Genomic DNA, 115,343 nt, shown 5'->3' with positions numbered 1-115,343 from the left:
GCGCGAACTGAACAGCCTGCTGACACGTTACCCGGCCGAACTGAGCCGCACTCGCGAGCAGATTCAAAAACGCGCCGGGCTCAGTGATGCCACTCACCTCAAGATCGCTGATGTTCAGCAGGCGATTGCTGGTCTGGAGCCTGCTGTCCGCGCTCAACATGGACAGATTCAGAGCGAAGTACGGATGATCCAGGGGCTGATGATTGGCCTGATCCTGTTGATCGCGTTGCTTATTGATACCTTGCAACGGCGGCTCGCTCGCGTGCTGACCAATCTGGCTCCGGCCTTGTCGACCTGGGCCGAAGGCGACTTCAGCCAAAATATCCAACTAGGCGCCACCAACCGCGAGCTGCACGATATTGAAGAGTCGCTGAATCGCCTGCGGGCGTATCTGGTTGATCTGGTGGGGACCATCCGGCAAAACGCCGAACAAGTCGCTGGCAGCAGCCGCGCCCTGGCCGAGTTGAGCAGCGGCCTGCACAGCGGTGCCGAACGGCAGGCTGGGGATACCGCACAAATACGCGACGCATTGGGCGAACTGGAAGCCACCATTGTGCAGGTGGCCGATGATGCCAGCCAGGCCGCCGACGCCAGCCGTCACGCCGGGCTTGCGGTCGAGCATGGCCAGAAGGTGATCGGTTTGAGCCTCACCGGGTTGCACGCCCTGGTGGGCGAAGTGCAAGGCAATGCGCAGATGATCGAACACCTGGCCGAAGAGTCGGCGACCATCGGCGGCGTGCTCACAGTGATCCGTTCGATCGCCGACCAGACCAATCTGCTGGCGTTGAACGCCGCCATCGAAGCCGCTCGCGCAGGGGAGATGGGTCGAGGGTTTGCGGTGGTCGCCGAAGAAGTCCGCTCACTGGCGCAGCGTACCGCGGGTGCCACGGCCGAGATCCAGACGCTGATCGCTGGCCTGCAAACCGCAGCCCGACAATCGGTGGAAGGCATGCGCGCCCAGGTCGAACACGCTGAAGCCACAGCCAACCAGGCACAAGCAGCTGACGGAGCCCTGGATGAAATCGTCGGGGCGATACAGACCATTTCCGACACCGCGGTTCGCATCGCCGATGTCACCGCCCAGCAGAGCGGCGCCGTCAGTGAAATCCGCGATCACAGTGAGCGGATTCACCAATTGGGTGGGGATAACTTGCTGAGGATTGGTGAAGGGCGCAGCCAGGGCGAACATTTATTGGCGCTGGGCGGGCAGTTGCATACCGCCGTTCAGGCCTTCAGGGTTTAAAGACCACTTTTGATCGTTCCCACGCTCCCGCGTGGGAACGATCATCCCCCCTCTTCCTGCATACCCAGTCCCACTCCGCTATCATGCGCACACGTTAGATACGCGAGATCGCTATGCGCCGTCTGCTCTGCCTGATGCTGTTATTGCTCGCCCTGCCGGCGACCGCCACCGGATTGCTGGACAGTCGCCCCAGCTCGACGCTGGGCGCGATCAATAACAGCGCCGACTTCCTGCCGGTACACGAAGCCTTTCAGTTGAGCCTGATTGAAAGCACGCCGCAATCGATCAAGCTGCGCTTCGTCGCCACCGAAGGTTATTACCTCTACCGCCATCGCTTTCAGTTTCGCAGCGAGCCCGCCGACATTGGCCTGGGCGCCGCTCAACTGCCGCAGGGCGAGAAAAAACATGATGAGTATTTCGGCGACGTCGAGGTCTACCACGGCATTCTCGATGTAGAGCTACCGCGCGCGCCCGGCGATCAGCGCGCCTTGACCCTGGCGGTCACCTATCAAGGCTGCGCCGATAAAGGTCTGTGCTACCCGCCGGAAACCGAGCGACTGAGCATCGACGGCAAGTTTGCTTCAGTCGTCGGCACCGATATGCCGACGCCCCGTCATCAGACCGGCTGGACCTGGCGCGAACTGGCGCTGTTCTTCCTCGCGGGTCTTGGCCTGACCTTCACCCCTTGCGTGCTGCCGATGCTGCCGATCCTTTCCGGCGTTGTACTGCGCGGCCAGGTCGGTGGCTTGCGCGGTTTCAATCTGTCGCTGGCCTACGTGCTCCCGATGGCGGCCTGCTTTGCCTTGCTCGGCGCACTGATGGGAATGTTCGGTGCACAACTGAATCTGCAGGCACGTCTGCAGTCAGCCTGGGTGCTGGTGCCGTTCGCACTGTTTTTCGCGGTGTTTGCCCTGGCTATGTTTGGCATCTTCGAACTGAAACTCCCGCACGCCATCAGCAGTCGCCTGGACCGGGTGGCAAACCGCACCGAAGGCGGTTCCCTGTGGGGCGCAGCAGTGCTGGGCGTGGTTTCGAGCCTGCTGGTTTCGCCCTGCGTATCGGCGCCACTGGCTGGCGCCCTGCTTTACATAAGCGCCAGCGGTGATGCACTGGGCGGCGCGCTGAAGCTGTTCGTATTGGGTCTGGGCATGGGCGCACCGCTGTTGCTCGTCGCCACTGGTGGTGCGGCCTGGCTGCCAAAAAGCGGCCCATGGCTGATCTACGTCAAACATGCCATCGGCATTCTGCTGCTTGGGCTGGCAGTCGGCTTGCTCAGTCGCGTGCTTCCAGGCGAGATCACCTTGCTGTTGATCGGTTTGCTGGCTGCCGGTGTCGGCTTGTTTCTTGGCGCACTGGAGTTCATCTACAAGGCACCGAGACAGCGCCTGGCGCAGTTGCTGGGGTTATTACTGTTGTTCTATGCGCTGGCCTGCTGGTATGGCGCATTCAGCGGCCAGAGCGATCCGCTGAGCCCGATCGGCCGGTCAATGACCGTCAATTCTGCCATTGACACACACGCTCAAGACGCCAGCGAATGGCAGACCATCAACACGCCTGCGGAACTGGAGCTCGCCCTCGCCGGAGCCAAAATTGCCGGCATCCCGCTGCTGCTCGACTGGTATGCCGATTGGTGCATCAGCTGCAAAGTCATCGAGCATGAGGTGCTTAACGACAGCACCGTCGTCGAACGGCTCAAGGGTTATCGGCTGATCCGCTTCGATATGACCGCCAGCAACCGCGAACAACGCACCCTGCTCGACCGTTACAAACTGTTCGGCCCGCCTGCACTGATGTTTTTCGGCAAAGACGGCGTCGAACAGGGTGAGGTGAGAGTGATCGGCGAGATCAATGCAGCGGACTTCGCCGAACGTGTCGCGAAAGCGAATGACCAGATTTAATCAGGTGGTCATATATTTCGCGCAAACATCGGGCATTGTGCTGGCTATTGCAGAGAACTGGACAGTCACAAAGGCTTTGCGGCATAGTCGCCGGGTTCTGACAACTGTACACAGATCACAAGGAACAGCAGATGGCGACCTTACTGGTTCTGCACGGACCCAACCTGAACTTGCTCGGCACCCGCGAACCGGGGGTCTACGGTGCGGTAACCCTGGCTCAGATCAATCAGGATCTGGAACAGCGGGCCCGTAATGCCGGCCACCATTTGCTCTACCTGCAAAGCAACGCCGAGTACGAATTGATCGACCGCATCCATGCCGCGCGCGGCGAGGGTGTGGACTTCATTTTGATCAATCCAGCAGCTTTTACACATACAAGCGTCGCATTACGTGACGCGTTGCTGGCGGTGAGCATCCCATTCATCGAAGTGCATTTGTCTAACGTGCACAAACGCGAACCTTTCCGCCATCACTCCTACTTCTCCGACGTTGCGGTGGGAGTGATCTGCGGCCTTGGCGCCAGCGGTTATCGACTGGCCCTGGAGGCCGCCCTGGAACAGCTTGAACAACAAGCTAAACGCCCCTGACCGACCCTTGGGAGTTGATGATTCATGGATATCCGTAAAGTTAAGAAACTGATCGAACTGCTGGAAGAGTCCGGTATCGACGAGCTGGAGATCAAGGAAGGCGAGGAATCCGTACGGATCAGCCGTCACAGCAAAACCCCTGCACAACAGTTTTACGCGCCAGCACCTATGGCCGCCGCGCCGGCTCCGGTTGCCGCAGTCGCCGCTGCTCCGGTGGCCGCTGTTGAAGCCCCGGCAGCACCGAAACTCAACGGCACTGTGGTTATGTCCCCGATGGTCGGTACCTTCTACCGCACCCCGGCACCGACTTCGCCAGCCTTCGTTGAAGTTGGCCAGAGCGTGAAGAAAGGCGACACCATCTGCATCGTTGAAGCGATGAAAATGATGAACCACATCCAGGCTGAGTCCAGCGGCGTGATCGAATCCATCCTGGTAGAAAACGGCCAGCCGGTTGAGTACGACCAACCACTGTTCACCATCGTTTGAACCGCGGAGAGCCAACGATGTTGAAACCTGCGAAGCTGGAAAAAGTCCTGATCGCCAACCGCGGTGAAATTGCCCTGCGGATCCTGCGCGCCTGCAAGGAAATGGGCATCAAGACCGTCGCGGTTTACTCGACTGCCGACAAAGAGCTGATGCATTTGGGTCTGGCCGACGAAAGCGTTTGCATCGGTCCGGCGCCTGCCAACCTGTCTTACCTGCACATCCCGGCGATCATCGCGGCCGCTGAAGTCACTGGCGCCACGGCGATTCACCCTGGTTATGGTTTCCTCGCGGAAAACGCCGATTTCGCCGAACAGGTCGAAAAATCCGGCTTCGCCTTCATCGGCCCGAAAGCTGACACCATTCGCCTGATGGGCGACAAGGTTTCAGCCAAGGACGCCATGAAGCGCGCCGGCGTACCGACCGTACCGGGCTCCGACGGCCCACTGCCGGAAGACCCGGAAACCGCTATCGGCATTGGTCGCGAAGTCGGCTATCCGGTGATCATCAAAGCCGCTGGCGGCGGCGGTGGTCGCGGCATGCGTGAAGTACACAGCGAAGAAGACCTGGTCGAAGCGGCCAAGCAGACCCGCGCCGAAGCGGCTGCCTGGTTCAGCAACCCGATGGTCTATCTGGAAAAATTCCTGACCAACCCGCGTCACGTGGAAGTCCAGGTACTTTCCGACGGCCAGGGCCACGCCATTCATCTGGGCGACCGCGATTGCTCGCTGCAACGTCGCCACCAGAAAGTTCTCGAAGAAGCCCCGGCACCGGGCATCGACGAGAGGGCTCGCCAGGAAGTGCTCGCTCGTTGCGTGAAAGCCTGCATCGACATCGGCTACCGTGGCGCCGGCACATTCGAGTTCCTGTACGAGAATGGCCATTTCTACTTCATCGAGATGAACACTCGTGTACAGGTAGAGCACCCGGTATCGGAAATGGTCACCGGAATCGACATCGTCAAGGAGATGCTCAGCATCGCCGCTGGCAACAAACTGTCGTACACCCAGGACGATGTGAAGATCCACGGCCACGCGCTGGAATGCCGGATCAACGCCGAAGACCCTAAAACCTTTATCCCGAGCCCTGGCATGGTCAAGCACTTCCATGCTCCAGGCGGCAACGGTGTACGGGTCGACTCGCACCTCTACAGCGGCTACAAGGTGCCATCGAACTACGACTCCCTGATCGGCAAGCTGATCACTTGGGGGGCGACGCGCGATGAAGCCATGGCGCGTATGCGCAATGCACTGGATGAAATCGTTGTCGACGGGATCAAAACCAATATCCCGCTGCACCGCGACCTGGTCCGCGATGAAGGCTTCTGCGAAGGTGGAGTGAATATCCACTACCTGGAGCACAAGCTGGCCAAGCAGCACTAAGCTTGATCCAGACCAACAAAGCCGCTTGATTGCGGCTTTGTTGTTTCTGGATACGACGCCACCTGCAGGAGCGCGGCTTGCCCGCGATTCAGGCACCGCGGTCTTTCAGGCCGACCGCGTCATCGTTCTTCGCGGGCAAGCCGGATCGCCGCACCGCTCGCTCCTGCGAAGAGCCCATCGCGCGTCACCCTTGTCGTCTTCTGCGCTCGCCTCGCGTAAACTTGTGCGCTTCTCACAGCCCGCCAGGCTGCAATTACATTTTCCGAAGGTGCCCGCCATGCCTTGGCTGCAAGTCCGTCTCGCCATCAGCCCAGAACAAGCCGAAACCTACGAAGACGCTTTCCTTGAAGTCGGCGCCGTTTCGGTGACGTTCATGGACGCCGAAGATCAGCCGATCTTCGAACCGGAACTGAACACCACCCCGCTGTGGTCCCACACCCATTTGCTGGCACTGTTCGAAGGCGGCACAGAAGCCGCCAGCGTCCTCGCCCATATGGAACTGCTGACCGGCAGCCCGCTGCCTGAACATCACTGCGAAGTGATCGAAGATCAGGACTGGGAACGTAGCTGGATGGACAACTTCCAGCCAATGCGCTTCGGCCAGCGTCTGTGGATCGTCCCGAGCTGGCATGCCGCACCGGAGCCGGGCGCCGTCAACCTGCTGCTCGACCCGGGCCTGGCCTTCGGCACCGGCACCCACCCGACAACCGCGCTGTGCCTGGAATGGCTCGACGGCCAGGAACTGAAGGACTGCAACGTGCTGGACTTCGGTTGCGGCTCGGGGATCCTGGCGATTGCCGCCCTGCTGCTGGGCGCCAAAGAAGCCGTCGGCACCGACATCGACGTGCAAGCCCTGGAGGCTTCCCGCGATAACGCCGGGCGCAACAACATTGCCGAAGAATTGTTCCCGCTGTACCTGCCACAGGATTTGCCGCAGGTTCAGGCCGATGTACTGGTCGCCAATATCCTCGCTGGCCCCCTGGTTTCCCTGGCCCCGCAACTGTCCAGCCTGGTCAGGCCGGGTGGCCGCCTGGCGCTGTCGGGCATCCTCGCCGAACAGGGCGAAGACGTCGCAGCAGCTTATGCCCAGGACTTCGAGCTGGACCCGATTGCCAATCGCGAAGGCTGGGTGCGTATCACTGGCCGTCGGCGCTAGAATGGACGCCTGCATAAACCGGATTGCCGCATGACCGACAGCTTCGTCACCCAGTGCCCGCATTGCCAAACCAGCTTTCGCGTAAGCCACGCCCAGTTGAGCGTAGCCCGTGGAGTGGTTCGCTGCGGCTCATGCCTGCAGGTGTTCAACGCCGCGCGGCAGTTGCTCGAGCAACGCACTGGCAATGAAGCCGTCGCCCCCAATGCGACAACACCGACCGAGACCTCCGCCCCCAGGGCGATCAGCCAGAAGCAATGGACGGCCGCCGAACTCGACCTGGACAATCTCGACCTCGACGAAGAACTCGCCAAGCTCGAGCAACGGGAAATCCAGCCGACCAAGGAGTTCGGGCAAGAGCGCAAGCACAAGGAGGATTCGCTGAGCGCACGCAGGGATACGACCGACAGCGAGGAAGAACAATGGTCCGAAAGCCTGTTCAGCGGATCGGCTGCCGAGCGCGCAGAACCGATTGAGCCCGCTGAGCCTGCAGCCAACACAAACAGTAAACCGACAGCCCCGCCCGTCGAACCGCCCAAACCCGGCCGCACCGAGCCCTCACTGTCTTTTGAGCTGGCCGATCTTGACGACGAACCCACCGCGCCGCCTATGCGCCCGAGCCAGGAGCCGCTAGCGCACGAACACCACGAACGCTTGTCGGCAGCAGATGACGACGAAGAGCCGCTGGAGGCCGAACCAGCGAGCAAAAAACACGCACGCAGTGAGCCTGGCCTGCATGACGAGGTGCTGCAGGACCTGGCCGACGAACCGGTGCATCTTGATTGGCAAAAGCGCCGTTCACCCTGGGGCAGACGCTTCTTCTGGGGATTATTGATTCTGCTCGGCGCCGCCGCACTGGCAGGCCAGTACATCGCCTACCACTTCGACGAGCTGGCCCGTCAGGACCAATACCGGCCATGGTTCCAGCAACTGTGCCCGGAAATCGGCTGCACAGTGCCGTCCAAGGTCGACATTGCGCGCATCAAGAGCAGCAATCTGGTGGTGCGCAGCCATCCGGATTTCAGTGGCGCACTGGTGGTCGATGCAATCATCTACAACCGCGCACAATTCTCTCAGCCCTTTCCGTTGCTGGAGTTACGCTTTGCCGACCTCAATGGGCACCTGATCGCCAGTCGGCGCTTCAAACCAAGCGAATACCTCAACGGCGAACTTGAAGGCCCGGCAGAAATGCCGCCACAGACGCCGATCCATATCGCTCTGGACATCCTTGACCCCGGCCCGAAAGCCGTCAATTACAGCCTGAGCTTCCATTCACCCGAATGAAACGCCGCAGTCAATTGGCATAACTGCACATTGAAGACAGCTTTTTGACTCCCTCGCGTCGAGCCAAACCGCTGGCGATAACAGAATAACTGTTCAGATTTTATCCAATTCAGCCTTTATCCAGTCATCGAGAGCGGGTATCATGCCAACCCTTTTTCGAACTCTAATGATCCGGCCCCACAACAGGGAAGCCCTATGTCGGCGGTACGCATCGGTCCATATACATTGCCTAACGGCTTGATTCTCGCTCCCATGGCGGGCGTCACTGACCAGCCCTTTCGTCAGCTGTGCAAACGGTTGGGCGCAGGCCTTGTAGTCTCGGAAATGGTCACCAGCGACATGAGCTTGTGGAACAGTCGCAAATCGCGTCTGCGCATGATCCACGAAGGTGATCCCGAGCCACGCTCGGTACAGATCGCCGGCGGTGATGCACAGATGCTCGCGGATGCGGCCCGCGCCAACGTCGAGTTGGGTGCGCAGATTATTGATATCAACATGGGTTGTCCGGCGAAGAAGGTCTGCAACAAGGCTGCCGGCTCCGCGTTGCTGAAAGACGAAGATTTGGTGAGCGAGATCCTGCACGCCGTGGTGGCCGCAGTCGATGTACCGGTCACTTTGAAAATCCGCACCGGCTGGGACCGGGCGAACAAAAATGGCCTGACGGTGGCGAAGATCGCCGAGCAGGCAGGAATCACTGCGCTGGCAGTCCATGGCCGGACCCGCGCCGATCTGTACACCGGTGAAGCCGAGTACGACACCATTGCCGCGATCAAGCAGGCGGTGTCCATTCCGGTCTTCGCCAACGGCGATATCGACTCGGCCGAAAAAGCCCGGTACGTGCTCCACGCGACCGGTGCCGATGGTCTGTTGATTGGCCGGGCCGCCCAAGGGCGACCATGGATTTTTCGTGAGATCGAGCATTTTCTGCGTACCGGCGAAACACTTCCGGCACCGGAGCTGTTCGAGGTGGAACGTATTCTGCTAGAGCATCTGGCCGCGCTGCATACCTTTTATGGGGATGTCATGGGCGTACGCATTGCTCGCAAGCATGTGGGCTGGTATCTCGCAACCCTGCCGGGCGCCAGGGAGTTCCGCGCCCACTTCAATCGTTTGGATGATACGGAAGCACAGCGCGCCAACGTTCGTGAGTTTTTCGCCGAGCGTTACAAGAGCCTGGTGACAGGGGACGGAGAAGGGGTGGCCGCATGACGATGATGAGCGAGACTTTAGTGAGTGGAACAACACCCGTGAGCGACAATGTAAATTTGAAACAGCACCTCAATACACCGAGCGAAGAGGGTCAGACCCTTCGCGGGAGTGTCGAGAAGGCGCTGCACAATTATTTCGCCCACCTTGAGGGCGCTGCCGTCACGGACGTGTACAACCTGGTGCTCTCCGAAGTCGAGGCGCCGTTGCTCGAAAGCGTGATGAACTACGTCAAGGGCAACCAGACCAAGGCCAGCGAGTTGCTCGGTCTGAACCGCGGCACCTTGCGCAAGAAACTCAAGCAGTACGATCTGCTGTAAGCATTCAATCAAACCAGAAAGGCGCCCGCGCAAGACCGGTCGCCTTTTTTGCTGACTCCTTTGCTTTTGATGGAAATTGAGATGACCGACCAGACTACCCGCCTGCCGATCCGCCGCGCCTTGATCAGCGTTTCCGACAAGACCGGGATCCTCGAATTCGCCCGTGAGCTGGAAGCCCTGGGCGTCGAGATCCTCTCCACCGGCGGTACGTTCAAGCTGCTGCAGGACAACGGCGTGGCCGCAGTAGAAGTCGCGGACTACACCGGCTTTGCAGAAATGATGGACGGTCGGGTCAAGACCCTGCACCCGAAAATCCACGGTGGCATCCTGGGTCGTCGCGGTATCGATGACGCTATCATGAGCGAGCACGGCATCAAGCCGATCGATCTGGTTGCCGTCAACCTCTACCCGTTCGAAGCCACTATCGCAAAGCCAGGTTGTGATCTGCCGACCGCGATCGAGAACATCGATATCGGCGGCCCGACCATGGTTCGTTCCGCGGCCAAGAACCACAAAGACGTGGCCATCGTGGTCAACGCCAGCGATTACGCCAATGTTCTGGAAAGCCTCAAGGCCGGCGGTCTGACCTACGCTCAGCGCTTTGATCTGATGCTCAAGGCTTTCGAGCACACCGCCGCCTACGACGGCATGATCGCCAACTACATGGGCACTGTGAACCAGACTGCTGAAACCCTCTCGACCTCCGGTCGCAGCGAATTCCCGCGCACCTTCAACAGCCAGTTCATCAAGGCCCAGGAAATGCGCTACGGCGAGAACCCGCACCAGAGCGCGGCGTTTTACGTAGAGGCCAAGCCGGCCGAAGTCGGCATCGCCACCGCGACCCAACTGCAAGGCAAGGAGCTGTCGTACAACAACGTGGCCGACACCGACGCTGCGCTGGAGTGCGTGAAGAGCTTCGTCAAGCCAGCCTGCGTCATCGTCAAGCACGCCAACCCGTGCGGCGTGGCGGTCAGCCCGGACGCCGAAGGCGGTATCCGCCAGGCTTACGAACTGGCTTACGCGACGGACACCGAGTCGGCGTTCGGCGGCATCATCGCCTTCAACCGCGAGCTGGACGCTGAAACCGCCAAGGCCATCGTCGAGCGTCAATTCGTCGAAGTGATCATCGCTCCAAGCGTCACCGAAGAAGCCCGCGCCATCGTTGCCGCGAAAGCGAACGTGCGCCTGCTGACCTGCGGTCAGTGGTCGGCTGAGCGCGTTCCGGCCTGGGACTACAAACGCGTCAACGGCGGTTTGCTGGTCCAGAGCCGCGATATCGGCATGATCGGCAGCGAAGACCTGAAAGTGGTGACCAAGCGCGCTCCGACCGAGCAGGAGATCAATGACCTGATCTTCGCCTGGAAAGTCGCCAAGTACGTCAAGTCCAATGCCATCGTGTATGCCAAGAACCGTCAGACCATCGGTGTCGGCGCTGGCCAGATGAGCCGCGTGAACTCCGCTCGCATCGCCGCGATCAAGGCTGAACACGCCGGGCTGCAAGTCCAGGGCGCGGTCATGGCCTCGGACGCCTTCTTCCCGTTCCGCGACGGTATCGATAACGCGGCCAAGGTCGGTATCACTGCCGTGATCCAGCCTGGCGGCTCGATGCGTGACAACGAAGTGATTGCCGCGGCCGACGAAGCGGGTATTGCGATGGTCTTTACGGGCATGCGCCACTTCCGTCATTAATCTGTTTGATCGTACCCACGCTCTGCGTGGGCACGCAGCCCGGGACGCTCCGCGTCCCACGGCATCGGACGCAGAGCGTCCGTAGAGGCACTCCCACGCAGAGCGTGGGAACGATCAGCTTCCCCCGAATTAGCGTCATCCGAGGTTTTTGAAATGAATGTTTTGATCATTGGCAGCGGTGGCCGTGAACACGCCCTGGCCTGGAAAGTGGCTCAGGATCCGCGTGTCGCAAAAGTATTCGTGGCCCCGGGCAACGCCGGCACCGCCATTGAAGCCAAGTGCGAGAACATCGCTATCGACGTATTGGCGCTGGAGCAGCTGGCCGACTTCGCCGAGAAGAACGTTTCCCTGACCATCGTCGGTCCGGAAGTGCCGCTGGTCGCCGGTGTCGTGGATCTGTTCCGCGCCCGTGGCCTGGATTGCTTCGGCCCGACTGCCGGTGCCGCACAGCTGGAAGGTTCCAAAGCCTTCACCAAGGACTTCCTGGCCCGCCACAAGATTCCGACCGCCGACTACCAGAACTTCACCGAGATCGAGCCAGCCCTGGCTTATCTGCGTGAAAAAGGCGCACCGATCGTGATCAAGGCCGACGGCCTGGCCGCCGGCAAGGGCGTGATCGTCGCCATGACCCTGTCTGAAGCCGAAGACGCCGTACGTGACATGCTCGCCGGCAATGCTTTCGGCGAAGCCGGTTCCCGTGTGGTCATCGAGGAATTCCTCGACGGCGAAGAAGCCAGCTTCATCGTCATGGTCGACGGCAAGAACGTGCTGCCGATGGCCACCAGCCAGGACCACAAACGCGTCGGCGACGGCGACACCGGTCCGAACACCGGCGGTATGGGTGCCTACTCCCCTGCCCCGGTGGTCACCAGCGAAGTTCACCAACGCGTCATGGATCTGGTGATCTGGCCAACCGTGCGCGGCATGGCCGAGGAAGGCAACGTCTACACCGGCTTCCTCTATGCCGGTCTGATGATCGACAAGGCTGGCAATCCGAAAGTCATCGAGTTCAACTGCCGCTTCGGCGATCCGGAAACCCAACCGGTGATGCTGCGTCTGCAATCGAGCCTGGTGTTGCTGATCGAGGCTGCTCTGGCCCAGGCACTGGACAAGGTCGAAGCGCAATGGGATCCACGTCCAAGCGTGGGTGTCGTTCTGGCAGCCGGCGGCTATCCTGGTGATTACGCCAAAGGCGCGATCATTGAAGGTCTGGATGCAGCGGCCACACTGGAAGGCAAAGTCTTTCACGCTGGCACTGCACTGAAAGACGGTCAGGTCATCACCGCTGGCGGCCGAGTACTCTGCGCCACCGCTTTGGGCCAGAGCGTCGATACGGCTCAACAGCAAGCTTACAGACTGGCGGCCAAAATCGATTGGCAAGGCTGCTTCTACCGCAAGGACATTGGCTACCGTGCCATTGCCCGCGAGCGTGGCGAAAATCAGGAATAAGCTATCCATTTGGATAGGCAAGGGCTTCTGGCCCTTGCCGTACTATTCCAGCCCCGCGCATAGTTATATTCTGGCATCAATCTACGAAGGGATTTCGCCGTGCGCTGGCTCAGGATTGCCATAGGCTTCACCGTCAGTCTGCTGACTCTGCTCTGTTTGCTACCGGTCCAGGCCGCGCAAGGCAGCGGCTGGGCGGTATTGCTTGACGAAACGGCCGATCTGCAACTGAGCGACATCCGTTCTGCCCGCTACACCAATCAATTCAGCCCGATCGAACTGAGTCACCTGACCGCTGCCGAGCCTGACGGCGCCTTATGGCTACGCTTCAAACTCCAGCCAGACAAACACGAACAACTGCTGCGAATTTTCGCGCCTGATCTTGCTCACCTTAATTTATACGTGCTCGACGACGACAAGCTGATCGAGCAAGTGAACACCGGCAACGCTCAGCCGCAGGCCGAGAGACCGCTGCCCAGCAGCGACTACATCCTGCCGCTGCCACAAAGTCAAAAAGCCCTCGATGTGTACCTGCGACTGGTTTCCGAACACCAATTGCGCCCTTACATCACCCTGCAATCTGCAGTCATGAGCGCAGCAGATCAAGGCCAGCCCCTGATCTACGGCCTGCTGTTCGGCTGCCTGGCGATGCTGATCCTGCATAACCTGACCCGCTACGCCTACACCCGCTCCAGAAGCTGTATGTGGCTGGCCGCCTGCGAAGGTCTGTTGCTGCTGAGCCTGCTGCTTCTGCTCAATCTTGCTGGCCCATGGCTGTCGGACTGGCACGCCTTGCAAACGCCTGGCGCCTACCTGTCCTTGCTGCTGACCGCGCCTTGCGGCCTGATGTTCGCCTACCGATTCTTCGCTCCCCTTGGCCCACATCCGCTGAACAAACTGTTGCTGGGCGATATCCTTCTCATCACCTTGTGCGGCTTGCTGCTGCTCTTTGTCAACACGCTGCCGCTGAACATCATGACCTATGCGCTGGTGGCTCTCGCCGGCCTGAGCATGCTGTTCGTCGCGGCTTATCACTGGCAGAAAGGCTACCGTCCGGCACGCCTGTTCGTTGTGGCCATGGTGATATTCAACATTGGCACCCTGATCATTCTGCCAGCACTTTTGGGGTTGACCCTGGTGGCTCCGCAAGGTCTGATCATGACGTTGCTCGGTTTCATCTGCATCAGCGGCCTGCTGATGAGCATCGCATTGAGCGAGCGTCAGCGCAGCATCACCGAAGCCCGCTTCAGCATCAGCCGCGACCTGGCCGCCAGCAATGCCGAGATCAACGCCAAGGCCGAGTTCCTGGCGAAAATCAGTCACGAGATCCGCACACCGATGAATGGTGTGCTGGGCATGACCGAGCTGCTGCTGGGCACACCACTGTCCGTCAAACAACGGGACTACGTGCAGACCATCCACAGCGCCGGCAACGAACTGCTCACCTTGATCAACGAGATTCTCGACATCTCCAGGCTCGAGTCCGGGCAAATCGAGCTGGACGATGTGCAGTTCGACCTCAACGCGCTGATCGAAGACTGCCTGAGTATTTTCCGGGCCAAGGCCGAGCAGCAGAACGTCGAGCTGATCAGTTTTATTCAGCCGCAAGTACCGCGGGTGATCAGCGGTGACCCCACACGTCTGCGCCAGACGCTACTGAGTTTGCTGGAAAACGCGCTGAAGAAGACCGACGAGGGCGAAATCCTGATCGTCGTCGCCCTCGACGAACGCAGCCCCAAACCTCGGCTACGCATCGCAGTACAAGACAGCGGTGTTCCCATGGACACAAGCGAGCGCGATGCCTTGCTGCATGCCGAGCTGCACAGCAAGAATTTTCTCTCCGCGACGCGCCTGGGTGGCAACCTGGGGCTGGTCATCGCCCGCCAGTTGATCCTGCTGATGCACGGTGAGTTCGGCATCAAAAGCGGCAATAATAGCGGCAGCACGCTGTGGCTGACCTTGCCCCTGGATCCGGAACGCCTCGAACACCCGACCTCCGATCTTGATGGCCCGCTGCAAGGTGCCCGAGTGTTGGTGGTGGATGACAACGACACCTGCCGCAAAGTCCTGGTGCAGCAATGCAGCGCATGGGGCCTGAACGTCAGCGCAGTCCCTTCCGGCAAGGAAGCGCTGGCCCTGCTGCGAACCAAGGCCCACCTGCGCGACTACTTCGACGTGGTCCTGCTCGATCAGAACATGCCTGGCATGACCGGCATGCAACTGGCCGCGAAGATCAAGGAAGACCCGAGCCTGAACCACGATATTCTGCTGATCATGCTCACCGGTATCAGCAACGCACCAAGCAAGATCATTGCGCGCAACTCCGGGATCAAACGCATCCTCGCCAAACCTGTCGCTGGCTACACCCTCAAGACTACCCTGGCCGACGAGTTGACCCAACGCAACAAAGGGCTCGTTATGCCCTATCACGCTCCATCAGGCGTGCCTGTAGCGATCAAGGTGCCACACGATTTTCGTATCCTCGTCGCTGAAGACAACAGCATCTCGACCAAGGTGATTCGCGGCATGCTGGGCAAACTCAACCTGCAGCCAGACACCGCCAGCAACGGCGAAGAAGCCCTGCGCGCGATGAAGGCCCAACGTTACGATCTGGTGCTGATGGATTGTGAAATGCCAATCCTCGACGGTTTTTCCGCCACGCAACAACTGCGCGCCTGGGAAGTTGGCAATCAGCGCATGCGCACGCCGGTGGTAGCGCTGACCGCGCACATCCTGACCGAACACAAGGAGCGCGCTCGCCAGGCCGGCATGGACGGGCACATGGCCAAACCGGTCGAGCTGTCGCAACTGCGCGAGTTGGTCGAGCATTGGGTTGCGCAACGTGATTCGCACAATCAGCCAACGGCTCAAACCTCCTGAGCCGACAGACTGCACAACGCCTGATAGACTCTCCGTCGCCCTCCTTCGCCGCGAGCTCCAACCATGCTCCACGTGCTGTTCAGCGTTTACCTGAAGATGCTGGTGCTCTACAGCCCCTTCTTCGTTCTGTCCTGCTTCATCAGCCTGACCCGTGGCTATTCCAGTAAGGAACGTCGGCGTCTGGCCTGGAAAGTCGCCCTCGCGACCCTGGTCTCCAGCGTCTTGCTGTATCTGTTCGGACGGGTGATTTTCAGCGTATTCGGCATCACCGTGGATGCCTTTCGCATCGGCGCCGGGAGCGTGCTGTTCATCTCGGCGCTGGGCATGGCTCAAGGCAAGTCGGCAGTGCAGACCGATAACGTGCAGCAGGACGTGACCATCGTCCCGCTGACCATTCCCCTGACAGTCGGCCCTGGCACCATAGGCGCTCTGCTGGTCATGGGCGTCAGCCAGCCGCACTGGGACGACAAACTCACCGCCATTCTCAGCATCGCCATAGCCAGCTTCACCGTCGGCGTCGTGCTCTACCTGTCGAACCGCATCGAACGCATTCTTGGCGATCAGGGTTTGCAAATCGTCAGTCGGTTGATGGGGCTGTTCGTGTGCGCGCTGGCAGCGCAGATTATCTTTACCGGGGTCAAAGGGTATCTGGTGCCGTAATACTGATATGCATCAGGGCCTGGCCCTGATCCCCCTGGATTGAAGCTTCAACGTGTATCGGCTTTGGTCGCCATCAATTTTCCTGTGTGCCCCCAGCGATTACCGACAACAATTGCTGGTGAGGCTCAAGCAGCCTGGTCATTCGGTCTCGCTGCCTCGCAAATACTCGTTGTGAGAGTTCCAGCGAGCAATAGCTGACCGACAGGCCCGAGAAGAACCTGTCAGTGGAAAAAAGCTGATCAACTGCATTCAGCTCCACAACCTCTGAAGTCTCAAAATTCAAGAACAGCAAATTCATCATCGAGCCGTGATTGCACAGAGCAACGAGTAGCCGGACCCCGGTGGCGAGTGCCCCGCCCGTTTCAATAGCTTGCCCTGGCGCTATCGACATAATCCTGAATTTTAGTTCTGAATTTATTGTAGACACGCTGATTCAATCCGCGACGTCCCGCTGCACGATAAAGTCTTATGTCCTCACCGAAGTATTTAAAGAACAGAACTTTCGTGATACGCGACTTGGCCATCAAGTGCACACACGCTATCGCCATGCTGAGTTGACCATCGGCGGTCAGAATGCACGGGGCAACCTGGAAATTGCTCGAGCGACTTTTCTTGCTCCTAGATTCAAACAGTTTTAACGCATTATCATTTTCTTCCAGTGCTTTGAATACACCGGTTACCAGCCCCAAGAGCTGGAGTTTATCCGGCCCGGCGATGGCGGCAATGATTTGCAGGATAGCCTCATCCATCGTGAATTGTATTTCACGACTTTGAAACTCGGAAAAAGCGTGGCTTGCAGTACCCCAACCAGCCATCTCCAGCGCCTTGGCATATTCTTTAAACCACAGGGCAAGGTGTGTGTCCGGATCGAATCCCCTGCCCGCGACAAGTTGCGCAAACAGGATGCTGTCATCGAAGTCCTCGCGGTTCTGCGGCGTCAATTTACGATCGTAGGCGACAACACCCTCCCCAAAGACAGTGGCACCATCCTGAGGAACGGCCTGTACCGCCAGGTTCCCCATGACAGAGCGCAGCCTGGCAAAGTGCCTGGTTCTATTAACAATAGGCCGCATCGCCTCCAGACTATTAAAATATTCAGCTCGCACGAGAAACTCTGGCGAGTTCAATTCGTCTATTTCGCTACTCCTATCCAGCCCCTCCTTGAGATATGTTGGTCCGCATCCCGCGGACCTCTAAAATGATGAGAACAACGTTACCCTGTCGATTCGTCGTGCTTTTGGCACGTGACGGAGGTACAGCACTTGCTGCAGTCAAGTTGAATGCAGTTAGAAGGCACGGCAAGAATCAAATTGTCTTGTGCACCGGAGAGTCGGCTCAGCACTTTCTCACGCACGTTGTATTTTTCATAATCCAACTTATCCAGCTCTTGCTGTGAAAAATCGACACTGATTTTGCCAACAATGTCTTTACCCGAGAAACATTGATTAAACAGGTTGATATCGACAACCTCAGAAGTACTAAAATTGATATATACCGAACAGGTAATGGGACCCTGCTCGATAAAACCTGCCTGCAGAGCGATAGTTGAAATCGCAGCTTTCCCGGGCGAACTGATTCCAGTCCGTACTGTACTTATTACGTTCTCCCGAAATACCGTCTGAACCACCTCAGCACAGGGGAGCTGAGCAATGCGACTCGTCATATCCCCAACGCTCAGCCCTTGAGAACTGCTCAAACAACCCGGTAAGTGCTCCTGAATCAGCTCTTGAAGCGTGATTATCGATTTTCTGTCCGGCTCGAAGGTTTCCGACCGGTAATGAGTACGACGCCACTTCGTCTGCACCATGGCCTTGGTATGAGCGCTGTACCACTTTTCAGGCTTATCAAACTTATCCACCTGGGAGCTTGCAAACAGCTGAGAAAAAAGCAGAGCGTTCAGCGCATCGTCCCTCCAGGAATTCGGCAAACCGTCCGAAGTCGACAGCAGATTTCCTGCAACCACCATCACATCATAATTAACACTCATCGCGGCGCTCCCATAAGTCGTATTTTTTTCCAAAAAAGGGTTACTCGTCGAGCAACCCAGTCGGGACTATTACTTATTGGAGCTTGGCTTTTTCGAAGAAGTCTTCCGAAGACCGATCCAGCACCGCGTACATAAGGTCCTGGTTTCGGAGGTGAACTCGCATATTCAGCTCAACCATTGTGGCTACTTTTTTCATTTCAAGCCGGGACCACTTCCACTTCCAGAACCAGGCCCCACCCTGGCTTGACCTGAGTTCGCAATCCATGGCCAGGAATAAAGTAATCACACTACCGCCACGAGACTGTAAACACGGCACAATCCTGAACTCTCCCGTGCTGCCCTTCTTGCTGGTACTATCGAAAATCTGTACAAGCTTATCATCAGATTTTATCGTATCGAAAACACTGCCCAGCAAGTCGAGCATTGCGGCGGCATTGGCCCCGGCAACGACCTTGACAATATCCAGGACAATGGACTCCATCGTGACGTTCGTCTGGGAAGTTGTATGATCATCATATTTATAGGAGGTCATAGTCCAGCCGCAGTGCTTCATTGCCTCACGATAATGGGCATGCCACGCAATCGGCGTATTCTTGACATCCGCTTTTGTATCAGCATATCGCTCGGAAAAGTGAATGCTGTCCATTGCAGCCTGTCTATTATTTTCCGAGACATTATCAGCAAATCCAATTACTGCGGGAGCATACTTGCCAAGTAGTAAATCCGAGTCTTCATTACCTTGTTTCACCAAGGGTATGTTCAGCGACAGAACCTGGGGACGTAAAGATTGTGGTGCAACTTTTGCGTCACGAAAAAAAGCCCTGCTTTCTTCAAGACTGGGAACGGTCACATCCATTTCAAATGTCATCATTAAATACTCATATCAGTTTGGGTTTCAGCTTTTTAGCTGGCCTCCTAAAGCTAGCGCCCAAACCCGATAACTTCCACACCAGACACTTGACAATATATTACGAGCACATACCCCAGACTCGACACATGAGAAAAGCGGCGACTGCAATGCAAATTAAATAATTCAGCCGCAACTATAAATAACGAAACCAAGTCCAGCCAGACGTGACTTATTCGTTCGACACATTACTCACTCCACAAAGAAGCAACCCATACAGAAAGGCAACCAATACAATCAAGAGCAATCAAACTTACAAGCGAACAAGATGAGTCTCACTCCACACTCTGACTATTACTCAGAAGGGTGACAAACCAACCTGGGAACAGGTTGTCAGCGCGCACAGGTTTTATCATGTGCGCCTGACAGCCAATAGCGCCGAATTACAGCTAAGGTTTATCGCCATACCACCTTGGCGTATAGACCCACTCACCACCGTCTGCACGCGCAAATACGCAGGTGGTGGATGAGCCGATCAGCACCATGGTGCGCATGTCCACTTGATCGGGTGTCAGCTCGCCAAGGGTGGTCACTCGCAAGGTTTGACCAGGGCGACCGATATCACGCCCCAGCACCACTGGCGTTGCGCCCGTGCGGTGCTGCCCGACGATTTCCAGCGCCCGGCCAAGCTGCCACGGCCGTGAGCGGGAAATCGGATTGTAGAACGCCAGCGCCAGGTCGGCTTGCGCGGCCAGGTCCAGTCGCTTCTCGATGATGTCCCACGGCTTGAGGTTGTCCGACAGCGACAGCACGCAGAAGTCATGCCCCAGCGGTGCACCGGCTTGCGCGGCGGTGGCCAGGGAGGCGGAAACGCCCGGCAGGATCTCCAGATCGACGCTGTGCCAGCTCGGTTCATTTGACTCATGCAGGGCTTCAAGCACCGCTGCGGCCATGGCGAACACACCCGGATCTCCCGATGAGACGACAACCACCGAGCGGCCTTGGGCGGCCAGTTCGAAGGCATGTCGGGCGCGCTGCATTTCTTCGCGGTTGTCGGTGCAGTGCAGCACTTGATCGGCGCGGAACGGCCCGGCCATGCGCACGTAAGTTTCATAACCGAGCACATCGTTGGCCTTGGCCAGCTCAGCCTTGACTGCCGGCACCATCAGTTCGGCAGCACCTGGACCTAGACCAATGACCGCAAGACGGCCACGGGCGCGACCGATCTGCAAAGGGTCCAGCGGTTGATTGGCGACGGCTATCGCAATGCCATTGCCGACACTCAGTGGCGGCAGCAGTTGCGGGACCGCGTGTTGCGCCAGCTCGCTGACACTGGCGGCAGCGGTTGCAAAACGCAGTGGCACACTCAATTGGAGAGCGGCTTCACGCAACTGAGGGCTGGCCATTTCCGTGTCGGCCGCCAACAGGCACGCAACCGATTGAACGGCAATCTTCGATTCGTGCAGGGCCGCACGAATGGCTGTTACCAGATCCGCCACACTGGCGCTCACCGCCACCAGCACACTGCGCGGGTAGATCAGCAGTTCATTGGCCGCGGGCTCACGCTCGGCACAACCGACATGGATCGCCAGCCGGGCGTGTTGATCTTCCGGCAGCTGCGCCTGGGCCAGCCAGGGAGCTGCGCCTTCGATACGCACGCTTTCCCCCGCGAGCAGGTCCGAGACAAAGCGCTTGCCCGACTCCAGATCGCCCAAGGCATAGCCGCTGGGTGGATTGAGCAGGCAGGTACCGAAGCGCAATTCACCGCTGGTGGTGATGGCGGCCGCGACACCCAATCCGGCCGCAATTTCTCGCGCAAGGACGTTCACCCCTCCCAGCCCGCCGAGTAACGGCACCACGGCACTGCCGTCTTCAGCGACGGCCAGTACCGGCGGCTCGGCGCCTTTTTCCAGTAGCAGCGGCGCCAGAGTCCGGATCACGATCCCGGCTGCGCACAAGGCGATGATCGGCGTGTCCTGCTGATAGAGCTGGCGCAAGGTTGCACCGAACTCGTGATAGGTCCGGTCGGCACCTTCAACCCGCTCGGCCAGGCCGTGGATCATGGCCTGCGGGTACAGCTGCTGGATCTTGCGCGCAGTGGCGAGGCTGCCATTGCCCAGAATGACAATTGCCGGTGCAGAACGAGTCATCAGCCTTGCCACCTTTCGCCGGGAACAATGATCAGCGAGAAGTACGGCGAGGACATTGGCTCAACCTGATCCAGTGGCACGATCTTCTGGTTGGCCATGGTTGCACGCTCGACATACAGCGCCCGATCCGCCAGCCCGAGTTCTTCCAGTACCTGACGAACCTTGGGGAAGTTGCGCCCCAGCTTCATGATGACCGCAGCATCTGCATCGGCCAAACGGCGCTTGAGGTCTTCGGCCGGCAACACGCCGGACAACACCGACAGGCTCTGATTGCGATACACCAACGGCGCACCCAGCACCGAAGCGCCGCCGAGCATCGAGCACACGCCCGGTATCACTTCGGCGTCGTAGCGTTCAGCCAGGCGATCATGCAAGTACATGTAAGAGCCGTAGAAGAACGGATCGCCTTCGCAGATCACCGCCACGTCGCGACCGGCATTCAGATGCTTGGCGACTTCCTCGCTGGCAGCGTCGTAGAAATCGCTGATCACTTGCTCGTAAGAAAACGGCGCGGGCAGTGCTTCGGTGGTCACCGGATAGACCAGCGGCAGTAACGTCTGCGCGTCTTGCAGGTGGGCTTCGATGATGCCGAAGGCATTGCCCTTCTTGCCCTTGGCGACAAAGTACGCCACCACCGGCGATTCGCGCAGCAGGCGCAGGGCTTTGACGGTAATCAGCTCCGGGTCACCCGGGCCGACGCCCAGGCCAATCAAGCGTCCAGGTTGCTGCATCATTCGATCTCCGTAGCGAGGGCGTTGACAGCGGCGGCGGCCATGGCGCTGCCGCCCAGTCGGCCTTGCATGATCACAAAGGGCACGCCACGGCTGTCAGCGGCGAGCATGGCCTTGGACTCGGCGGCGCCGACGAAGCCCACCGGAAAGCCGAGAATCAATGCCGGTTTCGGCGCGCCGGCATCGAGCATTTCCAGCAAATAGAACAACGCGGTCGGCGCGTTGCCGATCACCACCACACTGCCTTCCAGATACGGACGCCAGAGTTCCAGTGCGGCCGCTGAACGGGTGTTGCCCAACTCCCGCGCCAGGTCCGGCACACTCTCGTCGCGCAGGGTACAGATCACTTGATTGTTGGCTGGCAAACGCGCGCGGGTCACGCCCTCGGAGACCATTCGCGCATCGCAGAGAATCGGCGCACCGGCCGCCAGCGCCTCACGCCCGGCGTTGCCCGCGCCAGGCGAGAATTGCAGGCCATCGATTGCATCGACCATGCCGCAGGCGTGGATCACCCGCACCGCGAGTTTTTCCAGGTCGGCCGGGATTCGGTCCAGGCGGGCCTCGGCGCGAATGATCGCGAACGAGTTGCGATAGATCTCCTGACCGTCGCGGATGTAATCAAGCATCAAGGTGGCTCCGTGGGCGGGCGTCGAGCAATGCGCCTGCCGCTTCAATGGTGAGGTTGCGCGCATGCAGGGCGCCGAAACCCGGCTGCCCTGCATCGCGAAAATAGAGGTCGTAACGGCCGGGGGCGACGGCCAACAGCGTGACGGGCGCAGTATGTGCGGCAGCGCAGGATCGCTGGCAGCCCGACAAATGCACACTCGGTGCATTGCCCTGGCGTTGCAACAGCGCAGCCAGTTGCAGCGCATCGCCCTTGGTGTCGGCCAGGCCCTTTGCGCAGCCGCTTGCGCCGGTGCAAGCGATCAACTGCGCCAGCGCCTGATCGGCCGAACATAGCAAACCAAGTTGTTGCAGGCGCTGCGTCACTTCAGGCGAATGATCTGTGTCGATACCGGGTAGCAACAGGCTTTGCCAAGGGGTAAACCGCAGGCTGCCGTCGCCAGACTCGCTGGCCAGCTGCGCGGCACCGCGCAGCATCGCCGGATCGAGGCGACCCAACGGCGTGACAGCGCCGACATAGACCCGGCCCGCTTCACGCTGTGGATAAGTGCCCAGATGCAACAGCTTCGGCGCGGGCGGCCGTTGCCATTCGGTGATCGCGATCAATGACACCCGCTTGGCCAACGCCCGCAAAAAGTTATCCACCGGAAGTTCCGTCAGCAGATGACGCATACGAGTCTGATCCGGGCGGGCCAGCTCAAGAAACAGCTCCAGCACCGCGACCACCAGTTCATGTCCGTGGGCCAGCGGCACCGCGGCCAATGGTGGGTCTATCGGACAACCCGCCAAACCAAAGGCCAGCAGCAGTTCACCGTTCAACTCACCCGCCGACAGCCACAGGTCATGGGGATGTTCAAGCATCACCAGTGCTTCACCGCCATCGAGTTGCACGGCGAATTTGGCCGACAAATCGTGGAAACGTTCGTGGTTTTGCAGGGTGGCGAGAATCTGCCCGGCGAGCGGTCGCGTGTCGATCAGCATATGCCGGTCGATCCCGGCGCTTGGGCTGAGCATCAGATTGCGTACGTCATCGCCGGCCGCCGTGGTCGGGCCGAGCCCTGCGGCGAGCAGGCTGTCGATCAATGCCGTCTGCTCGCTGCCGATCCCGCGGATCTGCAGGTTGGCGCGGTTGGTCGCCTCGATCACGCCACCCGCGTAGCGCTCGGCCGCGTCGGCTACTGCGCAGGCTTGCGCCGAGCTGATCGAACCGCCAGCCAGTTTGATCCGGCAGATACCACCGTCCGCTGCCTGGACGATACGCAGCAACCCCGGGCAAGCCGAGGGGCGCAGAGTCGTCATGAGCGGATTTGCAGGTGTTGGAGTGTTCAAGGATCAGCCCGTGGAAAAGCGCTTCGCGGTCGAAGGCGGCGTATTATGCCTGCTTTGATCAAGGGCATGAAAAGCCTGCTGGTCGGAACGCTGTTTTCTTGCGCAAACCCGATGGACCTCAAGCAAGGAGGCCATCCTGGGTAAAGTTGATGGCCTCTTGGGTCAGCGACCATCAACATAACGCACGGGCATTGTTCAATGCTATTTACCGGTCAACTGTAGCGAAACGCCAGGCTGTTTATAGCGTCAGCTCCTCGAAATAACCTGATGATCGGTCTGTAATTTTCTTTAGCATAGCCTCTCTTATTTCGAAAAAACGCCTGCGATCGAGGGTGAAATATCCATAGTGGTGCACCAGCGTGGTTTCCTGCTCCTCCCACTTTATAATTAGAAACTCCTCCGAAGTCTTGACAGAAACAAACCATGAATGACTCACCGCCATTGATAGTTGACCCTGGCCATTATCGGCACATGGCATCACCTGGAAACTTCGCCCTCCCGCTCTGGCGCTCCTTGATGAGAACAGTTTCAATGCAGCCAGATTATTTTTGAATGAATTAACAACAGCCAACGCCCGTTTTTTGGCAGACCACCCATTTTTTGAGTCGCAAATGGAAGGGGCCTCGAAATATCGGTGGCTAATTCAGGCCGTCCTTAACCATCGGCAAAACATTCGCATTATCCAGTTCATCCCGCGGTCATTCTGAGCACCTGTCGAACAGCGCAGGAAAAACCTATCGAAGCCGCGCTATCATTGCGCTTTGGTCCGAGGCCCAGCCAACCCGTGTCTCGGAGCCACTGTTTTTTTGTTTGAGGAATATGGATGGCGCCCTGGCTGACAGTAGTAGGAATCGGTGAAGACGGCTTCAGCGGTCTGGGCAAGAATGCTCGACACGCCCTGCTGGGCGCTTCACGGATTTTTGGCGGCCAGCGGCAACTGGACTTGTTACCGGTTTGCATCCGTGGCGAGCGTCAACTGTGGCCCAGCCCGTTCTCCCTGGAACCGGTGCTGGCGCAGCGCGGCGAGCCTGTCTGTGTGTTGGCCAGCGGCGATCCAATGCTGTTCGGCGTCGGCGCTAGCCTGGCGCGGCAGGTGGCCAACGATGAGATGCAGGTTTTGTCCGCGCCGTCTTCCTACTCGTTGGCGGCCGCTCGACTGGGCTGGCCGCTGCAAGAGGTGGTGACGCTCTCGGTGGTCGCCCGCCCTGTGGCAGCCTTGGGCGCACAACTATTTAGCGGTATTCGTTTGCTGGTACTGAGCAACGATGGCCAGAGCCCCGCGGCGATCGCCGCGCTGTTGCGTGAGCGGGGGTTCGGGCCGAGCCGGATCACGGTACTGGAACACTTGGCCGGACCTGCCGAACGACGCATCGAAGGTATTGCCAGCGACTGGAGCGAGCCGACCATCGCCGATCTGAATCTGGTCGCCATCGACTGCATCGCCGAACCCGGCACACCGCGCTTATCGCGACTCGCCGGGCTGCCGGATGCGGCCTTCAAACACGATGGGCAACTGACCAAGCGTGACGTTCGCGCCATCACCCTCGCCCGCCTGGCTCCGGTGCCAGGCGAGTTGCTGTGGGATGTCGGCGCCGGCAGCGGCTCGATCGGCATTGAATGGATGCGCGCTCATCCAGGCTGTCGCGCCTTGGCCATCGAGGCCGATGACGGCCGTCAGCAACTGATCGAACACAATCGTGATGCCCTCGGCGTCCCCGGCTTGCAATTGATTCGCGGCAGCGCGCCGCAAGCGCTGACAGGCCTGGAGCGACCGGATGCGATTTTCATTGGCGGCGGCGTCACCCGCGAGGGCGTGCTCGACACCTGCTGGGAGCAATTGAAACCCGGCGGCCGGCTGATCGCCAACGCCGTCACCCTGCAAAGCGAAATGACCTTGATGGCCTGGCGCGAACAGCATGGCGGTGAATTGACCCGCATTCATATCGCTCAGGCGCAGCCCCTGGGGGATTTCGATACCTGGCGCCAGGCGTTGCCGATTACCTTGCTGGAAGTAGTCAAGCCTGATGATGTGTGAAGTTCGAGTATGCCATCGCGGGCAAGTCGGATCGCCGCACCGCTCGCTCCTACAAAGGAATTGCCAGCTCCATGCGTGACGAAACCGCCGAACAACCTGCGCCCCTGCGCAGCGGCCTGACTACCGGCAGTTGCGCCACCGCCACCAGCCTCGCTGCCGCCCGCTTGCTGCTCAGCGGTATCAGCCACGACGCAGTGGATATCACCCTGCCCAAAGGCAAGCACGTACAGATGCGCCTGGAGTTTTGTCGCCTGGCCGAAGACGGCGCCGAAGCCGGAACGATCAAGGATGCCGGCGATGATCCAGACGTCACCCACGGCGCGTTGCTGTATTCCCATGTACGCTTGAACGCCGAACCGGGTATACGTTTCAGCGCAGGCCTTGGCGTCGGCACAGTCACCCGGCCGGGGCTGGTACTGGGCGTCGGTGAACCGGCGATCAACCCGGTGCCACGCAAGATGATCACTGATCACCTGCTGCAACTGGCGCAAGAGCGTAATTACGACGGCGGCTTTGAGGTCACGATCAACGTCGAGGGCGGCGAAGCCCTTGCACTGAAAACCATGAACCCACGGCTGGGTATCCTCGGCGGCCTGTCGATTCTCGGCACCAGTGGTATTGTCCGGCCGTTCTCCTGCGCGGCCTACATCGCCTCGATCCACCAGGGCATCGACGTCGCCAAAACCAATGGTTACACGCATATCGCCGCCTGTACCGGCAACGCCAGCGAAGACACCATGCGCCGCGTATACGACCTGCCTGAGATCGCCCTCATCGAAATGGGCGACTTTGTCGGTGCGGTGCTCAAGCATTTGCGCAAAGTGCCTGTGGATAAACTCAGCATTTGTGGTGGCTTTGGCAAAATCAGCAAACTCGCCGCCGGGCATATGGATTTGCACAGCCGTCATTCGAGCATTGACCTGCCGCAACTGGCGCAATGGGCGGCAGACGTCGGCGCCGATGACGCCTTGCAGCAAGCCATCGGCGAAGCCAATACCAGTCAACAAGCCTTGGCCATGGCCAGCGCTGTCGGAGTCGCCCTTGGCGATGCGGTGTGCCAACACGCACTGGAGTTCGCCCGCAGCGTGGTACCGGCGCAGGTTCAGGTCGAGGTGTTTGCCATCGATCGCCAGGGCGGCATCGTCGGCCATGCCGGAGCTTTTCAATGAAACGGTTACTGCTGCTCGGCGGCGTCACCGAAGCCTTGGCGATTGCCCGCACGCTGGGCCCGCAACATGTCTACAGCCTGGCGGGCATCGGCCGGGTGCCGACGGATTTGACCTGTCAGGTCCGGGTCGGTGGCTATGGCGGCGCGGCAGGTTTGGCGCAGTTCATCGAAGACGAAGGCATCGACTTGTTGCTCGACGCCACCCACCCCTATGCCGCACAAATCAGCCAGAACGCCGCGACCGCTGCGCAATTGAGCGGCATACCTTGCTGGGCGCTGCGGCGACCGGCCTGGCAAGCACAGGCAGGTGATGACTGGCGGGAAGTCAGCGATTGGGCCGGGTTGGTTGAAGCGCTCAAGCCCTTCAAGCGCCCGCTGTTCACCCTGGGGCGCGAGCCGTTGCAGCATCTGGATGAAATCCCGGACAGACAGTTCTGGACTTTACGAGCACTCGACCCGTATCCCGGCAATCAGCGCTGCGAAGTGATCGGCGCCCGTGGGCCGTTTTTAATCGACGATGAGCGGGAGCTGTTCGAACGACGCCGGATTGATGTGCTGATCAGTAAAAACAGCGGCAGCAGCGCCACCGAACCCAAGCTGGAAGTGGCGCGCGAGCGTGAGGTGCCGGTGTTGATATTGAAGCGGCCGGAGTTGGTGGGGGTTGAGCGGGAGTTTGAGACTGTCGCCAATACGCTCGAGGCGCTGACGCAGCAAGGTTATCTGATACCCCAGTAAACTTCTGTGCGGCAGTAATCATTGCGAGTGCTGCGCACTCGATCGCAGGCAAGCCAGCTCCCACATCTATGGTTACCCCCCGCCGCCCCCTGTGATCGCCCAGGCATTATGAATCGAAGCCGCTACACTCTTTCGAATCGACGAGCCGGAAGTCGCGCGCAGACTTTTGTACCTGCTGGCCAAGGCACTGCGACACCAAACCGCACGCGGTCTTTTTACTTATCGCCCTTGATCAGGCTAAATACCTTGCTTGATCGTCATCTCAACGGATCTGACCGATGTCCCGACAACGGCTTGCATTTGCCTGGATCGCCTGCTTTGCAGTGCTGTTCAACATGCTCGCCATGCCGATTTCCGGGACGATGCCCCAGGCTGCGAATCAGTCGCCTGCCGAGCAGTTGTTGTGGGGCAGCTTCTGCTCCTCGAACGGCACCAGACTGGTAGCGATTTCGCTGGGCACGCTTGAGCAAAAAGCACCACAAAACGACGATCACTCCAACATGCAGCATTGCTGGTGCTGTTCGGGTTCGGCACCGTTGGTGGCCTTACCGTGGCATATGCCGCAGCTGTATTTCGCTCGGTTCGAGTCCAATAGAAGCGTGCCGCCGCCCACCTTCGAAACGCCCACGCCGCGCCAGCAATGGCCGAACCTCAATCCCCGCGCCTCGCCTCTGGTCTGACTCCTTCTCGCAATTGATCTGCGTTTTGAATCGTTCTGGAGAACTGCCATGTTGAAACAATCCCTGGTGAAGCAGTCTCTGCTTCTCGCCGCTTTGCTGTTGCCTGTCTGCTTTGCCCATGCTCACGAATATGCTGCCGGCCAATTGCACATCGCTCATCCGTGGTCGCAGGAACTGCCACCCAATGCCCCGACCGTCGCAGCCTATTTCGTCATTCACAACAACGGCAAAACCGCCGACCGCCTGCTCAGCGTGGCCTCGCCGATTGCAGGACTGGCCGAGCTGCACGAGCATGTGAAGCAAGGCGACCTGATGAAAATGCAGCAAGTGCCGAGCGTGGAAATCCCCGCCGGTGGCGACATTAGCTTCGCGCCAATGGCCTACCACGTGATGCTGCTGGAGCTCAAAGACCGCAGCTTGCTGAGCGAAGGAAAGCGCTTCCCAATGACCCTGCATTTTGAAAAGTCAGGCGACGTAACCGTCGAGGTCGCGGTGCAGAAGCAAGCGCCCGCAGGCACTGAAGAGCATATGCACGCCCAGTAATCACAGCCCACAACACCTGTGAACGCCCTGCGCTCGCCAAGCGTCAGGCGATCAGTGCCGCATCATGATTCGTTGAGGGTCAAACGCGGTAGCTGGATCAGCCTGTTCGCCATGCTGATGATCTTTATCGGTCCGCTGATTTCCCAAGCGATGCCGATGGATCACGCCATGCCAATGAACATGTCGATGGACATGCGCATGGACGAGCCCGGCTACCATGGCACCTCGAACCACGATGCCAAACCCGTCAAGGCGCCTGCCGAGCATCAAATGCTCTGGGAGAAGTGCGGGTATTGCAGCCTCCTGTTCAACTGCCCGGCGCTGCCCGGTAGCCTGTCGTTCGCGGCATTCGACACACCGCCGCCGACGAATTTCATCAGCCCCTTCCCGCGTTTGGGCCATGCCCGGCAAGCAGTCTTCCCCGGCGCCCGAACCCGCGCCCCGCCCATCATCACGTAAACACCCACATTTCACCTCACCCGGCCGACTGTAGAAAAGACAGCCGCAGGCTGCTGGCCGTGTTGTTTACGATTGATTGATGGAACCTTTATGTCCAGGTTTTCTACTGACACTCGCTTGCGCTCTGCTCAGGCACATTCTCTTCTTGCCCTGAGCGAGCCAGGTCTTCGCCTCAAACAGGGCATAGCCGTCCTCCACGGCGCGCTGCTGACACCGCTGGTTTTGGCAGCCGAACAACCCGATGAACACACCCGACATACAAACGAACCGAGCCCGACGGTGATCACCGCCATTGCCCCCAGCTCACCGTTGACCATCATCACCAACCCGAAAGATCCACGCCAACCAGTGCCGGCCAGCAGCGGCGTCGACAACCTGTTCCGCAAGCCATCAACGAACCGGGGCGCACGCTCTGGACCAAGGTGGATATGAGTTTCTAAAAAGCTTCGCGGCAAGCCTCGCTCCTACAGGGATCACATATTCGCGTAGGAGCGAGGTTTGCCCGCGATCGACTGCGAAGCAGTCGCAAAAAACATTAAAAGATCCATGCCAAAGCGGAGCGCTCCTGATGAGCCAACCTAAAGTGTCTTTCTACAACCTGGCCTGGCGCTGGCATTTCTATGCCGGGCTGTTCGTCGCGCCGTTCATGGTGATGCTGGCCCTGACCGGGATCATCTACCTGTTCAAACCCCAACTCGACCCGTTGATGTACGGCAACCTGCTGAACGTCCCGGCCGGTCATCAAACGCTTGGCGCCGACGAGCAACTTCGCCGTGTGCAGGTCGCTTATCCGCAGGGGCAGGTCAAGCAATATCTGCCGCCGGTCAACCCCGAACGCAGTGCGCAGTTCGTGGTGCAAAACGACGGTCATGAACTGAACGTGTTCATCGATCCGTACCGCGGAGAAATCCTCGGTGACCAGGACGCCAGGAAAAACCTGCAAGCCATCGCCCGCGCCATTCATGGTGAGCTGATGATCGGCACCGTGGGTGATCGACTGGTCGAGCTGTCTGCCGGCTGGGGCATCATGCTGGTGATTTCCGGTCTGTACCTGTGGTGGCCGCGAGGCAAGTCATCGGCCGGTGTGTTATGGCCACGATTGAGCAATCGCGGGCGCTTGTTCTGGCGCGACTTGCATGCGGTGACCGGTTTCTGGGGCGCGGCGTTTCTGCTGGTGATGCTGCTCAGCGGCATGACCTGGACCGGCTTTTGGGGCAAGCAATACGCCGAGCTCTGGAACCGCTTCCCGGCGGCCATGTGGAACGAGGTGCCAAAGTCCGATCAAGAGGCTCGCAGCCTCAATACGGCGACGCGCCAGACCGTACCGTGGGCAATGGAAAACACGCCGATGCCGATGTCCGGCGACCATGCCGAACACATGGCTCACACCGGCAGCTCAACCGCTGCGGCCGCGCCGACAATCTCGCTGCAAGAGGTGCAGAACATTGCCGTCCAGCGTCGGGTAGAGCCGGGCTATAGCATCACCTTCCCGACCACCGCCACCGGCGTTTTCACCATCGCTGTGTTCGCCGACGAACCACGTAACGACGCGACCCTGCATGTCGATCAATACACCGCCAGCGTGCTCGCCGATGTGCGGTGGCAGCACTACAGCAACGTCGCCCGCGCCACGGAAATGGGCGTGATGCTGCACGAAGGCAAGATGTTCGGAGCGTTCAATCAGATCGTGGTGCTGCTGGTGTGCCTGATGATTTTGCTCAGCGCAGTCAGCGGCGTGGTGATCTGGTGGAAGCGCCGCCCACAAGGTCGACTCGGTGTTCCGCCATTGCGCCACGACCTGGCGAAGTGGAAAACCGCGATGGTCATCATGTTCGCATTGGCTGTGGCATTTCCGTTGGTCGGGGCATCGTTGATCGCGGTGTGGATCCTGGACCGGATACTACTGTCACGGCTGGCGGGGAAAGCTGAGCCGGCCACATCTTCAAGCTGAAGACTGCGAGATATATGAAACGGCCTTGCAGGCTCTACAATGCCGGCCCGCAATGTTCCTCACATTTTCGCGGGCAAGCCTCGCTCCTACGGTACAGCGTGATCCTGCAGGAGCAAGGGGGGGCGCCTGGCCCTTGCCCGCGATGGATTCAGCCTCAACGCAATTAATGAGTATTGAATGACCTCGCTGAACCTCACCAACCTGGCCTGGACCCCTCTGGGTCACGGCCATTGCCATCACCAGTTCCAACTGCGTGAGGCCTGCCTGCAGGTGTCGGCGGGTGAGTTCGTCGGTTTGATCGGGCCCAACGGCAGCGGCAAAACCAGCCTGCTGCGCTGTGCCTATCGCTTCAGCAAACCGGAAAGCGGCGAGGTCAAACTCGAACATCACAATGTCTGGAAACAGTCGCCTCGCTGGTGCGCGCAGCGCATCGCGGTGGTGCTGCAAGAATTCCCCGATGCCTTTGGCCTGACCGTCGATGAGGTGGTCGCCATGGGCCGCACACCGCACAAAGGTCTGTTCGACGGCGACACCTTCGAAGATCGACGCATCTGTCAGCAAGCACTGGAATCAGTCGGCCTGCGGGGTTTCGAGGATCACGCCTTCGCCACCCTGTCGGGCGGTGAGAAGCAGCGGGTAATCCTCGCCCGCGCCCTGGCTCAGCAACCGCAACTGCTGATCCTCGACGAGCCGACCAACCACCTCGATCCGCGTTATCAGCTGGAGCTGTTGCAACGGGTCAAACGCTTGCAAATCGGCACCCTCGCCAGCATCCATGACCTCAATCTCGCCGCGGCGTTTTGTGATCGGCTGTACGTCATCAACGGCGGGCGCATTGTCGCCAGCGGTACACCGCACGAAGTGCTGACCGTTCAGTTGCTGCGCGAAGTCTTCGGTGTCCAAGCCTTGATCGACCGACACCCGCTGTCCGGCTACCCACGAATTACCTGGATAACCCAACCATGATTTTGCGTTCCCTGCTGCGTGCCAGTCTGTCTGTCGCCTTGCTGTCCGGCACTGCCCAGGCATTCGCCGAAGCCACCCATTACCCGCTGACGATCCAGAGCTGCAACCGACAGGTGACCTTCAAAAAGGCGCCCGGACACGCCCTCAGTCACGACATCAATATGACTCAAATGATGCTCGCACTCGGCCTCAAACCGAGCATGGTCGGGTACAGCGGCATCAGTGGCTGGAAAGCCGTGACACCCCGGATGCAGAGCATCCTCGACGGCTTGCCGGAACTGGCGAGCAAGTACCCGTCGGTGGAAACCCTGCTCAATGCCAATGTCGATTTCTTCTTTGCCGGTTGGGATTACGGTATGCGTGTGGGCGGTGAGCTGACGCCGCAGACCCTCGGCCCGCTGGGAATTAATGTCTACGAACTGACCGAGTCCTGCGCCTTTGTGATGAAGCGTCCCCCCGCTACGCTGGAAGACACCTACAACGACCTGCGCAACCTCGGGAAAATTTTCGATGTGCAGGATCGCGCCAACCAGCTGATCGCCGACATGCAGGCGCAAGTCGCCGAGATCCAGAAGGACCTGCCAGCAGAAAAACCCAGGGTGTTCCTCTACGACAGCGGCGAGGACCGCGCCATGACGTCAGGTCGACTGGGCATGCCACAAGCACTGATCGACGCCGCCGGCGGGCGCAATATCTTGATGACGTCGAGACCAGCTGGACCCGGGTCAACTGGGAGAATGTGGTCGAGCGCAATCCACAGGTGATCGTGATCGTCGACTATGGCGAAGTCAGCGCCGGGCAGAAGCAACAGTTCCTGGAAAACAACCCGGCACTGCAGTCGGTAGACGCGATCAAGAATCAGCGTTTCATCGTCATCCCCTACGTCCAGGCCACACCGGGCATCGATAACGTCGCGGCGATTGAAACCATGGCCAAGGGTTTCCACGGCGAATGATCAGCCGTCGTTATGCCCAGCTGCTGATCGGTCTCGGCGCGCTGCTGTTGGTGTCCTGTGTGGTGTCGCTTGGCGCGGGTTCGGCGCGGGTGCCGGTGGACGTGGTCTGGCGGATTCTTCTGTACAAGGCATTCGGTCTCGGCGAAGTGAGCTGGAGCGCCGGGCAGGAACACATCGTCTGGCTGATTCGCGTGCCGCGGATGTTGCTTGGTGCGCTGGTCGGCGCCGGCCTGGCGTTGACTGGCGCGGTGCTGCAAGCGGTGACCCGCAACCCGCTGGCCGACCCGCACCTGCTGGGCGTGACCTCCGGCGCCACCTTGGGCGCGGTGATCGTAGTGCTACATGTCGGCGAAATCGTCGGCCTGCTGACCCTGCCGATCGCGGCGCTTATCGGTGCACTGCTGAGCATGCTGGTGGTGCTGGCCATCGCCAATCGCAACGGTCGCCTGGACAGTGATCGATTGCTGCTGTGTGGTGTCGCGGTGTCCTTCGTGATGATGGCAATCGCCAACCTGCTGTTGTTTCTCGGCGATCACCGGGCAAGTTCAGCCGTGATGTTCTGGATGCTCGGCGGCCTCGGTCTGGCGCGCTGGGAACTGCTGGCGATTCCGGCCGCCAGCGTAGTGTCCGGGCTGGTGTTGCTGCTGGGCATGGCGCGCCCGCTGAACGCCTTGATGGCCGGCGAACAGACCGCTGTGACATTAGGCCTGAATGCCCGCAGCGTGCGCTTGCGGGTGTTTTTGATTGCCTCGCTGATGACCGGGGTATTGGTGTCCATCAGCGGTTCCATCGGCTTTGTCGGATTGATGGTGCCGCACATCGCCCGCCGATTGGTCGGCGCTGAACATCGGCGATTGCTGCCGGTGTGCGTGTTGCTCGGCAGTGTTTTTCTGGTGTGGGTCGACGTCGCCGCACGCACGCTGATCGCGCCTGAAGACTTGCCGATTGGCGTGGCCACTGCGGCGATTGGCGGGGTGTTTTTCATTGGTCTGATGCGCCGACGATAACCGCGGTCGAACGCCGCCCCCGGCAATGCAGGCACCAATGCGGCGCACACAAACGCACTGAGCACTTTTGTCGGCCCCGGCTTGGTGCGCAGCACGCTTTGCAACCCTGCGTAATACGACATTTCCTTGCCTTTGCCCGACCGGGCACAACCCTTGCTAAAGCCCCTTCAGCGTCCGTATCTGCCAACCAAGAAAAAAACCTTAATATCATGGAGATCGCACAATGAAGCGTCGTAGCTTGATCAAGGCTTTCACTCTGTCGGCATCGATTGCCGCGATGGGTATGACCTGGAGCATCCAGGCCGCCGAGACCATCAAGGTCGGGATCCTGCACTCGTTGTCAGGGACCATGGCGATCTCTGAAACCTCGCTTAAAGACATGGCGCTGATGACCATTGACGAGATCAACGCCAAGGGCGGCGTCAACGGCAAGATGCTTGAGCCGGTGGTCGTGGACCCCGCCTCGAACTGGCCGCTGTTCGCCGAAAAGGGCCGGCAGCTGCTGACCCAGGACAAGGTCGCGGTGGTGTTCGGCTGCTGGACCTCGGTGTCGCGTAAATCGGTACTACCGGTGTTCGAAGAGCTCAACGGCCTGCTGTTCTACCCGGTGCAATACGAAGGCGAAGAGATGTCGCCGAACGTCTTCTACACCGGTGCGGCGCCCAACCAGCAAGCGATCCCGGCGGTGGAGTACCTGATGAGCGAAGAAGGTGGCAGCGCCAAGCGCTACTTCCTGCTCGGTACCGATTACGTCTACCCGCGTACCACCAACAAAATCCTGCGCTCGTTCCTGCACTCCAAAGGTGTGGCGGACAAGGACATCGAAGAGGTCTACACGCCGTTCGGCCACAGCGATTACCAGACCATCGTGGCGAACATCAAAAAATTCTCGGCCGGCGGCAAGACTGCGGTGATCTCCACGGTCAACGGCGACTCCAACGTGCCGTTCTATAAAGAGCTGGCCAACCAGGGCCTGAAAGCCACCGACGTTCCGGTCGTGGCGTTCTCGGTGGGCGAAGAAGAGCTGCGTGGCATCGACACCAAGCCGCTGGTGGGCAACCTCGCCGCGTGGAACTACTTCGAATCGGTGGAGAACCCGGTCAACAAAAAATTCGTCGCCGACTGGAAAGCCTACGCCAGGAAACACAACCTGCCGGGCGCGGATAAAGCCGTAACCAACGACCCGATGGAAGCCACGTACGTCGGCATCCACATGTGGGCGCAAGCGGCTCAGAAAGCCAAATCCACGGACGTCGACAAGGTTCGTGAAGCCCTCGCCGGCCAGACCTTCTCCGCACCATCGGGTTACACCCTGACCATGGACAAGACCAACCACCACCTGCACAAGCCGGTGATGATCGGCGAAATTCAATCTGACGGTCAGTTCTCGGTGGTCTGGCAGACCGAAGGCCCGATCCGCGCCGAGCCCTGGAGCCCGTTCATTCCGGGTAACGACAAGAAGCCGGATTACGCGGTGAAGAGCAACTAAGCAGCGGGACTGATCGCTCCCAGGACGGAACGATCAACATACAACCCCTGTAGGAGCCGAGCTTGCTCGCGATAGCGGTCTGCCAGACACACCGCCATCGCGAGCAAGCTCGGCTCCTACAAGGTCCGCCGTCGCCCTTCAGGACGTAGCCATGTCCCTTTATCGCCTGTTTTTCGTTCTCGCTTTTTTACTGCTGTCGACGGCCGCTCACGCCGGCGACGCCGAAGACTTCGTCGCTGCCAATCCCGTGCAGCAAGCCAAACTGCTGGAAGCCTGGGCCGCGCAGCCCGATCCGGCTCGTGTCGAACTGATCAACGCCTTGCAGCAAAGCCAACTGACCCTCGACGGCGAAGCCAAAACCTTGCGCCTGAATAACCGCCTGCGGGGTCTGATCGACACCGCACAAGCCAGCCAGCAACTGCTCGCCGCTGACGCCAAGGTGCGTCTGGCCGCTGCGCAGCAACTGCAAAAAAGCGCCAAACCGGCGCAATTGAAATTTCTGGAGCAACAACTCGCCAGCGAAAAAGACGAAGGCGTTCACGCGGCCCTGAGCCTGGCTCTGGCCAACCTGCAACTGGTGGACAGCGATCCAGTCGTGCGTTTGGCGGCCGTGAGGCTGCTCGGCGAAACCGGCGACCCGCTGGCCCGCACTCGCCTTGAAGGCTTGCTGGAACCGGGCGTTGAAGCCGATGGAACCGTTCACACCGCCGCCGAAACCAGTCTGGCTCAGGTCAAACGCAAACTGATGATCGGAGAGATGCTCGGTCAGGCCTTCAGCGGTATGTCTCTGGGTTCGATCCTGCTGCTCGCGGCGCTGGGACTTGCGATCACCTTCGGTCTGCTGGGTGTCATCAATATGGCCCACGGCGAGATGCTGATGCTCGGCGCCTACTCCACGTATGTAGTGCAGTTGTTATTCCAGCGTTTCCTGCCGCAAGCCATCGAGTTCTATCCATTGGTCGCGCTGCCGGTGGCGTTTTTTGTGACGGCGGGGATCGGCATGATTCTCGAACGCACGGTCATTCGACACCTCTATGGCCGTCCGTTGGAAACCCTGCTGGCGACCTGGGGCATCAGCCTGATGCTGATCCAGTTGGTGCGTTTGCTGTTCGGGGCGCAGAACGTCGAAGTCGCCAACCCGGCCTGGCTCTCCGGCGGCATTCAAGTGCTGCCGAACCTGGTGCTGCCATACAACCGCATTGTGATCATCGCGTTCGCCCTGTTCGTTGTAGTGCTGACCTGGCTGCTGCTGAACAAGACTCGCCTGGGCCTGAACGTGCGCGCCGTGACCCAGAACCGCAACATGGCCGCTTGCTGCGGCGTGCCCACCGGGCGTGTCGACATGCTCGCCTTTGGCCTGGGCTCCGGTATCGCCGGGCTCGGCGGCGTCGCCCTGAGCCAGGTCGGCAACGTCGGCCCGGACCTGGGCCAGAGCTACATTATCGATTCGTTCCTGGTGGTGGTGCTCGGCGGTGTCGGCCAGTTGGCCGGTAGCGTGCTGGCGGCCTTCGGCCTGGGCATCGCCAACAAGATTCTCGAACCACAAATCGGTGCCGTGCTCGGCAAGATCCTGATCCTCGCGCTGATCATTCTGTTTATCCAGAAACGCCCGCAAGGACTCTTCGCACTGAAAGGACGGGTGATCGACTGATGAACCAGCCTATGATGCTCACGGCAACAAAAAAAGCCGGCCCCAAAGTCACTCTGATCGTCGGCAGTGTGGTGCTCGCGCTGTTGCTGGCCTTGCCGCTGCTTTCACTGTTGTCGGCGGACAATCCGCTGCACGTTTCGGCTTATACCCTGACCCTGGTGGGCAAGATTCTTTGCTACGCGATTGTCGCGTTGGCGCTGGATCTGGTCTGGGGTTACGCCGGGTTGCTGTCACTGGGTCACGGCCTGTTCTTCGCCCTCGGCGGCTACGCCATGGGCATGTACTTGATGCGCCAGGCCTCGGGTGACGAGCTACCGGCGTTCATGACCTTTCTGTCGTGGACCGAATTGCCCTGGTACTGGACCGGCACCAACCACTTTCTCTGGGCCATGTGCCTGGTGGTGTTGGCGCCGGGTTTGCTCGCGCTGGTGTTCGGCTTCTTCGCCTTTCGCTCGCGGATCAAGGGCGTGTATTTCTCGATCATGACCCAGGCCTTGACCTTCGCCGGGATGTTGCTGTTCTTTCGCAACGAAACCGGTTTTGGCGGCAATAACGGCTTCACCAACTTCCGCAGCATTCTCGGTTTCGGCATCACCGAACCGAACACCCGGGCGGTGCTGTTTGTGGCCACGGTGCTGTTGCTGGTGGCCAGCCTGTTCATCGGCTGGCGTCTGGCGCAAAGCAAGTTCGGTCGAGTGCTGACCGCCCTGCGCGACGCAGAAAACCGCCTGATGTTTTGCGGCTATGACCCGCGCGGTTTCAAGCTGTTTGTCTGGGTGTTGAGCGCGGTGCTGTGCGGTTTGGCCGGTGCGTTGTACGTGCCGCAAGTGGGGATCATCAACCCCGGCGAAATGTCGCCGACCAACTCCATCGAAGCGGCAGTCTGGGTCGCCCTCGGCGGGCGCGGCACGTTGATCGGACCGCTGCTCGGCGCCGGTGTGGTCAACGGTATGAAGAGCTGGTTCACCGTGGCCTTCCCCGAATACTGGCTGTTCTTCCTCGGTGCGCTGTTTATCGTGGTGACCCTGTATCTGCCCAAGGGTGTGATCGGGCTGCTGAAAAAAAGAGGTGAACAATGAGAGTCACTGCGACGACTGAATTCATGCTCGAACCGGTGTTTTTCCCACCGGAGCCCAATAAGGACGCCGGCACCAGCCGCGATGCGATTGGCCTCGGCCAGCGCGCCGGCCCCGGTCTGAACACTCGCCACGGCACCATCCTGACTCTGGAAGACATTAGCGTCAGCTTCGATGGCTTCAAGGCGCTGAACGACTTGAACCTGTACATCGGCGTCGGCGAATTGCGCTGCATCATCGGCCCCAACGGTGCCGGTAAAACGACGCTGATGGATGTGATCACCGGCAAGACCCGTCCCAGCCACGGCAAGGCCTGGTTCGGTGAAACCCTGGACCTGACGCAGATGAGCGAAGTGCAGATCGCCCAATCCGGGATCGGTCGCAAGTTCCAGAAACCTACCGTGTTCGAAGCCTTGAGCGTGTTCGAGAACCTTGAGCTGGCGCAGAAAACCGACAAATCGGTATGGGCCAGCCTGCGGGCCAAACTCAATGGCGAGCAGCAAGACCGTATTGCCGAAGTCCTGGAAACCATTCGCCTGACGGCGTCGGTCAGTCGCCCGGCGGGTTTGCTGTCCCACGGGCAAAAGCAGTTTCTGGAAATCGGCATGCTGCTGATGCAAGACCCGCAACTGCTACTGCTCGACGAGCCGGTGGCGGGAATGACCGACGCCGAAACCGAATTCACCGCCGAGCTGTTCAAGAGTCTGGCCGGCAAGCATTCGCTGATGGTGGTGGAGCACGACATGGGCTTCGTCGGCTCGATTGCCGACCACGTCACCGTGTTGCACCAGGGGAGTGTGCTGGCCGAAGGGTCGCTGGAGCAGGTGCAGGACAATGAACGGGTGATTGAGGTTTATCTCGGGCGTTGAAGCACGCGCCCCAACCGTAGCAGCTGCCGAAGGTTGCGTTCGAGGGCGAAGCACTCGCAATTCGGCAACGGCGATACACCTGACAAAACGCGATTGCAGGCTCTACGACCGCTACGCGGCCGAACGCAGGCTGCGCCAGCTGCTACGAAGAGCAGAACTTCGAAAGGATGAGAACATGCTACAAGTCGACAAGCTGCACCAGTATTACGGCGGTAGCCACATCCTGCGGGGTCTGTCGTTTGACGTGAAAGTCGGTGAGGTCACCTGCCTGTTGGGGCGTAACGGCGTCGGCAAGACCACGCTACTCAAATGCCTGATGGGGCTGCTGCCGGCAAAAGAAGGCGCGGTGAACTGGGAAGGCAAAGCCATCACCGGTTACAAGCCGCACCAGCGGGTGCATGCAGGAATCGCCTACGTGCCGCAAGGCCGGGAGATTTTCGGCCGACTGACAGTGGAAGAAAACCTGCTGATGGGCCTGTCCCGTTTCCCGGGTTCCGAAGCCAGGGAAGTCCCGGCGTTTATCTATGAGCTGTTCCCGGTGCTGCTGCAGATGAAGCAACGTCGCGGCGGCGACTTGTCCGGTGGTCAGCAACAACAGCTGGCCATCGGCCGCGCCCTGGCCAGTCGTCCGCGACTGCTGATTCTCGATGAGCCCACCGAAGGCATTCAGCCGTCGGTGATCAAGGAGATCGGTGCGGTGATCAAAAAACTCGCGGCACGCGGCGACATGGCAATTTTGCTGGTGGAGCAGTTCTACGATTTCGCAGCCGAACTGGCCGATCAATACCTGGTGATGTCCCGGGGAGAGATCGTCCAGCAAGGCCGTGGAGAAAATATGGAAACCGAAGGTGTGCGCGGCCTGGTTACGATCTAACCTGTAGCGTCCTGACGATAAGCACTGATCATGAACCTTCCTGCCCACACCGCTCTGTTCACCCCCAGCTGGCACGCCGAGCTGGAGCTCGGCTATGCCCGATCCGGCGACAGCACGCGTCCCGTCCAGCGCCGGCACAAAGGCCCGCTGCGGGTGCAAAAGCATCTGTATGCCGAAGGCCCGCAAGTCTGCCAGCACATTATCGTCCACCCGCCGGGCGGGATTGCCGGCGGTGACCGGCTGGACATCAACGTCCATGTTGGCGCCGATGCCTGGTCCCAGTTGACCAGCCCCGGTGCGGCCAAGTGGTATCGCGCCGCAGGGCCGGCTTACCAGAAGCTGGACTTTCACGTCGAAGCGGGCGCAACGCTGGAATGGCTGCCACAGGAAACCATTATCTTCAGCGCCGCCCAGGCCGAACTCAGCACCTCTATCGAGCTTGAAGGTGATGCCCGGTTGTTCTATTGGGATGTGGTGGCGCTGGGTCGTCCGGCCAGTGGCGAGCGCTTCGATGCCGGGCATTTTCAATCGCAACTGGATATCCGCCGCGACGGTCAGTTGCTCTGGCATGAACGCCAGCGCATTGTCGGTGATGACGGCTTGCTCGATTCGCCGATCGGGCTCGACGGGCAACCGGTGTTTGCAACGTTGCTCGTGACTGGTGAAATCGACAGCGAGCTGCTGGCGGCCTGCCGTTCGTTGCCCAATCCGGTCAGGGGTGACCTGACGCAATTGCCCGGGCTGCTGGTAGCCCGTTGTCTGGCCAGTGAAGCCCTGCAGGCGCGAGGCTGGTTGATTGATTTGTGGCGGTTGCTCAGGCCCGCACTGCTCGGCCGTGAAGCGCTGCCACCGAGGATCTGGAGCACATAAACACTTCATCCCCTGTAGGAGCGAGCTTGCTCGCGATAAGCGTTAACAATAACGCGGTCAACTTGAATGACTGCGCTGCCTTGGCGTTTTTCGCGAGCAAGCTCGCTCCTACAGGGGTCACGCATACCTTTTAAACTGCCTGATAACGGACTTCGAACGATGGACCTGACCCCACGCGAAAAAGACAAGCTGCTGATCTTCACCGCCGGCCTTGTGGCCGAGCGACGGCTGGCCCGCGGCGTGAAGCTAAACTATCCGGAAGCCATGGCCTATATCTCCGCGGCGCTGCTCGAAGGCGCCCGTGACGGTCGGACTGTGGCCGAGTTGATGCACTACGGCACCACCCTGCTCAGCCGTGAACAGGTAATGGAGGGCATCGCGGAAATGATCCCGGAAATCCAGGTCGAAGCGACCTTCCCCGACGGCACCAAACTGGTCACCGTCCACCAACCCATCGCCTGAGGCTGTGCCATGACTTACAGCATTCGTGACGCGCAGCATGCCGATCTGCCGGCGATCCGTGACATCTATAACGACGCCGTGCTCAACACCACGGCGATCTGGAACGAACAGGCCGTCGACCTCGGTAACCGCCAGGCCTGGTTCAGTGCCCGGCAGTCTCAGGGTTATCCGATTCTGGTGATTGTCGACGGTGACAACAGCGTACTCGGCTACGCTTCGTTTGGTGACTGGCGGCCCTTCGATGGCTTCCGGCACACCGTTGAACACTCGGTTTACGTACGCAGCGACCAGCGCGGCAACGGCCTCGGCCCACGGCTGATGGCGGCATTGATCGAGCGTGCCAAAGACTGCAGCAAACACGTGATGGTCGCCGCTATCGAGAGTGGCAACGCCGCCTCGATCCGACTGCACGAACGAGTCGGTTTCATCACCACCGGGCAGATGCCACAAGTGGGCACCAAGTTCGGTCGCTGGCTCGACCTGACCTTCATGCAATTGACCCTCAACCCAGGCGCGGAGCCGCCAGTCGCCAACAAGGAGTGATACCCGATGAACGCTGCCCAACTGCGTCGAGTCCATGCCGAAAGCTTTGCGCACTACCGCCAGGGTTTGATTGAACTGTTGCTCGATTGCGTGAGTAACGGCGCATCGATCGGCTTCATGGCGGATCTGGATGCCAGCCAGGCACGGGCCTACTACGACGAGGTCCAGGCAGAGCTCGAACAAGGCAGCCGCCTGCTCTGGGTGGTGGTCCATGAAGAACAGGTGCTGGCCACTGTGCAACTGAGCCTGTGCCAAAAGGCCAATGGCCTGAACCGCGCCGAAGTACAAAAACTGCAGGTACGCAGTCACACCCGTCGCCGCGGCCTTGGTCAGCAGTTGATGCAGGCGCTGGAGCAGACAGCGGTGCAGTACAAGCGCGGCATGCTGTATCTGGACACTGAGGCCGGATCAGCGGCCGAAGCCCTATACCAATCCCTGGGTTACGTCCGCGTCGGCGAAATACCGGACTACGCCTGCCGTCCGAACGGTCAATACCACCCCACCGCCATCTATTACAAAATCCTCCGCGGAGTGAACCCATGATCCCTGGCGAATATCAGATCCAGCCCGGCGACATCGAACTCAATGCCGGGCGCCGCACCTTGAGCCTGAGCGTTGCCAACAGCGGTGACCGGCCGATCCAGGTCGGTTCGCACTATCATTTTTTCGAAACCAATGACGCCCTGACCTTCGACCGCGCCGCCAGCCGCGGCATGCGCCTGAATATCCCGGCCGGCACCGCCGTGCGCTTCGAGCCGGGGCAGAGCCGAGACATCGAACTCGTGGACCTGGCCGGGCATCGCCGGGTGTTCGGGTTTGCCGGACGGATAATGGGTGATCTGGATTGACTTTTTTAAATGATCGTTCCCACGCTCCCGCGTGGGAATGCATCCCGTGACGCTCCGCGTCACATAACGGCGGACGCAGAGCGTCCATGGCGGCATTCCCACGCAGAGCGTGGGAACGATCATTGAATTCCAAGGCAAGCACATGAAAATTTCTAAACAAGCCTACGCCGACATGTTCGGCCCCACCGTCGGTGACAAGGTCCGTCTGGCCGACACCGAGCTGTGGATCGAGGTGGAAAAAGACTTCACCACCTACGGTGACGAAGTGAAGTTCGGTGGTGGCAAGGTGATCCGCGACGGTATGGGCCAGGGTCAACTGCTGGCCCGCGACGTGGTCGACACGCTGATCACCAACGCGTTGATCATCGACCACTGGGGCATCGTCAAAGCCGACGTCGGCCTCAAGGACGGGCGCATCGCCGCCATCGGCAAGGCCGGCAACCCGGACATCCAGCCCAATGTGACCATCGCGATCGGCGCCAGCACCGAAGTGATCGCCGGTGAAGGCATGATCCTCACCGCCGGCGGTATCGACACCCACATCCACTTCATCTGCCCACAGCAGATCGAAGAAGCGCTGATGAGCGGCGTCACCACCATGATCGGTGGCGGCACCGGCCCTGCCACCGGCACCAATGCCACCACCTGCACCTCCGGCCCTTGGCACCTGGCGCGCATGCTGCAGGCCGCCGACGCCTTCCCGATGAACATCGGGTTCACCGGCAAAGGCAACGCCAGCCTGCCGGAGCCGCTGATCGAACAGGTCAAGGCCGGGGCCATCGGCCTCAAGCTGCATGAAGACTGGGGTACGACACCGGCAGCCATCGACAACTGCCTGAGTGTCGCCGACCAGTATGACGTGCAGGTGGCGATCCACACCGACACCCTGAACGAATCCGGCTTCGTCGAAACCACCCTCGCCGCGTTCAAGGGCCGGACCATCCACACCTATCACACCGAAGGTGCGGGCGGCGGCCACGCTCCGGACATCATCAAGGCCTGCGGTTTTCCAAACGTGCTGCCAAGCTCGACCAACCCGACCCGACCGTTCACCCGCAACACCATCGACGAACACCTGGACATGCTGATGGTTTGCCATCACCTGGACCCAAGTATCGCCGAGGACGTGGCCTTCGCCGAAAGCCGTATCCGCCGCGAGACGATTGCTGCTGAAGACATCCTGCACGACCTCGGTGCATTCTCGATGATCAGCTCCGACAGCCAGGCCATGGGCCGTGTCGGTGAAGTCATCACCCGCACCTGGCAGACCGCCGACAAAATGAAAAAGCAGCGCGGCCCACTGCCGGGTGACGTTGAGGGCAACGACAATTTCCGCGTCAAACGCTACATCGCCAAATACACTATCAACCCGGCGATCACCCATGGCATCAGCCACGAAGTGGGTTCAATCGAAGTGGGTAAATGGGCGGACCTGGTGCTCTGGCGCCCGGCATTCTTTGGCGTCAAACCGACCTTGATCCTCAAGGGCGGGGCGATTGCCGCCAGCCTGATGGGCGACGCCAATGCCTCGATCCCCACCCCTCAACCGGTGCATTACCGCCCGATGTTTGCCAGTTATGGTGGCTCACTTCATGCCACCAGCCTGACCTTTATCAGCCAGGCGGCACAGGAGGCTGGCATCCCGGAATCATTGGGTCTGAAGAAGAAAATCGCTGTGGTCAAAGGTTGCCGCGAGGTGCAGAAAACCGACCTGATCCATAACGATTACCTACCGAATATCGACGTCGATCCGCAGACTTATCAGGTCAAGGCTGATGGCATTTTGCTCTGGTGTGAGCCAGCAGATGTGTTGCCAATGGCGCAGCGCTACTTTCTGTTTTGATCCTCGGTTGTATGGCAGAAGAACCCGGTGGTCGGATCGATTCGGCCCCCTCGGGCCTTGCAGGCCCGAGGGTTCGAACCGATCTTTTTTACTCGAACGCAAAGGCGCTATGATGCAAGACCTTCCAGCGCTCACTGCCCGGGGCCATCGACCATGCGTCTCTCCGAATTCATCGTGCAACACATGGATCGTATCGTCGATGAATGGGAGCAATTTGCCAACGCCATCGCACCTGACGCTGACCCAATGGATCGGACGGTCCTGCGCGATCACGCAAAGTCGATCCTGCTGGCCGCGTCACGCGACATGCAGACCGCACAGACCGCCAGCGAACAAGCCGCCAAGGCCATGGGCGAAGGTCCGCAGAAAACCCCGAGCCTGAATAAAGCCGCGGCCAGCCACGGCGAGCTCAGGCACAACGTGGGGTTTGATCTGGTGCAGATGACCTCGGAGTTCCGGCATTTGCGCGCCTGCGTGATTCGTCTGTGGGTAGGCGGCCTGAACTCGCCGGAACTGGCCTACTTTCAGGACATGATCCGCTTCAACGAAGCCATCGACGAAGCACTGGCCGAATCCACCGCCGCTTACGCCGAGCAGGTCAATCGTTCACGGGATATCTTCCTGGCCATCCTCGGTCATGACCTGCGTGCCCCATTGCAGGCGGTCAGCATGTCCGCCGAAATGCTGGTGCGTAAAGCCCGACTGGATACCGATGCGCTCGGTTATGTCTCAAACATCAAAAGCGGCGCGCGGCACATGGGGGCGATGGTCAGCGATCTGCTGGAACTGGTGCGCAGCCGTCTAGGCAGTAGCCTGCCGGTCGAACCCGCAGCCATGGACCTGGCCAGCGCCGCCAGGGCCGCCATGGACGAAGCCTGTGCCGGCCAGCCGGCCTGCACGCCGGTCCTGACCATTGAGGGCGATACCCAAGGCGTATGGGACCGCGGGCGGATCGATCAAATGCTGCAAAACCTGATCGGCAATGCCCTGCAGCACGGCGCCAACAGCCACGTTGTGACCTTGACCATCAGCGGTCACGAAGACAGCGTGACACTGACCATGCACAACTATGGCGCGCCGATACCCGAGGACGCCATCGCCACCATCTTCGACCCGCTGGTGCGCAGCGCCAGCGAGGAACTGGCAGGCCCGTCGACCAGCCTTGGCCTGGGCCTGTTCATCGTCAAGGAAGTGGTCTGCGCCCATCAGGGCACGATCGAAGTCAGCTCGAGCGAAGCGGATGGCACGACGTTTACGGTGGCATTGCCCAAGAAGATGTAAAGGCAAAGATTTTTTGGTGGTGAACGACACCCCCCGTTTATTCCACCACCAGTCGCCCCAACCGCTGTTTGAGCATCTGATTCTCTGCCCGCAGTTGCTGGACCTCCTCAAGCAGGTCCAGGGCCAGGGCGACCCCTTCCCATTCGAGTTCAAGATCCCGACGCAGCTTGATCGCACGTTTGGCCACAGCCACTTCGTAGTCGGTAAAACGCCAATTCCCGGGCCCGTTACCCTGAGGTTCGAGGATGCCGTGTTCGACGATTTCGATCACGTAAGCAGCCGACAAGTCAGTCACCTCACAGAATTCTTCCATGTCCAGTTGAACGATCAGGGTACTGCGCATGATCAGTTACTCCAGTGTTCTCTCGGGTCAAAAGCGGCTTTTTGCGCCAGTTCCTGCCACAACGCCTTGATCGCGTCGTTGCTGTGTTTGGGCATGACCGCTTTCAATTGCACGAACAGATAACCACGGTGGCCAGCCTTGTTCAGCAGACCATGGCCTTTGGCTCGCATGCGTTGGCCGTTCTGGCTGCCGGCCGGAACCTTCAGATGGATCTTGCCGGTCAGGGTCGGCACCGCGACTTCAGTGCCCAGCGCCAGCTCCCAAGGGGCCAGCGGCAGGGTGATGATCAGGTTTTCACCTTCGACATCGAATTTGGGATGTGGCGCGAAACGGATGGTCAGGTACAAGTCGCCATTGGTCCCCCCGCCCACACCCGGTGCCCCCTGGCCTTTGAGGCGGATGCGCTCGCCGTCGGTCACGCCGGCCGGGATCTTCACGTTCAGGCTTTTGCTGGTGTTGCTGACGTGCTGACCGGCGGCGTTGTACTGCGGCACCTGAAAGCTGACCTTCTTCGACTCGGTCGACAGGGTCTCTTCCAGAAAAATCGGCAACTCCATTTCCACATCCTGCCCTCTACGACCGGTGCTACGACCTGATTGTCCACCACCAAAACCACTGCCACGCGAGCCGAAGATCGAACTGAAAAAGTCCGAAAAATCGCCGGTGTCCTGCCCGTAACCACCTGCACCTGCACCAGCGCCACCACGTCTCTGCCAACCCGGCGGGCCCTGGAACGGCTGGCCATGCTGGCCATATTTGCGCAGATCATCGTATTCGGCGCGCTTGTCGGCACTTTTCAGCGCCTCATACGCCTCGGACGCGTCCTTGAACTTGCTCTCGGCGTCCCTTTCCTTGCTGACGTCGGGGTGGTATTTGCGTGCCAGTTTGCGGTACGCGGCCTTGATCGCCTTGTCGTCCGCAGTCGGCTCCACACCGAGAATCTTGTAATAGTCTTTGAAGTCCATCGAGGCAATCACCATCCGTTATCGATATCACGCAGCCAGGCACAGCATGCTCTCTTTGGCAGCGTTTGGATTGACCGATCTCGATCTTGTGACCGAGCGGTGCATCAGAAGTTTATCGGCAGCCGGCGCACCTATTTTGAGCGTTCTGAGGCTACCAGACCCATGCCTGCAAGTTTGGGGGTGAAGGATAGTCTTTCAAGTCTGCTTAATCGCGTGATTTAGCGGATAGTCGGCCTACGATTCTTCACCGCGCTGACATACACTGCGCGGCCGTTTTTTAACCGGAACTCGAAAGACATGAAAAACGCATCTCCAGCCCGTGCCTGCGGCATCGACTTCGGCACGTCCAACTCCACTGTCGGCTGGCTGCGTCCCGGCATGGAAACGCTTATCGCGCTGGAGGACGACAAGATCACCCTTCCATCGGTGGTCTTCTTCAACATCGAGGAACGCCGCCCGGTCTACGGTCGGCTGGCGTTGCACGAATACCTGGAAGGCTACGAAGGCCGGTTGATGCGCTCGCTCAAGAGCCTGCTGGGCTCCAAGCTGATCAAGCACGACACCAGCGTGCTTGGCACGGCCATGCCATTCAAGGATCTGCTCGGGCTGTTCATCGGTCAGTTGAAGAAACGCGCCGAGGCGACCGCCGGTCATGAATTCGAAGAAGTCGTGCTAGGCCGGCCGGTGTTTTTTGTCGACGATGATCCGATGGCCGACCAAGAGGCTGAAAACACGCTGGTGGACGTGGCACGTGCTATCGGCTTCAAGGACGTGTCCTTTCAGTACGAACCGATTGCCGCGGCCTTCGACTATGAGTCGACCATTGAGCGCGAAGAGCTGGTGCTGATCGTCGACATCGGCGGTGGTACTTCGGACTTCTCGCTGGTGCGTTTGTCCCCGGAGCGCCGCGCTATGGACCAGCGCCACGATGACATCCTCGCCACCGGCGGTGTGCATGTGGGCGGGACTGACTTCGACAAGCAGTTGAGCCTGCAAGGCGTAATGCCACTGTTCGGTTACGGCAGCCGGATGAAGAGCCAGGCCTACATGCCCACCAGCCACCACATGAACCTGGCGACCTGGCACACGATCAACTCGGTGTATTCGCAGAAATCCCAGCTGGCCTTGGGCAGCATGCGCTACGACATCGAAGACACCGGTGGCATCGACCGTCTGTTCAAGCTGATAGAACAGCGCGCCGGGCACTGGCTGGCGATGGAAGTGGAAGAAACCAAGATTCAGCTGACCCACGCCGAAAGCCGCCATGTGCCGCTTGATCGCATCGAGCCTGGTTTGAGCGTGGAGTTGAGCCGGGTGCTGTTCGAGTCGGCCATCGACAATCAGCTCGAACGCATCCGCAACAGCGTTACCAGCTTGCTGAGCGATGCCGATGTGCGCGTCGATCAGGTCGACACGGTGTTCTTCACCGGCGGTTCGAGTGGCATCCCGGCCCTGCGCCAGAGCGTCTCGGCGATGCTGCCGAACGCGCGGCATGTTGAAGGGAATATCTTCGGCAGCATCGGCAGCGGTCTGGCGATCGAAGCCATGAAGCGGTACGGCTGCTGAGTCCTGCCTGCAGATCGTTCCCACGCTCCGAGTGGGAATGCCGCCATGGACGCTCTGCGTCCACTTTGGATGTGACGCGGAGCGTCACCGGATGCATTCCCACGCGGAGCGTGGGAACGATCAACAACCTGCGGCCTAAACCAACCCCACCTGTTTTAACTCACTCTTCAAATACGCGTAATAAATCGGCCCTGCCACCACTCCCGGCAGGCCGAACGCGGCTTCGAACACCAGCATTGCCAGCAGTAACTCCCAGGACTTGGCACTGATCTGCCCGCCGACGATCCGCGCGTTGAGGAAGTATTCCAGCTTGTGGATAAAAATCAGATAACCCAGCGCTGCCACTGCCACCCAAATCGACAGTGACAATCCGACAATAGTGATCAACGTATTCGACATCAGGTTACCGATGACCGGTAGCAGGCCGAGCAGGAAGGTCAGCACGATCAGGGTTTTGGTCAGCGGCAATTTGATCCCGAACATCGGCAGGATCAGTGCAAGGAAGACTGCAGTGAACGTCGTGTTGAGCAGGGAAATCTTGATCTGCGCGAAGACGATATTGCGAAACGCCTGTACCAAAAGGTGCAGCCGATCGAACAACGCCGCCGCCAGCGGTTTGCGGTTGGTGAGGTCCGGCGCCCGCTGCAAGGCGATGATTGCACCGAGCACCATGCCGATCAGCAGTGTCACGAACATGTGCGCCGCGTCCTTGCCAACCAATTGCAGATCGCTCAGGTGCTTGGTCACCCAGTCGCCGATGGCCACCCGGAACTCGGCCGCGCTGGCCGGTAAATAGGCGTCGATAAACGGCGGCAGTTGCCCGCGAGCCTTGTCCACCACGCCCATGAATTTGTCCAGGGAAGCCCCGGGATTCTCCGCTTCATGCAGCAGGAAGCTAATGGCCCCGGCAAAAATCAGCGTCAGTACGCTGACCACCAGGGTGCCGAGCAACGCCACCGCCAACCAGCGCGCCCGTCGCCCTTCGATCAACCGTTGCAGTTGCGGGGTGAGCATGTTGACCAGTTCGAACACCAGCAAACCGGCGAGCAGACTCGGCAACAAGCGCAGCGGCAAGATCAACAACAAGCCGCCAAAAATGATCACCCAACTGAAGAACAATAGATGACGCTGAGAAAACGTTGGCATACAGCCTCAAAACGAACGGCGTTAAAGGATTGGCAGTCTGCCAGCGTTCAGACGCTGAAGCGAGCGCAAGGATATCTGTAGTAGCAGCGGGGACGCCTGGCCCCCCTGCTCCTACGGCGAGAGCCCGGGTTATTTTTTCTTCAGGCAATCACTCATGAAGGTTTTGCGTGCATCCCCTTTAAGCGCCTGAGTAGCGGCCGTGGCGTTGCAGGTTTTCATCTTCTCTTGTTGAGGCGTCATTGGTTTGGCTGCTTGTGCCGCTGGCGCGGCTTTCAGGCACGTGCTCATAAAGGCTTTGCGCTCGTCGCCTTTGAGGGTTTTCGCGGTGGCATCGGCGTTACAAGTGGCCATCTTGTTCTGTTGGGCAGTGGCGGCAAAGCCTTGGGAACAGATCAGCAAACCCACCATCAACAAAGGGATACGCAGCATCTTCATGGAGTTTTCTCCTTGTTACCGCACCGAGGGGCACGGCTTCTTTCGCAGTGTAGACAACCGCTGTTACGCCTTCACTGAATCTGTAGGTGAGTCCGACGATTATGCTCCAGAGGACAGCCGGCCTGGCGCTGGAACATCGCGATGAACGATAACGCGGTCAGTCTCAAGAAACGCGACTACACACCCGCCATCTTCAACCTCTGTGCATGCTCGACAAACAACCGAATCGGCTCGGCGCCTTTGCCCACCAGTCCCAGTGACTGGTTGACGATGTCGAAGTGATCCAGCGGATACTCATCGCCAATCACCGTGCCCAGGTGGGAGCTGTAGCGCCCGACCATGCCATCGCAGTGCCCGGCTTCGCGGACGAAGGTTTTGGCAAATAACCGGCAGCTGCGGTTAGTCCCATCAAACAGGTTACAGCCCCGATCAGTCTTGCCCGGCTGCAAGGTCCCGGACCAGGAGTAATAGCGCACACCGTTGACCACTTCAGCGCCGTGCCCGCCCCACGTGTCGGGCAAACCCTGGGGGTATTGGCGGTTGAACAACGCCACGCCCTCGGTGGTCAGCGATTGGTGGGAGGCCTGGATATCCACCGGCAATTTCGGCCCGCGATAGCCGGTTTCCAGCAGACTCATCAACGCCGCGATCAGCCACAGCGCAAAGCTCAGCAGGCGCCCGCGAGGACTGTCCGAGGGGTAATGGATGTGCAGGTAATCCGCCAACTCTGATCCATGATTCGGACCCGCCACCGAGGTCACCGAGGCCACCCAGTCCGGACGTTTGGCAGCGGCGTAACGCGCCGTCAACGAACCCTGGCTGTGGCCGATCAAATTGACTTTGGCGGCACCGGCCTCGCGCAAAATCGCTTCGATGCGCATCAACAGCTGCTCACCGCGCACCTCACTGGAGTTGAGCGGCGAGACTTGCACTGCGATCACCGTCGCCCCGCCACGGCGCAGGGCCGAAATAATTCCGTACCAGTATGGGTAGAGCAACAAGCGGATAAACCCCAACATCCCCGGGACCAACACCAAGGGATAACGCGTGGCGGATTCTTGCGGCATGGACGAACGTTCCTGACCTGACCTGAGCCTCCCATCCTAGACGTAATGGCTGGGGAATGAGCCAGCATCGGCAGCCTCGATGACAAGCCCATGACGCTATTTCAACCCGGCCACCCCGATAGCGGTCCAGGTCGGGTCAGCGATGCTCACGGGCAACTTGCGATGGCGTCATGGCAGATGCCATCAAAATCACTTGCTCGACTTGACCATCACCGGTGCCGTACCCGCCTTCATCTGTGCCAGCAGCGGCGCACATTGATTCGGCTCTCCACCGCTTGGCGCCACCAGGGCCAGCAGCCCCGCAGCAGGCCCGGCAATCACCCCCAGCGCCACCATCCCGGCACCGCGCAACATCAAGGGCACCGCTTTCACACCGGCATCCGGCTTGATGAAGGGACCGCGCACATACAGCGGCGAACGTAGCGAGAACAGGCGCATGCCCTTGGAATCCGGGGTGATCGCCAAGTCCAGCTGCTCGCTGGCCATGTTGGCTGTGCCGTCGATGTAGATGATCGCGTTCTCGGTATCGAACACAAACAGGCGGGTCGTGGCCAACCCGGTCTTGATGTCGAAGTCAGCCGCCGCACAGTTGATCTTCACTTCCTTGTCGCCAAACATCTTCCCGACCACGTAATTGCCGACATTGAGCCCGGCAATTTCCATCAGGCTGCGGCTAATGGCGCCATCGTTGATCAGCATTTTCAGATCACCATTGGCGGTCCCCAGCAACGCCGCCACCGAGTTGCCGCGACCCGCGATGTCAGCATCACCGTTGAGCTCGCCAAAACTGGTTTTCATCGGTTCGAAGGTCGGGAACAGTTGCTTGAGTTTGAAATTGCGTGCCGTCAGTTTCACCCGCCCTTGCAGCGGTTCCGTGCGGCCATCAAGACGAATCTGCGCATCCAGCTTGCCGCCGGCCACGCCAAAACGCAGAGGCTCAAGGCTCAGCTGACCGTCATTGAGAATCAGGTGAGTGTAAAGATCAGTGAAGGGCAATTCGGTACTGTGGACGATACTTTTGCCGGTGAATTCGACATCCGCATCCATATCGCGCCAACGCTCGGTACGAAACTCTTCGACCGGCAGCACCTTGGTCGCCGGCTGCTTGCCTTCGCCACCACGGGCTTTTTGCCTGGCGTTCGAATCGGCGCCAATCAGCGGTGCGAGGTCAGCAAACCGCAGTTGATCGGAGATCAGCACACCGCTGAGTCTGGGCCGCGGTTTACTGGCGACATAGGCCAGATTGCCGTGAATGTCGCTGCTGCCGATCTTGCCGTTGAATTCCTCATAACGAAACGAAGCGCCATCCGGCTCACGCAGGTTGGCGATCAGGTGACCAGCGGTTGCATAGGCCGACGAATCCGGCAATGTCACGCCGGTCAGGGGATAGAGGTTAGCCAGGCTGCTGCCGGCCAGCTTCAGACGCAAATCCAGCGCGCCGAGATTGAGCGGGTCAGTCAGGGTGCCGGCCAGCTCGACGCTGGTGTCTGCGATCCTGACCCGGGCTTGCAGCGGGAATGGCTTGGCAGCGTCCTGCAACGCCAGCAGACCACCGATCTTGCCGGTACCTGCAAGTTTTTGGTCGTGGTATTGGCCTTCGACCTTCAAGGCAAACGCGTAATCCTGTGGCGCAGAACCCTTCTCAAGTGCCTTTTTTGCCGCCGTATCGCCGACGATGTCACTGAACGGGATCGGCTTGCCCAGCGGATCGATCAGCAGGTCGAGCCGGGTTTTCAGGCTTTGATCGTCGAAGGTGATGTGGCCCTTGTCGAAACCGATGGCGCCAATCTCCACCACCCAGCGGGAGGGTTCGGCGTTCGGGTCTTTCGCGGCGAACCGGAAGGTCCAGTTGGCACGGCCATCGGCCAGGCGTTCCAGAGTGGCATTGGGCTCCGTGAGATCAATGCGCGGGATCACCACCCGCCGGGTCAGCAACCCCAGCGGCGAGATACGCAGTTCGACACGCTTGAGGTTGATCATCTGCGCAGTCTTCGACCAGTCCGGGTTGCCCAGGGTCAGGTCTTCAGCCACCACATGCGGCCACGGAACCAGAGCCCGCCAGCCGCCCTCGTCGAGCTCGCGCTGCCAGATCACCGATAGATTGCCGTTGATGGCGAAGGCGCGGTGCAGCTCTTCAGAGACTTTGCTGTTGAGTGGCGGCTTGATCCGGTTCCAGTCAAAGAGGCCGATGATCAGAACCAGTATGGTCAGCAGAACAATGAGACTGGCGACCGTCCAAACGAGAATTTTACGAGTGCGCGTCATTGCACAGGGCTCCTGATTACGGCTGAGCGCCCCAATTGCGACGCACGTGTGAAGCGGCAGATCTGGAATCGACCCGCAGTGGAAACTACGACTGGCAAACGGTGCGCAGGTTTAACCCTAAGGTCAATTTATCAAGCGCAAACATCGGCATATTTCTGACCATCAAGACAGTTTTTCATTACTGAACCTGCACTTTTGCAAGGCGAAAGCGGGTCGAAAATACCCACTCCAGTGCAAAAGCTTCCGCCTGAGGCGCCCGGTCTAGAGCCTTTTCTCTAAACAATCAATTCTGTTGATTATTACCATTGCCGTTATGAACTTTTATATCGATTTAGCAAGAGTAGCATTGCCTCCGTACCCACTTTATCGCCCTCCCGAGGAGCAACCCATCATGAAACGCCAATTACTGCTTAGTCTGACCCTCTCGGTCCTGGCCGCCAATGCGTTCGCCCTGCCAGCCGCCGAGCAAGCCACGCCTCAGGTGAAAGACAGTCACGGTCACTCGGTTTTCACTCAGACCGTCGCTGAAGGTGGTTCGGACCGTTTGATCGAACGTAACAAAGTCGCCGCCGATGGCTTTGAGCGTACTCCACAAGGCCAAACCGTTGCTGAAGGTGGCCGTGACCGTCTGGAGCAAAAAGGTCTGGTTGAAGATGGCTACAACCGCACTCATCAAGGTCAAACCGTAGCCGAAGGCGGCGCTGATCGCCTGGCCGAACGTCATCAAGCCGTGAGCTAAGCCTGTGCTTGCCCTGGAAAAAAGCCCGATCCCTGGATCGGGCTTTGACTGTGTATAAGTAGCACCTCCCACGCCTCGCCCCTTCTCTACTTCGACTCAAGTTCGACGCCGGCAAAGTTGATTTGCTAGAGTGCGCCGCTGTCCTTGACCGGAAATCCGCCGCCCGATGCTGCCCCGCGCCGAACAGAAACAACAGACCCGCAACGCCCTGATGGACGCTGCTCGCCACCTGATGGAGTGCGGCCGAGGATTCGGCAGCCTGAGCCTGCGCGAAGTGGCAAAAACCGCCGGGATTGTACCAACAGGTTTCTACCGACACTTTGCCGATATGGATCAGCTGGGTCTGGTGCTGGTAAGCGAAGTCGGTCAGACCTTCCGCGCCACCATCCGCCTGGTGCGACACAATGAGTTCGTCATGGGTGGCATCATCGATGCTTCGGTACGGATTTTTCTCGATGTCGTCGCGGCCAATCGCTCGCAATTCCTGTTTCTCGCCCGCGAACAATATGGTGGCTCGCTGCCAGTGCGCCAAGCGATCGCCGCCCTGCGGGAAAACATCAGCTCGGACCTGGCCGCAGACCTGAGCTTGATGCCCAAATTGCAGCACCTCGATGTCGCCGGCCTGACGGTCATGGCCGATTTGATCGTCAAAAGCGTGTTCGCCACCCTGCCGGACATCATCGACCCACCCGCCGAAGCCCTGCCCGAACACCTCACGCCACAGGCCAAGATTACCCAGCAACTGCGCTTTATCTTTATTGGCCTCAAGCATTGGCAGGGATTGGGGAGTACAGAGTAGGTTGATCCTTTTAGATCGTTCCCACGCTCCGCGTGGGAATGCCTCACTGGACGCTCAGCGTCCGCTCTGGATGTGACGCAGAGCGTCACGGGCTGCATTCCCACGCGGGAGCGTGGGAACGATCATCACATCGCTTCAAGATGGTGCAAAAACTCCCTGACCGCACCAAAGTTATCCACACCCTCCCAAATCCTGCGCACCTTTTTCTAGCGCAAACTACACTGCGACAGACATTTCCCACATCTCGCCCGATTGGCAAGCCCCTTGCTCTAACCTGAGCATTGTCCATTGCTGGAAGCCTTCCGATGCTGGTGATTCATCGCAGAATCGACCCTCAACCCCTCTGGGCCGCCGAACTGCACCTGAATTTCGAGGCCCGCAGCAAAAGCCGTCTGCGCTGTTTCAGCGCCGAAGGTGAAGACGTCGGGCTGTTTTTGGAGCGCGGTCAGCCACCGTTGCATGACGGCGAGTTCCTCCAATCCGAGGACGGTCGTATCGTTCGCGTCTGCGCTCGCCCCGAGCAACTGCTGCATGTCACCTGCGCCAATGCCTTCGAACTGACCCGCGCCGCCTATCACCTGGGTAATCGGCACGTCGCCCTGCAAGTCGGCGATGGCTGGTTGCGCCTGCTCGACGACTACGTGCTCAAAGCCATGCTCGAACAGCTTGGCGCCCATACCGAAACCCTCGAAGCGCCTTTCCAGCCGGAACACGGTGCCTATGGCGGCGGCCATCACCACTCCCGGCACGGCGACGAGGATTTCAACTACCCGCCGCGCCTGCACCAGTTCGGCGTGCGTACATGAACCCTGCCTGGGCCTTGCTGCGCCTGGCCAGTCCGCAACTGCCGATTGGCGGCTACAGCTACTCCCAAGGCCTGGAAATGGCCGTGGAGCAAGCGCGAGTGATCGACCCGCAAAGTGCCCGACGCTGGATCAGTGACCAGTTGCTGCTCAATCTGGCGCGTTTTGAAGCACCGCTACTGCTCGCCCATTGCAACGCCGCGGCGAATGAAGACTGGGCAGAACTGCTGCAACTATGCGAACAACACCGTGCCAGTCGCGAGACCCGTGAGTTGCACCAGGAAAGTCGGCAGATGGGCTATTCCCTGCAACAACTGCTTAATGGCTTGCCGGAACTGGACGGCCCTGCCCGGGATTTTCTCGCACAACGCCCCGAGCCCCACCTGGCCCTCGGCTGGGCACTGGCCGCCAGAGCCTGGCAGATCAACCCGCAGGACGCGCTGGCCGCCTGGCTCTGGAGCTGGCTGGAAAACCAATTGGCAGTGCTGATGAAGACCATGCCGCTCGGCCAGCAAGCCGCCCAACGCCTGACCAGCGAACTGCTGCCACTGCTGCAACAGGCCCAGCAAAACGCGTCGAACATCGCTCCTCATCATTACGGCAGCGCCGCTTTCGGCCTGTCCCTGGCATGCATGGCCCATGAGCGCCAGTACAGCCGTCTATTCCGTTCCTAGGAGAAACACATGAACGCACAACCGTTGCGCGTTGGTATCGGCGGCCCGGTCGGCTCCGGCAAGACCGCCCTGACTCTGGCCCTGTGTCTGGCCCTGCGCGAGCGCTACAACCTGGCAGTGGTTACCAACGATATCTACACCCGCGAAGATGCTGACTTTCTGGTGCGTAACGAGGCACTGGCCCCGGAGCGGATCATCGGCGTGGAAACCGGCGGCTGCCCGCACACGGCGATTCGTGAGGATGCCTCGATCAACCTGGAGGCGGTCGATCAACTCAACCGGCGCTTCCCGGGTCTGGACCTGATTCTGGTGGAGTCCGGTGGCGACAACCTGTCGGCAACCTTCAGCCCGGAACTGTCCGACCTGACCATCTATGTGATCGATGTCTCGGCCGGCGACAAGCTGCCACGCAAGGGCGGCCCGGGGATCTGCAAATCCGACCTGCTGGTAATCAACAAGATCGACCTGGCACCGCTGGTGGGCGCTTCGCTGGAGATGATGGACAGCGACACCAAACGCATGCGTGGCGATAAGCCGTTCGTCTTCAGCAACCAGAAAACCGGCCTCGGACTGGAGGCGATCATTGCCTTTATCGAACGCCAGGGGCTGCTGACCGCGGCCTGATGCCCTTATTAAAAAAGAACACCAACAAGGAAAGTGTAATTCATGACACTCAAACGTATTCTCGGTGCCCTTGCGCTGTTACTCACCCCGGCCCTGGCCTTCGCCCACCCTGGCCATGGCGACAACGGCTTGATCGCGGGTATCAGCCACCCGATTGGCGGCCTCGATCACCTGCTGGCGATGCTCGCCGTCGGCCTATGGGCCGCACAACAGCAAGGCGCCGCACGCTGGGCACTGCCATGCACTTTTGTCGGCACCCTGCTGATCGGCGGCATGCTCGGCTTTGAGGGGCTGCACCTGCCGGCGCTGGAAAGCGGGATCGCGGCTTCCGTGCTGGCGTTGGGTCTGGCCGTGGCACTGGCGGTACGACCACCGTTGAGCCTGGCGATTGGCGCAACGGCACTGTTTGCACTGTTTCACGGCGTGGCCCATGGCCTGGAGCTGCCGGACATGTCCAGCCCCTGGACCTATGCCGCTGGGTTTGTTGCCGCCACCGCGGCGCTGCATGCCGCCGGTTTCGCCCTGGTGCGCGTGTTGCCGCAAGCGGCTGCGCCATTGGTTCACCTGGCCGGGGCAGCGTCGGCGGCGACTGGGGTCTGGTTGCTGGCAGGCTGATTGTTCTATCGTCTGGGCGGGCCTCATCGCGAGCAATCGAGCGTCGACCGGCTGCTCCTACAGGATTTGCGTCGGACGACAAATCACCTGTGACGATCGTTCCCACGCTCTGCGTGGGAATGCAGCCCGTGACGCTCTGCGTCACTTCAAAAGCAGACGCAGAGCGTCTATTGAGGCGTTCCCACGCGCGAGCGTGGGAACGATCAGTGCCTCTCGCCCAACCGCCTGCTACCATGTCGCGCAAACACCTCTGCCGTGACGACGCCAGCCGATGCCCGATGTTTCCAGTTCCGCCTCTCAGCCTGAATTGACCGCCCTGTTCGCTGCCGTGCAGCAGCATTTCCGTGAAGTGATTGTGCCGCTCTGGCAAGGTCCCGGCTGGAATGCAGAACTGGCGCTGCCTTACGAGGCGCTGGACGCCGAACATCATCCATTGCCGCCACAACGCTACCGGGCCATGGCTTGCGCGCGTCAGTTGTATCTATTCTCAAGCCTGATCGGCGAGCCCCGCGTACCCGCCGCCCAGGACCGTGCTGCGGCATTGTTTCGCTCATTGCAGCGGCATTTCCATGATGCCGAGCACGGTGGCTGGTTCTACAGTATCGACGCCCATGGCGCGCCGCTGGACAAGCGCAAAGACCTCTACACCCACGCATTCATCATCTTCGCCTGCGCCCATTACTGGGCCAGGGTTCGCGAGCCGCTGGTGGAGTCGGTGCTCAACGCTGCTCTGGAAGTAGTTGCCGAGCGCTTCGCCACGCACGAGGGGTTGTATGAGGCCAGTCTCGATCGAGACTGGTCATCGCTCAAGTCAGGGCCGTTGCAGAACCCGTTGATGCACCTGGCTGAAGCCTTCCTCGCCACGCTGTCGGTTCGCGAGGACGCCACTGTGCAAGCGGCCCTCGGCACGCTGTGCGATGCCATGCAAAGACGCTTCATCGACCGTCAGCACGGGGTGATGATGGAGAAACCGCTGGGGGCTGTGGATAACTGGTTCGAACCGGGACATCAGTTTGAATGGTTCTTCCTGCTCGAATCTTCCCCATTGCTCAAAGGCACGCCGCTGCACGCCTCGCTGGAGCGCGCTTTCACCTACGCCGAACAGGTCGGTGTCGACCCGCAAACCGGCACCGTCAGCGGCATGCTGGAGATCGACGGGACCGTTCGCGACGGCACCCAACGCATCTGGGCACAAGCTGAATACTTGCGGGCGCTGACGTTGCGACCTGAAAGCCAGGCACTGCTGCAGCGCCAACTGGTCGTGCTGCAACAGCGTTTTCTGCATCCCAGTGGCTGGTATGAGTGCCTGGATGCAACAGGCACCGTCAGCCGCAGGGATATGCCGTCGACCACGCCTTATCATCTGGCGACCTGCTATCGCGGACTGGCTGACGCATGATCGTTGCCACGCTCCCGCGTGGGAATGCAGCCCGTGACGCTCTGCGTCACAATCTGGAGCGGACGCGGAGCATCCAGTGAGGCATTCCCACGCAGAGCGTGGGAATGATCTGACTCGTTGTTACCCCTTTGCCCCGCGCTCAATGGCGAAACCACTCCAGGTCTGGCTCACCGGCATCAGCTCAAGGCTGTTGATGTTGATATGGGCCGGGGTGTTGAGGACCCAGAAAATCGTTTCGGCGATGTCCTGCGGCTGGATCGCTTCGGCGCCGGCGTAAGTAGCGTCATAACGAGCCTGATCACCGGCAAAGCGCACCAGTGAGAACTCGCTCTCGCACAGGCCAGGCTCAATGTTGGTCACCCGTACACCGGTGCCTTGCAGGTCGCAGCGCAGGTTCAAGGAGAACTGTTTGACGAAAGCTTTGCTCGCGCCGTAGACGTGGCTGCCCGGGTACGGATAGTTACCGGCGATGGAGCCAAGGTTGATGATCCCGGCGCCGCGACCGTGGGCGATCAAGCGTGGCAGCAACAGGCGAGTGCTGTACATCAGGCCTTTGATGTTGGTATCGACCATGGTGTCCCAGTCGTCCAGATCACACTTGGGTGCCGGGTCGACGCCCAGGGCCAGGCCAGCGTTGTTGATCAGCCCGCGCAGCTTGCTGAAGGACGGCGGCAGATTGGCAATCGCCTCCTCCATGGCCTTGCGATCGCGCACATCGAGCACCACGCCATGCACTTCAGTCTGCCTGGAGAGCTCGGCGCACAAGGCATTCAGACGCTCCTCACGACGACCTGTCAGCACCAGTGACCAACCGGCCTCGGCAAACCGACGGGCACAGGCTTCACCAAAACCGGAAGTCGCGCCGGTAATAAACAGGGTGGATGTCATCGTGTTCTCCTTGCTCGGCTTCAAGCAGCCATTGGAATAGAAATTCATCTTGCAGCATGCCCGGCTGGCGTCGTAGCGGCAACCGGGTCTTATCCGATCGCATCACTGGGCTCGCGCGCACTGGATCTGCGAGAAACTGCCACCACTGAGGGTGACGACAGTGGCGCTGGTCTTTTCGATCTCGCTGGGCGGTGTCAGGTGCAGCTCCTTGATTGCGTTTTGCTGGTTCTCCCAGAGAATCTTCTTGTAACTCACGTAACCCGTGGCTTCGCCGCCGCCCGTGACCATCCGAATCGAGCTGCCGCCGGGGCGGTAATAAAGAGTAGTACTCGCCCCCGTGCAGACGTAGACATTGTCCTTTTGCGGCGTAGGTATCAGCCCCGCGGACACACCACCAATCAGGCTGTACAGCAGTCCGCTGAGCAGGAAAATCCCACCGAGCCCCGCCAGCACCGTCACTGCCCCACTATAGGCGCCGAATAATCGACCAGGCAGCCGCGGCGCCAGATCGGCTGCCTCGTTGGTGCAGACCTCCAGCGCAGGTGCGACGGGTTGCGATTGGGCGTCAGTAACGGCAACCTCGCACGCGACTTCCGGCAGCGCAACCGGCTCGCTGAGCGGGCTGTCAGACTCCACCTGCCGCACTGGCGAGGGCATGGCCCGCAGCCTGGGTGCCGGCTTGGGCAGCCGGGCGCGCTGGCGGCGGATAATGCGCGCCTGGACCAGCACGAAGATCGCACACAGCAGCGGCACCACCTGATTGAGCGCAGGCGATTGGCTATTAACCCAGCCGACGACCACCGGATCGGAGACCGCGATATCCCCCGCGACATAACCCAGCAATGCACCGCCGATCGAGACCAGCAACGGCTGGCGCTCAAGCTGCCGGGTGATCTGCAGGCTGCCGAACATCAACAGCGGTACGCTCAACAGCAATCCCAGCACCAGATAGAAGACACTGCCCTGAGCAACGGCTGCCAGCCCGACCACATTGTCCATGCTCATGACCAGATCCGCAGTCAACACGGTTACCACCGCGCCACTCAGCGTCGACAGTGAGCTATCCGCCAGATTGCCCTCCTCGTCCGGCTCCTCTCCGGTCAATAGCCGAATCGCAATCACCAGCAACAGCACCGCGCCGACCAGCTTGAGCCAGGGTACCAACAGCAACCAGCCGGCCAGCGTGGTCAGCAGCACCCGCAGGACAATAGCGCCACTGGTGCCGATCATCACTGCCCGTCTCACCTGATGCGGCGGGAGCCCGCGACAGGCCAGCGCAATCACCAATGCATTGTCGCCGGACAGTATCAGGTCCAGCAGGAACACCTGAAAAGTCATGCCCAGCGCGTGCAGCGCACCTTCAAATAACATGGAGCGGTTTCCCGACAAGAGAATGCGTCATGGGAACATCGTCCCAGCGAACCGCGCACCCGGCATACAGCCCGAGCGCCAGCAAGAACAACAACAGCAACATGAATGGAATCTGCGATCTGCCGCAAGGTCGCTCATGGCTATCGCTACCTGGCGCTGGTCGCTGCCGGCCCGCTGCGAAATTGCTTGAGAAATTCGGCGTCCGGCGTCAACACCAGCATCGGCTGGCTGTCGGCCATTGACTGACGGTAGGTCTGCAGCGAGCGGTACAACTTATAGAATTCAGGGTCCTTGCTGAAGGCCGCGGAGAGGATCTGGTTGGCATCGGCATCCGCCTCTCCATGGGTGATCGCCGACTGGCGCTGGACCTCGGACAACAGCACCGTGCGATCACGGTCGGCTTTGGCCTGGATCTGCTGCGCCCATTCAAAACCTTGCGCGCGTAGCTCCTTGGCTTCGCGTTGACGCTCGGATTTCATCCGGTCGTAGATCGCCTGGCTGGCCTCCAGTGGCAGGTCGGCACGGTGCAGGCGCACTTCAGTCACCTCGATGCCGAGCGCCCGGGCCTTGTCCGCAACGTCCTTTTCGATGGTCGCAACTTCCTGCTGACGGGCCGGCGACAACAACGAGCGCAGCGAGATCTCGCCCAGCTTACGCCGTAGCGAAGAGCTGACCATTTGCGTCAGTTGTGCATTGGCTTGATCCAGCGTCCCCACTGTCTGATAAAACCTGAGCGGATCGCTGATGCGAAAGCGGGTGTAGGTCTCGACCTCAATGCGCTTCTGATCGCCCAGAATGACCTGTTCGGCAGGGGAAGCGAGGGTTTGCAGGCGGCTGTCGTAGAACACCAGCGAATCGCTGAACGGCACTTTGAACTTCAGCCCCGGCTCCCCGGCCACCCCCATGGGGGCGCCAAAACGAATGATCAGTGCCTGTTGCGACTCGTCGACCACATACACTGACGCGGCCAAGGCCCAGAGCACGGCAGCGCCCATTGCCACGGCCAGCCATTTGAGCTTGAGGTTCATGGTCGGGCGTCCTTGTGCACAGGTTTTCCCTGATCGCTGAGCGGCATGTAGGGCACCACACCAGACATGCCCTTTCCAGAGGAGTCGATGACGACCCTGGAGGCTTTTTTCAGGACTTCATCCATGCTCTCCATGTAAAGACGCCAGGCAGTGACATCTTTGGATTGCACATAGCTGTTGTAGACCGAGAGAAAACGCTTTGCCTCCCCCTCGGCCAGGTTGCCGACCTGGGCCTTGTAGGCCTCGGCATCCTGGGTGATGCGCGCCGCATCGCCGCGAGCACGGGGAATCACGTCGTTGGCATAGGCTTCGGCTTCGTTGCGCGCGCGCTCCTGGTCGGCGCGGGCACGCTGCACGTCGTTGAAGGCATCGATCACCTGCGGCGGCGGGTCGACCCGTTGCAACTGCACCTGAGTGATAAGGATCCCGGCCTGCTCGCGGTCCAGCAACTGTTGCAGCAGCTCGCGGGTTTCATCGGCAATCTGTGCGCGCTTGTCGGACATCACCGACTGAATCGGCGTACGCCCGATGACTTCGCGCAGGGCACTTTCGGCTGCGACCTTCACCGACCGCTCCGGGTCACTGATTTTGAACAGATAGAATCGCGCGTCCTTGATCCGCCAGAACACCGTGCAATCAGCCTCGACGATGTTCTCGTCGCCAGTCAGCATCTGCTTGTCGCGCGAGCCAGTATTGGCGGAGGTCTGTGCGCTGCCACCGCTGCCTAACTGCAGCTGATTGACCTGGGTAATTTTGGGCAGCAGTACCGTTTCAACGGGATAGGGCAAGTGATAATGCAGCCCTGATTCGGTGGTCTGCTGCCAGCGACCGAACCGCAGCACGATACCTTGCTCGTCCGGCTGAACCTTGTAGATACCGGAGGTGATCCAGGCCAGCAAAATCAGCCCGCCGATCAACACCAACCCGCGCCCGCCGAGGTCCAGCAGAGCCACGTTATAGGTGATTCGCTCGCGTAGCCTGGCCATCGGGCTGGCGGGCTCGACCGGAACAGAAGCGGGACTATCGGTCATGCAGTTGCTCCAGGTCGTCAAGCGACACGCGCCCATTCGCAGGGGCGCCAAGGCGCGCAGAATACCTGAACCGATAACCGTCGTCATGAGGGTTCGGCCAGAGCCCCTGTACAAAAAACACTCACTTATTTCCAGGCCTTGTCAGCTCTGCCTCGCAGCCATATACACGCACCTTATCCACAGGCCGATCCACAGTCTTTGGGGGCAAGTCGAAAAGCCGCCAGGCCTTTATCCACAAGGCTTTGAGCGCCAATATGGAAGTTTTTTGCTTGACCTGTGCCCCCTGCCTATGTAGCACGCCAAAAACGTGGCACCGGGTGTAACCATCAAGGATGGTGCCAAGCCAGTAACTACGCCGCCTTGCCGAGTCTTTCCAGAGTTTAACCACAGACTTATCCACAGGCTGCAACACGCTTTTTCGGCCCTCTTCTGTGACAATAAAAAGGTTGACATCCCCCATTCAAAGCTACGTAAAAACCATTGATCAAAAAATAACCGCATCACTACAAGCCACGCCAATCAAGGCTTACAGCCAGCTACTCCCACGTTACCCACAGCCAGTTCCACAGCAATCGGGGACAAGTCAAAACCGTGACAAAACAACTATTTGCAGCGGCTTTATGTCGCGCTTTAGCAGGTTATAAATATTGTTTTCCACAATTTCTCGATAGAGCACCGCGATCCTTGTGGGAGCGGGCTTGCTCGCGATGACGGCGGCATGTTCAGCATTGAGGTGACTGACAGATCGCTATCGCGAGCAAGCCCGCTCCCACAAGGGATTGGTGTCGTTTTGCAGACCGAAAAAAGCCCCGGCGATTGCTCGCCGGGGCTGGGTCCTGCAACGGAGAACTCAGTGACCGCCTAGATAAGCGTTGCGCACCTCTTCGTTGACCAACAGTTCCTCGCCGGTGCCGGTCAAGCGAATTTTACCGTTGACCATCACGTACGCCCGATCCGACAACTTCAGCGCATGGTTGGCGTTCTGTTCCACCAGGAAGATAGTCATCCCGGAGGCCGCCAGTTCACGCAGGGTATGGAAGATCTGCTTTACGATGATTGGCGCCAGCCCCAGCGACGGTTCATCGAGCAGCAGCAACTTGGGTCGACTCATGAGTGCCCTAGCGATAGCCAGCATTTGCTGTTCGCCGCCGGACATGGTCATGGCGCGCTGATTGCGACGCTCCTTGAGTCGCGGAAACATCTCGAACATGCGCTGCATGTCTTCGGTTGCGAACTTGTCGCCGATGGGGATGGTGCCCATCAACAGGTTTTCCTCGACGGTCATGTCGGGGAACACCCGCCGCCCTTCCGGCGACTGCGCAATGCCGTTGGAGGCGATGTAGTGCGATGACTTGTGCGTGATGTCGACGCCGCGATAGATGATGTGCCCGCTGCTGGCCCGCGGCTGACCGAAGATCGACATCAGCAGCGTCGACTTGCCGGCACCGTTGGAGCCGATCAGGCTGACGGTTTCACCTTCGTTAATGTGCAACGATACTTTTTTCAGGGCCTGGATAGGCCCGTAAAACACTTCGATCTCTTTCAGTTCGAGGATCGGTTCGTTCATACCAACTCCTCTTCATCAGCACCCAGGTACGCAGCAATCACTTTCGGATCGTTGCGGATCTGGTCCGGACCACCTTCGGCAATCACGTTGCCGTGATCAAGTACCACGATGTAATCGGAAATACTCATGACCATGCCCATGTCGTGTTCGATCAGCACCACGGTCAGGTCGTGTTCGTCGCGCAGTAACCGAATCATCTTGCTCAGGGCTTCGGTTTCCTGCGGGTTGAGACCGGCAGCCGGTTCGTCCAGGCAAATGATCTGCGGCCGCGTGCACATGGCCCGGGCGATTTCCAGACGCCGTTGTTGGCCGTAGGACAGTTCCCCGGCCAAACGGTTGGCACAATCCACCAGGTCCACCACTTCCAGCCAATAGAATGCATGGTCCAGCGCGTCGCTTTCGGCTTTGCGGTAACCCTTGGTATTGAGAATCCCCGCCACCAGGTTGCGATTGACCCACATATGCTGGGCCACCAACAGGTTTTCCAATACCGACATTTCCCGGAACAGACGAATGTTCTGGAAGGTGCGCGCCAAACCCGCGCGATTGATCAGGTGCGTGCCACCGAACATTTTGTAGAACAGACGACTGCCAAAGGTTTTTGGCGAGACGAAATCGGTCGCCTTGAACGGTTCACCCAGCAGCTTGATCACATTGGTGCTGGTGCCCCGGCTGTTGAGCTGGATGTGCCCGCCCGTGGCCTTGTAAAACCCGGTCAGGCAGTTGAACACCGTGGTCTTGCCCGCGCCGTTGGGGCCAATCAGGGCAGAGATCGAGTTGCGTTTGATCTTCAAGCTGACATCACTCAGGGCTTTGATACCGCCAAAGTGCATCATCAGGTTGTCTACCGAGAGAATGACTTCATCGTTCATGGCGCCACTCCTTTACGTGGGGTCACACCGGTACGGCTGATACGAATCAGGCCACGCGGTTTCCAGATCATCATCAGCACCATAAGGATGCCGAACAGCAACACTCGGTACTCCGCGAAGCCGCGCAGCAGTTCCGGGGCGACAGTCAGCACGAACGCGGCGATCACCACACCGACGGTCGAACCCATGCCGCCGAGCACGACGATGGCGAGGATCAAGGCCGATTCGAAGAACGAGAACGAGGTCGGGTTGACGAAACCTTGATAGCTGGCGAAAAACACACCGGCCAGACCGGCAGTGGAAGCCCCCAGGGTAAAGGCCGACAGCTTGACCAGTACGTGGTTGAGACCCATGGCGCGGCAAGCGATTTCATCTTCGCGCAAGGCCTCCCAGGCACGCCCGACCGGCATGCGAGTCAGGCGATGCTTGATGTACAGCACCAGCATCACGACGAGAAACAGCACGCCATAGATGAGCATAAACTTTACGTTCGGATTGTATTCAGTCCCGAAGAATTCATGGAAGGGTATCCCGCCATCCTTCGCCACTCGCCCGAACTCAATACCGAAAACCGACGGTGATGGCACCGGCATACCGTTCGGCCCGCCCGTGAAGGACAGCCAGTTGGTCAGTATCAGGCGAATGATTTCACCGAAGCCCAGGGTCACGATGGCCAGGTAGTCGCCGTGCATGCGCAAGACCGGGAAGCCGAGTATGCATCCGGCCAGCGCCGCCATAAGTGCCGACAGCGGCAACATGGTCCAGAAGCCCAGGCCAAGGTAGTGATAACCCAGTGCCAGGCCATAGGCGCCGATGGCATAGAACGCCACATAACCCAGGTCGAGCAGACCTGCCAGACCGACCACGATGTTCAGGCCAAGGCCCAGCAACACGTAGATCAGTCCCAGGATCACCACCGTCAGCAGGTACTTGTCGGCGAAGATCGGAAACACGATAGCGATCACGATCAAACCCGGGATGATCAAACGCAGCCGTGACTTGTAATCAGGTGGCAGCACATGCACGCCTGAGCCGATGACTTCGAAGCTTTGCTGTACCTTCACGCCCTTGGCGGTCTGCAGGAACAGGCTCAAGACAAGACGCCCGATCATCACCGCCCCGACCATCCAGGCCACACGCGTCGGCTGCAGGTTGTAGCTATAACCTTCAAGCACTACGCCCACGATCGGGCCGAAGACAATCAGGGCAATCAACCCGGCCAGGACGGTGTCGATCAGGCTTTTTTTGATATCGATAGGTTTGTTATTAGCGTCGGACATACTTATACCTTCGCCACGAGTGGGCGACCCAACAGGCCTTGAGGACGGAAAATCAGGATCAGTACCAGCAGCGAGAAGCTGAAGACGTCCTTGTAGTCAGAGTTGATCACGCCGGAAAACAGCGACTCGGAGATGCCGAGAATGATCCCGCCAAGCATGGCGCCAGGCAGCGAACCAATCCCCCCGAGCACCGCAGCGGTGAAGGCCTTGATGCCGATCACGAAGCCTGCGTAGAAATCGAAGGTGCCGTAGTTCACCGTGATCAGGACACCGGCCAGCGCAGCCATGGCGGCACCGATGATGAACACGTAGGAGATCACTCGATCAGTGTTTATCCCGAGGATCGAGGCCATCTTGCGGTCTTGTTGAGTCGCACGACACATGCGCCCCAACTTGGTGTACTTGATGATGTAGGTCAGCAGGGCCATCCCGACAAACGCTGCAACCAGAATAAAGATCTTGGTGTAGGTGATCTGCACAAAACCAGTACCGATATCGAATCTCAGTCCACCGCTCAACAGCGTAGGAATACCCTGTTGCCGTGAGCCCTGAGCGATCTGTGCGTAGTTCTGCAGGATCAGAGAAACGCCGATAGCACTGATCAGCGGTGCCAGTCGGGTGGAGTTGCGCAGCGGTTTGTAAGCGATGCGTTCGATGACCCAGCCATACACACCGGTCACAAAGACAGTGAACAGCAAGGTGCCCAGGATCAACAACGGAAAGGATTCGACACCAAAGTAGGACAGTAGAGCCAGGCTGATCGCCGCGAGGTACGCGGAAATCATATAAACCTCGCCGTGGGCGAAGTTGATCATACCGATGATGCCGTAGACCATTGTGTAGCCGATGGCGATCAGGCCGTAGACCGACCCGAGAGTCAGACCGTTGATAACTTGTTGCAGGAAAATACCGTCCATCATGCACTCTCACTAACTTGAGAGGCCACCGCGAACCCGGTGTCGATGAGCCCTTGTGAGGCGCACCTGGCCGGGTTCATGTGGCTCAGAAGAAAAATACCGGGTCGGCACGATTGCAGAACCCATTACCAAAGCCGGGCCTGCGCCCCACGACTGATATCGAGAGACCCAGGCCTGGCAATGCGCTTATCTCACTTCTGTGTTTCCAGCTGGTGGTATTTGCCCGCAGCGTCCCACTTGTAAACCACGTAGTCGGAGACTTTCAGGTCGCCCTTGCTATCCCATTCCTTCTTGCCCATCACGGTCTCCACCGGGTGCGCTTTCAGCCATTTGCTGGCTTCTTCACCTTTGTTCGACTTGGCGCCGTTGAAGCCGGCAGCCAGGGCTTGCACCGTGGCGTAGGCATACAGGGTGTAGCCTTCAGGCTCGTAACCGGACTTGCGGAAGGTATCCACGACAGCCTTGCTGTCTGGAATCAGACGCGGGTCAGCGCCAAAGGTCATGTACACGCCATCGACGAACGGAGCACCACCGGCAGTGGTGACCATTTCGTCAGTCACGATGCCGTCATCGGACATGAACTTGACGTCTTTCAGACCTTGCTCGCGCAGTTGGTGAACCAGTGGGCCGGCTTCCGGGTGCAGGCCGCCGAAGTAAAGGACATCAGCGCCTACCGAACGGACTTTGGTGATCAGGGCGCTGAAGTCTTTCTCGCCACGGGTCAAGCCTTCTTCAAGAACCGGTTTCACGCCACGCGCGGTCAACTGCTTGGCAGTCGCGTCCGCCAGGCCTTTACCGTAGGTGTCCTTGTCGTTGATGACGGCAACTTTCTTGCCTTTCAGGACGTCGACGATGTAGTTACCCGCGACGATACCTTGCTGGTCATCACGCCCGCACAAACGCAACATGGCAGGCAGGCCGCGCTCGGTGACCGCCGGGTTGGTAGAACCCGGAGTGATTGCGATGATGCCTGCGTCGGAATAGACCTCGGAAGCAGGGATGGTCGACGACGAGCAGAAGTGCCCGACAACGCCGATAACCTTGTCCTGCACCATCTTGTTCGCGACAGCTACGGCCTGTTTCGGTTCGCAGGCGTCATCGCCCTGGACCAGCACAATTTTTTCGCCGTTGATGCCGCCCTGGGCGTTGATTGCATCCGCCGCAGCTTGCGCGCCTTTCATGTATTGCAAGCCGAAGGAAGCGTTAGCACCGGTCATCGGACCTGCCACACCAATTTTGACATCTGCCTGAACAAACGAAGAAACACCCAATGCAGTAGCGACTGCGAGTGCCAGAAAACCTTTCCTGTAAAACGTCTGCGACATGTGATGGTGCTCCTGAGGTTTTTTAGTTAGCACAGCAACTTCAGCGGAAGCTTTGATTCAGCTACAAGCGCAGAGCAAGGGCCGTGCCATAGGTTTTTTATTCTGAAAAAAGTCGCTCTTATATTGTTATTTCGACTGTTTCGAGCCCTTTTTCATTGGGCGTGCAACCGTCTAAACCGCGAGAGGTGAAACCTTTATTTTTAAAAGGCGCAACCAACAAGTGCCATCATTGCAACCAAGACACTTAATGACGTGCAACCACCCTGTAACAACCTGCGTCACCGAAGTGCACACTGTCGGTGCGAGACTGCTACAACCCGCACCACTACAGGCTAGCCGCTTCGCTGAAAAGCGCCGCATCCAGCACCGGATTTCGACAATCAGATAACGATCCGCAAGCACTGGCCCGCGTGATACAGGGAGAAGCCCGCCTCGTACAAACAGCTGCGCAGCCCAACCCCTGCCAGTGGCTGCATGGGCGCGAAGGGAATCGGCAAGGCTTGAGGATTTCCGTTACACAGGTAATCGGCGAAGGCTTTGCCAACCACGCTGCCGGTGGTTACGCCGCGACCGTTATAGCCGGTGACTGCCACTAAACCGGGCGCCGGTTCGAACAAGCGCATCAAATGATCGGGCGTAAAGGCGATGCAACCGGTCCAGGTGTATTCCCATTCCACCGGTTTGAGGTAAGGGAAGTAATGCTGCTGAACCCGATCGGCCCAGGATTTCAAGAACCAGGCCGGTTTCTGATTGCCATTCCCCAGACTGCCCAGCAACAGGCGCCCGTCGGCATCCCGACGAATGCTGCTCAGTACCTGCCGGGTATCCCAGGAGCCTTGGCCGCCGGGCAGAATCTGTTGCGCCGCGTCCTCGGTCAGCGGTTTTGAGGCCACTTGATAGTAATACCCGGGGAAGAAGTTACGCCGCAGCTCGGTCCAGTCGCCTTCGGTGTAGGCGTTGGAGGCAATGACGACTTTCTCGGCCAGCACCGAACCCTGTGCAGTCTGCACCGACCAGCGCTGGCCCTGACGCTCAAGCCGAGTGACCGGCGAATGGTCGAACAGCTGCCCACCCAGACCGACCGCAGCCTTGGCCAGACCGCTGGTATAGGCCATTGGATTGAGCGTGCCAGCACGCCGGTCAAGCAAGGCGGCGGCGATTTTCTTTGTGCCGGTGGCAGCTTCGCAGGCAGCCCCCGTCAACAACTCCACCGGGGCACCGCGACGCTTCCATTGTTCTTCACGACTGCGCAGATCCGCTTCGCCGCGGGCGTTGTGGGCCATGTGCAGCGTGCCCTCGCGGCGCAACTGGCAATCGATGTTGTATTTGTCGATCAGGCTGAACACCAGTGATGGCGCCGCGCCGAGCATACGGTTGAGCTGACTGCCGATCGCTTCACCGAAACCGGCTTCAATCTCGTCCGGGGGAATCCACATCCCGGCATTCACCAGCCCAACGTTACGTCCCGAACCGCCATGGCCGGCGCGATGAGCCTCCAGCACACAGACGCTTTTGCCCTGTTCAAGCAAATGCACCGCTGCCGACAAACCGGTGAAACCGGCGCCGATCACACAGACATCCACCGTCACCTCGCCTTTGAGCGCGGCGTTGTCAGGCCTTTGCGGCGTCAGTATTTCCCACAGACATTCTTCGCGTAACGGCATTGCCAGACTCCGAAAATGAAACCTAACCAACCCTCGTTGATCGTTCCCACGCTCTGCGTGGGAATGCCTCACTGGACGCTCCGCGTCTGCTTCGGCCGTGACGCAGAGCGTCACTGGCTGCATTCCCACGCGGGAGCGTGGGAACGATCATCATCAAACAATCGACTCAGTCGAAAGTAATGCCTTGGGCCAACGGCAATTCCAGCGAGTAGTTGACGGTATTGGTCTGGCGGCGCATGTAACCGCGCCATGCATCGGAGCCGGACTCACGGCCGCCACCGGTTTCTTTCTCACCGCCAAAGGCGCCACCGATTTCCGCGCCGCTCGGGCCGATGTTGACGTTGGCGATACCACAGTCGCTGCCCACCGCAGACATGAACTGCTCGGCCTCACGCACGTCCGTGGTGAAGATGCACGACGACAGGCCTTGCGGCACGGCGTTGTTCAAGCGCAGCGCATCGGCGAATTCCTTGTAACCCACCACGTACAGAATCGGCGCAAAGGTTTCAGTGCAGACTACATCGCTCTGCTCCGGCATTTCGACGATGGCCGGAGACACGTAGTAGGCGTTGGGGAATTTGTCTTCCAGTTGGCGCTTGCCACCGAATACCCGGCCGCCTTCACTCAACGCCTGCTCCAGCGCGTCCTGCATGTTCTCGAAACTGTGTTTGTCGATCAGCGGACCGACCAGGTTGCCTTCCAGCGGATGACCGATGCGCACTTTGGAGTAAGCGGCTTTCAGGCGGGTAACGATCTCGTCCTTGACCGACTCATGTGCGATCAAGCGACGCAGGGTGGTGCAACGCTGACCGGCAGTACCGACCGCGCTGAACAGAATCGCCCGCACGGCCATGTCGAGGTCGGCGCTTGGGCCCAGGATCATCGCGTTGTTACCGCCCAGCTCAAGAATGCTGCGGGCGAAACGGGCAGCGACTTTCGGTGCCACTTCGCGGCCCATGCGGGTGCTGCCGGTGGCACTGATCAAGGCCACACGCGGATCATCGACCAACGCTTCACCGGCATCGCGACCGCCGATGATCACTTGGCTGAGGTACTCCGGTGCATCACTGAAGTTCTTCAGCACGCGCTCGAACAAAGCCTGACAAGCCAGTGCGGTCAGCGGGGTCTTCTCCGACGGTTTCCAGATCACCGCGTTGCCGCAGACCAGCGCCAGCGTGGTGTTCCAGGCCCAGACCGCGACCGGAAAGTTGAACGCGCTGATCACCCCGATCACCCCCAGCGGATGCCAGGTTTCGCGCATGTGGTGGCCCGGGCGCTCGGAAGCGATGGTCAAACCATACAGTTGGCGAGACAGACCTACGGCGAAGTCGCAGATGTCGATCATTTCCTGCACTTCACCCAGGCCTTCCTGAGTGATCTTGCCGGCCTCCCAGGACACCAGTTCACCAAGATCGGCCTTGTACTCACGCAAAATATCGCCCAACTGGCGCACCAGCTCGCCACGACGCGGCGCCGGCACCTTGCGCCAGAGCTCGAACGCATGCTCTGCGCGACTGACCTGCTGCTCGACTTCGGCGGCGCCTTCCCAGTTCACGGAGGCAATCAGGCTGCCGTCGATCGGCGTATGAACGGGCTGTTTACCGGTTTGATACAAGGCCGGGTTTACACCTAGACGATCAAGCAATGCGGCAACCATGGGTTACTCCTTAAACATGAAAAACAGAATTTTCGTAGCCCGTAAAGGCGACTACTCAGGCCTGTATTTGTAGCTGGCCCGAGACTTGCCAACAAACGACCTTTAGGCGAGATATCATTCCGTTTATTCATGCTGCATCGGCATAGCAGCGCTGAGACAAGAACAAGGGACCATCCCATGCTGAATAAACGCTATCTGCCATCGATCACCGCATTGCAGTGCTTCGAAGCAGTCACCCGTCACCTGAGCTTCACCCGCGCCGCCGAAGAGTTGAACCTGACCCAGAGTGCGGTCAGCAAACAGGTCGCACAGCTTGAGGAGCTGCTCCAGCACCTGCTGTTTCGTCGTGTTCGTCGACGCCTGCAAATGACGCCGGCCGGTGATCTGTATCTGGTTGAAGTACGCAAAATCCTCACCCAAGTCGAGATGTCGACCCATTACCTGCGCTCCTACGGCGGTGAAACCGAAGTCCTGCGGGTCTCGACGCCATCGACCTTCGGCGCACGCTGGCTGGTGCCGCGGCTCAAGGGCTGGCGCCTGCGTCATCCGCATATCCATCTGGACCTGTGCAACGAGCAGGAAGCCGACGACCTGCTGCAAGGCCGCAGCGATCTGGCCTTCTACTTTGGCCAGGGCTCGCGACCCGGCACCGAATGCCTGAAGCTGTTCGGCGAAGAGCTTGTGCCAGTGTGCGCGCCGGGCAGCCTGCCGGACAAACCGTTTACAGACCCGACGCAACTCAGCGAACTGGTGCTACTGCAAAATGCCTCCCGGCCCCAGGCCTGGCATGACTGGTTCGATAGCCAGGGTTACCAGACCGAACACAGCTATCACGGCCCGCGTTTCGAAACCTTTTATATGTGCATCCGCGCCGCCCAGGTCGGCTGCGGCGTGGCGCTGTTGCCGCGGTTTCTGGTGGAAGAAGAGCTGGCCGACGGCAAACTGGTCATCCCGTGGCAACACGCAATGCCCAGCAAGGACGCCTATTACCTGGCCTACCCGGAGCATTCAGCGGAAGTGCCCAAGGTCCGGGATTTTGTGCGCTGGATGCTGGAGCAAATCGAAAGTCCGCAGGCGTCTTAAAAAACACTGGCAAAGCGGGCCGCTGATATGCGCCACTAGCCCTATTCATTGAAATAGCTGAAATACCGCGGCGCAAGCGGCGACCAGTCTGGAGATTCCCGTTATGAGCGAGAGTGTGTTTGCCGATCGCATCGTGCAGAACCTGCTCGACACCGACTTCTACAAGCTGACCATGATGCAGGCGGTGCTGCACAACTACCCCAATGTTGAAGTCGAATGGGAGTTTCGCTGCCGTAACAGCGAGGATCTGCGCCCCTATCTGGCGGAGATTCGATTTCAGATCGAGCGTCTCACCGAATTGAGCCTGAGCGCCGATCAATTGAGTTTTCTGGAACACATCAGTTTCCTGAAGCCGGACTTTCTGCGTTTTCTCGGCTTGTTCCGCGTCAATCTGCGCTACGTCCACACCGGCATCGAAAATGGTGAGTTATTCATCCGCCTGCGCGGTCCGTGGCTGCATGTCATCCTCCTGGAAGTGCCACTGCTGGCGATTGTCAGCGAAGTACGTAACCGTTATCGCTACCGCGAAATTGTCCTGGAACAGGCCCGCGAGCAGCTGTACCGCAAGTTCGACTGGCTGACAGCCAATGCCAGCGCCGATGAACTGGCACACCTGCAAGTCGCCGACTTCGGCACCCGTCGGCGCTTCTCGTATCGGGTCCAGGAAGAAGTGGTCAACGTGCTCAAGCACGACTTCCCCGGGCGATTCGTCGGTACCAGTAACGTGCACCTGTCTCGCGAACTGGACATGAAGCCGCTGGGCACCATGGCCCACGAATGGATCATGGCCCACCAGCAACTCGGCCCACGGCTGATCGACAGCCAGATCGCTGCGCTCGATTGCTGGGTTCGCGAATATCGAGGCCTGCTGGGGATCGCTCTGACCGATTGCATCACCACCGATGCCTTCCTGAGCGACTTCGATCTGTACTTTGCCAAGCTGTTCGACGGCCTGCGCCACGATTCCGGCGACCCGATCCTCTGGGCCGAAAAGGCCATCGCTCACTACCACAACCTGGGTATCGAGCCGATGAGCAAGACATTGGTGTTCTCCGACAGCCTGACACTGCCCAGGTGCCTGGAGATATTTCGCGCGCTGCGTGGCCGGATCAATGTCAGCTTCGGTATCGGCACCAACCTGACGTGCGATATTCCCGGTGTCGAACCGATGAGCATCGTGCTTAAAATGACCGCCTGCAATGGTGAGCCCGTCGCGAAAATCTCCGATGAAGCGGCCAAGAGCCATTGCAAAGACCCGAATTTTGTCGCCTATTTGCGCCACGTTTTCAAAGTACCTGCCGCCCCATTTGGCAAATCAAGCAAGGAGTGAATCATGCAAGCCGTACAGCGTGAGATTGCTGAACAGCTCAAGGTCCAACCGCCCTTTACCGATCACGCTGCCCTCGAGGCGGAAATCGCCCGGCGGATCACCTTTATCCAGGACTGCCTGCTCAATTCCGGGCTCAAGACCCTGGTGCTGGGCATCAGTGGCGGCGTCGACTCCCTGACCGCCGGTCTTTTGGCCCAGCGCGCGGCGCGCGAGCTGCGCGAACGTACAGGTGACAATAACTACCGTTTCATCGCGGTGCGCCTGCCCTATGGCATCCAGTTCGACGAGCACGACGCCCAGGCGTCGGTGGACTTCATCGCACCGGACGAGCGCCACACGGTCAATATCGGCCCGGCAGTCAAGGCCCTGGCCAGCGAAGTCGCGGCCTTTGAAGGCAAGCACGCGGTCTCGGTGGATTTCGTCCTGGGCAATACCAAGGCGCGGATGCGCATGGTCGCGCAGTACACCATCGCCGGCGCGGCTCAGGGTCTGGTAATCGGGACTGACCACGCGGCGGAAGCAGTGATGGGCTTCTTCACCAAGTTCGGCGACGGTGCCTGCGATCTCGCACCACTGAGCGGGCTGGTGAAAAATCAGGTTCGGGCCATCGCTCGATACTTCGGCGCGCCGGAGTCACTGGTGGAGAAAATCCCGACCGCCGACCTGGAAGACCTATCGCCCGGCAAACCGGACGAGGCCTCCCACGGCGTGACCTATGCCGAGATCGATGCCTTCCTGCATGGCCAGCCGGTGCGTGAAGAGGCGTTCAAGATCATCTGCGATACGTACAACAAAACCCATCACAAGCGTGTGATGCCGTTCGCGCCGTAAACCGCAAACCGCAAGATCGTTCCCACGCTCCTGCGTGGGAATGCCTCACTGGACGTTCTGCGTCCGCTTCTGTGACGCGGAGCGTCACGGGCTGCATTCCCACGCAGAGCGTGGGAACGATCATTGATTCCTCAATTGCCAAGCACAAAAAAAAACGTCCCTCAGGGACGCTTTTTTATGCTCGCGATGTGATCACTTCAGGACAACAGCGCCTTTCATCATCGAGTTATGACCCGGGAACGAGCAGAAGAACTGGTAGCTTTCGCCCGCGGTCAGTTTCGAGACGTCGAAAGTCGCCGAATCTTTCTCGCCAGCGCCAATGATTTTGGTGTGGGCGATGATGCGCTCGTCACCTTCCTTCAGGTAGTTCTTGTCGATACCGGCGGCCATGCCGTCGGTGGCGATGCCGGCCATGTCTGCAGTTTTGCTCAGTACCCAGTTATGACCCATGACGTTCTTCGGCAGGCTGCCGGAATGCGCCAGGTTGACGGTGAAGGTCTTGCAGCTCTTGTCGATGGTGATTTCCTTGGTGTTGTAGGACATCTGATCGGTGGAGTCGACATCGACCTTGCACTCTGCAGCCATCAATTGGCTGCTAGCCAGTGTCAGCAGGGAAACCGCAACGAGTTTGGCAAACATGGTGAATCTCCAAGGCAGGGTTAGGAAAAAAGACGCATGGAGTGAAGATTGCCTGAAATTGGCGCAAGTTCCTATGACCTGAATCAAGAAATTGTATACAACTTTCGGGCTATTACACTCATTGAAACAATCAACCGGCCAGACGCCAGGCAGCACCCTATGATCAGGTCGTCATCCCCATCCGGAGCGCCTGTCATGCACCTTAGTAGCCTTTTTCGCATTTTGCTTGCCGCTTACGCCTGCGGTGCCAGCGGCACCTATGAAAAGCCGCAACGCGAGGTTTAAAGCTTGGACAGCCACCAGCCAGCCATTACTCTGAGGTCGTCACTGACCTTGGAGTAAGGCATGTCTTTAGCGTCTGTTTGTGTATTTTGTGGTGCCAGTACCGGCAACAATCCGGCCTACCGTGAAGCAGCCGTGGCCTTGGGTCGCGAGTTGGCCAAACGCAAGCTGACCCTGGTCTATGGCGGCGGTGCCGTTGGCTTGATGGGCATCGTCGCCGATGCTGCAATGGCAGCCGGCGGTGAAGTGATAGGGATCATTCCACAAAGCCTCAAGAACTCGGAAATCGGTCACGAAGGCCTGAGCCGCCTGGAAGTGGTCGACGGCATGCATGCGCGCAAAGCCCGTATGGCTGAGTTGAGCGACGCCTTTATCGCGCTGCCCGGCGGCTTGGGCACCCTGGAAGAAATGTTTGAAGTCTGGACCTGGGGCCAACTGGGTTACCACGGCAAGCCGCTGGGCCTGCTGGAAGTGAACGGTTTTTACGAGAAACTCACCGGTTTTCTTGATCATGTCGTCGGCGAAGGCTTCGTTCGCGACCATCACCGTGCCATGCTGCAAGTGAGCGAATCGCCGCAAGAGTTGCTGGATGTACTGGATGCGTGGAAACCTTTGGTGCCGCCAAAATGGGTCGGGCAAAAACCCAGCTAACCCTTGAGCCCTGTTTAAAGGCAGAATACGCGCCGCTCAACCTCACCTTCGACCCCAGAGGATCGCCCATGGCTAAACCTAATTACTCGTTCGCCAAACGTCAGAGAGACTTGGCCAAAGAGCAGAAGAAAGAGGAAAAGCTTCAACGCAAGAAAGCTACAGCTGAAGAAGAAGCAGCCGCCCTGAACCCGGATGCAGAAGGTGAAGTGGTTGCCGATGATGTTGAAGCACCGAAAGATCAGGCTCCTGACGCCTGAGTCCCTCCAGGCCCGATGATCTGATCAGGCCCTCCGGATCTGTGTCCAGGGTCAGCAGTTACGCTGCTGACCCTCACAGTCCAATCCTGAATCCCCCAGCCAGAAACGACTAGCCTATCCCCTTGTGGGAGCGAGCCTGCTCGCGATAGCGGCTGCACATCCAACATTTGTGTGACTGTCTGACTGCAATCGCGAGCAGTCTCGCTCCCACATTGGATCTTCGTTACTCCAACGGCATCACCGTCACCCGCACTTCCGGATCATGGCTGCCGCCCCCCAGAATCACCCCGCGCAGCGGCGATACATCGGAAAAGTCCCGACCCCAGGCCAGGGTGATGTGCTCCAGCGCTGGCTGCACGTTGTTGGTCGGATCAAAGTCGACCCAGCCCAGCACCGGACAAAACACCGAAACCCAGGCGTGGGACGCATCCGCCCCGATCAGGCGCGGTTGGCCAGGTGGTGGCTGGGTCAGCAGGTAGCCGCTGATATAACGCGCCGCCAGCCCACGGGAACGCAGGCACGCGAGCATCAAGTGCGCAAAGTCCTGACACACCCCACGCCGACGCTCCAGCACTTCCACCAGCGGCGTTGCGACCTGGGTCGCCTCGGCGTCGAAGGTGAACTCGCTGAAAATCTTCTCCATCAGCGCCTGAACGCCCAGCAACAACGGCCGGCCGAGAGGGAAACAGCTCTCGGAAAACTCGACGAAGCTGCTTTTCAAATGCACGTAAGGCGATTCGAAGCGATAACGGCAGGCTTCCAGCAGCACTGGGGAAATCGGCTGGCTGCTGTAAGTCAGCGCACTACGGGTCGCATCCCAAGCCAGTGACTGGTTGAAATCCAGCGCGGGCCTGGCCAGCACCTCGACCGTGAGCCGGGCGTTGACCTGCAGCTCATCGTGGGGCCGTTCGAAGGCCAGCCGGGTCAACGGGTTACCGAACACATCCTGCTCGTCGCGACGCGAGCTCGGCTCCGGGCTGATCAGCAGTTGTTGTTCGGTACAACGTTGCCAGGCACAGGGTCGCGGCCATAGGTGAGCGAGCTGCTGGGCCAGCGACACCGGGCTGTCGTAGTGGTAGTGAGTATCGTGGAGAATCTGGTAATGGGCGCTCATCAGACGGACACCGTTTGCTGGCTGACATCATCGACGTGGGCAAAATGCCGCAACGCCAGGCGGTCGGACACTTGCCCGCTGACATCGGCGACTTCTTGCAGCAGGTCCGCCAGGCCATCAAGGGCGGCGCGCACACTGGACTCGCCGAACAGGGCGTTTTCCAGGCAGCCCAGGTCAACGCGCGCCAAACGCTCGACCAGTTCAACGAGCCCGGTTTCTCGCGGCACGCCAAAGTCGTCGTTCAAACGCTTGAGGGTTCGCATCACCAGCTTCAACTGGAACAACACTGCGTGGGGGTTCTGTTCATCAAGCAGCAACAGATCGAGCACGGGGATCAACTGCGCCACAGCCAGGTAGCGCGAGCGATAGGTGATGCTGCTGTTGCCCAGCTCCAGCAGCCATTCCAGACCGGCCTGATCAAACGCCGCCGTACCGCGCAGGAACGCCGCCAGGCTGCTGCTGAGGAACTGCAGTCGTTCAAGTCGACGGCCAATCATCAAAAAGCGCCAGCCTTCGTCGCGGGTCATGTCGTCCAGGGCAAACCCGGACAGCGCCGCCAGCGACATCACCAAGCGGTTGAGAAAATCCAGTAACTCGCCAAAATCCGGTTCGTCTGTTTCCAGCGCCATGGCTTCGCGTTGCAGTTCCACCAGCGCTTGCCAGTTTTCCCGCGAGAGTTTGCCGCGCACTTGCGAGGCCGCCCACTGCAAGCGCTGCAAGTTGGAGCGCAGGCTGAATGACCAGTCGTCACCGAGCAACGCCGCCAACAACCGCTCAGGCAACTCGCCTTCGTCCGGCAACAGCATCAGGTTCTCGCCGAGATCGACCGCGGCCTGCAACGCCTGCGGGTCATCACCGTCGACATACCGCGCCAGCATGATCCGCAGCAGACGGGCACTGTCGTCGCAACGCTCGCAATAACGGCCGAACCAAAACAGGTTTTCCACCACTCGCGAAGGCAAGTACGGATCGCGGCGCACCAGATCATGCACGCCGATGGTCCGCTGGGTCTTCCAATGCTCGCCATTGGGCGCACGCTCACCCAACACCCAGGTGTCCTTGCTCGCACCGCCGCGCTGCATTGACACCACCTCGGCGTCAGCCTCGGCCGCCACCCGGGTCAAACCACCGGGCAGCACGCGATAGCCGCCGGCACTGGCCACCGCATACACCCGCATGCCAATGGCGCGCGGCTGCAACTGGCCGTCTTCGGCCTGCCAGATCGGCGCCTGGGACAGCTGCGCCAACTCCTGCGCGACATAGGCGTACGGCCGAGCCTGCATGCGTTCGGCCAAGTCCTGGCGCTGTTCATCGCTCAGGTCGCGACCGAACACCGGAGCAAAACTTTGTGAGGGAAAGGCCGGTTTGATCAGCAGCTCCGGCAACTTCTCCAGCGCCTCAGCCAACACGGGCGCCTCACCGCACCACCAGGTGGCGATGGACGGCAGGATCAGTTCTTCACCGAACAGGAATTGATTGATCCGTGGCAGAAACCCCAGCAATCCCGGCGATTCCAGCACCCCGCTGCCCAAGGCATTGGCCACCAGCACCCGGCCTTGGCGCACGGCCTCGAGCAGGCCCGGAACACCGAGGGCCGAGTCGGTGCGCAGTTCCAGCGGGTCGCAGAAGTCATCGTCGAGCCGACGCATGATGGCGTGCACCCGACGCAGACCGCTCAGCGTCTTCAGATAGACCGTGGCGTTGCGTACGGTCAAATCACCGCCCTCGACCAATGGGTAACCGAGCTGGCGTGCCAGATACAGATGCTCGAAATAACTTTCGTTGAAACGCCCCGGCGTCAGCAGCACCACCAACGGCGCTTCATCATCACTCGGTGCCTGGCGAGCAAGGGTTTCCTGCAAGGTGCGGAAAAACCCGGCCAGATGCTGCACCTGCAAATCGCGGTACAGCTCTGGAAAGGCTCGCGAGACGATGGTGCGGTTTTCCAGCGCATAACCGGCACCCGACGGTGCTTGAGTCCGGTCAGCCGTCACCCACCAACGTCCATCGGGAGTACGCGCCAGGTCCACGGCGTACAGATGCAGAAAGGCCCCGTCAGGCGGTTGAATGCCTTGGCAAGGCCAGAGGAAATTGTTGTGACCGAAGACCAGCTCGGCCGGCAGCAGCCCTTCAGCGATCAATCGTTGTGGGCCGTACAGATCCGCCAACACTGCATTGAGCAAGCGCGCCCGCTGAGCAATGCCGGCGGCGAGCTGCTGCCACTCATCGGCAGCAATCACATTGGGCAGCAAATCCAGCTCCCACGGGCGATCAGCGCCCTTGGGGTCGGCGTAGACGTTGTAGGTGACGCCATTTTCCTGGATCTGCCGGGCCAGCAGCGCCTGACGCTGAACCAGTTGCGCAGGTGTACTGCGCTGCAATTGGTCGAACAGCCGCCGCCAGTGCGCACGCACGGCGCCACTGTCGTCGAGCATTTCGTGATAAGTGCCCGCCGTCAGCGGGTAGCGGTCAAGCAGGTCAGGCATGGAAAGCTCGGCAGACAGCAAGGAAAAGTCAGATTAGCGCAGACAGATGACGCCCGGATATGCGAAAAATCCGGGCGTCGTGTCTGCTTTAGAAACGTCGCAAATCGAGCGTCATCGGCAGCTCATCGTTGATCGTCAGGGTCGGTACCGGCAAGGTGCCAGGGCTGTGGCCAAGGCGGAAGAAACGCGCCATCCGTCGGCTCTCGGCCTCATTAGCGTTTACCGGCAAGCTGTCGTAGTTGCGCCCGCCCGGATGGGCGACGTGGTACTGACAGCCACCCAGCGAGCGTTGCATCCAGGTATCGAGCAGGTCGAACACCAGCGGCGCATGCACCGGGATGGTCGGTTGCAGGCAGTTGGCCGGCTGCCAGGCGCGGAAACGCACGCCAGCGACGAACTCGCCGACCCGCCCGGTCGGTTGCAGTGGCACCGGGATGCCGTTGCAGGTCAGCACATAGCGCTGCGGCGGCAAGCCGTTGAGCTTGACCTGCAAGCGCTCCAGCGACGAATCGACATAACGCACCGTGCCTCCGGCCGCGCCCTCTTCACCCAGTACATGCCATGGCTCGAGGGCTTGACGCAGTTCCAGCTGGATGCCGCTGACGGTGTAATCGCCGACCTTCGGAAAACGAAACTCCAGATGCGCGGCGAACCACTCGGCGCGCACGGCATAGCCGGCGGCGTTCAGATCAACGATGACGTCGGCGAAATCCTGTTCGATAAAGTGTGGCAACAGGAAGCGGTCATGCAGTTCCGTGCCCCAACGGGCCAACTTGCCAGGCGCATAAGGCTCACGCCAGAACCGCGCCACCAGCGCTCGCAGCAGCAGTTGCTGGGCCAGGCTCATGCGCGCATGGGGCGGCATTTCGAACGCCCGCAACTCCAGTAGCCCAAGGCGGCCAGTAGCACCATCGGGTGAATACAGTTTGTCGATGCAGAACTCGGCGCGGTGGGTGTTACCGGTGACGTCGATCAGCAGGTTGCGCAGTAAGCGGTCGACCAGCCATGGCGGACACTCTTCACCCGGCTCGGGCATTTGCGCAAAGGCGATCTCCAGCTCATACAACGCATCGTTACGCGCTTCGTCCACACGCGGCGCCTGGGACGTCGGGCCGATAAACAACCCGGAGAACAGGTAGGACAGCGACGGGTGGTTATGCCAGTAGCTGATCAGGCTGCGCAGCAAGTCCGGGCGACGTAGAAATGGTGAGTCGGCCGGTGTCGCGCCACCGAGTACGAAATGGTTACCGCCGCCGGTGCCAGTGTGGCGGCCGTCGATCATGAACTTCTCGGTGGACAGTCGCGTCTGCCGCGCCTCTTCATAGAGAAACTCGGTGCGCTCCACCAACTCGTCCCAACTGGCTGAGGGCTGCACGTTGACCTCGATCACACCCGGGTCCGGCGTAATGCGGAAGTTGCTCAGACGCGGATCGCTCGGCGGCTCATAGCCTTCCAGCAACACCGGGCAATGCAGCTCCTCGGCGGTCGCCTCGATGGCACTGACCAGCTCCAGATAGTCTTCGACCCGCTCCAGCGGTGGCATGAACAGATACAGGCGCCCTTCCCGCGCCTGGGCGCAAAACGCGGTGCGGGTCAGCCAGTCAGCGGACTCATCGATTTTTGGTATGCGCTCATCGCTCAGCGCCGGATCGCCATGATCCTGCAGCTGCGCGGTATCGGGCAGCCGGGGCAAGTCCTGATTCGGATCGGTGGGATGCACAAACGGATATTCCGCTGCCGTCACCCAAGGCTGCGAGGCCAGTGGCAAGCGATAGCCCAGCGGCGAATCACCCGGCACCAGTCGGCAATGGTTTTCGCGCAAGTACCAACGACCGCTCTGCCATTGATCACCCTTGGCAGTGCGCGCCAGCGGCAGGACCTGGCCGATAACCTTATCCAGGCCCTGGCTGAAGACTTTATGCAGGCGGGCACGTTCGAGCTCGTCGCCCAGGCGTGAGTCTTCGGCGCTCACATTCAGCGGCAAGGCGCCTTCACGCCAGAGGTAATAGAAATTGTCTTCGTAGGCCGGAAACACGAAGCGTGTCGGCAGTTTCAAGCGCTCGGCCACACTCGCCAGAAAACGCCCGGCCAGCTCACCATCAGCACCATAGTCTTGCTGTTCATCGGCAATCAGCGCGCTGTTGTGCCAGATCGGCACGCCATCGCGGCGCCAATAGCAATTGAGCGACCAGCGCGGCAGTTGTTCGCCGGGGTACCATTTGCCCTGCCCGAAATGCACCAGCCCCTTGGGCGCGTAGTGTTTGCGCATCCGCTGGAACAGCTCAGCGGACAACCTGCGCTTATCCGGCCCCAGCGCCGCGGTGTTCCATTCAGCGCCATCCGGATCGTCGATCGAAACGAAGGTCGGCTCGCCGCCCATGGTCAGGCGTACATCGCCCTCGAGCAGGTCAGCATCGATCTGCCGACCCAATGCCTGGATCGCCAGCCACTGGTCTTCGGTGTAGGGCTTGGTGACCCGCGGGGCCTCCCAAATCCTTTCCACTGACATTTCGTGGGTAAATTCGCACTCGCACGGCTCGACCAAGCCACTGATCGGCGCGGCAGAGGACGGATCGGGGCTACAGGCCAACGGGATATGCCCTTCACCGGCAAACAGCCCTGACGTCGCGTCCAGGCCGATCCAGCCAGCACCGGGCAAGTACACCTCGCACCAGGCATGCAGGTCGGTGAAATCCACTTCAGTGCCGGATGGCCCGTCGAGGGCTTTGACGTCGGCGGTCAGTTGAATCAGGTAACCGGAGACAAACCGCGCTGCAAGACCGAGGTTGCGCAGCAATTGCACCAGCAACCAGGCGGAGTCACGGCAGGAGCCGGAAGCGTTCTCAAGGGTTTGCTCGGGCGTCTGCACACCCGGTTCCATGCGAATCAGGTAGCCGATGTCTTCGCTCAAACGCTGATTCAGCGCAACCAGAAAGTCGACGCTGGGCAGCGGCGTGCGGTCGATGCCGCCCAGATATGCCTTGAACTTCGGCGTCAGCGGCAGCGTTTCCAGGTACGGTGCCAGCTCACGCTGTTCGTCAGCAGCGTAGGAAAAAGGAATCTTTTCCGCATAAGGCTCAAGGAAGAAATCGAACGGATTAAACACCGCCATCTCGGCCAACAGATCGACCTCGATCCGCAGCTCATTGGTTTTCTCCGGGAACACCAGTCGCGCCAGGTAATTACCCTGGGGATCTTGTTGCCAGTTGATGAAGTGCTGCTCCGGTAGAACCTTCAGCGCATACGACAGAATCCGCGTGCGGCTGTGGGCCGCCGGACGCAGGCGAACGATCTGCGGGCCGAGTTCGACCGCGCGGTCGTATCGGTAATGCGTGACATGGTGCAATGCGACATGAATCGACACGGCGTGCCTCCTGCGAGCCTGGACATAAATGAAAGCGCGCAAGACTTATGCCATCCAGACAAGTCGGGCGCTTTCATCGGTTGCTCAGGGCAGTACAGCACCAAAATCGGGCGAGGGGAGATTCTGCATTGGAGCGCTTGCACATAATTGTGGCGCTCCCATGATCGTTCCCACTCTCCTGCGTTGATCATTCCCACGCTCCTGCGTTGATCGTTCCCACGCTCTGCGTGGGAATGCAGCCCGTGACGCTCCGCGTCACTGGACGCGGAGCGTCCCAAGAGGCATTCCTTTGCGGCGCGTGGGAACGATCAGCAAAACGCCAGCCCGAAGGCTGGCGTTTTCTTTATCGCTGGCTGCGCTTAACGCGGTACGACCGGCTTGCGCTCAGGCTTCTTGCCTTTGCCTTTGGCCGCGTCCATACGCTCCTTGGCTGCCTGTTTGTTGCGGGCAAACGCCGCCGCCTTCGCCTGCTCACGCTTGTCCCACGGGTTGCCGCCGTCACTGGCACGCGGTGGCAAACCGGTGTGCTGGGTCAGGATTTTAGTGGTCGTGTCCTTGGCCACTTTATGGCTACCGGCCGGTGTCGAGTTCTTGCGACGGGCGCTCTGGTAGCTGTCGGTCGCCGGCTGATGCAGTGGAATCAGCTGATTCTTGCCCGGCCCGATCAGGTCGGCGCGGCCCATGCGGGTCAGCGCTTCACGCAGCATCGGCCAGCCTTTCGGGTCGTGATAACGCAAGAACGCCTTGTGCAGGCGACGCTGCTCTTCGCTCTTGACGATGGTCACGGCGTCGCTCTTGTAAGTGACCTTGCGCAGCGGGTTCTTGCCCGAGTGGTACATCGCGGTGGCGGTGGCCATCGGCGACGGGTAGAACGCCTGCACCTGGTCCGCACGGAAACCGTTGCCCTTGAGCCACAGGGCCAGGTTCATCATGTCTTCGTCGGTGGTGCCCGGGTGGGCGGCGATGAAGTACGGAATCAGGTACTGCTCTTTCCCGGCTTCCTTGGAGTACTTCTCGAACATCCGCTTGAACTTGTCATAGCTGCCGATGCCCGGCTTCATCATCTGATTGAGCGGACCTTCCTCGGTGTGTTCCGGGGCGATCTTCAGGTAACCGCCGACGTGGTGGGTCACCAGCTCTTTGACGTATTCCGGCGACTCGACCGCGAGGTCGTAACGCAGGCCGGAGGCGATCAGGATCTTCTTCACACCCGGCAAGGCACGGGCACTGCGATACAACTGGATCAGCGACGAGTGGTCGGTGTTCAGGTTCGGGCAAATGCCGGGGAATACGCACGACGGCTTGCGGCACGCGGATTCGATTTCCGGAGTCTTGCAGGCGATGCGGTACATGTTCGCGGTCGGGCCGCCGAGGTCGGAAATGACGCCGGTGAAGCCTGGGACCTTGTCGCGAATTTCTTCGATCTCGCGAATGATCGACTCTTCGGAACGGTTCTGGATAATCCGGCCTTCGTGCTCGGTGATCGAGCAGAAGGTACAGCCGCCAAAGCAGCCGCGCATGATGTTCACCGAGAAACGGATCATGTCGTAGGCCGGGATCTTCTCCTTGCCATACGCCGGGTGCGGAATACGTGCGTAAGGCATGCCAAACACGTAGTCCATCTCTTCGGTGGTCATCGGAATCGGCGGCGGGTTGAACCAGACGTCGACTTCGCCGTGCTTCTGAACCAGCGCGCGGGCATTGCCCGGGTTGGTTTCCAGGTGCAGCACGCGGTTGGCGTGGGCGTACAGAACAGCGTCGCCACGGACCTTTTCTACCGACGGCAGACGGATCACGGTTTTGTCGCGGGTCATCCGCGGGCTCGCCAGGATCTGCACGACCTTGGCTTCTTCCGGATCTTCAACCGGACCCTTTTCCTGCTCGATGGCGCAGGCCTGGGTGTCTTGCGTGTTGACGTACGGGTTGATGATCTTGTCGATCTTGCCCGGACGGTCGATGCGCGTGGAGTCGACTTCGTACCAGCCTTGCGGCGTGTCACGACGAATGAACGCGGTGCCGCGCACGTCGGTGATGTCTTCGATCTTGTGACCGTAGGACAGACGCTGGGCGACTTCGACGATCGCTCGCTCGGCGTTGCCGTACAGCAGAATGTCGGCGCAGGCATCGATCAGGATCGAGTTGCGCACCCGGTCCTGCCAGTAATCGTAGTGCGCGATGCGGCGCAAGGAAGCTTCGATGCCACCGAGAACAATCGGCACATTCTTGTAGGCTTCCTTGCAGCGCTGGCTGTAAACCAGGCTCGCGCGATCCGGACGTTTGCCAGCCATGCCACCGGGGGTGTAGGCGTCATCGGAACGGATTTTCTTGTCGGCGGTGTAGCGGTTGATCATCGAGTCCATGTTGCCGGCCGCGACACCGAAGAACAGGTTCGGCTCGCCGAGCTTCATGAAGTCGTCTTTGGACTGCCAGTTTGGCTGGGCGATGATCCCGACGCGAAAGCCCTGGGACTCCAGCAGCCGGCCGATGATTGCCATGCCAAACGACGGATGGTCGACGTAGGCATCACCGGTGACGATGATGATGTCGCAGGAATCCCAGCCGAGCTGATCCATCTCCTCCCTGCTCATTGGCAGGAATGGCGCCGGTCCGAAACATTCGGCCCAGTACTTGGGATAGTCAAATAACGGCTTGGCTGCTTGCATGTCGATGACCGGTGTTGAGATGAAAAATCGCGGGCGCGGAATATAGCACAAATTTTGACCAATTCCGACGGCTATGGTCGGAAATTGGTGGCAACTACTTCACGGGCATTTGTGTGTAGGAGCGAGCTTGCTCGCGATGGACGTTAACGATAACGCGTGTTTTCTAAATAAACACGCCGCCCTTGAGTCCATCGCGAGCAAGCTCGCTCCTACAGGGCATTGGGGCAACCCCCTCGCCACAGGGTTATTCGTCTTCGAAGTTGTAACTGCCTGGCGCGAGGTTTTCGAAACGGGTGTATTTGCCGATGAACGCCAGGCGAGTGGTGCCGATCGGGCCGTTACGCTGTTTGCCGATGATGATTTCAGCAATGCCTTTGTGCTCGGTTTCCGGGTGATACACCTCGTCCCGGTAGACGAACATGATGACGTCGGCATCCTGCTCGATCGCTCCGGATTCCCGCAAGTCGGAGTTGATCGGGCGCTTGTTCGGACGCTGCTCCAGGGAGCGGTTGAGCTGAGACAGCGCAACTACCGGGCAGTTGAATTCCTTGGCCAACGCTTTCAACGAGCGGGAAATCTCGGAAATCTCGTTGGTCCGGTTGTCACCGCCGGAGCCTGGAATCTGCATCAATTGCAGGTAGTCGATCATGATCAAGCCAACCTCGCCATGCTCACGCACCAGTCGCCGAGTACGCGCACGCATCTCCGAGGGGCTGATGCCGGCGGTGTCATCGATGAACAACTTGCGATCGTTGAGCAGATTGACTGCCGAGGTCAGGCGCGGCCAGTCATCGTCTTCCAGGCGACCGGCACGGACCTTGGTCTGGTCAATCCGACCCAGGGACGAAAGCATACGCATGATCAGCGATTCGCCTGGCATCTCCAGCGAGTAGACCAATACAGCCTTCTCGCTGCGCAGTACGGCGTTTTCCACCAGGTTCATGGCGAAGGTGGTCTTACCCATGGATGGACGGCCGGCGACGATGATCAGGTCGGCCGGCTGCAGGCCGCTGGTCATCCCGTCGAGATCTGTATAACCGGTGGACAGGCCAGTGATGGCGTTGTCGGTATTGAACAGCGTATCGATACGATCGATGGCCTTGGTCAACAGGTCGTTGACGCTGACCGGGCCGCCGGTTTTCGGCCGCGCTTCGGCGATCTGGAAGATCTGCCGTTCGGCCTCGTCAAGAATCTCTTCGGCGGTACGCCCTTCCGGGTTGAAGGCGCTGTCGGCGATTTCGGTGCTGATGGCGATCAGCTGACGCAAGGTGGCCCGCTGCCGGACGATCTGCGCATAGGCCTTGATGTTAGCGACCGACGGCGTGTTCTTCGCCAACTCGCCCAAGTAGCCGAGGCCGCCGACCTGGGAGCTTTGACCTTCCTTGTCCAGCTGTTCGGACAGGGTCACCACGTCGATTGGTGAGTTCTGATCCGCCAGTTTGGCAATTGCCCGGAAGATCAGGCGGTGGTCATGTCGATAGAAATCACCGTCGGAGACTTGATCGAGCACGCGTTCCCAGGCGTTGTTGTCCAGCATCAGACCACCGAGCACAGCCTGTTCGGCCTCGATGGAATGCGGCGGCACCTTCAGGGCAGCGGTTTGCAGATCGTATTGCTCAGGAGAGGAGATATCGTTCATGGCCACTTGGAATCAGGAAAGGTTTTATAACCAGAGACAATCAGGATCAGCAGAAAGACAAAGGGCACGACCTGTAAACAGGATCGTGCCCGATGTTACCGGCAAGCACCCAAGGGTACCAGCCGATCAAGTGCTGCTTAAGCTGCTACCACGACAACGCGTACGGTGGCTTCAACTTCAGCGTGCAGGTGCACGGCTACGTCGAATTCGCCTACGTTGCGGATGGTGCCGTTCGGCAGACGAACTTCGCTTTTTGCAACTTCAACGCCAGAGGCGGTCAGTGCATCAGCGATGTCGTGGGTGCCGATCGAACCGAACAGCTTGCCTTCGTCACCGGCGGTGGCAGTGATGGTCACTTCCAGCTCGGCCAGTTGGGCAGCGCGGCTTTCAGCCGAAGCTTTCTTGTCTGCAGCCAGTTTTTCCAGCTCGGCACGACGCTCTTCGAACGCAGCCAGGTTGGCAGCGGTCGCAGCGGTAGCTTTGCCGTAAGGCAGCAGGTAGTTACGGCCGTAACCAGCCTTAACGTTCACTTTGTCGCCCAGGTTGCCCAGGTTGGCGACTTTTTCCAGAAGGATCAGTTGCATGTGGAAATCCTCTTAACTTTTAACCTTCACCGTTCGCGCTATCGGCGTCTTTCGGCGCCAAACGACCGCGAAAATCAATCAGGCTGTCGACAATGGCCAACACCACGAGCAACGGATAGATCAGCTGCATAAACAGCAACAGCGTTACGTACAACCCCACCAGCCAAAACCTGGCCAGTCGCTTTTTAGTCACCAGCCCATGAATCAGGGCCAGCCCGGCGAACACCAGCGGTACGCTGCACAACGGCGTCAACATGGCCATCTGGTTACCGAAGTTCGGCCCCAGAAGCATGCACGCCAGCAGCAACATCGCCGGCCCCAGCGGGATTCGGATGGCGCGAAATTCGCGACCAAAACCACCAGGGTTGTACAACAACGCCTGCCAGTAGCGCCCGACAATCAGGCTCAGCACACTGACGATTTGCAACAAGGCTGCTATCAGGCCGGTCAGGACCGGTGCAATCAGTGATGCCAGACGCGCTCGCTCTTCTACCGAAAACTTCTGGTAGAGATCTCCAAGCGCCAGCGGCAGGATTTTTACCAACTCCTGCGCCAGGCTTTCGATCTGAGGGCGGAATGCCGCACCCAACACCACTGAAAACACCAGTCCCATCGCTATGCTGACCAGCAGCACACGGTTCCAGGACTCACTTGCGCGCAAAACCAACGCAAGGCCCGACGACCCGAGCAACACCATAAGTGCGCGTGGATCATCAGAATAAAGCCACCAGATCAACGCTGGCAGCAGTCCAAGAGCAAGGACGCCAACGGCATCCCTGACTCCGCGCCGCAGGAGCACAAGACTTCCCGCGGCAGCACCCAACCAATACAACAACGGCAATGCTGCACATCCAGCCACTACCAGAGTGGCCTGCATGCGACCGCGCATGATGAACTCAGCTAAGGCGCGCATGCATTCAATCCCTTACTACGTGTCGACTGCCCGGTCTCAGCGGCCGTGGCTGTCGGTGTAGGCCAGCAGGGCCAGGAAGCGGGCGCGCTTGATAGCGGTGGCCAGCTGACGCTGATAACGAGCTTTGGTACCGGTGATGCGGCTTGGAACGATTTTGCCGGTCTCGGATACATAAGCTTTCAGAGTGTTGAGATCTTTGTAATCGATCTCTTTCACGTCTTCAGCGGTGAAGCGGCAGAATTTACGACGACGGAAGAAACGTGCCATGTAATTGGCTCCTCAAAAGGTCCGTGGATTACTCGTCAGCGTTATCGCTGTTGTCGCTGTCATCACCATCAACGCCATCGGCGCTGTCGGAGTGCTCAGGACGGTCGCGACGCTCACGGCGCTCACTGCGGTTTTCTTCAGCCTTGAGCATCTCGGATTGGCCGGTAACGGCTTCTTCGCGACGGATGACCAGGTTACGGATCACTGCATCGTTGTAGCGGAAGTTGTCTTCCAGCTCGGCCAGGGCCTTGCCAGTGCACTCAACGTTCAGCATCACGTAGTGAGCCTTGTGAACATTGTTGATTGCGTAGGCCAGTTGACGACGGCCCCAATCTTCCAGACGGTGGATTTTGCCGCCGTCTTCTTCGATCAGCTTGGTGTAACGCTCAACCATGCCGCCGACTTGCTCGCTTTGATCCGGGTGGACCAAAAAGATGATTTCGTAATGACGCATGAATGCTCCTTACGGGTTGTAGCCTGCCGCTCAAAAGCGGTCAGACAAGGAGTGAATGACACTTGTGTGTCTTGCCAGAGGTCGACACATGTGTGCCTGCCGTCACAGCAAGGGGCGCAATTGTAGAGAAGGGGCGTAAGAGGCGCAAGGCAATTGGTGATTATTTGAACAGTTCGTTCACACCATCAATTTTTGCCCTGACACAAACCATTGTGGGAGCGAACTTGCTCGCGAATACGGCTCGACATTCAATGAATATGTTGAATGACGCTCCGCTATCGCGAGCAAGCTCGCTCCCACAGGGTGTGGTGTGGGGCATAGAAATCAGGCCAACCACAATGAAACTACAGCAGGATCAGGACTTTTTGGCGGCCGCTGCGGCTTTAACGCTGCGCTGGCGCTGAGCCTCGAACAGGCAAACGCCGGTGGCCACGGAAACGTTGAGACTGCTGACGCTGCCGGCCATTGGCAGGCGCACCAGGTAGTCGCAATGTTCACGGGTCAGGCGCCGCATGCCCTTGCCTTCCGCCCCCATGATGAGGATGGTCGGCCCCGTCAGGTCTTGCTGATACAGGTCCTGCTCGGCCTCACCCGCGGTACCGACGACCCACAGGCCGCGCTGCTGGAGTTTCTCCAGAGTACGCGCCAGGTTGGTCACCGCCACCAACGGAATCACTTCCGCGGCGCCACAGGCGACTTTTCGTACAGTCGGGGTCAGGGTGGCTGACTTGTCCTTCGGAACGATCACTGCCAACGCACCGGCCGCATCAGCAGAACGCAGGCAAGCACCGAGGTTGTGCGGATCGGTCACGCCATCGAGCACCAGCAGCAGCGGCGCACCTTCGGTACGGTCGAGCAGCTCGTCGAGCATTGCCTCGCCCCAGACCTGGCTTGGACTGACGTCCGCCACCACGCCCTGGTGCACGCCTTCAACCCAGGCGTCCAGCTCACGACGCTCGGCCTGACCGACCGCAACGCGGTTTTCATTGGCCAGCTCGATCAGCGTCTGAACGCGCGGATCGCTGCGGCCTTCGGCCAACCAGATCTGCTTGACGCGTTTAGGGTGATGACGCAGCAACGCTTCTACGGCATGCACGCCGTAGATTTTTTCCAACTGACTCATGACTTGGCCTTAGGTTTACGCGCCCCGCCGCTTTTGGCTGGAGCCGAGCCCGCTTTCGGCGGGCCTTTACGGTGTTTACTCGGTTTGGCTGGCTTGCCCGTCGAGCTGGTTGATCCCGACCTTCCGGACTTTCCCTCAGACGCCGCTTTACCGCCGCTTTTCGCTTCGTTCAGCAACGCCTGCTTCATTTCACGACTTTTGCGCAACTCAGCGTTTTTCGCCGCAGCATCGCTTGGACGGTAAGCTTCGCTGGATTTCTTGTCCGCCGCGGTACGCCGCCCGGTCTTGGCCGCTGCCGGCTCAGGAACAGGTTTCGCCGCAGGCACATCAACACCCGCCGTACGTTTCTTGCGACCGATCGGCGCGCTGATGGTTTTTTCGGCCATCTCGAAGTCGATTTTGCGCTCGTCCAGATCAACCCGCATGACCCGCACTTCGACGGTATCGCCCAAGCGGAAGCTGCGACCGGTACGCTCACCGGCCAGGCGATGGTGCACAGGATCGAAGTGGTAGTAATCGCCCGGCAAGGCGGTGACGTGAACCAGACCCTCGACATAAATATCGGTCAGCTCAACGAACAGACCAAAACCTGTCACGGCAGTAATCACACCCGGGAAAGACTCACCAACGCGATCCTTCATGAACTCGCACTTGAGCCAGTTCACAACGTCACGAGTCGCTTCGTCGGCACGGCGCTCGCTCATGGAGCATTGCTCACCGAGCTGCTCCAGCGCCGCTTCGTCGTACGGATAGATGCGCGCTTTCGGAATGGTCATCGCCCCGGCACGCTTGACGTGCGGGGTGTTCTGCTTGGAATGGATGACACTGCGAATCGCCCGGTGCGTGAGCAAGTCCGGGTAACGGCGAATTGGCGAAGTGAAGTGGGTATAGGCTTCGTAATTCAGACCGAAGTGGCCCTGGTTATCGGCGCTATAAACCGCCTGACTCAACGAACGCAGCATGACGGTCTGGATCAGATGGAAATCCGGACGATCCTTGATACCGGCGAGCAGCGCCTGGTAATCCTTCGGCGACGGACCGTCTTTGCCTTTATGCAGCGACAGGCCAAGCTCACCCAGAAACGCGCGAAGCTTTTCCAGACGCTCCGGCGGCGGACCATCGTGGACCCGGTACAGTGCAGGAATTTCGTGCTTTTTCAGGAACTCAGCGGTGGCCACGTTGGCCGCCAGCATGCACTCCTCGATCAGCTTGTGCGCATCGTTACGAGTGGTCGGAGTGATTTCAGCGATTTTACGCCCGGAGCCGAAGATGATTCGGGTCTCCTGGGTTTCAAAGTCGATCGCTCCACGGACATGCCGTGCGCCGAGCAACACTTTGTACAGTGCATACAACTGCTTGAGGTGCGGCACGACATCCGCGTATTCGCTACGCAGCTGTTTGGCTTCGCTGGTTTTCGGCTGCTCGAGGATCGTGCTGACCTTGTTGTAGGTCAGACGAGCCTGGGAGTGGATCACCGCTTCGTAGAACTGGTAATCGGTCATTTCGCCGGTTTTCGAGATGGTCATCTCGCACACCATGGCCAGACGGTCGACTTTCGGGTTCAGCGAGCACAGGCCGTTGGACAACTGCTCCGGCAGCATCGGTACAACGCGCTCGGGGAAGTACACCGAGTTGCCGCGTACCTGCGACTCGGCATCCAGCGCCGAACCGATCTTCACATAGCTGGAAACGTCGGCGATGGCCACGTACAACTTCCAGCCACCGGAGAACAGGCGCAGCTTGCCAGGCTTGGTTTCGCAATAGACCGCGTCATCGAAGTCGCGCGCATCTTCGCCGTCGATGGTGACGAACGGCAGATGGCGCAGATCGATGCGCTTCTCTTTGTCTTTCTCTTCGACTTGCGGCTTGAGCTTGGCGGCTTCTTTGAGCACCGCTTCAGGCCAGACGTGAGGAATGTCATAAGTACGCAGCGCGACGTCGATTTCCATGCCCGGCGCCATGTAGTTGCCCACTACCTCGATCACGTCGCCTTGCGGCTGGAAGCGTGGCGTTGGCCAGTGAGTGACCTTCACTTCGACGAACTGACCGACTTTGGCGCCGGCATTGCGACCCGGCGTGACCAGCACTTCTTGCTGAATCTTCGGGTTGTCGGCAACGACGAAGCCGATGCCGCCTTCTTCGAAGTACCGGCCAACGATGCTTTCGTGGGCACGGGAAACCACTTCGACGATCATGCCTTCACGGCGACCACGACGGTCCAGACCGGAAACCCGGGCCAGCGCACGGTCACCGTCGAACACCAGACGCATTTGTGCCGGGCTCATGAACAGATCGTCACTGCCGTCGTCCGGGACCAGGAAGCCAAAACCGTCTCGGTGACCGCTGATGCGACCGAGGATCAGGTCGAGCTTGTCCACCGGTGCGTAAGTGCCGCGGCGGGTATAAATCAGCTGAGCATCGCGCTCCATGGCGCGCAGGCGGCGACGCAGGGCTTCGAGCTGGTCTTCTGTGGTCAGACCAAACTCTTCGACCAACTGCTCGCGGTTAGCCGGCGAACCTCGATCAGCAAGGTGCTGAAGGATCAATTCGCGGCTAGGAATAGGGTTTTCATATTTTTCCGCTTCACGAGCGGCCTCGGGATCGAGGGACTGCCAATCGGCCATTAGAGAGTTTTCACCTTGTCTATATGCGGGTTAGTTTGGCATACACGTATTGAAACGGGAAATTTCAGGCTCCGACAGCACTTGAAAAGCTCTTTGCCAAGCATAGAAAGCTCACCTGAGTGCCGCTCGCGAAATTTTCCAAGTATTTTTAATAACAGGGGTTTACAGTTAAAAACGTGGTCCGTATAGTGCGCGCCATCGACGACGCAGACGTTGTCGATACTGCCCAGATGGTGAAATTGGTAGACACGCCAGCTTCAGGTGCTGGTGACCGCAAGGTCGTGGAAGTTCGAGTCTTCTTCTGGGCACCAATTTAGAGCTGGAGATTACATCAATCTTCAGGCTCCCACAAAAACCCGCGAAAGCGGGTTTTTGCATTTCAGGCGTTTGATTTATTAAAACCAAAACAGGGGTTTACAGATCAAAACGCTCTACGTATAGTGCGCTCCATCAACGGCGTACAACGCTGCTGATACTGCCCAGATGGTGAAATTGGTAGACACGCCAGCTTCAGGTGCTGGTGACCGCAAGGTCGTGGAAGTTCGAGTTCTTCTTCTGGGCACCAATTCAAACTTCAGAGCATTGCTTTGAAGCTTCACAAAAACCCGCGAAAGCGGGTTTTTGCGTTTCTGGTTTTCGAATCTGCGCAGCCTGCGCGCCTTCGGTAAGGTCTACGGCAACAACATGTCGGACCGCGGCCTGAAACCCTTCAACCAGCTGCAACCACCAAACGTCACCCCGGCCGACCTCGGCAACGCCGAACAAGCGCTGGATCTGGAACGTGACGCTGGCCTGAACTGATGAGCGCATCGCTAGCCGCCTCCGCAAACCACAGGGGTTCTATGCCACGGCGCAAACGACCATCAATCTGGCTGCTGTTACCAGTGCTGCTGTTAGTGGTGCTGAGCCTGCTGCCGTTGCTGTATGTCGGACTCAAAGCCTGGCAAGCCGGTTGGGCCCAGGCACTGCATTTACTGTGGCGCCCCTATGTCTTTGGCTTACTGCGCAATACGCTGTGGCTGATGATCGGCGTGATCGGCTTGTCTCTGGCCTGGTTGCTGGAGCGCAGCAACTTGCCTGGGCGCCGCTTGTGGGGGGGTGCTCTTCAGGATCACCCTACCCTTGCTTTGGCCTTCTTTACTGGCCGGATCACTGCTGATCGCCCTGCACATGCTGGTGGAGTTCGGCGCCCTGTCGATCATCGGCCTGCAAACCTTTACCACAGCGATTTACCAGCAGTTCGAGCTGGAATTCAGCAACGCCAATGCAGCGATGCTGTCTGCGGTATTGCTCGCGCTTTGTCTTGTGCTGTTGTGGCTGGAATTGCGGGTTCGCGGCAAGGATGCCAGTGCGGTGCAGCGATATGCCGGGATCGCCCCGGTCACCGAACGCAGTGGCAAGAAAAAAATCGTCCACTGGCGCTATCAATGCGCAACTTTTTTGCGCCAGACCTTTGTTGAATGGGCTGCCCACAGCATCAATCAATCGGTGTGGGCAGAGGCGTATTATCGCCAGCAAAGGGCCAAAGGCAGCTCTTACCAAGCGGCCCTCAGGGCACTGGCGTTCAAGTGGATCCGGATCGTTTATCGGTGCTGGAAAACCAGCACCGTGTACGACGAAAACGTTTATCTACAGGCCTTGCCTCGGCACGGCTCGCCTTTGATCAGCGAGCCGGACACAGCAAAGCCGTGCTGACGGAAAGGCTCAGGGCGTGATGGCGATGGAACAGGCAACATCTATGCCCTGAACTGCCCCAGACTCGCCTTCAGTTGCGCCGCCAGACCGTCCAGCACCTTGCCGCTGGCGGTTGTCTCCACCACCGCCTGAGCCGCGCGCTCTGCCTGGGCATGGATGGTTTCGACCCGCCCACGTACCGCGTGCGCACCTTTCGCCTGATGAGCCGCCGCCTGGGTAGCCAAACCAATCGCCGCATGGACCTGCTCAACCGAGGACTGCACCGACTGCTGCAAGCGCGCACTGTCACGCAACACCAGCAAGCCTTCGCTGGCCTGACGACCCGCCTGACCAATCGCCGCTACCGCTTCGCGCGCCCCCTGCTGCAAGGCCCCAATATGCGCCTGGATGTCGCCGGTTGAGCTTTGAGTCTTACTCGCCAGCGCCCGCACCTCATCGGCCACCACCGCAAAACCGCGCCCGGTTTCGCCGGCGCGCGCCGCTTCAATGGCCGCGTTCAGCGCCAGCAGGTTGGTCTGTTCGGCAATTCCGTGAATCACCGTCAGCACCACTTCAATCTGCTCGCTTTGTTGCGCCAGTCGCTCGATCACTTTGGCGCCGGTATCCACCTGCCCGGCCAATGCCTCGATCAAGCTTCCGACCTGCGCCGATGTACGGGTGTTCTCGTCGGTCGCCTGACGGATATCCACCACCTGCTTCAAAGCCGCCTGCATGGCATGACTCTCGGCCTGGGCCTCATCGGCCATTTGCGACAACGCACGCAGGCTCTCCGCGACTTCGTCCCGCTGCGCCGTTGCTGCCGCATCGGCACCGGCATTGCGCAGGGTCATGGCGCCAATCTCGACACCCGTGCGCTGCGCTACATCGCCTGCCTCGCGGACAATTGGCTGCAACTTATCCACAAAGCGGTTGACCGCCGCAGCCATGTCGCCGATCTCGTCCTTGCTGTTGAGCTGGACGCGCTTGGTCAAATCACCCTCACCGGCTGCCAAATCATTCAGCGCCGCGATCAATAGATGCAACCGGTTGACCACCCGACGTCCCAGCACCACCGCCAGCAACAGCAAGACACCAAACCCGACCAATGCCAGGCCCATGCCGATCCGCCAGCGCAACGTTGCTGCAGCCTCCTGCACGGTGCTGGTGGTGTTGTCCTTCATCTGCGAGGCGGTGGTTTGCGCCGACTGCAAGCGCCCACGCATAGCGGTTGCGCTATCAGCCGCTGCGCCCTTGAGACTATCGCCAACCAATTGATCACTGCTGGCAATCAAGGTCGAGAAGCGTTTATCCAAAGCCGCCAGATCAGTCTCTACCGAAGCCGTGGAGACCCCCATCAATACCTTGCCGATTTCCACGCCATTGGGACTGATCGAGGCTTCGAGGTAGTAGACCGAAGAATCGTGCTTCGCCGCATCCAGCACTTTATCCATCGCGCGCTCGCCCTGGCCTTTCTCCAGAAGGGCCTTGTTGATCGGGTTTTCCCGATTCATATAGCGAGTCAGGTGCTGGCCGGTGGCGTCGTCATACACCACGAACAGCACGTTGGGATTGCGCTGGGCACGTCGAGCGAATTCGGAAAGGGTCGGGACATCGTTGTCCCACATCGCGCGCGGAGCCACAGAAGCAAGAAGCTGGGCCATATCATTGGCCGAGTCCTTCAGATCCTTTTCCAGTGCAGCACGCAGTTGCGACTGCTCATCCTTCAGTCGCGAGGACAGACCCGCGGTCAGGCGCTGACGGGTACTGGTGGAGAGACTGTCGAGGCTCGACGTGACTTCACGCCCCGCCTGCTCGAGCTCGCCAGACAGTTTCTGGCTATCGACACCCAGTCGGGTACCGAGATCAGCTTCCAATGCGGTCACCGTACTCCGAGTCAGAGCAACAGCCACCAGCACCTGCACCAAAAGGGCGATACCAAGGGTAACGAACACAGGCCGCAGTAAACGGCTTTGTAACAGTGAGAGAACGGCCGACACAGGAAATCCCTCTACGTTGACGCCATTAAATTGATGGCACCCTGGAAAGGATAATCACAGCAAAGGTCGTGCCGTCCAACAGACAGAAACGACAAAGGACCCTATAAAGGGTCCTTTGCGTTTTACATCAACGACTTATTAAGCAAACGGATGACGCAGAACGATGGTCTCGTTGCGGTCCGGCCCCGTCGAAATAATGTCGATCGGCGCGCCAACCAACTCTTCGACGCGCTTAATGTAAGCACGAGCAGCCGCTGGCAGCTCTTCCAGGGTCTTGGCACCCAGGGTCGACTCGGTCCAGCCCGGCATTTGTTCGTACACTGGCTCCAGGCCGATGTAGCTGTCGGCGTCGGTCGGTGCGTCGATGACTGCACCATCCTGGTTCTTGTAGCCCACGCAGATATTGATGGTCTCAAGACCGTCGAGCACGTCGAGCTTGGTCAGGCACAGGCCGGAGATGCTGTTTACGTCGATGGCGCGACGCAGGATCACGGCATCGAACCAGCCGCAACGACGAGCACGGCCGGTGGTAGCGCCGAACTCGTGGCCACGCTTGGCCAGGAACGCACCAACGTCATCGAACAGCTCGGTCGGGAATGGACCCGAACCCACGCGAGTGGTGTAAGCCTTGGTGATGCCCAGAATGTAATCCAGGTACATCGGACCAAAACCCGAACCGGTAGCGATGCCGCCGGCCGTGGTGTTGGAACTGGTGACGTACGGGTAGGTACCATGGTCGATGTCCAGCAGCGAGCCCTGGGCACCTTCGAACATGATGTCCTTGCCGGCGCGACGCAGGTCGTGCAGCTCGGCAGTCACGTCCAGCATCATCGGCTTGAGCAGCTCGGCGTATTCCATGCACTCGTCGAGTGTCTTCTGGAAGTCGATCGCCGGCTCTTTGTAGTAATTGACCAGCACGAAGTTGTGGTAATCCAGCAACTCACCCAGCTTCGCGGCGAAACGCTCGCGATGGAACAGGTCACCGATACGCAGGCCGCGACGTGCAACCTTGTCTTCATAAGCCGGGCCGATACCGCGACCGGTAGTACCGATCTTGAGCTCGCCACGGGCTTTTTCACGGGCCTGGTCCAGCGCCACGTGGTAGGACAGGATCAGCGGGCAGGACGGGCTGATACGCAGGCGCTCGCGCACCGGTACGCCTTTCTCTTCCAGCTTGATGATTTCACGCAGCAAGGCGTCAGGTGCAACCACCACGCCGTTACCGATCAGGCACTGCACGCCTTCGCGCAGTACGCCCGAGGGGATCAGGTGCAAGACGGTTTTCTCGCCGTCGATCACCAGCGTGTGACCGGCGTTGTGGCCACCCTGATAGCGCACTACGGCGGCAGCATGTTCGGTCAGCAGATCAACGATCTTGCCTTTGCCCTCATCACCCCATTGGGTGCCCAGGACTACGACATTCTTACCCATAACACTTGTCCTCATTCGCGCAAACTTGGTGCCGGCAGCGGCCGGCAGGAAAACTCAAGAGGCCAGCGGCAATACTTGCCAAAGCCCGTTCTGCAGAATCAATTGCCGGTCGCAGTCCGCTTCACGGGCGGCGGCCAAAGGTTGCCCAGGCAACGCCTGAACAACACGCTGACCCTCACTGCGCAACTGGCAAACCTGCTGCCAGAGTGCCGCGTCCGTACTGTCAGGCATCCAGATACCGCCAGACGGTAGCTCGACTTCAGCACGCCCCAGGGTCACCAGGGTTTTCAAATCGGTAGAGAAGCCAGTCGCCGGACGGGCACGACCGAAGTCGGCGCCAATATCGTCATAACGACCGCCCTGAGCGATGGACTGGCCAACACCCGGTACGAATACTGCGAACACCACACCGGTGTGGTAGTGATAACCGCGCAACTCACCCAGGTCGAAGTAAAGCGGCAACTCCGGGAAACGCGCGGACAAACGCTCGGCAATCGCCAGCAAGTCATCCAGCGCAGCCAGAACAGGAGCCGGCGCATTGGCCAGACGCTCACGGGCAGCCGCTAATACTTCACGGCCGCCACACAAATCGACCAACGCCCGCAGCATGCCCGACAGATCGGCAGGCAGGCCTTCTGTCAAGGTAATGACCTCATCGATCGCCTTGCGCTGCAAAGCGTCGAACAACTGTTGCTCCACTTCACCGGACAAACCGGCGGCACGGGCCAGACCACGATAGATACCCACATGGCCAAGATCCATGTGCACATCCGGCACATCGGCCAGTTGCAGCATCGCCAGCATCAAGCTGATGACTTCAACGTCGCTGCTCGGACTCGCATCGCCGTACAACTCGGCGCCCAGTTGAATCGGGCTGCGCGAGGACGACAAGGCACGCGGCTGCGCATGCAGAACACTACCGGCATAGCATAGGCGGCTCGGACCTTCGCGACGCAAGGTATGCGCGTCGATACGCGCCACTTGCGGGGTGATGTCGGCGCGAAAGCCCATCTGTCGGCCCGACTGCGGGTCGATCACCTTGAAGGTCCGCAGATCGAGATCCTGGCCTGCTCCAGTCAGCAGGGATTCCAGATATTCGATGTGCGGGGTGACGACGAACTCATAGCCCCAGCTCTGGAACAGATCCAACACCTGACGACGCGCTACTTCAATACGCGCCGCTTCCGGCGGAAGTACTTCTTCGATGCCATCTGGCAGCAGCCAGCGGTCTACCGTTGCCATTACGCCATTCCCCTGTGATCCGGGCGGCACGCTTCTGGGCGAGCCTTGAGTAAAGCAGAAAGTATTGCATCCGACGCAAACCCAGTCGGACAACAGCCTGAACCCAGGCTACACAGCACTTTCCTCGAAAAATCTTGCCAAGTTCTCAAGCGAACTTCAGCCAATCAAACGTGCAGACGCAAAAAAGCCGGGAATTTCCCGGCTGCCGCATCATACACTCGTTTTCCCAAAGGATCACCCCGCCAAGCGCATTAGCCGCTCGGCGGGGCGCCCCATCAAGGCTTGGCTTTTTCCAGAAAACGGAAGAAGTCGCTGTTTGGGTCCAGAACCATGACGTCGGATTTGTTCGTGAAGCTTTCACGGTAGGCACGCAGGCTACGGTAGAACGCGTAGAACTCCTGATCCTGACCATAGGCCTTGGCGTAAATCGAAGCGGCCTGGGCATCGCCATCACCGCGAGCCTCTTCCGACTCACGATAAGCCTCGGCAAGCAACACGCGACGCTGACGATCGGCGTCGGCACGAATGCCTTCTGCCAGCTCGTTACCTTTGGCGCGATGCTCGCGAGCTTCACGCTCACGCTCGGTGCTCATACGCTCGAACACGCTGCGGTTCACTTCCTTCGGCAGATCGATGGCCTTGACCCGAACATCGATAACTTCGATGCCCAGCTCTTTTTCCGCCATTTTATTGAGCGAAGCAGTGATGTCCGCCATCAGCGCATCGCGCTCACCGGAAACCACTTCATGCAGGGTGCGTTTACCGAACTGGTCACGCAGGCCCGATTCCAGACGACGCGAGAGTCGCTCATCAGCAATCTGCTTGAGGCCGGATGTCGCGGTGTAGAAGCGCTCGGCATCTTTCACGCGCCACTTGGCGTAGGCATCGACCATGACGGCTTTCTTTTCCAGCGTCAGGAAGCGCTGCGTCGGTGCATCAAGCGTCATCAAGCGCGCGTCGAACTTGCGCACCTGGTTGACGTAAGGCACTTTCACATGCAGGCCCGGCTGAACATCAGTCTGAACCACGCGACCGAACTGCAGCAGCACCGCACGCTCTGTCTGAGCCACGATGTAGAAGCAGTTCCAGGCAGCGATAGCCACGATGACGCCGACAATAAGGGCGATCAGCGATTTATTGCTCATCAGCGACTCTCCCTGGTACGCGTTTGCTGTTGCTGCGAATCCGCTGCGCTGCGCGGGCTCACATCGCTGTTGCCAGCTGCTGCCGCGCCCACTGCCGGTGCAGTGCCGCTACGACCGCTTTCGATCATCTTGTCCAGCGGCAGATAAAGCAGGTTGCTCTGCCCGTTCTTGTTACCGGTCACAAGCACCTTGCTGGTGTTGCTGAAGACTTCCTGCATGGTGTCCAGGTACAGACGCTGACGGGTGACCTCAGGGGCCTTGCGGTACTCGGCCACCAGTTTGGTGAAGCGATCGGCCTCACCCTTGGCGCGAGAGACGGTCTCGTCGCGGTAACCATTGGCATCCTCGAGGATCCGCTGGGCCTGGCCACGAGCTTCCGGCACCACGCCGTTGGCGTAGGTCTCAGCCTGGTTGCGCGAACGCTGCTCATCTTCACGAGCGCGGATCACGTCATCGAAGGCTTCCTGGACTTCACGGGGAGCGGCAGCGCTCTGAACGTTGACCTGAGTGACGGTGATACCGGTGCGATAGGTATCGAGGAAGCGTTGCAGACGCTCCTTGATTTCGCTGGCCATCAACTCACGCCCCTCGGTCAGCACCTGGTCCATCGCGGTGGAACCCACCACATGGCGCAGGGCACTCTCGGTCGCGTGTTGCAGGCTGATTTCCGGCTGATCGACGTTCAGCACGAAGTCCTGCAGGTTGCTGATCTTGTACTGCACGGTCAGCGGCACTTCGACGATGTTTTCGTCTTCAGTCAGCATTTGACCCTGCTTGGTATAGGCACGCTCACGCGTGACGTTTTCCATGTACTTGCGATCGATCGGCGGGAAGTAAATGTTCAGACCCGGGCCGACGGTTTCATAGTACTTGCCGAAGCGCAGCACCACGGCCTGCTCCTGCTCGTCTACGACATAAACCGCGCTGTACAGCCAGATGGCCGCCAGCACGACAAGGCCGATACCAAGCAAGCCGTAACCTCCGCCCTTGCTTGAACCACCGCCATCGTCACCACGTTTCTTGCTACCACCGAACAACCCATTCAGGCTTTCCTGTAGCTTACGGAAGGCCTCGTCGAGATCTGGCGGCCCCTTGCGGTCGCCATTATTTCGGCGCTTACCACCCCAAGGATCCTGATTATTCGAGTTGCCACCCGGCTCATTCCAAGCCATAGCGCTCTCCATCTGATAAAGCAAAGACGCGCCCGCGGCGCGCCGACCAATGCTACAGAATGCCTGCTACAGCGGCACAACCGCTTTTTCAGGCTTTTATTGCAAAGTGTGTTGCTCGATGAACTCCAGCGGTTGCATTCCTTCGCGACTCACCAGTCGATTCAACTCGACCCGTGGCAAGCGAACAGCCAGTAAACTGATGCCTTCTTCATCGTGCTCTTCTTTCTGTACTGCGCCTAAAGCGAAGAACTGAGCACGCAGTCGAGCAAAACGCTGGGGCAAGCGCAAGGTGCCGACGAACAAATCGTTGCCGAGCAATTCTGCGACAGCCTGCTTGAGCAGATCCAATCCCTGACCGTCCCGGGCCGACAACCAGACCCGCTGCGGCTTGCCGTCGGCATCGCGCTGGATCTGCGGCTCCACACCCTCAAGCAAATCGAGTTTGTTATAGACCTCCAGGATCGGCAAGTCTTGAGCACCGATCTCGCCGAGCACCACCATGACCTGCTCAATCTGAGCCATACGCTCGGGCTCATGGGCGTCGATCACGTGCAACAACAGGTCGGAGTTGCTCGACTCCTCCAGCGTAGCCCGAAACGCCTCGACCAGCTTATGCGGCAAATGGCGGATAAAACCCACGGTATCGGCCAGCACGATGGGACCGAGGTCTTCGAGCTCGAGGCGGCGCAGGGTCGGGTCGAGAGTGGCGAATAGCTGGTTGGCCGCGAAGACATCGGAGTCCGTCACCGAGTTGAACAGCGTCGATTTGCCGGCGTTGGTATAACCCACCAGTGAAACCGTCGGAATGTCAGCACGCTTGCGGCCACGACGCGATTGCTCACGCTGGCTGCGGACCTTTTCCAGACGCCCCTTGATCTGCCGCAGGCGAATCCGCAGGAGACGCCGGTCTGTCTCGAGCTGGGTTTCACCCGGGCCACGCAGACCGATACCGCCTTTCTGCCGTTCAAGGTGAGTCCAGCCACGAACCAGCCGCGTACTCATGTACTCAAGCTGGGCCAGCTCTACCTGGAGCTTGCCTTCATGGGTGCGTGCGCGTTGGGCGAAGATATCGAGAATCAGACCCGTGCGGTCAATCACGCGACACTCGAAAACACGTTCGAGGTTACGTTCCTGACTGGGTGTGAGGATGTGATTGAAAATCACCAGATCTACCTGTTCGGCTTTGACCAGGTCGCGTAACTCTTCGACCTTGCCGCTGCCAATCAGGTATTTGGCGGTTGGCCGATTACGCGGCACGTTAAAAAACGCGACGGTCTCGGCGCCGGCCGATATTGCCAACTCCTGAAACTCCTGCGGATCTTCGCGCGCCTCAGGGTCCTGACCATCCAAGTGAACGAGAATTGCCCGCTCACCACCACCGTGGCGCTCAAAGAACAAAGGAGACTCCTATCAGGCGTTACCTGGCTCAGCGTCACCCTGTTCGGTTTCGGTTGCGCTAGGCAAGCGAATTGGACGAACCGGAACCACTGTCGAGATAGCGTGTTTGTAAACCATCTGGCTGACGGTATTTTTCAGCAAAATCACGAACTGGTCGAAGGACTCGATCTGACCTTGCAGTTTGATCCCGTTGACCAGATAAATGGAAACCCCAACTTTCTCTTTACGTAAAGTATTCAAGTAAGGGTCTTGTAGCGAATGCCCTTTTGACATGTGCCGCACTCCTTTAAGGATCAATAATAAAAAAATTAGAAAACAGATGGCTTTTGGCCGCCACTCCCCCAAAGGATAGACGGCAATTGCAAGGACTCAGCTCAATATGGAGACCGTTCCCAAGTATTTCAAGGCGCGCGGCAGATTGTCGCAATCCAGACTGTCCAGCCAATGCAGGTCAGCCCAGCTGCGTAGCCAGGTGAACTGGCGCTTCGCCAATTGGCGCGTGGCAATGATGCCGCGCTCCTGCATCTCGGCTGACGTCAGCTTGCCATCCAGGTGATCCCAGACTTGTCGATAGCCTACAGCACGTATAGACGGCAACCCGGCATGCAGGTCACTTCTTGAACGCAGAGCTACGACCTCGTCAATGAATCCCTGTTCCAACATTTGTGTAAATCTTTGTGCAATACGCTCGTGCAGTACCTGACGGTTCGCCGGAGCGATGGCCAAGTTTGCGACAGTATAGGGCAATTGTCCGCGTCCCGAAGCGGCTGCTTCAGTACTTTGCGCAGATTGTCGCTGCCGATGGGCCGTCATGCTCAGGCCGCTGACTCGATAAACCTCCAGCGCCCGACTCAGTCGTTGCGGATCATTGGGATGGATTCTCGCCGCAGATTCCGGGTCGATCACCGCCAGTTGGTCGTGCAGGGCTTGCCAGCCAAGGCGTGCAGCCTCCTCCTCGATTTCTGCGCGCACGTGCGGATCGGCCGCCGGCATATCCGCCAGACCTTCGAGCAAAGCCTTGTAATAGAGCATTGTCCCGCCCACCAACAGCGGAATGTTGCCGCGTGCGGTGATGTCCGCCATCGCGGCCAGGGCGTCGGTACGGAAATCAGCCGCTGAATAGCTCTGCGCCGGGTCGAGAATATCGATCAACCGATGGGGAAACTCGGCCAACAGTTCTTTCGAAGGCTTGGCGGTGCCGATGTCCATGCCGCGGTAGACCAGCGCCGAATCGACGCTGATCAACTCGCAGGGCAATACTTTGCTCAACTCGATGGCCAGATCGGTCTTGCCCGCAGCAGTCGGGCCCATCAGAAATATGGCTGGAGGGAGCTGGCTCATCAACGACCGCGCAAGAACAGTTTGTCCAGATCGTCCAGGCCCAATTGGGTCCAGGTCGGTCGGCCATGGTTACATTGACCGCTGCGTTCGGTGTTTTCCATGTCGCGCAGCAGACCGTTCATTTCCGGCAAGGCCAGGCGTCGATTGGCGCGAATCGCGCCGTGGCAGGCCATGGTCCCGAGCAATTCATTGAGATGCGCCTGAATCCGGTCACTGGTGCCGTATTCCATCAGGTCTGCCAGGACGTCATGAACCAGACGGTTGGCTTCGGCCTGCTTGAGCAGTGCCGGGATTTGCCGGATTGCCAGGGTTTCCGGGCCCAGACGCTGTAATTCGAAGCCCAGACGCTGGAACCAGTTGCCATGTTCCTCAGCGCAATCGGCTTCGCGCTGGCTGACCGCAATCGACTCAGGCACCAGCAATGGCTGGCCGCTCAGGCCTTCGCTGGCCATCGCGACTTTCAGCCGCTCGTACATGATCCGCTCATGGGCCGCGTGCATGTCCACCAGCACCAGGCCCTGGGCGTTTTCCGAGAGAATATAGATGCCTTTAAGCTGCGCCAGCGCATACCCCAAAGGCGGGATATCACCCTGGCCGTCCGGCAGCGACACTGCCGCGTTTTCCGGCAAGGGCGCAAAAAACTCGCGATAAGCGCTCTGGGCTTCGGCGGCCGGCAACGCCGATTGAGGCCGCGGCGTGTATTGGTATTGATAACCCGCCCCGGCGCCTGAGCCCGGCGCATTGAATGTCGGTTGAGGCCGGGGTTGTTCCAGCAACAGATTGGCCGCCAGACTCATTTCGCCCTGCGGTCCGAACTCGCCGGCCTCGATTCCGCTTGGCCGGACAATGCCGGCGGCAGCGGCTGGGGCGGCCAGATGATCCTCCGGACGCACGTCGCCCAAGGCGCGGTGCAAGGTGCCATACAGGAAGTCATGCACCATGCGCCCGTCACGGAAACGCACTTCGTGCTTGGTCGGGTGCACGTTGACGTCCACTACCGCCGGGTCGACTTCAAAAAACAGCACAAAGGTCGGGTGCCGACCGTTGAACAGCACATCCCGGTAAGCCTGACGCACCGCATGGGCCACAAGCTTGTCGCGCACGGCGCGGCCGTTGACGTAGAAATACTGCAAATCCGCCTGGCTTCGGGAGAACGTCGGCAACCCGACCCAACCCCACAGGCGCAGACCGTTGCGTTCAACCTCGATCGGCAGCGCCTGCTCGAGGAATCCGGCACCGCAAACCGCTGCCACACGCCGGGCGCGAGCCGCGTCGTCATGAGCTTCGTGCAGACTGAGGATGCTCTTGCCGTTATGGCGCAAATGGAACGCCACGTCGAAACGCGCCAGCGCCAGACGCTTGATCACTTCTTGCAGGTGATCGAACTCGGTTTTTTCGGCCTTGAGGAATTTACGCCGCGCCGGGGTGTTGAAAAACAGATCGCGCACTTCCACCGAAGTACCCACTGGATGGGCCGCCGGCTGGACGCGGGGCGCCATGTCACGGCCTTCGGTCTCGACTTGCCAGGCCTGGTCGGCATCGCGGGTACGGGAGGTCAGGGTCAGGCGCGCTACCGAACTGATGGACGCCAGTGCTTCACCGCGGAACCCCAGGCTCATCACGCGCTCGAGATCCTCCAGGTCGCGGATCTTGCTGGTGGCATGTCGCGCCAGGGCTAATGGCAGGTCATCCGAAGAGATACCACTGCCATCGTCACGCACGCGCAACAGTTTGACCCCGGCTTGCTCGACGTCGACATCGATACGTTTGGCACCGGAGTCCAGGCTGTTTTCCAGCAATTCCTTGATCACTGACGCCGGGCGCTCGACGACCTCGCCGGCGGCGATCTGGTTCGCCAACCGCGGGCTGAGCAGCTCAATACGCGCGCGATTGCTCAGCATCTCACTCATTCCTTGGCCGCCAGTTCAGTACCCGGAATGGTCAGGGTCTGACCGACTTTCAGTTCATCGCTCTGCAGATTGTTGACGCTGCGCAGGGTGGCGGCCGAAACCTGATAGCGCACGGCAATCATCGCTAGCGTTTCACCCGGACTCACCCGGTGATCACGTGGCCCTTGGGCAATTTTTCCAGAATCACGCAGCCAGGCGATGTAAGTGCCAGGTGGCGGATTCTGCTGGAAGAACTGGCGAACACCGCTGCTGATAGAGCGGGCCAGCGCTTGCTGATGGTTGGACGCTGCCAGTTTCGAGGCTTCGTTGGCGTTGGAAATAAATCCGGTTTCTACCAGGATCGACGGGATATCCGGAGATTTGAGCACCATGAACCCGGCCTGCTCGACGCGCTGCTTGTGCAACGGCGTGACCCGGCCAATGTTGCTCAGGACCTTCTGGCCGACGTTCAGGCTTGAGGTCAGCGAGGCGGTCATTGACAGGTCGAGCAACACACCGGCCAACATCCGGTCCTTGTCATCGAGACTGACATTACCGGCACCGCCGATCAGGTCGGAGCGGTTTTCACTGTCGGCCAGCCAACGAGCGGTCTCGGAGGTGGCGCCGCGCTCGGACAAGGCAAACACCGAAGCACCGAAGGCGGCGGCTGACGGCGCCGCATCGGCATGGATCGAAACGAACAGATCTGCGCCCTTCTTGCGGGCAATCTCGGTACGTCCGCGCAACGGAATGAAATAGTCACCGGTACGGGTCAGCTCGGCACGGAAGCCTTTCATGCCGCTGACCTGACGCTGCAACTCCCTGGCGATCGCCAGCACCACGTCTTTTTCCTTCTGGCCGCGGGAGCCGGAAGCACCCGGGTCCTCACCACCGTGACCGGCATCGATCACCACAATGATGTCGCGCTTGCCGGCCGGCGCAGGTGGAAGCTTGATGGAAGGCTCGACCGGGGTCACTGGCACCGCAGGCACGGTGGCAACATTGGTCGGCGGCGGGGTCGGTGCAGCATCAGCAGCGTTGTCGAATAGATCGACCACCAGCCGGTTACCATACTGCGCATTGGGCGCCAGGATGAAACTTTTCGGCGTGACGGCTTTTTTCAGGTCGATGACCACCCGCAGGTCGGTCGGCGTACGCTGGGCCGAGCGCATGGAGGTTATCGGGGTGTTGGCGGTGGAGACATTCAGCGGGCCGCCAAGCGTCGCGCCATTGATGTCGATCACCAGGCGATCTGGCGCCGTCAGGGTAAAAACGCTGTGCTGGACCGGACCGGACAGGTCAAACACCAGTCGGGTGTTATCCGGTGCGCGCCACAGGCGTACGCTACGGACCTGTGTGGCAGCCACAGCGTCGACGGCCAGTGCCGTAAGCAATAGTCCTACGACAGCAACCAACGCGCGAAAGCGCATACCTAACCCCATCATTTATTTGAATTCCAATGCCAAAGCGGCACACCACAACTCGCCACGCGAGCCTTGGGGCAACAAACTCAGCGAACGTCCGCTGTTATGCGGGCTAATGGTAATGGTCAGGTCGGGCTTTGGCAAAAAGCCTGCACCACGCTGGGGCCATTCGATCAGACACAGTGCATCGCCTTCGAAGTAATCACGGATGCCGAGAAATTCCAGCTCCTCCGGATCGACCAGTCGATAGAGGTCGAAATGGAAAGCCCGAACCTCGCCGATCTCATAAGGTTCAACCAGGGTAAAGGTCGGACTCTTGACCGCCCCCATATGCCCCAGGCCACGGATGATGCCCCGCGACAAGGTGGTTTTCCCCGCCCCCAGATCACCGTCCAGGAAGATCACCCCAAGTCCTTGGGTGACTTGAGCGATACACGCCCCCAACTTGATCATGGCTTCTTCATCGGCCAGATACAGCGTTACTTCAGACACGGTGATTGCTCCTCCAGCAACTGACGAATGGCTGGAATCAAATCACTGGCCGCCAGCCCCCGGCCCAATTTGCCTTGACGCTCGCCAGCGCTGGCGTGCAGCCAGACCGCCAGACAGGCTGCATCGTAAGCCTCCATGCCCTGAGCCAGCAGCGCGCCGACCAATCCGGCCAGCACATCCCCCAGACCCGCCGTCGCCATTGCCGGATGACCACGATCACACAGCGCCAGGCGACCGTCCGGGCTGGCAATAAGACTGCCGGCACCTTTGAGAATGACCACCACCGAGTATTTCTTGCTCAATTGGCGCGCAACAGTAAGACGATCTGCCTGAACGGCCGCTGTCGAAAGCCCCAACAGACGCGCCGCTTCGCCCGGATGCGGAGTTATCACACAGCCCCTTGGCAATTCCAGCCCACCCTTGGCCAGCAGGTTCAGTGCATCGGCATCCCAGACTTGCGGCAATGGCGCATTGGCCGCCGCCGACAACAGACTCCGCCCCCAGGCAGCCTGCCCCAAACCCGGACCAACCACCAATACCGATGCCCGCTCAAGCAGCCCCATCAGTTGGTTGGCAGAATGTGTACCCACCGTCATGACTTCCGGTAGCCGCGCCAGGGCTGCCGGCACGTGCTCGCTGCGGGTCGCCACTGAAACCAGGCCCGCGCCACTGCGCAGGGCACTTTCAGCACTTAATAAGATGGCACCGCCAAGACCCCGGTCGCCGCCGATCAACAATACATGGCCGAACTGACCTTTATGGGCGCTCGGCGAGCGCGCAGAAAGCTGCGGCAAGTTGCCAGGCCCGAGGTGCTGAACGTCGGGTAAATCGTGTTTTGTCTGCGGCATGCGTCTTCGGGCTCCGATGTCTGGCAGAATTATACGCACCTCAGCCCCGGTTTCTCTCGTCTCATGCCTGCTATTACTGTCGACCTTCCCGCCCTCGCCCAATCAATCAAGGATTGGGGTCGCGAGTTGGGCTTTCAACAAGTTGGCATCAGCGGCCTGGACCTGGCCGAGCATGAGCAGCACCTGCAGCGCTGGCTCGACGCCGGGTATCACGGCGAAATGGACTACATGGGCGCCCATGGCAGCAAACGCTCCCATCCCGAGGAGTTGGTGCCGGGTACGCTGCGGGTGGTTTCGTTGCGCATGGACTACCTGCCGGGTGATACCCATATGGCTCAGCGCCTGGCTCAGCCGGAAAAAGCCTATGTCTCGCGGTATGCCTTGGGTCGCGATTACCACAAGCTGATCCGCAAACGCGTGCAGCAGTTGGCAGAGCGCATCCAGAAGGTCATCGGCCCGTTCGGCTATCGCGCCTTCGTCGACAGCGCTCCGGTGCTGGAAAAAGCCATCGCCGAACAGGCGGGGCTCGGCTGGATCGGTAAAAACACCCTGGTGCTCAACCGCAAGGCCGGCAGCTATTTCTTTCTCAGCGAGCTGTTTGTCGACTTGCCGCTACCGGTAGACCCACCCCACGCCACTGAGCACTGTGGTCGCTGCACTGCTTGCCTGGACATATGCCCGACCAATGCCTTCGTCGGTCCATATGTACTGGACGCTCGACGCTGCATCTCCTACCTGACCATCGAACTGAAATCCGCTATCCCCGAGGATTTGCGGCCATTGATCGGCAATCGGGTGTTTGGCTGTGATGACTGCCAGATCGTCTGCCCGTGGAACCGCTTCGCCCGCCCTTCGGGAGAAGGCGACTTCAAGCCCCGGCACAATCTGGACAATGCCCAGTTGGCCGAGTTGTTTATGTGGGATGAAGACAAGTTCCTCAGCAGCACTGAAGGCTCACCGTTGCGGCGAGCCGGTTATGAGCGCTGGCTGCGCAATCTGGCAGTGGGGCTTGGAAATGCACCTTCAAGCATTCCGGTGCTGGAAGCGTTGAAGGCGCGGCGCGATTACCCCTCAGAACTGGTGCGCGAGCATGTGGAGTGGGCGCTCAAGCAGCACGCCAACCGTCAGTGCTCGTCGTTGTAGACGAACTTCGGCATTTCCCAGTGAAAGCGGATCGCCAACAAGCGCAACAAGAATCCGCCGAACAAGGTAATCAGAATCGCCTGCTCAGCCGGCAATTGCAGGTAGACGCAGAACAGATAGCACCATGCAGCAGCGAACGAGACGCTGGCATAGAGTTCGCGGCGGAAGATCAATGGAATGTCGTTGCAGAAGATGTCCCGCAAAATGCCGCCGAACACCCCGGTGATCACCCCACTGACCGAGGCCACCAGCATACCGTGGCCCATTTCCAGGGCGATCATGCAGCCGATCAGGGTGAAAGCCACCAAACCTGCGGCGTCGAGCACCAGGAACAGTGAGCGCAGGTGGCGCATCCACTGCGCGATAAAGATCGTCACCAGCGCCGCGATCGAGGTCAGTACCAGGTATTCAGGGTGTTTGACCCAGGTCAGAGGGTAATGACCCAGCAGTACGTCGCGCACCGAACCACCACCGAGCGCCGTCACGCATGCGATCAGCACCACACCGAACCAATCCATGCCGCGACGACCGGCAGACAAGGCTCCCGTCATGGCTTCGGTGGTAATGGCAATCAGGTAAAGCATCAGCAACATGGTGGCGATCCGAGCAGGAGGGCGCGCAGTCTAACCAGTTGGCGTGAGCACCAAAAGAGGGCGTAAGCGTATTCATTCGGATAGCCCGCGTCGCCTTCATCGCGGGCAAGCCTCGCTCCTACAAGATTGGCGTCGAACCGCAATGGCGTGCCCGACACCTGGCTTGTAGGAGCGAGGCTTGCCCGCGAAGAGGTCAGACCCGATACCGCCAAACCGATCAGAACTTGATGAAGTTCTTGCGGTAATGCTGCAACTCGGCGATCGACTCGCGGATGTCGTCCAGCGCAAGGTGGGTGCTGCCCTTCTTGAAGCTGTCGCGTACATCAGGAGCCCAGCGTGCGGCCAGTTCTTTCAAGGTCGACACATCAAGATTGCGGTAATGGAAGTAGCTTTCCAGGGCTTTCATATGGGTATAAAGGAAGCGGCGATCCTGACAGATGCTGTTGCCACAGATCGGCGACTTGCCCTTGGGTACCCACTTCTCCAGAAAGGCGATGGTCTGTGCTTCGGCTTCGGCCATGCTGATGCTGCTTTCGCGAACCCGTTGAGTCAGCCCGGAGCCGCCGTGTTGACGGGTATTCCACTCATCCATGCCGGCGAGGATTTCGTCGCTATGGTGGATGGCGATGACCGGGCCCTCAGCCAAGGTATTGAGATTACTGTCAGTGACGATGGTTGCCATTTCGATGATGACGTCGGTATCAGGGTTCAGACCAGTCATTTCCAGATCGATCCAAATCAGATTCTGCGGGTTTTGCATATGTCGGCTCCTCGGCGTAGTTGCGCAGTTTAGCCTAGCCCGTAGGCAGGGCGTGCTAAACTCGCGGCCGTTTTACCTAACCGACGCCTTATCGACACGGAACACCCATGGCCAAACGCCAGCTCAATCGTCGCCAAAACTGGCGCATCGAAAAGATTCAAGGCGAGCGCGCCGCCCGCGCCGCCAAACGCGAATCCTCTGCCGTGGAAGCACTCGAGGGCGGCGATCTTGGCCCCGAGCAAACCGGGCTGGTGATCGCGCACTTCGGTGTGCAGGTCGAGGTCGAAGCCCGCGACGGCGAACTGGCCGGCCAGGTATTCCGCTGCCACTTGCGCGCCAATCTGCCTGCGCTGGTCACCGGCGATCAGGTGGTCTGGCGTGCCGGCAACCAGGGTATCGGGGTGATCGTTGCGCAGTTGCCGCGCAACACCGAACTCTGTCGCCCGGACAGTCGCGGCCAGCTCAAGCCAGTCGCTGCCAACGTCGACATGATCGTGATCGTCTTCGCCCCGCTGCCCGAACCCCACGCCAACCTGATCGACCGTTATCTGGTGGCTGCCGAGCATGCCGGCATTCGCCCGCTGTTGCTGCTGAACAAGGCTGATCTGATCGATGAGCAAAATGCTCCGGCGCTGAATGCCTTGCTGGCGGTCTATCGACAGCTGGGTTATCCGCTGCTGGAAGTGTCTGCCCACCACGGCGACGGCATGGAGCAGTTGCAAGTTCAACTGGACGGCCGTATCAGCGTGTTCGTCGGCCAATCCGGCGTCGGCAAATCCTCGCTGGTGAACAGCCTGCTACCGGAAGTCGAAGCCCGGGTCGGCCCGTTGTCCGAACTCTCCGGCCAAGGCACCCACACCACCACCACTGCGCGGTTGTTCCACTTCCCGGGCGGCGGCGAACTGATCGACTCCCCGGGGATTCGTGAATTCGGTCTGGGCCATGTCAGCCGCGCCGACGTCGAAGCGGGCTTCATCGAGTTCAATGATCTGATCGGCACCTGCCGCTTCCGTGACTGCAAGCATGACCGCGAGCCTGGTTGCGCGCTGCTCAAGGCACTGGAAGATGGCCGCGTGCAACAACAGCGAATGAACAGCTACCGCTCGATCATCGCCAGCCTGCCGGAAACCAGCTATTAATAAGTAGCAATCGGCATGTCTAGTCCTGAAATTGATCGTTCCCACGCTCTGCGTGGGAATGCCGCCCCGGACGCTCTGCGTCCGCTGTAGAGGTGACGCAGAGCGTC

The 115,343-nt window shown here is 59.6% G+C and carries 99 protein-coding genes, 2 tRNA genes and 4 pseudogenes (1 of these 105 running past the window's edge); 55 read left to right on the top strand and 50 right to left on the bottom strand.

Annotated elements, in window-relative coordinates; genetic code table 11:
• The 13 genes from AC07VR_RS11365 to AC07VR_RS11305 all read left to right on the top strand — a co-directional run.
• On the top strand, positions 1 to 1,243 hold the 3' portion of the coding sequence (locus AC07VR_RS11365) for a methyl-accepting chemotaxis protein (protein WP_495011276.1). It extends 719 nt beyond the left edge of the window; 1,243 of the gene's 1,962 nt are visible here — the last part of the coding sequence; its start codon lies beyond the left edge, outside the window; its stop codon occupies positions 1,241 to 1,243.
• Positions 1,244 to 1,356: 113 nt separating this feature from the next.
• The gene (locus AC07VR_RS11360) at positions 1,357 to 3,141 is read left to right on the top strand and encodes a protein-disulfide reductase DsbD (RefSeq protein WP_495011275.1); all 1,785 of its coding nucleotides are present in this window, start codon (positions 1,357 to 1,359) and stop codon (positions 3,139 to 3,141) included.
• A gap of 131 nt (positions 3,142 to 3,272) precedes the next feature.
• On the top strand, positions 3,273 to 3,728 hold the full coding sequence (gene aroQ, locus AC07VR_RS11355) for a type II 3-dehydroquinate dehydratase (RefSeq protein ID WP_419119014.1): 456 nt from the start codon (positions 3,273 to 3,275) through the stop codon (positions 3,726 to 3,728).
• A gap of 24 nt (positions 3,729 to 3,752) precedes the next feature.
• The gene (accB, locus tag AC07VR_RS11350) at positions 3,753 to 4,214 is read left to right on the top strand and encodes an acetyl-CoA carboxylase biotin carboxyl carrier protein (protein ID WP_494993517.1); all 462 of its coding nucleotides are present in this window, start codon (positions 3,753 to 3,755) and stop codon (positions 4,212 to 4,214) included.
• Positions 4,215 to 4,231: 17 nt separating this feature from the next.
• Positions 4,232 to 5,593: an acetyl-CoA carboxylase biotin carboxylase subunit gene (gene accC / locus AC07VR_RS11345; protein WP_494993516.1), complete on the top strand. Its 1,362-nt coding sequence runs from the start codon at positions 4,232 to 4,234 to the stop codon at positions 5,591 to 5,593.
• A 277-nt stretch (positions 5,594 to 5,870) separates the two neighbouring features.
• On the top strand, positions 5,871 to 6,749 hold the full coding sequence (gene prmA / locus AC07VR_RS11340) for a 50S ribosomal protein L11 methyltransferase (protein WP_495011274.1): 879 nt from the start codon (positions 5,871 to 5,873) through the stop codon (positions 6,747 to 6,749).
• Positions 6,750 to 6,779: 30 nt separating this feature from the next.
• The gene (locus tag AC07VR_RS11335; RefSeq protein WP_495011273.1) at positions 6,780 to 8,030 is read left to right on the top strand and encodes a DUF3426 domain-containing protein; all 1,251 of its coding nucleotides are present in this window, start codon (positions 6,780 to 6,782) and stop codon (positions 8,028 to 8,030) included.
• A 195-nt stretch (positions 8,031 to 8,225) separates the two neighbouring features.
• Positions 8,226 to 9,239, top strand: a complete 1,014-nt coding sequence (gene dusB / locus AC07VR_RS11330; protein ID WP_494993513.1) for a tRNA dihydrouridine synthase DusB — start codon at positions 8,226 to 8,228, stop codon at positions 9,237 to 9,239.
• Positions 9,236 to 9,556, top strand: coding sequence for a DNA-binding transcriptional regulator Fis (gene fis / locus AC07VR_RS11325; protein WP_494993512.1), 321 nt, complete (start codon positions 9,236 to 9,238; stop codon positions 9,554 to 9,556). The genes dusB and fis overlap by 4 nt, the downstream gene beginning before the upstream one ends.
• Positions 9,557 to 9,637: 81 nt before the next feature.
• Positions 9,638 to 11,245, top strand: a complete 1,608-nt coding sequence (purH, locus tag AC07VR_RS11320; RefSeq protein WP_494993511.1) for a bifunctional phosphoribosylaminoimidazolecarboxamide formyltransferase/IMP cyclohydrolase — start codon at positions 9,638 to 9,640, stop codon at positions 11,243 to 11,245.
• A gap of 153 nt (positions 11,246 to 11,398) precedes the next feature.
• The gene (gene purD, locus AC07VR_RS11315; protein ID WP_495011272.1) at positions 11,399 to 12,694 is read left to right on the top strand and encodes a phosphoribosylamine--glycine ligase; all 1,296 of its coding nucleotides are present in this window, start codon (positions 11,399 to 11,401) and stop codon (positions 12,692 to 12,694) included.
• Between the two features lie 99 nt (positions 12,695 to 12,793).
• Positions 12,794 to 15,571 (top strand): hybrid sensor histidine kinase/response regulator, encoded by a 2,778-nt coding sequence (locus AC07VR_RS11310; RefSeq protein ID WP_495011271.1) that lies wholly within the window; start codon positions 12,794 to 12,796, stop codon positions 15,569 to 15,571.
• Between the two features lie 63 nt (positions 15,572 to 15,634).
• Positions 15,635 to 16,231 (top strand): MarC family protein, encoded by a 597-nt coding sequence (locus AC07VR_RS11305; protein WP_494993508.1) that lies wholly within the window; start codon positions 15,635 to 15,637, stop codon positions 16,229 to 16,231.
• Positions 16,232 to 16,593: 362 nt separating this feature from the next.
• Here AC07VR_RS11305 and AC07VR_RS11300 read toward each other — a convergent pair whose 3' ends face one another.
• The 7 genes from AC07VR_RS11300 to cobG form a co-directional block, all read right to left on the bottom strand.
• Positions 16,594 to 17,337, bottom strand: coding sequence for a hypothetical protein (locus AC07VR_RS11300; RefSeq protein ID WP_495011270.1), 744 nt, complete (start codon positions 17,335 to 17,337; stop codon positions 16,594 to 16,596).
• Positions 17,338 to 17,444: 107 nt separating this feature from the next.
• A complete protein-coding gene (locus AC07VR_RS11295; protein WP_495011269.1) occupies positions 17,445 to 18,218 on the bottom strand; it encodes a hypothetical protein in 774 nt (257 codons plus the stop codon).
• 73 nt (positions 18,219 to 18,291) lie between these two features.
• Positions 18,292 to 19,089, bottom strand: a complete 798-nt coding sequence (locus AC07VR_RS11290; protein ID WP_495011268.1) for a hypothetical protein — start codon at positions 19,087 to 19,089, stop codon at positions 18,292 to 18,294.
• 425 nt (positions 19,090 to 19,514) lie between these two features.
• On the bottom strand, positions 19,515 to 21,215 hold the full coding sequence (gene cobJ, locus AC07VR_RS11285; RefSeq protein ID WP_495011267.1) for a precorrin-3B C(17)-methyltransferase: 1,701 nt from the start codon (positions 21,213 to 21,215) through the stop codon (positions 19,515 to 19,517).
• On the bottom strand, positions 21,215 to 21,946 hold the full coding sequence (locus AC07VR_RS11280; RefSeq protein ID WP_494993628.1) for a precorrin-2 C(20)-methyltransferase: 732 nt from the start codon (positions 21,944 to 21,946) through the stop codon (positions 21,215 to 21,217). The genes cobJ and AC07VR_RS11280 overlap by 1 nt, the downstream gene beginning before the upstream one ends.
• The gene (locus tag AC07VR_RS11275) at positions 21,946 to 22,572 is read right to left on the bottom strand and encodes a precorrin-8X methylmutase (protein ID WP_495011266.1); all 627 of its coding nucleotides are present in this window, start codon (positions 22,570 to 22,572) and stop codon (positions 21,946 to 21,948) included. The genes AC07VR_RS11280 and AC07VR_RS11275 overlap by 1 nt, the downstream gene beginning before the upstream one ends.
• Positions 22,565 to 23,869, bottom strand: a complete 1,305-nt coding sequence (cobG, locus tag AC07VR_RS11270; protein WP_495011265.1) for a precorrin-3B synthase — start codon at positions 23,867 to 23,869, stop codon at positions 22,565 to 22,567. Before cobG ends, AC07VR_RS11275 begins: the two co-directional genes overlap by 8 nt.
• Before the next feature lie 853 nt (positions 23,870 to 24,722).
• Here cobG and cbiE point away from each other — a divergent pair.
• The 23 genes and pseudogenes from cbiE (at position 24,723) to AC07VR_RS11155 (ending at position 46,204) form a co-directional block, all read left to right on the top strand.
• Positions 24,723 to 25,934 carry a precorrin-6y C5,15-methyltransferase (decarboxylating) subunit CbiE gene (gene cbiE / locus AC07VR_RS11265; protein WP_495011264.1) on the top strand — a complete coding sequence of 404 codons (1,212 nt, stop codon included), beginning with the start codon at positions 24,723 to 24,725 and terminating at the stop codon, positions 25,932 to 25,934.
• Positions 25,935 to 26,005: 71 nt separating this feature from the next.
• The gene (locus AC07VR_RS11260; protein ID WP_495011263.1) at positions 26,006 to 27,103 is read left to right on the top strand and encodes a cobalt-precorrin-5B (C(1))-methyltransferase; all 1,098 of its coding nucleotides are present in this window, start codon (positions 26,006 to 26,008) and stop codon (positions 27,101 to 27,103) included.
• Positions 27,100 to 27,837, top strand: coding sequence for a cobalt-precorrin-6A reductase (locus AC07VR_RS11255; RefSeq protein WP_495011262.1), 738 nt, complete (start codon positions 27,100 to 27,102; stop codon positions 27,835 to 27,837). Before AC07VR_RS11260 ends, AC07VR_RS11255 begins: the two co-directional genes overlap by 4 nt.
• A 278-nt stretch (positions 27,838 to 28,115) precedes the next feature.
• The gene (locus AC07VR_RS11250) at positions 28,116 to 28,517 is read left to right on the top strand and encodes a DUF2946 domain-containing protein (RefSeq protein WP_495011261.1); all 402 of its coding nucleotides are present in this window, start codon (positions 28,116 to 28,118) and stop codon (positions 28,515 to 28,517) included.
• Positions 28,518 to 28,580: 63 nt separating this feature from the next.
• Positions 28,581 to 29,060, top strand: coding sequence for a copper chaperone PCu(A)C (locus AC07VR_RS11245; RefSeq protein ID WP_495011342.1), 480 nt, complete (start codon positions 28,581 to 28,583; stop codon positions 29,058 to 29,060).
• 54 nt (positions 29,061 to 29,114) lie between these two features.
• Positions 29,115 to 29,519: a DUF2946 domain-containing protein gene (locus AC07VR_RS11240; protein ID WP_495011260.1), complete on the top strand. Its 405-nt coding sequence runs from the start codon at positions 29,115 to 29,117 to the stop codon at positions 29,517 to 29,519.
• Between the two features lie 90 nt (positions 29,520 to 29,609).
• Positions 29,610 to 29,897, top strand: a pseudogene (locus AC07VR_RS11235) (TonB-dependent copper receptor); the annotation flags it as partial.
• Between the two features lie 190 nt (positions 29,898 to 30,087).
• A complete protein-coding gene (locus AC07VR_RS11230; RefSeq protein ID WP_495011259.1) occupies positions 30,088 to 31,470 on the top strand; it encodes a PepSY-associated TM helix domain-containing protein in 1,383 nt (460 codons plus the stop codon).
• Positions 31,471 to 31,647: 177 nt separating this feature from the next.
• Positions 31,648 to 32,436 carry an ABC transporter ATP-binding protein gene (locus AC07VR_RS11225; protein ID WP_495011258.1) on the top strand — a complete coding sequence of 263 codons (789 nt, stop codon included), beginning with the start codon at positions 31,648 to 31,650 and terminating at the stop codon, positions 32,434 to 32,436.
• Positions 32,433 to 33,391: pseudogene (locus tag AC07VR_RS11220) on the top strand (ABC transporter substrate-binding protein). Before AC07VR_RS11225 ends, AC07VR_RS11220 begins: the two are co-directional and overlap by 4 nt.
• On the top strand, positions 33,388 to 34,398 hold the full coding sequence (locus tag AC07VR_RS11215) for a FecCD family ABC transporter permease (RefSeq protein ID WP_495011257.1): 1,011 nt from the start codon (positions 33,388 to 33,390) through the stop codon (positions 34,396 to 34,398). The pseudogene AC07VR_RS11220 and the gene AC07VR_RS11215 overlap by 4 nt, the downstream one beginning before the upstream one ends.
• Positions 34,399 to 34,621: 223 nt before the next feature.
• Entirely contained in the window at positions 34,622 to 35,887 is a 1,266-nt protein-coding gene (urtA, locus tag AC07VR_RS11210; protein ID WP_494993491.1) for an urea ABC transporter substrate-binding protein, read from the top strand.
• Between the two features lie 151 nt (positions 35,888 to 36,038).
• A complete protein-coding gene (gene urtB / locus AC07VR_RS11205; RefSeq protein ID WP_495011256.1) occupies positions 36,039 to 37,538 on the top strand; it encodes an urea ABC transporter permease subunit UrtB in 1,500 nt (499 codons plus the stop codon).
• Positions 37,538 to 38,617, top strand: a complete 1,080-nt coding sequence (gene urtC, locus AC07VR_RS11200; RefSeq protein WP_495011255.1) for an urea ABC transporter permease subunit UrtC — start codon at positions 37,538 to 37,540, stop codon at positions 38,615 to 38,617. Before urtB ends, urtC begins: the two co-directional genes overlap by 1 nt.
• Positions 38,614 to 39,483 carry an urea ABC transporter ATP-binding protein UrtD gene (urtD, locus tag AC07VR_RS11195; protein ID WP_494993488.1) on the top strand — a complete coding sequence of 290 codons (870 nt, stop codon included), beginning with the start codon at positions 38,614 to 38,616 and terminating at the stop codon, positions 39,481 to 39,483. The genes urtC and urtD overlap by 4 nt, the downstream gene beginning before the upstream one ends.
• Positions 39,484 to 39,658: 175 nt before the next feature.
• Complete coding sequence (gene urtE, locus AC07VR_RS11190; protein WP_494993487.1) at positions 39,659 to 40,357, top strand: urea ABC transporter ATP-binding subunit UrtE; 699 nt, start codon at positions 39,659 to 39,661, stop codon at positions 40,355 to 40,357.
• Positions 40,358 to 40,387: 30 nt separating this feature from the next.
• A complete protein-coding gene (locus AC07VR_RS11185; protein ID WP_495011254.1) occupies positions 40,388 to 41,227 on the top strand; it encodes an urease accessory protein UreD in 840 nt (279 codons plus the stop codon).
• 159 nt (positions 41,228 to 41,386) lie between these two features.
• Positions 41,387 to 41,689 carry an urease subunit gamma gene (gene ureA / locus AC07VR_RS11180; protein WP_494993485.1) on the top strand — a complete coding sequence of 101 codons (303 nt, stop codon included), beginning with the start codon at positions 41,387 to 41,389 and terminating at the stop codon, positions 41,687 to 41,689.
• 9 nt (positions 41,690 to 41,698) lie between these two features.
• Entirely contained in the window at positions 41,699 to 42,232 is a 534-nt protein-coding gene (locus AC07VR_RS11175; protein WP_495011253.1) for a GNAT family N-acetyltransferase, read from the top strand.
• 6 nt (positions 42,233 to 42,238) lie between these two features.
• The gene (locus AC07VR_RS11170; protein ID WP_495011252.1) at positions 42,239 to 42,775 is read left to right on the top strand and encodes a GNAT family N-acetyltransferase; all 537 of its coding nucleotides are present in this window, start codon (positions 42,239 to 42,241) and stop codon (positions 42,773 to 42,775) included.
• On the top strand, positions 42,772 to 43,080 hold the full coding sequence (locus AC07VR_RS11165; RefSeq protein ID WP_494993482.1) for an urease subunit beta: 309 nt from the start codon (positions 42,772 to 42,774) through the stop codon (positions 43,078 to 43,080). The genes AC07VR_RS11170 and AC07VR_RS11165 overlap by 4 nt, the downstream gene beginning before the upstream one ends.
• A gap of 142 nt (positions 43,081 to 43,222) precedes the next feature.
• Positions 43,223 to 44,923, top strand: coding sequence for an urease subunit alpha (gene ureC, locus AC07VR_RS11160; RefSeq protein ID WP_494993481.1), 1,701 nt, complete (start codon positions 43,223 to 43,225; stop codon positions 44,921 to 44,923).
• A gap of 153 nt (positions 44,924 to 45,076) precedes the next feature.
• Positions 45,077 to 46,204, top strand: a complete 1,128-nt coding sequence (locus AC07VR_RS11155; RefSeq protein ID WP_495011251.1) for a sensor histidine kinase — start codon at positions 45,077 to 45,079, stop codon at positions 46,202 to 46,204.
• Between the two features lie 37 nt (positions 46,205 to 46,241).
• Here the strand turns inward: AC07VR_RS11155 and AC07VR_RS11150 are convergent, their stop codons facing one another.
• Positions 46,242 to 46,547: a chaperone modulator CbpM gene (locus AC07VR_RS11150; RefSeq protein ID WP_494993479.1), complete on the bottom strand. Its 306-nt coding sequence runs from the start codon at positions 46,545 to 46,547 to the stop codon at positions 46,242 to 46,244.
• Between the two features lie 2 nt (positions 46,548 to 46,549).
• Entirely contained in the window at positions 46,550 to 47,512 is a 963-nt protein-coding gene (locus tag AC07VR_RS11145; RefSeq protein WP_494993478.1) for a DnaJ C-terminal domain-containing protein, read from the bottom strand.
• A gap of 297 nt (positions 47,513 to 47,809) precedes the next feature.
• Here AC07VR_RS11145 and AC07VR_RS11140 point away from each other — a divergent pair, with 297 nt between their 5' ends.
• Positions 47,810 to 49,078, top strand: coding sequence for an Hsp70 family protein (locus AC07VR_RS11140; RefSeq protein ID WP_494993477.1), 1,269 nt, complete (start codon positions 47,810 to 47,812; stop codon positions 49,076 to 49,078).
• Positions 49,079 to 49,213: 135 nt separating this feature from the next.
• On the opposite strand, the gene AC07VR_RS11135 is transcribed toward AC07VR_RS11140, so the two are convergent.
• The 4 genes from AC07VR_RS11135 to AC07VR_RS11120 form a co-directional block, all read right to left on the bottom strand.
• Positions 49,214 to 50,224 carry an AI-2E family transporter gene (locus AC07VR_RS11135; protein WP_494993476.1) on the bottom strand — a complete coding sequence of 337 codons (1,011 nt, stop codon included), beginning with the start codon at positions 50,222 to 50,224 and terminating at the stop codon, positions 49,214 to 49,216.
• A 129-nt stretch (positions 50,225 to 50,353) separates the two neighbouring features.
• Complete coding sequence (locus tag AC07VR_RS11130; RefSeq protein WP_494993475.1) at positions 50,354 to 50,659, bottom strand: PsiF family protein; 306 nt, start codon at positions 50,657 to 50,659, stop codon at positions 50,354 to 50,356.
• Positions 50,660 to 50,835: 176 nt separating this feature from the next.
• The gene (locus AC07VR_RS11125) at positions 50,836 to 51,726 is read right to left on the bottom strand and encodes an esterase/lipase family protein (RefSeq protein WP_495011250.1); all 891 of its coding nucleotides are present in this window, start codon (positions 51,724 to 51,726) and stop codon (positions 50,836 to 50,838) included.
• Positions 51,727 to 51,915: 189 nt separating this feature from the next.
• A complete protein-coding gene (locus AC07VR_RS11120) occupies positions 51,916 to 53,991 on the bottom strand; it encodes an AsmA family protein (protein WP_495011249.1) in 2,076 nt (691 codons plus the stop codon).
• Positions 53,992 to 54,382: 391 nt separating this feature from the next.
• Between AC07VR_RS11120 and AC07VR_RS11115 the strand changes: the two genes are divergently transcribed.
• The 7 genes from AC07VR_RS11115 to AC07VR_RS11085 all read left to right on the top strand — a co-directional run bounded on the left by AC07VR_RS11115 (position 54,383) and on the right by AC07VR_RS11085 (position 59,644).
• Positions 54,383 to 54,730, top strand: a complete 348-nt coding sequence (locus tag AC07VR_RS11115; protein ID WP_495011248.1) for a hypothetical protein — start codon at positions 54,383 to 54,385, stop codon at positions 54,728 to 54,730.
• 166 nt (positions 54,731 to 54,896) lie between these two features.
• A complete protein-coding gene (locus tag AC07VR_RS11110; protein WP_494993471.1) occupies positions 54,897 to 55,529 on the top strand; it encodes a TetR family transcriptional regulator in 633 nt (210 codons plus the stop codon).
• A gap of 305 nt (positions 55,530 to 55,834) precedes the next feature.
• The gene (ureE, locus tag AC07VR_RS11105) at positions 55,835 to 56,335 is read left to right on the top strand and encodes an urease accessory protein UreE (RefSeq protein WP_495011247.1); all 501 of its coding nucleotides are present in this window, start codon (positions 55,835 to 55,837) and stop codon (positions 56,333 to 56,335) included.
• Positions 56,332 to 57,006 carry an urease accessory protein UreF gene (locus AC07VR_RS11100; RefSeq protein ID WP_495011246.1) on the top strand — a complete coding sequence of 225 codons (675 nt, stop codon included), beginning with the start codon at positions 56,332 to 56,334 and terminating at the stop codon, positions 57,004 to 57,006. The genes ureE and AC07VR_RS11100 overlap by 4 nt, the downstream gene beginning before the upstream one ends.
• Positions 57,007 to 57,015: 9 nt before the next feature.
• Positions 57,016 to 57,630, top strand: a complete 615-nt coding sequence (ureG, locus tag AC07VR_RS11095; protein WP_494993468.1) for an urease accessory protein UreG — start codon at positions 57,016 to 57,018, stop codon at positions 57,628 to 57,630.
• 42 nt (positions 57,631 to 57,672) lie between these two features.
• Positions 57,673 to 58,245, top strand: a complete 573-nt coding sequence (locus AC07VR_RS11090; protein WP_495011245.1) for a HupE/UreJ family protein — start codon at positions 57,673 to 57,675, stop codon at positions 58,243 to 58,245.
• Between the two features lie 271 nt (positions 58,246 to 58,516).
• The gene (locus AC07VR_RS11085) at positions 58,517 to 59,644 is read left to right on the top strand and encodes an AGE family epimerase/isomerase (protein ID WP_495011244.1); all 1,128 of its coding nucleotides are present in this window, start codon (positions 58,517 to 58,519) and stop codon (positions 59,642 to 59,644) included.
• Positions 59,645 to 59,764: 120 nt separating this feature from the next.
• Here AC07VR_RS11085 and AC07VR_RS11080 read toward each other — a convergent pair whose 3' ends face one another.
• From AC07VR_RS11080 to amaB, 11 genes are all read right to left on the bottom strand, one after another.
• Positions 59,765 to 60,532, bottom strand: coding sequence for an SDR family oxidoreductase (locus tag AC07VR_RS11080; RefSeq protein ID WP_494993465.1), 768 nt, complete (start codon positions 60,530 to 60,532; stop codon positions 59,765 to 59,767).
• A gap of 102 nt (positions 60,533 to 60,634) precedes the next feature.
• A complete protein-coding gene (locus AC07VR_RS11075; RefSeq protein WP_495011243.1) occupies positions 60,635 to 61,903 on the bottom strand; it encodes a TerC family protein in 1,269 nt (422 codons plus the stop codon).
• A 146-nt stretch (positions 61,904 to 62,049) separates the two neighbouring features.
• Positions 62,050 to 62,931: a protease modulator HflC gene (gene hflC / locus AC07VR_RS11070; protein ID WP_495011242.1), complete on the bottom strand. Its 882-nt coding sequence runs from the start codon at positions 62,929 to 62,931 to the stop codon at positions 62,050 to 62,052.
• Positions 62,928 to 63,962 carry an FtsH protease activity modulator HflK gene (gene hflK, locus AC07VR_RS11065; RefSeq protein ID WP_494993462.1) on the bottom strand — a complete coding sequence of 345 codons (1,035 nt, stop codon included), beginning with the start codon at positions 63,960 to 63,962 and terminating at the stop codon, positions 62,928 to 62,930. Before hflK (AC07VR_RS11065) ends, hflC (AC07VR_RS11070) begins: the two co-directional genes overlap by 4 nt.
• A gap of 850 nt (positions 63,963 to 64,812) precedes the next feature.
• Positions 64,813 to 65,529 (bottom strand): ABC transporter ATP-binding protein, encoded by a 717-nt coding sequence (locus AC07VR_RS11060; RefSeq protein WP_494993461.1) that lies wholly within the window; start codon positions 65,527 to 65,529, stop codon positions 64,813 to 64,815.
• Positions 65,526 to 66,401, bottom strand: a complete 876-nt coding sequence (locus AC07VR_RS11055; protein ID WP_494993460.1) for an ABC transporter ATP-binding protein — start codon at positions 66,399 to 66,401, stop codon at positions 65,526 to 65,528. Before AC07VR_RS11055 ends, AC07VR_RS11060 begins: the two co-directional genes overlap by 4 nt.
• The gene (gene livM, locus AC07VR_RS11050; protein WP_494993459.1) at positions 66,398 to 67,681 is read right to left on the bottom strand and encodes a high-affinity branched-chain amino acid ABC transporter permease LivM; all 1,284 of its coding nucleotides are present in this window, start codon (positions 67,679 to 67,681) and stop codon (positions 66,398 to 66,400) included. The genes AC07VR_RS11055 and livM overlap by 4 nt, the downstream gene beginning before the upstream one ends.
• A gap of 2 nt (positions 67,682 to 67,683) precedes the next feature.
• The gene (locus AC07VR_RS11045) at positions 67,684 to 68,598 is read right to left on the bottom strand and encodes an ABC transporter permease subunit (protein WP_494993626.1); all 915 of its coding nucleotides are present in this window, start codon (positions 68,596 to 68,598) and stop codon (positions 67,684 to 67,686) included.
• 191 nt (positions 68,599 to 68,789) lie between these two features.
• Complete coding sequence (locus AC07VR_RS11040) at positions 68,790 to 69,923, bottom strand: ABC transporter substrate-binding protein (RefSeq protein ID WP_494993458.1); 1,134 nt, start codon at positions 69,921 to 69,923, stop codon at positions 68,790 to 68,792.
• A 380-nt stretch (positions 69,924 to 70,303) separates the two neighbouring features.
• On the bottom strand, positions 70,304 to 71,587 hold the full coding sequence (gene amaA, locus AC07VR_RS11035; RefSeq protein ID WP_494993457.1) for an L-pipecolate oxidase: 1,284 nt from the start codon (positions 71,585 to 71,587) through the stop codon (positions 70,304 to 70,306).
• 166 nt (positions 71,588 to 71,753) lie between these two features.
• Positions 71,754 to 73,244 (bottom strand): L-piperidine-6-carboxylate dehydrogenase, encoded by a 1,491-nt coding sequence (gene amaB, locus AC07VR_RS11030; protein WP_494993456.1) that lies wholly within the window; start codon positions 73,242 to 73,244, stop codon positions 71,754 to 71,756.
• Positions 73,245 to 73,421: 177 nt separating this feature from the next.
• On the opposite strand from amaB, the gene AC07VR_RS11025 reads away from it, so the two are divergent.
• The 3 genes from AC07VR_RS11025 (at position 73,422) to nadE (ending at position 76,488) form a co-directional block, all read left to right on the top strand.
• The gene (locus AC07VR_RS11025) at positions 73,422 to 74,327 is read left to right on the top strand and encodes a LysR family transcriptional regulator (protein WP_494993455.1); all 906 of its coding nucleotides are present in this window, start codon (positions 73,422 to 73,424) and stop codon (positions 74,325 to 74,327) included.
• 103 nt (positions 74,328 to 74,430) lie between these two features.
• Positions 74,431 to 75,657, top strand: coding sequence for a nicotinate phosphoribosyltransferase (gene pncB / locus AC07VR_RS11020; protein ID WP_495011241.1), 1,227 nt, complete (start codon positions 74,431 to 74,433; stop codon positions 75,655 to 75,657).
• Between the two features lie 3 nt (positions 75,658 to 75,660).
• A complete protein-coding gene (nadE, locus tag AC07VR_RS11015; RefSeq protein WP_495011240.1) occupies positions 75,661 to 76,488 on the top strand; it encodes an NAD(+) synthase in 828 nt (275 codons plus the stop codon).
• 192 nt (positions 76,489 to 76,680) lie between these two features.
• On the opposite strand, the gene azu is transcribed toward nadE, so the two are convergent.
• On the bottom strand, positions 76,681 to 77,127 hold the full coding sequence (azu, locus tag AC07VR_RS11010) for an azurin (protein ID WP_494993452.1): 447 nt from the start codon (positions 77,125 to 77,127) through the stop codon (positions 76,681 to 76,683).
• Positions 77,128 to 77,472: 345 nt separating this feature from the next.
• Here azu and AC07VR_RS11005 point away from each other — a divergent pair, with 345 nt between their 5' ends.
• Both AC07VR_RS11005 and AC07VR_RS11000 read left to right on the top strand, forming a co-directional pair.
• Positions 77,473 to 78,060: a cytokinin riboside 5'-monophosphate phosphoribohydrolase gene (locus AC07VR_RS11005; protein WP_495011239.1), complete on the top strand. Its 588-nt coding sequence runs from the start codon at positions 77,473 to 77,475 to the stop codon at positions 78,058 to 78,060.
• 68 nt (positions 78,061 to 78,128) lie between these two features.
• Positions 78,129 to 78,317 carry a hypothetical protein gene (locus AC07VR_RS11000; RefSeq protein ID WP_150640425.1) on the top strand — a complete coding sequence of 63 codons (189 nt, stop codon included), beginning with the start codon at positions 78,129 to 78,131 and terminating at the stop codon, positions 78,315 to 78,317.
• 223 nt (positions 78,318 to 78,540) lie between these two features.
• Here the strand turns inward: AC07VR_RS11000 and AC07VR_RS10995 are convergent, their stop codons facing one another.
• From AC07VR_RS10995 to rnr, 11 genes are all read right to left on the bottom strand, one after another.
• The gene (locus AC07VR_RS10995; protein ID WP_495011238.1) at positions 78,541 to 79,431 is read right to left on the bottom strand and encodes a transglutaminase family protein; all 891 of its coding nucleotides are present in this window, start codon (positions 79,429 to 79,431) and stop codon (positions 78,541 to 78,543) included.
• Positions 79,431 to 81,917: a circularly permuted type 2 ATP-grasp protein gene (locus AC07VR_RS10990; RefSeq protein ID WP_495011237.1), complete on the bottom strand. Its 2,487-nt coding sequence runs from the start codon at positions 81,915 to 81,917 to the stop codon at positions 79,431 to 79,433. Before AC07VR_RS10990 ends, AC07VR_RS10995 begins: the two co-directional genes overlap by 1 nt.
• Positions 81,918 to 82,005: 88 nt before the next feature.
• A complete protein-coding gene (locus AC07VR_RS10985; protein ID WP_494993448.1) occupies positions 82,006 to 85,281 on the bottom strand; it encodes a transglutaminase family protein in 3,276 nt (1,091 codons plus the stop codon).
• 359 nt (positions 85,282 to 85,640) lie between these two features.
• Positions 85,641 to 87,944 carry a YgiQ family radical SAM protein gene (locus AC07VR_RS10980; protein WP_494993447.1) on the bottom strand — a complete coding sequence of 768 codons (2,304 nt, stop codon included), beginning with the start codon at positions 87,942 to 87,944 and terminating at the stop codon, positions 85,641 to 85,643.
• A 244-nt stretch (positions 87,945 to 88,188) separates the two neighbouring features.
• Positions 88,189 to 89,583 carry a replicative DNA helicase gene (dnaB, locus tag AC07VR_RS10975; RefSeq protein ID WP_494993446.1) on the bottom strand — a complete coding sequence of 465 codons (1,395 nt, stop codon included), beginning with the start codon at positions 89,581 to 89,583 and terminating at the stop codon, positions 88,189 to 88,191.
• Positions 89,584 to 89,720: 137 nt separating this feature from the next.
• On the bottom strand, positions 89,721 to 90,167 hold the full coding sequence (gene rplI / locus AC07VR_RS10970) for a 50S ribosomal protein L9 (RefSeq protein ID WP_095169562.1): 447 nt from the start codon (positions 90,165 to 90,167) through the stop codon (positions 89,721 to 89,723).
• Between the two features lie 19 nt (positions 90,168 to 90,186).
• Complete coding sequence (locus AC07VR_RS10965) at positions 90,187 to 91,080, bottom strand: hypothetical protein (protein ID WP_494993445.1); 894 nt, start codon at positions 91,078 to 91,080, stop codon at positions 90,187 to 90,189.
• Between the two features lie 36 nt (positions 91,081 to 91,116).
• The gene (rpsR, locus tag AC07VR_RS10960) at positions 91,117 to 91,347 is read right to left on the bottom strand and encodes a 30S ribosomal protein S18 (protein WP_002551829.1); all 231 of its coding nucleotides are present in this window, start codon (positions 91,345 to 91,347) and stop codon (positions 91,117 to 91,119) included.
• Positions 91,348 to 91,375: 28 nt separating this feature from the next.
• On the bottom strand, positions 91,376 to 91,801 hold the full coding sequence (rpsF, locus tag AC07VR_RS10955; protein WP_150743927.1) for a 30S ribosomal protein S6: 426 nt from the start codon (positions 91,799 to 91,801) through the stop codon (positions 91,376 to 91,378).
• A 355-nt stretch (positions 91,802 to 92,156) separates the two neighbouring features.
• Entirely contained in the window at positions 92,157 to 92,924 is a 768-nt protein-coding gene (gene rlmB, locus AC07VR_RS10950) for a 23S rRNA (guanosine(2251)-2'-O)-methyltransferase RlmB (protein ID WP_494993444.1), read from the bottom strand.
• Positions 92,921 to 95,548, bottom strand: a complete 2,628-nt coding sequence (gene rnr, locus AC07VR_RS10945; RefSeq protein ID WP_495011236.1) for a ribonuclease R — start codon at positions 95,546 to 95,548, stop codon at positions 92,921 to 92,923. The genes rlmB and rnr overlap by 4 nt, the downstream gene beginning before the upstream one ends.
• Before the next feature lie 224 nt (positions 95,549 to 95,772).
• Between rnr and AC07VR_RS10940 the strand changes: the two genes are divergently transcribed.
• The 4 genes and pseudogenes from AC07VR_RS10940 (at position 95,773) to AC07VR_RS10925 (ending at position 97,243) form a co-directional block, all read left to right on the top strand.
• Positions 95,773 to 95,859 (top strand) — tRNA-Leu (locus AC07VR_RS10940).
• Positions 95,860 to 96,025: 166 nt separating this feature from the next.
• Positions 96,026 to 96,113: transfer RNA gene (locus AC07VR_RS10935), tRNA-Leu, on the top strand.
• Between the two features lie 122 nt (positions 96,114 to 96,235).
• Positions 96,236 to 96,349: pseudogene (locus tag AC07VR_RS10930) on the top strand (iron ABC transporter substrate-binding protein); the annotation flags it as partial.
• A pseudogene (locus AC07VR_RS10925) lies at positions 96,349 to 97,243 on the top strand (transposase). The pseudogenes AC07VR_RS10930 and AC07VR_RS10925, both read left to right, overlap by 1 nt.
• Positions 97,244 to 97,284: 41 nt before the next feature.
• On the opposite strand, the gene AC07VR_RS10920 reads toward AC07VR_RS10925, so the two are convergent.
• The 12 genes from AC07VR_RS10920 to AC07VR_RS10865 form a co-directional block, all read right to left on the bottom strand.
• Positions 97,285 to 99,219: a methyl-accepting chemotaxis protein gene (locus AC07VR_RS10920; protein WP_495011235.1), complete on the bottom strand. Its 1,935-nt coding sequence runs from the start codon at positions 99,217 to 99,219 to the stop codon at positions 97,285 to 97,287.
• Positions 99,220 to 99,357: 138 nt separating this feature from the next.
• Positions 99,358 to 100,650, bottom strand: coding sequence for an adenylosuccinate synthase (locus AC07VR_RS10915; RefSeq protein WP_494993440.1), 1,293 nt, complete (start codon positions 100,648 to 100,650; stop codon positions 99,358 to 99,360).
• A gap of 54 nt (positions 100,651 to 100,704) precedes the next feature.
• The gene (locus AC07VR_RS10910) at positions 100,705 to 101,892 is read right to left on the bottom strand and encodes an ATP phosphoribosyltransferase regulatory subunit (protein WP_494993439.1); all 1,188 of its coding nucleotides are present in this window, start codon (positions 101,890 to 101,892) and stop codon (positions 100,705 to 100,707) included.
• A gap of 275 nt (positions 101,893 to 102,167) precedes the next feature.
• Positions 102,168 to 103,037: a protease modulator HflC gene (gene hflC, locus AC07VR_RS10905; protein WP_494993438.1), complete on the bottom strand. Its 870-nt coding sequence runs from the start codon at positions 103,035 to 103,037 to the stop codon at positions 102,168 to 102,170.
• Positions 103,037 to 104,209, bottom strand: coding sequence for an FtsH protease activity modulator HflK (hflK, locus tag AC07VR_RS10900; protein WP_494993437.1), 1,173 nt, complete (start codon positions 104,207 to 104,209; stop codon positions 103,037 to 103,039). The genes hflC (AC07VR_RS10905) and hflK (AC07VR_RS10900) overlap by 1 nt, the downstream gene beginning before the upstream one ends.
• Before the next feature lie 96 nt (positions 104,210 to 104,305).
• Positions 104,306 to 105,607 (bottom strand): ribosome rescue GTPase HflX, encoded by a 1,302-nt coding sequence (gene hflX, locus AC07VR_RS10895; RefSeq protein ID WP_494993436.1) that lies wholly within the window; start codon positions 105,605 to 105,607, stop codon positions 104,306 to 104,308.
• Between the two features lie 12 nt (positions 105,608 to 105,619).
• Positions 105,620 to 105,880, bottom strand: coding sequence for an RNA chaperone Hfq (gene hfq / locus AC07VR_RS10890; RefSeq protein ID WP_419117040.1), 261 nt, complete (start codon positions 105,878 to 105,880; stop codon positions 105,620 to 105,622).
• A 96-nt stretch (positions 105,881 to 105,976) separates the two neighbouring features.
• Positions 105,977 to 106,948 carry a tRNA (adenosine(37)-N6)-dimethylallyltransferase MiaA gene (gene miaA, locus AC07VR_RS10885; RefSeq protein WP_495011234.1) on the bottom strand — a complete coding sequence of 324 codons (972 nt, stop codon included), beginning with the start codon at positions 106,946 to 106,948 and terminating at the stop codon, positions 105,977 to 105,979.
• Positions 106,948 to 108,846, bottom strand: coding sequence for a DNA mismatch repair endonuclease MutL (gene mutL / locus AC07VR_RS10880; protein WP_495011341.1), 1,899 nt, complete (start codon positions 108,844 to 108,846; stop codon positions 106,948 to 106,950). The genes miaA and mutL overlap by 1 nt, the downstream gene beginning before the upstream one ends.
• An 8-nt stretch (positions 108,847 to 108,854) precedes the next feature.
• The gene (locus AC07VR_RS10875) at positions 108,855 to 110,282 is read right to left on the bottom strand and encodes an N-acetylmuramoyl-L-alanine amidase (RefSeq protein WP_494993434.1); all 1,428 of its coding nucleotides are present in this window, start codon (positions 110,280 to 110,282) and stop codon (positions 108,855 to 108,857) included.
• Positions 110,283 to 110,753 carry a tRNA (adenosine(37)-N6)-threonylcarbamoyltransferase complex ATPase subunit type 1 TsaE gene (tsaE, locus tag AC07VR_RS10870; protein WP_494993433.1) on the bottom strand — a complete coding sequence of 157 codons (471 nt, stop codon included), beginning with the start codon at positions 110,751 to 110,753 and terminating at the stop codon, positions 110,283 to 110,285.
• Positions 110,741 to 111,601, bottom strand: coding sequence for an NAD(P)H-hydrate dehydratase (locus AC07VR_RS10865; RefSeq protein ID WP_495011233.1), 861 nt, complete (start codon positions 111,599 to 111,601; stop codon positions 110,741 to 110,743). Before AC07VR_RS10865 ends, tsaE begins: the two co-directional genes overlap by 13 nt.
• Before the next feature lie 63 nt (positions 111,602 to 111,664).
• Between AC07VR_RS10865 and queG the strand changes: the two genes are divergently transcribed.
• A complete protein-coding gene (queG, locus tag AC07VR_RS10860) occupies positions 111,665 to 112,744 on the top strand; it encodes a tRNA epoxyqueuosine(34) reductase QueG (protein WP_494993431.1) in 1,080 nt (359 codons plus the stop codon).
• On the opposite strand, the gene AC07VR_RS10855 is transcribed toward queG, so the two are convergent.
• Together AC07VR_RS10855 and orn are read right to left on the bottom strand one after the other, a co-directional pair.
• Positions 112,726 to 113,337, bottom strand: a complete 612-nt coding sequence (locus tag AC07VR_RS10855; protein ID WP_494993430.1) for a trimeric intracellular cation channel family protein — start codon at positions 113,335 to 113,337, stop codon at positions 112,726 to 112,728. The genes queG and AC07VR_RS10855 overlap by 19 nt on opposite strands.
• A 217-nt stretch (positions 113,338 to 113,554) precedes the next feature.
• Positions 113,555 to 114,097: an oligoribonuclease gene (orn, locus tag AC07VR_RS10850; protein WP_495011232.1), complete on the bottom strand. Its 543-nt coding sequence runs from the start codon at positions 114,095 to 114,097 to the stop codon at positions 113,555 to 113,557.
• A gap of 107 nt (positions 114,098 to 114,204) precedes the next feature.
• Here orn and rsgA point away from each other — a divergent pair, with 107 nt between their 5' ends.
• Positions 114,205 to 115,236: a small ribosomal subunit biogenesis GTPase RsgA gene (gene rsgA, locus AC07VR_RS10845; protein ID WP_494993428.1), complete on the top strand. Its 1,032-nt coding sequence runs from the start codon at positions 114,205 to 114,207 to the stop codon at positions 115,234 to 115,236.
• The last annotated feature ends 107 nt before the right edge of the window (positions 115,237 to 115,343 follow it).

This window comes from Pseudomonas sp. GW821-FHT02H09 (assembly GCF_059421425.1).
The sequence above is the reverse complement of the archived record's forward strand: the minus strand, read 5'-3'. Positions and strand labels throughout refer to the sequence as shown.

Bases quoted from the DNA above. Each gene is read 5' to 3' on its own strand.
- prmA (WP_495011274.1), top strand. From the start codon at position 5,871: ATGCCTTGGCTGCAAGTCCGTCTCGCCATCAGCCCAGAACAAGCCGAA.
- AC07VR_RS11280 (WP_494993628.1), bottom strand. From the start codon at position 21,946: ATGCAGCAACCTGGACGCTTGATTGGCCTGGGCGTCGGCCCGGGTGAC.
- AC07VR_RS11115 (WP_495011248.1), top strand. From the start codon at position 54,383: ATGAAACGCCAATTACTGCTTAGTCTGACCCTCTCGGTCCTGGCCGCC.
- rsgA (WP_494993428.1), top strand. From the start codon at position 114,205: ATGGCCAAACGCCAGCTCAATCGTCGCCAAAACTGGCGCATCGAAAAG.
- rpsR (WP_002551829.1), bottom strand. From the start codon at position 91,347: ATGGCACGTTTCTTCCGTCGTCGTAAATTCTGCCGCTTCACCGCTGAA.
- purD (WP_495011272.1), top strand. From the start codon at position 11,399: ATGAATGTTTTGATCATTGGCAGCGGTGGCCGTGAACACGCCCTGGCC.
- queG (WP_494993431.1), top strand. From the start codon at position 111,665: ATGCCTGCTATTACTGTCGACCTTCCCGCCCTCGCCCAATCAATCAAG.
- urtE (WP_494993487.1), top strand. From the start codon at position 39,659: ATGCTACAAGTCGACAAGCTGCACCAGTATTACGGCGGTAGCCACATC.
- hflK (WP_494993437.1), bottom strand. From the start codon at position 104,209: ATGGCTTGGAATGAGCCGGGTGGCAACTCGAATAATCAGGATCCTTGG.
- AC07VR_RS11225 (WP_495011258.1), top strand. From the start codon at position 31,648: ATGACCTCGCTGAACCTCACCAACCTGGCCTGGACCCCTCTGGGTCAC.
- AC07VR_RS11260 (WP_495011263.1), top strand. From the start codon at position 26,006: ATGCGTGACGAAACCGCCGAACAACCTGCGCCCCTGCGCAGCGGCCTG.
- AC07VR_RS11100 (WP_495011246.1), top strand. From the start codon at position 56,332: ATGAACCCTGCCTGGGCCTTGCTGCGCCTGGCCAGTCCGCAACTGCCG.
- ureE (WP_495011247.1), top strand. From the start codon at position 55,835: ATGCTGGTGATTCATCGCAGAATCGACCCTCAACCCCTCTGGGCCGCC.
- hflC (WP_495011242.1), bottom strand. From the start codon at position 62,931: ATGAACCTCAAGCTCAAATGGCTGGCCGTGGCAATGGGCGCTGCCGTG.
- AC07VR_RS11025 (WP_494993455.1), top strand. From the start codon at position 73,422: ATGCTGAATAAACGCTATCTGCCATCGATCACCGCATTGCAGTGCTTC.
- AC07VR_RS11040 (WP_494993458.1), bottom strand. From the start codon at position 69,923: ATGTCGCAGACGTTTTACAGGAAAGGTTTTCTGGCACTCGCAGTCGCT.
- AC07VR_RS10865 (WP_495011233.1), bottom strand. From the start codon at position 111,601: ATGCCGCAGACAAAACACGATTTACCCGACGTTCAGCACCTCGGGCCT.
- AC07VR_RS10875 (WP_494993434.1), bottom strand. From the start codon at position 110,282: ATGATGGGGTTAGGTATGCGCTTTCGCGCGTTGGTTGCTGTCGTAGGA.
- hfq (WP_419117040.1), bottom strand. From the start codon at position 105,880: ATGTCAAAAGGGCATTCGCTACAAGACCCTTACTTGAATACTTTACGT.
- AC07VR_RS11295 (WP_495011269.1), bottom strand. From the start codon at position 18,218: ATGAGTGTTAATTATGATGTGATGGTGGTTGCAGGAAATCTGCTGTCG.
- accC (WP_494993516.1), top strand. From the start codon at position 4,232: ATGTTGAAACCTGCGAAGCTGGAAAAAGTCCTGATCGCCAACCGCGGT.
- amaB (WP_494993456.1), bottom strand. From the start codon at position 73,244: ATGGTTGCCGCATTGCTTGATCGTCTAGGTGTAAACCCGGCCTTGTAT.
- AC07VR_RS11290 (WP_495011268.1), bottom strand. From the start codon at position 19,089: ATGATGACATTTGAAATGGATGTGACCGTTCCCAGTCTTGAAGAAAGC.
- cobG (WP_495011265.1), bottom strand. From the start codon at position 23,869: ATGACGACTCTGCGCCCCTCGGCTTGCCCGGGGTTGCTGCGTATCGTC.
- hflC (WP_494993438.1), bottom strand. From the start codon at position 103,037: ATGAGCAATAAATCGCTGATCGCCCTTATTGTCGGCGTCATCGTGGCT.
- AC07VR_RS11150 (WP_494993479.1), bottom strand. From the start codon at position 46,547: ATGCGCAGTACCCTGATCGTTCAACTGGACATGGAAGAATTCTGTGAG.
- AC07VR_RS11275 (WP_495011266.1), bottom strand. From the start codon at position 22,572: ATGCTTGATTACATCCGCGACGGTCAGGAGATCTATCGCAACTCGTTC.
- AC07VR_RS11170 (WP_495011252.1), top strand. From the start codon at position 42,239: ATGAACGCTGCCCAACTGCGTCGAGTCCATGCCGAAAGCTTTGCGCAC.
- urtC (WP_495011255.1), top strand. From the start codon at position 37,538: ATGAACCAGCCTATGATGCTCACGGCAACAAAAAAAGCCGGCCCCAAA.
- AC07VR_RS11165 (WP_494993482.1), top strand. From the start codon at position 42,772: ATGATCCCTGGCGAATATCAGATCCAGCCCGGCGACATCGAACTCAAT.
- AC07VR_RS11230 (WP_495011259.1), top strand. From the start codon at position 30,088: ATGAGCCAACCTAAAGTGTCTTTCTACAACCTGGCCTGGCGCTGGCAT.
- urtD (WP_494993488.1), top strand. From the start codon at position 38,614: ATGAGAGTCACTGCGACGACTGAATTCATGCTCGAACCGGTGTTTTTC.
- AC07VR_RS11075 (WP_495011243.1), bottom strand. From the start codon at position 61,903: ATGTTATTTGAAGGTGCGCTGCACGCGCTGGGCATGACTTTTCAGGTG.
- livM (WP_494993459.1), bottom strand. From the start codon at position 67,681: ATGTCCGACGCTAATAACAAACCTATCGATATCAAAAAAAGCCTGATC.
- AC07VR_RS11045 (WP_494993626.1), bottom strand. From the start codon at position 68,598: ATGGACGGTATTTTCCTGCAACAAGTTATCAACGGTCTGACTCTCGGG.
- ureA (WP_494993485.1), top strand. From the start codon at position 41,387: ATGGACCTGACCCCACGCGAAAAAGACAAGCTGCTGATCTTCACCGCC.
- AC07VR_RS11060 (WP_494993461.1), bottom strand. From the start codon at position 65,529: ATGAACGAACCGATCCTCGAACTGAAAGAGATCGAAGTGTTTTACGGG.
- AC07VR_RS11175 (WP_495011253.1), top strand. From the start codon at position 41,699: ATGACTTACAGCATTCGTGACGCGCAGCATGCCGATCTGCCGGCGATC.
- cobJ (WP_495011267.1), bottom strand. From the start codon at position 21,215: ATGACTCGTTCTGCACCGGCAATTGTCATTCTGGGCAATGGCAGCCTC.
- AC07VR_RS11080 (WP_494993465.1), bottom strand. From the start codon at position 60,532: ATGACATCCACCCTGTTTATTACCGGCGCGACTTCCGGTTTTGGTGAA.
- AC07VR_RS11185 (WP_495011254.1), top strand. From the start codon at position 40,388: ATGAACCTTCCTGCCCACACCGCTCTGTTCACCCCCAGCTGGCACGCC.
- AC07VR_RS10855 (WP_494993430.1), bottom strand. From the start codon at position 113,337: ATGTTGCTGATGCTTTACCTGATTGCCATTACCACCGAAGCCATGACG.
- ureG (WP_494993468.1), top strand. From the start codon at position 57,016: ATGAACGCACAACCGTTGCGCGTTGGTATCGGCGGCCCGGTCGGCTCC.
- AC07VR_RS11145 (WP_494993478.1), bottom strand. From the start codon at position 47,512: ATGGACTTCAAAGACTATTACAAGATTCTCGGTGTGGAGCCGACTGCG.
- AC07VR_RS11110 (WP_494993471.1), top strand. From the start codon at position 54,897: ATGCTGCCCCGCGCCGAACAGAAACAACAGACCCGCAACGCCCTGATG.
- AC07VR_RS11255 (WP_495011262.1), top strand. From the start codon at position 27,100: ATGAAACGGTTACTGCTGCTCGGCGGCGTCACCGAAGCCTTGGCGATT.
- AC07VR_RS10965 (WP_494993445.1), bottom strand. From the start codon at position 91,080: ATGCGCGCCTTAGCTGAGTTCATCATGCGCGGTCGCATGCAGGCCACT.
- rlmB (WP_494993444.1), bottom strand. From the start codon at position 92,924: ATGAGTCAGTTGGAAAAAATCTACGGCGTGCATGCCGTAGAAGCGTTG.
- cbiE (WP_495011264.1), top strand. From the start codon at position 24,723: ATGGCGCCCTGGCTGACAGTAGTAGGAATCGGTGAAGACGGCTTCAGC.
- urtA (WP_494993491.1), top strand. From the start codon at position 34,622: ATGAAGCGTCGTAGCTTGATCAAGGCTTTCACTCTGTCGGCATCGATT.
- miaA (WP_495011234.1), bottom strand. From the start codon at position 106,948: ATGAGCCAGCTCCCTCCAGCCATATTTCTGATGGGCCCGACTGCTGCG.
- AC07VR_RS11005 (WP_495011239.1), top strand. From the start codon at position 77,473: ATGTCTTTAGCGTCTGTTTGTGTATTTTGTGGTGCCAGTACCGGCAAC.
- orn (WP_495011232.1), bottom strand. From the start codon at position 114,097: ATGCAAAACCCGCAGAATCTGATTTGGATCGATCTGGAAATGACTGGT.
- dnaB (WP_494993446.1), bottom strand. From the start codon at position 89,583: ATGAACGATATCTCCTCTCCTGAGCAATACGATCTGCAAACCGCTGCC.
- accB (WP_494993517.1), top strand. From the start codon at position 3,753: ATGGATATCCGTAAAGTTAAGAAACTGATCGAACTGCTGGAAGAGTCC.
- AC07VR_RS11305 (WP_494993508.1), top strand. From the start codon at position 15,635: ATGCTCCACGTGCTGTTCAGCGTTTACCTGAAGATGCTGGTGCTCTAC.
- AC07VR_RS10990 (WP_495011237.1), bottom strand. From the start codon at position 81,917: ATGCCTGACCTGCTTGACCGCTACCCGCTGACGGCGGGCACTTATCAC.
- AC07VR_RS11055 (WP_494993460.1), bottom strand. From the start codon at position 66,401: ATGAACGATGAAGTCATTCTCTCGGTAGACAACCTGATGATGCACTTT.
- AC07VR_RS11135 (WP_494993476.1), bottom strand. From the start codon at position 50,224: ATGCCAACGTTTTCTCAGCGTCATCTATTGTTCTTCAGTTGGGTGATC.
- AC07VR_RS11250 (WP_495011261.1), top strand. From the start codon at position 28,116: ATGTCCCGACAACGGCTTGCATTTGCCTGGATCGCCTGCTTTGCAGTG.
- AC07VR_RS10995 (WP_495011238.1), bottom strand. From the start codon at position 79,431: ATGAGCGCCCATTACCAGATTCTCCACGATACTCACTACCACTACGAC.
- pncB (WP_495011241.1), top strand. From the start codon at position 74,431: ATGAGCGAGAGTGTGTTTGCCGATCGCATCGTGCAGAACCTGCTCGAC.
- AC07VR_RS10910 (WP_494993439.1), bottom strand. From the start codon at position 101,892: ATGGCAACGGTAGACCGCTGGCTGCTGCCAGATGGCATCGAAGAAGTA.
- dusB (WP_494993513.1), top strand. From the start codon at position 8,226: ATGTCGGCGGTACGCATCGGTCCATATACATTGCCTAACGGCTTGATT.
- fis (WP_494993512.1), top strand. From the start codon at position 9,236: ATGACGATGATGAGCGAGACTTTAGTGAGTGGAACAACACCCGTGAGC.
- rplI (WP_095169562.1), bottom strand. From the start codon at position 90,167: ATGCAACTGATCCTTCTGGAAAAAGTCGCCAACCTGGGCAACCTGGGC.
- AC07VR_RS11155 (WP_495011251.1), top strand. From the start codon at position 45,077: ATGCGTCTCTCCGAATTCATCGTGCAACACATGGATCGTATCGTCGAT.
- AC07VR_RS11125 (WP_495011250.1), bottom strand. From the start codon at position 51,726: ATGCCGCAAGAATCCGCCACGCGTTATCCCTTGGTGTTGGTCCCGGGG.
- AC07VR_RS11130 (WP_494993475.1), bottom strand. From the start codon at position 50,659: ATGAAGATGCTGCGTATCCCTTTGTTGATGGTGGGTTTGCTGATCTGT.
- rnr (WP_495011236.1), bottom strand. From the start codon at position 95,548: ATGGCCGATTGGCAGTCCCTCGATCCCGAGGCCGCTCGTGAAGCGGAA.
- AC07VR_RS11120 (WP_495011249.1), bottom strand. From the start codon at position 53,991: ATGACGCGCACTCGTAAAATTCTCGTTTGGACGGTCGCCAGTCTCATT.
- urtB (WP_495011256.1), top strand. From the start codon at position 36,039: ATGTCCCTTTATCGCCTGTTTTTCGTTCTCGCTTTTTTACTGCTGTCG.
- AC07VR_RS11360 (WP_495011275.1), top strand. From the start codon at position 1,357: ATGCGCCGTCTGCTCTGCCTGATGCTGTTATTGCTCGCCCTGCCGGCG.
- AC07VR_RS10980 (WP_494993447.1), bottom strand. From the start codon at position 87,944: ATGCAAGCAGCCAAGCCGTTATTTGACTATCCCAAGTACTGGGCCGAA.
- AC07VR_RS11140 (WP_494993477.1), top strand. From the start codon at position 47,810: ATGAAAAACGCATCTCCAGCCCGTGCCTGCGGCATCGACTTCGGCACG.
- ureC (WP_494993481.1), top strand. From the start codon at position 43,223: ATGAAAATTTCTAAACAAGCCTACGCCGACATGTTCGGCCCCACCGTC.
- amaA (WP_494993457.1), bottom strand. From the start codon at position 71,587: ATGCCGTTACGCGAAGAATGTCTGTGGGAAATACTGACGCCGCAAAGG.
- AC07VR_RS11090 (WP_495011245.1), top strand. From the start codon at position 57,673: ATGACACTCAAACGTATTCTCGGTGCCCTTGCGCTGTTACTCACCCCG.
- AC07VR_RS11335 (WP_495011273.1), top strand. From the start codon at position 6,780: ATGACCGACAGCTTCGTCACCCAGTGCCCGCATTGCCAAACCAGCTTT.
- nadE (WP_495011240.1), top strand. From the start codon at position 75,661: ATGCAAGCCGTACAGCGTGAGATTGCTGAACAGCTCAAGGTCCAACCG.
- rpsF (WP_150743927.1), bottom strand. From the start codon at position 91,801: ATGCGTCATTACGAAATCATCTTTTTGGTCCACCCGGATCAAAGCGAG.
- AC07VR_RS11000 (WP_150640425.1), top strand. From the start codon at position 78,129: ATGGCTAAACCTAATTACTCGTTCGCCAAACGTCAGAGAGACTTGGCC.
- AC07VR_RS10915 (WP_494993440.1), bottom strand. From the start codon at position 100,650: ATGGGTAAGAATGTCGTAGTCCTGGGCACCCAATGGGGTGATGAGGGC.
- azu (WP_494993452.1), bottom strand. From the start codon at position 77,127: ATGTTTGCCAAACTCGTTGCGGTTTCCCTGCTGACACTGGCTAGCAGC.
- AC07VR_RS11085 (WP_495011244.1), top strand. From the start codon at position 58,517: ATGCCCGATGTTTCCAGTTCCGCCTCTCAGCCTGAATTGACCGCCCTG.
- AC07VR_RS11215 (WP_495011257.1), top strand. From the start codon at position 33,388: ATGATCAGCCGTCGTTATGCCCAGCTGCTGATCGGTCTCGGCGCGCTG.
- hflK (WP_494993462.1), bottom strand. From the start codon at position 63,962: ATGACCGATAGTCCCGCTTCTGTTCCGGTCGAGCCCGCCAGCCCGATG.
- aroQ (WP_419119014.1), top strand. From the start codon at position 3,273: ATGGCGACCTTACTGGTTCTGCACGGACCCAACCTGAACTTGCTCGGC.
- purH (WP_494993511.1), top strand. From the start codon at position 9,638: ATGACCGACCAGACTACCCGCCTGCCGATCCGCCGCGCCTTGATCAGC.